Origin of the sequence: Exiguobacterium acetylicum (genome assembly GCF_022170825.1) — a bacterium.
Taxonomy (GTDB): Bacteria; Bacillota; Bacilli; order Exiguobacteriales; family Exiguobacteriaceae; genus Exiguobacterium_A; species Exiguobacterium_A acetylicum_B.
This window is the reverse complement of the sequence record NZ_CP081878.1, coordinates 1,923,949-2,039,291: the sequence shown is the minus strand read 5'-3', so window position 1 is coordinate 2,039,291 and position 115,343 is coordinate 1,923,949. Positions and strand designations below refer to the sequence as shown.

Sequence of the window (115,343 nt, the reverse complement as noted above, 5' to 3'; positions counted from 1 at the left end):
CGTTCGGTGCGAGAGCAAGTCGGTGGAATGTCTGGATTCGTCGGGATTGCGAGTGATCTCGTGACGACCGACGAGACGTTGACGAAGTTAAAGATGAACTTACTCGGGACGACACTGGTCGTCGAGTCGCTTGAACAGGCAAACCAAATTGCCCGTTCGACAGGCCATCGTTATCGTCTCGTCACGCTTGAAGGCGACGTCGTTAACGTCGGCGGAACGATGACCGGCGGAAGTCGTAAAAAAGGTACACCATTGTTCAGTCAAACGCGTGAGCTCGAAGAGTTAAAAGAGGGACTGACGCGTGGGCAAGCTGTCATTCGTGAGCAGATGCGCCGCTTAGAAGATCTTCGAGAGGCGATTCAGACGCTTGACGCTACCGCACGAACGCGCACGGAAACAATCCAAACATTACAAGGACAACTGGAACAGTCGCGCGATACGTTAGCTGATGCCAACCGTCATCTCGCCGTCATGACGTCTGAATTATCGGTTGAAGATCGGCAGATGGCACGCGTGCTTGAACAAGAACAAGAAGCACGTCGGATCATCGAGACGTCCGAAGTCGAGATTGCGACATGGACGGCGCGTCAAATAGAGCTCAGACAAGCTCTGGATCGTCTGAAGGATGCCCAAGCCCGTGGTGCCGTCACGATGGACGAACTGAAGAAGGAACAGGCTGAGGCGGTTCTCGAAGAGCGGACGATTCAAATGAAACAAGCGCAGCTTACTCAAGATATCGAACGTCTGACGGAACAGATGAGCCACGCAAAACTCGAACGCGGACATAAACGACGCGACTTGCGTCATGTTCTCGAAGGATTCGATGAGGCGAAAATCGATGCTCTGCACGCAGAACAGCGTGAACAGGAGCAAAAACAACAACAAGTCGAGGCGGATCTCGTCGCAATCGGACAACGGATTCAAGTGCAGGCGGAATCTCTGCGATTGATCCGGATTCGTGAAGCGAAGACAAAAGACGATCAACAAACGACGAAACAGACGCTTGAGCAACTGCGTCTTGCGCAAGGAAAAACGAGTACACGTCTTGAAACAAGACAAGAAATGCTCGACGAGATGGGATTACTGCTCGAGTTGATTGCACCGCTCGATTTACCGTATGAAGAGGCGAAAGAAGAAATTCACCTGCTTAAACGCCAACTTGAAGAGATTGGCATCGTCAACATCGGTGCGATTGAGGAATTCGCAGAAGTCGATGAACGGTTTACGTTCCTATCAGCGCAACGTGATGATCTTGTCGCTGCTAAAACGGATCTCTATGGCGTCATCGAAGAGATGGACCGAGAAGTCATTCGGTTGTTCCGTCAAACGTATGATGCTGTCCGTGAGCACTTCCGGGAAACATTCCGCGAGTTGTTCGGTGGCGGAGAAGCCGATCTAGTCCTCGTTGATCCAAGTGATTTGTTGACGAGTGGGATTGATATCGTTGCGAAACCACCAGGGAAGAAGTTGCAGAATCTGTCGCTCTTATCAGGCGGAGAACGTGCCTTGACGGCAATCGCCTTATTATTCGCGATTCTAAAGACTCGCCCCGTACCATTCTGTGTGCTCGATGAGGTCGAAGCAGCGCTTGACGAAGCAAACGTCGCTCGATTTGGAGAGTTCGTCCATCAGCTAGCACGCGATACACAGTTCGTCATCATCACCCATCGGAAAGGGACGATGGAGGCGGCAGACGTTCTATATGGCGTTACGATGCAGCAAAACGGGATATCTGAAGTGTTATCCGTTAAACTAGAAGAGGCACGACGTACATTAAGTGAAGAACCAAAGGAGATTAAACGATGAGTTTCTTTAAAAAACTGAAAGACCGCTTGACGACTTCGACTCAAGAAGTCACGACTAAATTCACAGAAGGCTTGACGAAGACACGTGACGGACTAGCTAGTGCCGTCAATGATCTCGTCTACCGCTTCCGCGAAGTCGATGAAGATTTCTTCGAAGAATTAGAAGAAGTCTTAATCCAAGCCGACGTCGGTGTAACGACGACGATGGATTTAGTCGAGGAGTTAAAAACAGAAGTCAAACGCCGTAACGTCAAAGATCCAAAACAAGTCCGAGACGTCCTCGTTGAAGTTGTCGCGAACATGTTAGTCGAAGAGGAAGAGACGGCACTTGATCTTGATCACGAATTGAACGTTATCCTTTTCGTAGGTGTCAACGGTGTCGGGAAGACGACGACGATTGGGAAACTTGCGAACCGATTGAAACAAGAAGGTAAGAGTGTCATGTTAGCAGCGGGGGATACATTCCGTGCAGGTGCGATCGATCAGTTGCAAGTCTGGGGCGAACGCTCTGGTGTACCGGTCATTCGCCAAGGGGAAGGATCGGACCCAGCTGCTGTCGTCTACGACGCCGTTCAAGCAGCAAAAGCGCGTAAAGTCGACGTCCTGATTTGTGATACGGCAGGACGCCTTCAAAATAAGGTCAATTTGATGAACGAGCTCGAGAAAGTCAAACGCGTCATCGAACGTGAAATTCCAGGAGCGCCACATGAAGTGTTACTGGCACTTGACGCAACAACAGGGCAAAATGCGATGGTGCAAGCAAAAGCCTTTAAACAAGCGACGAACGTCAGCGGAATCGTCTTGACGAAGCTTGACGGGACAGCGAAGGGCGGGATCGTTCTTGCGATCAAGAACGAGCTGAATCTACCAGTCAAGTTTGTTGGTCTCGGTGAAAAAATCGATGATTTGCAACCGTTTGATGCAGAACAATTCGTGTATGGACTGTTCGGCGATGTCTTTGAAGAAAAGGAAAACGTCGACACGGAAGAAAGCGCAGAATAAGCGACGTTTCATGTAAAGAAAAAAACTTGACAACACACTGTGAGGGCTGTACTATACTATCTGTAAAGGAATTTCACTTAACATTGCGGAGGTGCTCGGATGACACTTGATAAAACGAACCGGATGAACTATCTGATTGACTTTTATCAGGAGCTTTTGACACCAAAACAACGGAACTATATGTCACTCTATTACTTAGATGACTTTTCCTTAGGTGAGATCGCCGATGAGTTTGAAGTCAGCCGACAAGCAGTCTACGACAACATAAAACGCACGGAAGCCATGCTTGAGCAATATGAGGAACGATTATCTCTGTTTAAGAAACATGAACGGCGAAAACAGTTGCTCGACCAGCTAAAGCAATGTGACCTTCCGGGTGAAGCCCTAGTGATCATTGAGACATTGGAGCAATTAGAGTAGGAGGCATTCTTAATGGCATTCGAAGGATTATCGGAACGGCTTCAAGCCAGTCTCGCTAAAATGCGAGGTAAAGGTAAGATTTCTGAAGCAGACGTCAAAGAGATGATGCGCGAAGTTCGCTTAGCGTTACTCGAAGCTGACGTTAACTTCAAGGTCGTCAAACAATTCGTAAATGATGTAAAGGAACGTGCCGTCGGACAGGATGTCATGACGTCTTTGACGCCAGGACAACAAGTCGTCAAGATCGTCCATGATGAACTGACGAATCTGATGGGTGCGGAAGTGTCGCCATTGACGCTTGCGAACCGTCCACCGACCGTCATCATGATGACAGGTCTGCAAGGGGCAGGTAAAACAACGACAACTGGTAAACTTGCCAATCATTTACGTAAAAAACATAATCGTAGTCCTTTGCTTGTTGCAGCGGATATTTATCGTCCGGCAGCAATCAAACAATTAGAGACACTCGGAAAACAATTGGAGTTACCGGTCTTCTCAATGGGAGATCAGGTCAGTCCGCAAGAAATTGTTACCGGTGCACTCGATTATGCAAAAGAGCATCATCACGATATCGTGTTGATCGATACGGCAGGTCGCCTACATGTTGATGAGGAACTGATGCAGGAACTCGTTGATGTGAAGGAAATTGCCAAACCGCATGAAATCTTCCTTGTCGTCGATTCGATGACGGGTCAGGATGCCGTCAACGTCGCAGAGAGTTTCAACGAGAAACTTGGCGTGACGGGAGTCGTTCTGACGAAGCTCGACGGAGATACGCGAGGTGGTGCAGCACTCTCCATCAAGGCAGTCACCGGAGCACCGATTAAATTCGTCGGTCTTGGAGAGAAGCTCGATGCCATCGAACCATTCTATCCCGAGCGGATGGCGTCTCGGATTTTAGGCATGGGAGACATGCTGACGCTGATTGAAAAAGCAGAGTCACAAATGGACGCTACGCGTGCCAAAGAGTTAGAAAGCAAAATGCGCGATGCATCGTTTACATTCGATGATTTCATCGAGCAGTTGCAGCAAGTGAAACAGATGGGTCCACTCGACGAACTGTTGGGAATGATCCCTGGGGCAGGCAAAGGGAAGATGAAGGGGTTGAAAAACGCCCAAATCGATGAGAAGCAACTCGTGTATGTCGAAGCGATTATCCAATCGATGACGAAGCGAGAGCGGACTGAACCTGAAATCTTGAATGCGAGTCGCCGGAAGCGGATTGCCCGTGGTAGTGGACGTAGTATTCAAGAAGTCAACCGTCTCATTAAACAGTTTGAAGACATGCGGAAAATGATGAAACAATTTTCCGGACAGATGGGCAAAGGGAAAAAGAAAGGCTTTGGTCTTCCATTCTTTTAAAAGTCTTTTCTCTTTTGCTGTAACGTTGTATACTAATGAAGTTGTCAATTTGACTAAACGAAAAAATTATTTATTATTTGGAGGGACTTACGAATGGCAGTTAAAATTCGTCTTAAGCGCATGGGCGCAAAAAAATCACCTTTCTACCGTGTGGTAGTAGCAGACTCACGTGCACCACGTGATGGTCGTTTCATCGAGCAAATCGGATACTACAATCCAGTTGCTAAACCAGAAGCAGAAGTTAAAATCAACGAAGAGCTAGCTCTTAAATGGCTCTCTGAAGGTGCTAAACCTTCGGACACAGTTCGTAACCTCTTCTCACAAGCTGGTATCATGGAGAAATTCCACAACGCGAAACTCGCGAAGTAAGACGTTAGGAGGTGAGCGAAAGCTTACCTCCTTTTTTTAATTCAAGAAAGGAAGTGAAACGAATGGAATGGTTGGAAATTGCGAAAATCGCCAATACGCATGGTCTAAAAGGGGAACTGAAGTTACTCGCAAGCACGGATTTCCCGGAAGAACGCTTTAAGGTCGGGAAAGAAGTCTTTCTTGGTTCTGAAGGCACCTATACGCCGGTGACGATCAGTGGCTACCGAAAGCATAAACAATTCATCATGGTGACGTTCAAAGGAATGCATCATATCAATGACGTCGAGAAGTACAAAGGATTGAAACTCTATGTCCACGCAGAAGACTTGCAGGACTTAGACGAACATGAATTTTATTATCATGAAATCATCGGTTGTACGGTCTACGATGGTGAGACGAAAATCGGGGTCGTATCCGATATTCTCGAGACAGGCGCAAACGATGTCTGGACGATCAAACGGGACGGAAAGAAAGATGTCTTGATTCCTTATATCGAACAAGTCGTTGCTTCCGTCGATGTGGAGCAGAAACGCATCCAAATCACACCGCTTCCAGGACTGATTGAGGAATGAACATCCGTGTGTTGACGCTGTTTCCGGAGATGTTTTCAGCGCTCGATCATTCGATTGTCAAGCGAGCACAAGATGATGAGCGCGTCCGTCTCGAAACGATTAATTTTCGTGACTTCTCGACGAATCGTCATGGCAAGGTCGATGATTATCCGTACGGTGGGGGAGCGGGTATGCTGTTGACACCGCAACCCGTTTTTGATGCGATGGCGAGTTTACCGGAACGCAAAAGACGGATCATCGTCATGACACCGACCGGAAAACGATTTTCGCAACGGATGGCAGAAGAATGGGCAAAAGAAGAAGAACTGGTCTTTTTATGTGGTCACTATGAAGGATTTGATCAACGAATCCATGATCAGCTTGTAACGGATGAGGTTTCACTTGGAGATTTCGTCTTAACCGGAGGAGAACTTGCTGCGATGACGATGATCGATGCCGTCGTCCGTCTCTTACCGGACGTGCTCGGTGCGTCTGCGAGTCACGAAGATGATTCGTTCTCGACAGGTCTTCTCGAGTACCCACATTACACACGACCGGCTGAATATGCAGGACATCGTGTACCAGATGTCCTCTTGTCCGGTGATCATGCTCGAATTGCTCGCTGGCGGCGTGAACAGTCGCTGAAGCGGACATATGAGCGTCGACCTGATCTCCTCATGGATGCACCGTTAACGGAAGAAGATCGGCGTTATTTAGACTCGATTTCAGGATTGTCAAACGACTGAATCTATGATAAGTTAAAACATGTGGCAAAAGCCACCCATTAACGATGTTCCGCTGTCGGATGCTTGAAGCAAATGAAGATAAGAACATTGGTGAAAAAAGGAGAAATCATTCATGAACACACAACAATTGTTCCGTGAACTTACACAAGAACAAATCAAGTCAGACGTCCCTGCGTTCCGTCCTGGGGATACAGTCCGTGTACACGTTAAAGTCGTCGAGGGTACGCGTGAGCGGATCCAGCTTTTCGAAGGCGTAGTCATCAAACGTCACGGTGGCGGCATCAGTGAAACATTCACAGTCCGTAAAATTTCTTACGGAGTTGGCGTTGAGCGTGCTTTCCCGCTCCACTCACCACGTGTTGCACAAATCGAAGTCGTTCGCTACGGTAAAGTCCGTCGTGCGAAACTTTACTACCTCCGTAACCTTCGTGGTAAAGCGGCGCGTATTAAAGAAATCCGTCGTTAATCATGTGAAAAAGTGGCTTGTCTCCGGACAAGCTTCTTTTTTTTGTCGTTTATGCGTATACTAGTCCTTAGGAAGAAATTGCGTTAATCAAGGGAGTGGAATTCGTGAAGGAGTTATTCAGTTGGGTAAAGGCGCTCGTCGTAGCGCTCGTCATCGCGTTCATCATTCGAACATTCCTGTTCGTACCCGTCATCGTTGATGGGGAATCGATGATGCCAACCTTACACAATGCGGATCGAATGATCGTCAATAAGGTCCCATACTATTTTAATGAACCAGAAAGAGGCGATATCGTCGTCTTCCATGCAACAGAAACACGAGACTACATCAAACGTGTCATCGCTGTTCCGGGAGATACGATGTATTACAAAGACGATACGTTGTATGTCAACGATAAAAAAGTCGCCGAACCGTACTTGAAAGAATACAAAGCTCAGATGAGTGGTGTACCGTTGACGGAAGACTTCACGCTTGAAGAGCGAACGGGAGAAACGACCGTTCCAAAAGGAAAAGTCTTCGTCATGGGAGACAACCGTCAAAATTCAAAAGATAGTCGCGATATCGGTTTTGTGGATGAGGATCAAATCGTCGGAACGACGAACTTCGTTTTCTACCCATTCAACGACTTGCGCTCTGTCGATTAAAATGAAAGAAGATGAGACGCTTACCGTGAAAAGTAAGCACCTCATCTTCTTTTCTTGTCTGAAGTTGCGTATACTAGGGAGTGGATGTTTTTTCGGGTATCGTATGATCAGCAAGAAGTCCAGGAATATATGAACGAGGTGAAGGATATGACGATTCAATGGTTCCCCGGTCACATGGCCAAAGCACGTCGGGAAGTCACAGAAAAATTAAAGTTGATTGATGTGGTCATCGAACTTGTCGATGCACGTCTTCCGATGTCGAGCCGTAATCCGATGGTCGAACAGATCACAGCAGGTAAGCCACGACTGATCGTCCTCAATAAGGCCGACATGGCGGATAAACGATTGACGGAACAATGGATGAACGCATTACGAGCAGATGGTGTCGATGTCGTTGCGGTTGACGCAAAGCATAACAAAGGATTGAATCAAATCCATGAAGGTGCATTACGTTTAATGAAAGAAAAGCATGCACGGATGCGAGAAAAAGGTCGGAATCCGAGTGCGATCCGTGCCTTGATCATCGGCATTCCAAACGTCGGGAAATCGACGCTCATCAATCGACTCGCTGGTCGGAACATCGCGATTACCGGTGACCGTCCGGGTGTGACGAAACGCCAACAATGGATCAAGATGAAAACAGGTGAGATGGAATTACTTGATACACCAGGTATCCTCTGGCCGAAGTTCGACGATCAAGTCGTCGGCTACCGTCTAGCCGCTACCGGTGCGATCAAGGATGATATCTTAAACATCGACGACATCGCGCTATTTGCTCTTCGTGAGCTAAAGACGCGGTATCCGGAGCAGTTACGTGAGCGTTATCGACTCGATGAAGTATCAGGAGAAGCGGTCGACGTACTCGAAGCAATCGGTAAAAAACGTGGCTTCGTCTCAGGTGGGTATGTCGATTTCGAGCGGACGAGCGAAATGCTTCTGCATGAGCTACGGACGGAAAAGCTTGGTCGTGTGACACTTGAAACGGTCGAAGAGTGGGAAACGAATGAATAACGGACTTGGACATCTTTTGATGTCCAAGTTTTTTTCAAAGGAGCAGGATGTATGAACATAGCAGAATTGAAACAGCGATTGCACGAGGCAACACTAAAAGAATTTATTCAATTGAAGCAGGAACTTGCGACAGATGCGCGAAAAGGGGTGCATACACTGTTTCGTCAGACAGAAAGACGATTCGCGCTCGAGGAGCAACAACGAATGGATTTCAAAGAACGGCTCGCATTCGAGGAACAGTATCGTCAGCAAGGATACGTGCGAATTGCCGGGGTTGACGAAGTCGGACGAGGTCCACTAGCTGGTCCCGTCGTCGCGGCAGCGGTTATCTTACCAGAAGGTTTCTATCACCCGGGACTAACGGATTCGAAACAGATGAGTAAAATACAGCGACAAACGGCACTGAAACATCTACAAGAAGTGGCTGAGATTGCGATTGGAATCATCGAACCGGCTGAAATTGACGAAATCAACATCTATCAAGCGTCAAAACAGGCGATGCAAAACGCTGTCCGTCAATTGCAACCGGATGCCTTACTCGTTGATGCGATGACACTTGAAGGCGATACACCACAACAGTCTCTCATCAAAGGAGATGCCCGAAGTGTTTCCATCGCAGCAGCAAGTGTCGTTGCGAAAGAGACACGCGATGCAATGATGGAAGAATATGCGATTAACTATCCGGGATACGGATTTGAAACACACGCAGGCTACGGAACACCGACACATTTACAGGCACTCGATACATTGGGAGTGACACCGATCCATCGGAAAACATTCCGCCCTGTTAAAGAACGCCTCTAGGAGGAAACGATCATGCAAATCGAACATCGTGCCTTACTACCCTTTAAAATCATCGATCATGCGAACCTACCGTTACGTGAAGGTGCGAATATCGTCGGTAAAGTGTTAAAACTTCTACCAGACGGATTGATGGAACTACAAGTCGGTCAACGTGTTTTGACGGCAGGGACGACTGCTGAACTAAAAGAAGGCAATATGTATCGTTTTCAAGTCGTGTCAGCAGAAGGGCAACCGGTCCTAAAAATCATCTCGACCGAGACGGTTCCGCAAAAGTCGGCTTTACCGCAGCTACTTGATTCCTTTTTACAACGTCAGACTGTACCGACTGTAGAAACACGGGAACTACTCAGGCAAATCGGTCAACCCGTGACGGAAGGAGAAGCGAAGCAGTTGAAGCACGCTCTTACGGAACTCGTTCAATTGGCAAAGGGGGACGAGATAGGTCGAACGCTTGATCGAAAGACAAGCGATCAAATTTTAGCGCAACAACTCGTTCAAGCAACGAACGAAGCCGGTAAAGGAGTTTATTTATTTCAATTACCTCAGTTTGGACCGTTTGAAGATGTTGATCTCATAATGGAAGCGCCGTTCGAACGAACGTTTGATCCGAATCATGCCCGAGTCGTCTTGTATTTACAATTACCACGGCTTGGCGAGGTCGCTGTTGACGTCTTGATTGCAGATCGGAACGTCTCGATTTCTGTGTTTCATCCAAATGCGCATGTCGATACGTTCATGCAAGCTTATACACCTCAGATTCAAGCACGACTCGAGGAACAGGGCTATACGTTGACGCGATTCGATTGGGTCGAACAGAAGAAAGAGCGTGTCCCGCATGATATCTCGACGCGCAACGGAAGGGTGGATCTTCATATATGAAAAAAGCGATTGCCTTATCTTACGAAGAACAGATGCATGCCCCAAAAGTCGTCGCTAAAGGATCGGAACATATCGCTGAACGGATTTTAGAAGAAGCATTAAAACATGATATTCCGATTCGACAGGATGAAACGTTGATGACGTTACTCGATGCTGTCCAAGTATCAGAACAGATTCCGGAAGAATTATATGGTGTCATCGCCGAGTTATTTGCCTTTTTATATCGTCTCGATCAAGAGGAAATTCTGAAAAAATAAAGCTTTCGGTCGATAACGATAGACAGCGCTTCCAATTTTAACTACAATGAAAGAGCCGAAACTAAAGGGGTTAAGGGGGATTTTTTCATGAATGTACATGAGTATCAGGCAAAAGAATTACTTCGTTCGTACGGTGTACCCGTACCAAACGGAATCGCAGCCTTCACCGTCGAAGAGGCGGTCGATGCATCAGAACAATTGTCAGGCCCGATTAAAGTCGTCAAAGCTCAAATTCACGCGGGGGGACGCGGTAAAGCAGGTGGCGTCAAGCTTGCAAAATCGCAAGAAGAAGTGAAGGAATATGCGACGGAGTTACTCGGCAAAACGCTCGTCACGCACCAAACAGGTCCAGAAGGAAAAGTCGTTCAACGTCTTCTCGTCGAAGAAGGCTGTGCGATTGACAAAGAATACTATCTTGGAATCGTACTTGATCGTGTGACAGGTCGCGTCGTCATCATGGGTTCAAGTGAAGGTGGTATGGACATCGAAGAGGTGGCGGAAGCGACACCAGAAAAAATCATTAAAGAAGTCGTCGATCCTGCAGTCGGTCTTCAAGGGTTCCAAGCGCGTAAACTCGCGTTCGCAATGGGTGTTCCAGTGAAGCTTGTCAACAAGTTCGTCGGTATGGTCACGAAACTCTATAATTTCTTCGTCGACAAGGATTGTTCGATTGCAGAAATCAACCCACTCGTCACGACGAAGGATGGCGAAGTCATCGCGCTTGATGCGAAGTTGAACTTTGACTCGAACGCGTTGTATCGTCATGCGGATATCGTAGCGTTACGTGACGAAACAGAAGAAGATCCACGTGAAGTCGAAGCGTCGAAGAGTGATTTGAACTACATCGCGCTTGATGGAAACATCGGCTGCCTCGTCAATGGTGCAGGTCTTGCCATGGCAACGATGGATATCATCAAACACTTCAGTGGTGATCCTGCGAACTTCCTCGATGTCGGTGGTGGTGCGACAAAAGAGAAAGTTACAGAAGCATTCAAACTGATCTTATCAGATGAGAACGTTAAAGGGATTTTTGTCAACATCTTCGGTGGAATCATGAAATGTGACGTCATTGCAGAAGGTATCGTAGCGGCGACAAAAGAAGTCGGACTCGAACTTCCACTCGTCGTTCGTCTTGAAGGTACGAACGTTGATGCAGGGAAACAAATTCTCAAAGATTCAGGTCTAGCGATTACAGCAGCTACATCAATGGCAGACGGCGCAGAAAAAATCGCTGCGCTCGTGAAGTAAGGGGGAGCTAAAGATGAGTATTTGGGTGAACGAATCGACGAAAGTTATTATTCAGGGGATTACAGGTAACCAAGGAATGTTCCATGGTGAACAGATGATCGACTACGGAACAAACCTCGTAGGCGGTGTTACACCAGGAAAAGGCGGTACGGAAGTACTCGGCGGTGTACCTGTTTTTGACACGGTCGCACAAGCGGTCGAAAAAACGGGTGCGAACGCATCAATCATCTACGTACCACCAGCATTCGCAGCGGATGCAATCATGGAAGCAGCAGATGCGAACATCGCGCTGATCATCTGTATCACAGAAGGTATTCCAGTGCTTGATATGGTCAAAGTCAAACGTTACCTTGATGGCAAGCCAGTTCGTCTCATCGGACCAAACTGTCCAGGCGTCATCACTCCAGGTGTTGCGAAGCTTGGTATCATGCCAGGATATATCCATACACCAGGTCATGTCGGAATCGTCTCGCGTTCTGGGACATTGACATATGAAGCTGTCCATCAATTGACGACAGCAGGTATCGGTCAATCGACAGCTGTCGGTATTGGGGGAGACCCAGTCAACGGAACAGACTTCATCGATACGCTCAAAGCGTTCAACGAAGATCCAGAAACAAAAGCAGTCATCATGCTCGGTGAAATCGGTGGAACAGCGGAAGAAGAAGCTGCTGAATGGGTCAAAGCGAACATGACGAAACCAGTTATCGGCTTCATCGGCGGTCAAACGGCTCCAGCTGGTAAACGGATGGGTCACGCAGGTGCGATCATCTCTGGCGGTAAAGGTACAGCTGCTGAAAAAATCAAGACACTCCGTGCAAACGGAATCGAAGTAGCAGAAACACCAGCAATCATTGGTGAGACGTTAATCCGTGTCATTAAAGAAGCAGGTATCTATGACGAGTGCGTAACAAACAGCACAGTCAAATAATTCAAAAAAAGAAGCTGTCCTGATCAAATCAGGACGGCTTTCTTCTATATAATAAGGAGCGTTGGTCTAATGAAACGTGAACTGTATGTCCGCTTCGCGATGTGTCAGGTACCGTACACGATCGTCCAGTTGATTGAGCAATTCGGAATCGTTCCAAGTCATGAACTGCCTGTGTCTAAACGTCTTCGAAATCGTTATGAACAAGCACTACATCTAGAGCAGATCGAGGAGTCGATTTTAGTCAAAGGCGATCCGCTGTTTCCGGCGATGTTACTTACGATTCCTCAACCGGTCTATGCCCTCTTTTATCGCGGTGATCCCTCTTGCCTGACTCTTCCACGCGTCAGTATCATCGGTAGCCGAACCCCTTCACCGCAACATCTTTCCCGTATGCGTTTCCTGCAACCTTTCTTTCATCCAGATCTCGTCACCGTCTCCGGTGGAGCGTATGGTATTGATGCCCTCGTTCATCGCCTTTCCTTAAAACATCAACAGAAAACGATTGCTGTTCTCGCTGGAGGACTTGATCGCCTGTATCCTACTTCCCATTCTACTCTTTTTGAACGTATCCTCTCACACGGTCTCCTTCTCTCGGAATATCCACCCGGAACACCGATTCAAAAATTTCAATTTTTAGAACGAAACCGAATCATTGCCGGATTGTCTTCGTCGTTGATCATCGCTGAAGCAGCAAAACGAAGTGGTACGATGAACACAGCAGGTCACGCCCTCGATCAAGGAAAAGATGTCTATTGTTTACCTGGTTGCCCGACTGAATCGTTCTTTACAGGAACGAATCAATTGATCGCAGAAGGAGCGATTCCACTCCTTGATCCGGAAGAAGTTTCAAAAAGTATTCGGCTGAACGTTGACAAATGGGAATCGAGACTACTATGATAAGTGAGATTAAAATACGAGTACGCCTCTAATAGGGAGCGATTGCAATGGCAAAATATCTAGTAATCGTCGAGTCACCCGCTAAGGCAAAAACCATTAAACGTTATCTCGGATCCAACTATACCGTGAAAGCGTCGATGGGGCACGTCATTGACTTGCCGAAAAGCCAAATGGGAGTCGACGTCGAACATGACTATGAACCGAAATATATCACGATCCGTGGTAAAGGTCCGGTCTTAAAAGAACTAAAGACAGCTGCGAAAAAAGCACAAAAAATCTATCTCGCAGCCGACCCCGACCGTGAGGGGGAAGCGATCGCATGGCATTTAGCAAAAGCACTAGGTGTTGATGAGTCAACGGAATGCCGCGTCGTCTTCAATGAAATCACGAAGGATGCTATCAAGGATTCGTTCAAGCGACCACGCAAGCTCAACTATGATCTTGTCGATGCACAGCAAGCACGTCGTATCTTGGACCGCCTTGTCGGTTACAGCATGAGTCCGTTATTATGGAAAAAGATTAAAAAAGGATTGTCTGCAGGACGAGTTCAATCGGTTGCTGTTAAGATGATCATCGATCGGGAACAAGAAATCAATGCGTTCATGCCAGAAGAATACTGGACGATCAAACTAGAGCTTGATGCAAACGGTGAAAAGCTTGAAGCGAACTTCTATGGAGTCGATGGCAAGAAACGTGAACTTCATTCGCAAGAAGAAGTCGATCAAATCTTGAATCAACTCTCGGAAGACTTCACGGTCGATTCGGTCACGAAAAAAGAACGGAAGCGAAATCCAGCATTACCGTTTACGACAAGTTCTTTGCAACAAGAAGCAGCGCGTAAACTTAATTTCCGGGCGAAGAAGACGATGATGATCGCGCAACAGCTATACGAAGGAATCGAGATCGGAAAAGAAGGAACAGTCGGTTTGATTACGTACATGCGTACCGATTCGACCCGGACGTCTGAGACAGCGAATCTTGAAGCGCATGGTTTCATCGAACAAGCTTACGGAAAAGAATATATCGCAAGTGAGAAACGCAAAGAGAAGAAGTCAGCAAACTCACAGGATGCGCACGAAGCAGTCCGTCCGACTTCAACGATGCGCGAGCCGCAACTCGTCAAATCGTATCTCTCACGTGATCAGTTCCGCCTATACAAATTAATTTGGGAACGATTCGTTGCGAGTCAGATGGCACCGGCGATTCTCGATACCGTTAAAATTGATCTCGTATCGAACGACGTCACATTCCGTGCGAACGGATCGACGGTTAAATTCCCGGGCTTCATGAAAGTCTACATCGAAGATACGGATGATGAAGCAGTCACTGACGTTAAGGAAGGGTTACTTCCTCCACTCGATGAAGGGGAGGAATTGAAGCAGTCAGCGATCGAACCGAAACAACACTTCACACAACCGCCACCACGCTATACGGAAGCACGTCTCGTCCGAGCAATGGAAGAACTCGGGATCGGTCGTCCGTCGACGTATGCCCCAACGCTTGATACGATTCAAAAGCGTGGATATGTGACGCTCGAAGAGAAGAAATTCTTACCGACAGAACTTGGGGAACTCGTCATCGACATGATCAGTGACTATTTCCAAGAATTCATCACGGTCCAGTTCACAGCAGACATGGAAGCGTTACTCGATGCGATTGAAAAAGGTGATATGCAGTGGACGGAAGTCGTTGATCCGATCTACAAATCGTTTGCGAAGCGTCTGACACGAGCAGAAGCAGAGATCGAAAAGATTGAAATCAAAGATGAACCAGCTGGGGAAGATTGTGAAGTCTGTGGTCATCCTATGGTCATTAAAATGGGACGTTACGGCAAGTTCATGGCGTGCTCGAACTTCCCAGAATGTCGCAACACGAAACCGATCCAAGTTGAGATTGGTGTGAAGTGTCCGACATGTGGAACAGGTGACATCGTTGAACGACGGAGTAAAAAAGGTCGTTTGTTCTACGGTTGTTCGAACTATCCAGAGTGTGAGTTCGTCTCATGGGATAAACCGGTCGAAGAACCATGTCCGGTTTGTAGCAGTATGATGGTACAAAAGAAAATCAAGAACGGTGTGAAAGTAGAATGTACATCTTGTGGACATCATGAAACACGCATCGATCAGGAGCAAGAGGAGGAATGACCGTTGAAACGTGTAACGGTAATCGGCGCGGGACTTGCAGGTTCTGAAGCAGCATGGCAACTTGCAAAACGCGGCGTACAAGTAGATTTATATGAAATGCGGCCTGTCAAGCAGACACCCGCGCACCACACAGACCAATTCGCTGAACTCGTCTGTTCGAACTCACTTCGAGCAAACCAGTTAACGAATGCCGTTGGTGTTTTAAAGGAAGAGATGCGTCAGCTCGATTCCTTGATCATGAAAGCAGCAGACTTAGCGAGCGTCCCAGCAGGTGGCGCACTTGCCGTCGACCGGCATGACTTCGCAGGATACGTGACGGAAACGTTGAAAAACCATCCGAACGTCACGGTCCATCATGAAGAAATCGAAGCGATTCCAGACGGTCCAACAATCGTCGCAACTGGCCCGTTGACGAGTGCGGCATTATCGGAATCACTCAAACAATTCACGGGTGAAGATTATCTGTACTTCTTCGATGCAGCGGCACCGATTCTTGATGGAGATACAATCGATCGTGAGAAGGTGTACTTGAAATCACGTTACGATAAGGGTGAAGCAGCCTACTTGAATTGCCCAATGACGGAAGAAGAATTCCAAGTCTTCTACGATGAGTTAATCAATGCAGAAGTCGTTCCACTCAAGGAATTCGAAAAAGAGATCTACTTCGAAGGCTGTATGCCGTTTGAAGTTCTCGCTTCACGCGGACCGAAAACGCTCTTGTTCGGACCAATGAAGCCAGTCGGACTCGAAGATCCGAAGACAGGTAAACGACCTTATGCTGTCGTCCAGTTACGTCAGGACAATTCAGCTGGAACACTATTCAATCTCGTTGGTTTCCAGACGCATTTAAAATGGGGCGAACAAAAACGAATCATCCGACTGATTCCTGGTCTTGAGAATGCAGAAATCGTCCGTTATGGTGTCATGCATCGTAATACGTTCGTTAACTCACCAAACTTGTTAAAACCGACGTATCAGACACGTACACGTGACGACTTGTTCTTCGCTGGGCAAATGACAGGTGTTGAAGGGTATGTCGAGTCTGCAGCATCCGGTTTGACAGCAGGGATCAACGCGGCGCGTCTCATCAATGAGGCGGAACCGGTAACGTTCCCGCAAGAGACGATGATGGGTGCGATGTCGCACTATATCACGACGACGGAAGGGAAGAACTTCCAGCCAATGAATGCCAACTTCGGATTGGTGCCGGCACTCGTCGGTCACCCGGTTCGGATGAAAAAACCAGAGAAGTATGCGCTCTACGCAGAGCGAGCACTTGAAGCAATCAAAGATTTCACGGATATGTGATTTTTGATGGGGAGAAAGGCGTGATTCAGCGCTCTTTCTCCCCATTTCTTAATTTGTCACAAAAGCGCGATAATTTCGTTAATTTTTCGGTTTTTGGTCTATTGTCAGACTACTTGGTCTGTGCTATGCTAAGGGCGATTCGAGAATGAAATGGTCAGAAGGGGGCGCATTCATGGGGATAGACACTGCTTTTGAGCGACTGCTAGAAGATTTTATGCGGTATGTTCATATTGAACGTCAATTATCTCCGAATACAGGTCGCTCTTATGATCAAACACTTCGACAATACGCCGCTTTTTGCCGCGATCATCAATTACGATCGATTGAATTGGCAAGTGCACGGCGTTATTTGTATGCTCTTTACGATCAGGAGCTGGCGCGGGCGACGATTGCACAAAAAGTTTCCTGCCTCAAACAATTTGGTCGTTTTTTGACACGTGACACCGATGAACCGAATCCATTCGATGGATTAAAAGCACCAAAACGACAACAAGGACTTCCGACCTTCCTCGTGCCAACGGAATATGAACGTTTTCTCGATGCTTTTCGATCGAGCGATACGCTCGGTAACCGGAATGTGGCGCTAGTGGAACTGTTATATGCGACGGGGATGCGTGTCAGCGAGATCGTTCATCTTGATCTTCGTGACCTCGCTTCTGACAACTCCTACGTTCATGTGTATGGAAAAGGTGGGAAAGAGCGCATCGCGCCAATCGGAACCTTTGCAAAAGAAGCATTAGAACGATACTTACCATCACGAGATCCAATCGCAGGTCATGAACAAGCGTTGTTCTTGTCTCATTCAGGGCGTCGATTAACGACGGATGCGATTCGAAAGATCATGAAAAAAGGGGAACAGCTCGTTGGGAAACATGTGACACCACATGCACTTCGTCATAGTTTCGCTACGGATTTACTGGAGAGAGGCGCCGATTTGCGAGCCGTCCAAGAGTTACTAGGTCATGCATCGCTGTCGACGACCGGACAGTATACACACGTAACGACTGAACGATTGCGACATGTTTATCAACAAGCACATCCTCGTGCCTAAGGGAGGAAACATTCATGTTTCATGCAACGACGATTTTTGCGATTCAACATAACGGACAATCCGCGATGAGCGGGGACGGACAGGTGACTTTCGGAAACCAAGTCATCATGAAGAAAAGTGCGAAAAAAGTACGGCGCCTCTATGGTGGCAAAGTCATTGCCGGATTTGCAGGAAGTGTTGCAGATGCGTTTACACTCTTTGAGAAATTCGAAGCAAAACTTGAAATGTATAACGGGAACTTACAACGGGCAGCAGTTGAACTAGCAAAGGAATGGCGAGGAGATAAGATGTTGCGTCAATTAGAAGCACTCTTACTCGTCATGGATGGTACACATCTCTTACTCGTATCCGGAAACGGTGAAGTCATTGAACCGGACGATGGTATTCTCGCCATCGGTTCAGGTGGTAACTATGCGCTTGCTGCAGGTCGTGCGTTAGCTCGACATGCCAGTCATCTTACAGCAGAAGAAATTGCAAGAGCAGCTCTTGAAACAGCTGGGGAACTCTGTGTCTTTACGAACGATCAAATCATCCTAGAAACGATCGGAGGCAACGACCATGCATGAATTGACACCAAGACAAATCGTCGAAAAGTTAAATGAACATGTCATCGGGCAAGCAGACGCAAAACGAGCGGTGGCGATTGCTTTACGAAATCGATACCGTCGACAGTTGCTCGATGCATCGATGCGAGATGAAGTCACACCGAAGAACATTCTGATGATCGGACCGACTGGTGTCGGAAAGACAGAGATTGCACGACGACTTGCAAAACTTGTCCGGGCACCGTTTGTCAAGATTGAAGCGACGAAGTTCACTGAGGTAGGATATGTCGGTCGTGACGTGGAATCAATGGTGCGTGATCTGGTGGAAGCTTCTCTTCGACTTGTTAAAGATGAGAAAAAAGAAGCGCTCAAAGATCGAGCGGAAGCAGTAGCGAATGAGCGAATCGTTGATGCGTTGTCTGGGAAAAAAGCATCATCTGGTCTTGGTGGCGGAACGAATCCATTTGAAATGTTGTTCGGCGGGAATCAAAAACAGCAAGAGCCGGATACATCGGAAGCGACAGCCGACCGTTCGCTACTTCGCCAGCAATTGCTGACGGGTCAACTTGAAGATCGGATGATTGAGGTCGATGTCGAAGAACGTCAAGTTGACTTGTTCTCAGGGCAACAAGGGATGGAAGGGCTCGCGAATCTTCAGGACATGCTCGGACAAGTCATGCCGAAGAAAACGAAGAAGCGTCAACTCACAGTCAAGGAAGCACGTCCAATTTTGACAGCAGAAGAAGCGGAACGACTACTTGACTTGAACGAAGTCCATGACGAAGCAGTGCGTCGTGCGGAACAGATGGGAATCATCTTTGTCGATGAGATCGATAAGATCGCGACAAAAGGACATGACTCTGCTGGTGTTTCACGAGAAGGTGTTCAGCGTGACATCTTACCGATTGTTGAAGGATCAACGATCGTTACGAAATATGGACCAGTCAAGACGGATCATATCCTGTTCATCGCTGCAGGTGCGTTCCATATGGCAAAACCATCTGATTTGATTCCTGAACTTCAAGGGCGTTTCCCGATTCGTGTCGAACTCGACAGTTTGACAGAAGATGACTTTGTTAAAATTTTGACTGAACCGAATCAAGCATTACTCAAACAATATAAAGCATTACTAGGGGCAGAACACGTTCATGTCACCTTTACAGAAGAAGCCATTCGTGAAATCGCACGGATTGCTGCACAAGTGAACGATGAGACGGATAATATAGGAGCACGGCGCTTATATACGATCATGGAGCGCGTCCTCGAAGAATTATCCTTCGAAGCAGCAGACATGCCGGAAACGGATGTGACGATCACGCCACAATACGTGACGGATCGAGTTGGAAAAGTAGCAGATGATCGTGACTTAAGTCAGTTCATCTTATAAAGTGGAGGAAGAAAAAATGAATTTATTGGCGAAAACGCGGAAGCTGAATACGATGTTACAACAGGAAGCGAGCACACATGTTGATTTCAAGGTCATGGCTGACCGTCTCAGTGAAGTCATGGAATCAAACACGTTCATCGTAAGTCGGCGCGGTAAGTTACTGGGTATCGCAATCAAACAACAAATCGAAAATGACCGGGTCCGTGGTTTCTTAGAAGAACGTCAATTCCCGGAAGATTATACGAAAAAATTGTTTAACGTCACTGAAACGACAGCAAACATCGCTATCGATAGCGAACATACGGCATTCCCAGTCGACAACCGTGATACGTTCGAAACGTCGAAAACGACGATCGTACCCATCATCGGTGGTGGCGAACGCCTCGGTACGCTTGTCCTTGGTCGTATGGTGGAAGACTTCAACGAAGAAGATCTTGTGCTTGCTGAGTACGGTGCAACAGTCGTTGGGATGGAAATCCTGCGTGAGAAGGCACACGAGGCAGAAGATAAGGCACGTAAGAAAGCAGTCGTCCAGATGGCAATCAATTCATTGTCTTATTCTGAACTCGAAGCAATCGAACATATCTTCGAAGAACTCGAAGGAAATGAAGGGTTACTCGTCGCTTCAAAGATTGCGGATCGCGTCGGTATCACGCGTTCCGTTATCGTCAACGCGCTTCGTAAGCTCGAAAGTGCTGGTGTCATCGAGTCACGTTCACTCGGAATGAAGGGGACGTACATTAAAATCTTAAACGACAACTTCCTATATGAATTAGAACGAATTAAATCGAACTAAAAAAAGGAAGTTGCTGCTAATAGAGAGAAGACCTAGTTAAGCACTAGGTCTTTTTTGTTTGACTAGGTATTATTTATCATTTTTATAAGAAAAGGGAATAAAAAACAGAATATTAACATCTCATTACCCTTTTTTTCAAAAAACTTCTTTTCAAACATTGACCTATTTGTTTCAATTATTTCAGATATGTTACTAACGACTTACTTTTTTCGTGAATTTGAATATAGTTTCCGTGAGTGGAGGAAAGAAGATGAATTGGTTAGGGTCTGACTATAACGTAATGACACAAGCCGTCAATCGAACGGTCATGGCACAAGAAGTCATTGCGAAAAATATCTCAAATGTCGATACACCTGGGTATAAAGCAAAGCGTGTCACTTTTGGAGATGTTCTAGATTCAGAAATGAAAATGAGTTTAAAACGACATGCAACGATCGGAACTTCTGGTAGCATCGTCGATCGACCGAATACGATGCGTAACGATGGAAACGGTGTCGATATCGATCTCGAGATGTCTGAATTATCACGCAATCAAATTGAGTACGAGGCGTTGGTAGAACAGTTGAATCGTAAGTTCTCTGGCATTCAGTCTGTCATCCGAGGAGGAAAATAATCCATGAGTATGTTTAGCGGATTCCATACGTCTGCATCTGGTTTAACTGCCCAGCGACTACGGCTTGATACGGTCTCGGCAAACATCGCTAATGCGCAAACGACACGAGGCGAGCTCGTCAATGGTCAGTGGCAACCGTATGCTCGAAAACTTGCTGTTTTGAAAGAGACTGCTAATGGTGTCACGGTCAGTGAATTGAAGAAAGATCCCGAACCATTCAAATTAGAATATAACCCAACGCATCCTGATGCGGATGAACTTGGATACGTCAAGATGCCGAATGTCGATATCTTAAAAGAAATGGTCGACATGATGGGCGCAACACGTTCTTATGAAGCAAACGTAACAGCCTTGAACGCAACAAAAGCGATGCTCGTAAAAGCGATGGAGATTGGTAAATAAGCAGAGGAGATGACACGATGGCAATTCAACCTATTCAAAACATGCAGATGGTATTACCCACACAGACCATTGCAAAGACGACACCAAGTGATTTTAGTGAAGTACTTAGCGAGGCGATGAACGGTTTGAATACAGCACAGAAAGCCTCCTCTCAAGCGCGTGTGGACCTGGCGACAGGGAAGACGACAGATCTACATAACATCATGATTAAAACAGAAGAGGCATCGCTTTCTATGCAACTCGCCCTTGAAGTCCGTAACAAAGGCATCGAAGCATATCAAGAAATGATGCGTATGCAACTGTGACTGTTAAGGAAAGCGTGGGAGATGTTGAATGAACGAACGAATAAAAGCTCGATTCGGAGCAATGAATACGACGTGGAAAGAATGGTCCCTTGCGAAAAAAGCGATGATTCTAGGGATTATCGTCGTAGTTTTAGCAGCGTTGATCGTCACCATCATCTGGTTATCTAAACCGACGATGACACCTCTTTATTCGAAGTTGTCCCCTCAAGAAGCAGGGCAAGTGACAGAAAAGCTCAATGAAGATGGGATTGCGTCGGAAGTCGTCAGTGAAGCAAATGGTGTGACGATTCTCGTTCCAGAAGCAAATGTCGAGAACCTGAAAGTCGAACTGGCGACAGCTGGTATTCCGAAATCCGGTCAAATCGATTATTCCTTCTTTAGTGAAAATGCTGGATTCGGAACGACTGATAAAGAAATGAATATTCTCGAGCGCGATACGATGCAGACAGAACTTGAAAACTTGATTACACAAGTAAACGGTATCGAGTCTGCGAAAGTCATGATTACTCTTCCGGAAAAGAGTGTTTTTCTTTCCGACGAAAAAGAAACATCAACGGTCTCTGTTGTCTTAACTTCTAGCACAGGAAGTAATCTTAACAATCAAACAGTTCAAGGTCTTTATCATTTGATTGCAAAAAGTATTCCGAATCTAAAAGAAGAAAACATCACGATCATGGATCAGTACTTTACGTATTATGAACCTGGTAATGCTACACAAACAGCGGGTGGAACGGATCCGATGGCGTTGAAAAAAACGACAGAGAACGATTTACGTAAGCAAATTCAGCAGATGCTGTCTGTTGTTCTCGGTCCACAAAAAGCGCTCGTTTCCGTTACAGCGGATGTCGATGTCACGAAACGACAGGAAGAACAAAAACTCGTTGAACCAGTAGATCCCGATAAAATCGAAGGAATCGTAACGTCTGCTGAGAAAGTAGCAGAAGCCTACACAGGGTCTGCGAACGCCGGAACGGCTGGTACAGGTGAAAATGAGACGACGAACTTCCCAGCAGGTACAGAAGCGACTGGTGATACGAGTGAGAAGACGCACGACATCATCAACTATGAAGTCAATCGAATCACGAAACAAATTACAGGAGCTCCGTATGAGATTCGTGATTTAGGGATTCAAATTATCGTCGAGCCACCAAAAGGTCAAAATCAGATTGATCCACAGTTACAAACCGACCTACAAACGATGATGTATTCGATCATCCGGACATCGATAACGAAGACGGATGCAAAAACGACACTGACGGATGCAGAACTTGCTAACAAGGTCGTAGTCATGTCTCGACCATTCGCGGAGACGACGACAGCGACGAAAACGACGACGGCAACGCCGGTGTGGGTTTGGTTCGCACTTGGTGGAGCAGCAATTCTTGTCATTGGCGCAGTCATTCTCCTTATGCGTCGACGTCGAGCAAATGAAATTGAAGAACTTGAGGAATGGACACCGATTGAGACAGAAATTCCAGAGCTCTCAACAGAAGACACAAGCGATGGTGCCGTCAAACGCAAACAGCTTGAAAAACTCGCTGAATCCAACCCGGATGAGTTTGCGAAATTATTACGTACTTGGTTAGCGGAGGATTGATGAGATGAAGAAGCTGGAAATGAACAGTCGTGAAAAGGCTGCGGTTCTCATGATTTCGTTAGGTCCTGAAGTCGCTGCCAGTGTATATAAACATTTATCGGAAGAAGAGATGGAATGGTTGACCCTTCAAATCTCAAGTATGAAACGAGTCGATCCAGAAGATAAGTTAATCGTCCTCGATGAGTTCCATGAATTAGCAACAGCGCAAAATTATATTACGCAGGGTGGAATCGGATTTGCTAAATCCGTTCTTGAAAAAGCGCTCGGTGAAGAGAAGGCGATGGAGCTCATCTATCGCCTGACGTCGACGTTACAAGTCCGACCGTTTGAGTTTGCTCGGAAGGCAGATCCAAAACAACTTTTGAACTTCATTCAAAATGAACATCCACAAACAATTGCACTCGTTCTTGCTCACCTCGATCCTGCTAAATCAGGACAAATTCTCTCGGAGCTCCCGGCAGAAGCACAATCCGATGTAGCACGGCGGATTGCGACGATGGACCGAATGAATCCGGAGATCATTAGCGAAGTAGAGCAAATTCTCGAACGGAATCTGTCGCAAGCAGGCATGCAAGATTTTGCGCAATCTGGCGGTATCGAAGCTGTCGTTCAAGTGTTGAATGGAGTCGACCGGACGACGGAACGAACGATTCTCGATACGCTCGAGATTCAGGATCCGGAACTCGCAGAAGAAATCAAAAAACGGATGTTCGTTTTCGAAGATATCGTTACGCTCGATGCACGGGCGATTCAGCGTATCATTCGCGAAGTATCGAACGAAGATCTACTCCTGGCACTCAAAGTATCGTCAGACGACGTCAAGGATATGGTCTATCGCAACATGTCACAGCGGATGGTCGAATCGTTCAAAGAGGATATGGAATTCATGGGTCCTGTTCGTCTCCGAGACGTCGAAGAAGCACAAAGTCGAATCGTCGGAATCATCCGCCGCTTAGAAGACATGGGTGAAATCGTCGTTGCTCGTGGTGGAGGAGATGATATTGTTGTCTAACGTCATCAAAAGACAATCTGTCATTGAACGACAGGAGCGAACGCTCGTACAGATTCGAAGTGCTCAGGAAGAACCAGCTATCGTTCCAGATACGTTCTACGAAGAACGGATGGCGGAAGGTCACGCTGAACTGGAACGTCTTCACCAGTCGATGCTCGATGAGTTCCAACAACGTCAGCAGCAGTTCGAACAAGAACGTCTACAAGCGCTAGAGGACGCACGTCAACGAGGATATGAAGAAGGATATCAGACGGGATTTGAAGCGGGTCGTGCGGAAGGACAAGCCATCTTCGAAGAGCAGATTGCAACGACGAATACTTTTGCTGCTCGATTAGAAGGGCAGAATCAAGAGCGGTTGATGCGATTGGAACATGAATTATGTGTTCTTGGACTACAAGTGACACATCAATTTTTAGAAAAGTTACATGATGAAGAAGAAGAGGCGTTATACCAATTGTTACATCAATTGATCATTCAGTTCCGAGATCGTGAAAAAATCATCATCTACGCTTCACCAGCAGATTTCGAACGAGTCGTTTTGCTTGAAGAACGACTTCAAGGTGTTCTCGGTGCGAATGCGACGATTCAATTACGATTCGACCCGGCGTTAAAAGTACGTGATTATCGGGTTGACTCGGAGAACGGAGCCATCACAGGTGGTTTAACAAGTGGCTTTGAAGCACTACAAACTAAAATTAAAGAGGTTTTACATCATGTTTAACCTCAATGCGATGCAAGCTGCAGTTCGAGAAATTCGTCCGGAAGAATTGGTTCAACATTCAGGAAAGGTCGTTCAAGTGATTGGACTGATGATTGAATCACGTGGACCGACGGCTGTAGCAATCGGAGAACGTTGTTTGATCCACATCCAACAACGTCAGACGATCGAAGCAGAAGTCGTCGGGTTCAGAGAAGGACACGTCCTTCTCATGCCGTACGGGGAAACGACATCGATTGCTCCAGGATCAATCGTTCTTGCGACAGGAAAACCACTCCACGTACCTGTAGGAGATGAACTGATCGGGAAGGTGCTCGATGGGCTTGGAAGACCACTGGACGGTGAGTCATTAACGGATTTACGAACGACATCAATTGTTCGTAAACCACCGAGTCCGCTCGAACGTCCTCGTATCAGTGATGTCCTCTCGACCGGTATTCGTGCCATCGATGGACTACTCACTGTTGGTCAAGGACAACGTGTGGGTCTGTTTGCAGGATCGGGTGTTGGGAAATCGACATTACTCGGAATGATTGCGAAACGATCGACAGCAGACATTAATGTCATTGCCTTGATTGGTGAACGAGGACGAGAAGTAAAAGAGTTCGTAGAGGCAGAGCTTGGTGAAGAAGGGATGAAGCGATCCATTTTGGTCGTAGCGACAAGTGATCAACCACCACTCGTTCGTCTAAAGGGTGCCTATACGGCAACGGCAATCGCTGAATATTTTCGAGATCAAGGGAAAAACGTTGTCTTGATGATGGATTCGGTCACTCGCTTTGCGATGGCGCAGCGAGAAATCGGTCTTGCGACAGGGGAACCACCCGCTTCAAAAGGATATACACCAAGCGTATTCGCATTACTTCCTCAACTACTCGAACGTAGCGGGAAGACACAAGATGGCTCCATTACTGCATTTTATACTGTACTCGTTGATGGAGATGACATGAATGAACCGATTGCTGACGCCGTACGAGGGATTTTAGACGGTCACTTCGTTCTTGATCGTAATCTTGCGAACAAAGGTCAGTTTCCGGCCATTCATGTCTTACGGTCGATCAGTCGTGTCATGAACCAAATTACGACGTCTGAACAAAAAGCAGCTGCCGTCGCTTTTCGTCAGCTGTTATCTACGTATCTTGATTCAGAGGATTTAATCAACATCGGCGCGTACAAAAAAGGAACGAACCCGGAGATTGATCGTGCTGTCGATAAATATCCGGAATTGATTCGTTTCTTGAAACAACAGATTCACGAAGACAGTGATTTCGAAGCGGCATGTCATCAACTCATGGCAACGATTCAGTAAGGAGGACGGAAGATGAAGACGATTTATGAACGAATCATTCCTTTAGCAGAAGCGGAGAAAGATCGCGTTGCAAAAGAACTGAGCTTTCATAAAAAGCAATATGAGCTCGAAGTCGAAAAGTTATATCATCTGCTTGTCCGTTATGAGTCCTTTCTGAAGGCACAAGATGAGATTGGTACCGTCGAATTAATGTCTTCGCAATATCGAGAGCGAGCGCGAGATGTCGTAAAGCAGGAAATCGAACGACAACAACTGTACGTGACGCAATCGAAAAATCGCTATGAACGAACCCAAGAATCACTGGAACGAGCATTAATCGAAGAGAAGAAATTCAGTCGTCTCCAAGAGAATCATACAGTTGAAACGAAACGGATTGAGGCATTGACGGAACAAAATCAATTAGACGAACTGGCATTGTTACAGTTCGGAAGAGGACGGATGATATGAGTGAAAACAAAACGTCAAAAGGATGGGTTTTGCCTTTATTAATCATCCCTTTGATTTTAATCTTACTGACGGCTTATTTCGTATTAAATTATGCGAATGGACGTCCTCTATTATCCTTACCGTTCGCAACCGACAAAACGACTACGAGTCTGACGAATCCGTCAGCAGAACTCGAACGTCGTCTGAAAGTCGCGAATCAAGAAATTAAGAAATTACGCAATCAAAGTAAGGAACAATCGGACACCTTAAAAGCCAAAGAACAGGAAGTCGAACGTTTGATTGCTGAGCGGGATCGTTTAAAGCAAACTCCAACTCCGGCAACAACGGATCAAACGAAGACGACGAAGAAAAAAGCGGCGTCCGTTACTGATGTCTATGCTGAAATGGCACCAAAGGATGCGGCACTCATTTTAAACGAACTTAGTCCGACAGAAGTCGTACCGATCATCGAGGACATCGATGCGGAACAACAGGCAGCGATCATCGCTAAGATGGATGCTAAAAAAGCGGCAGCCTTAACGCAATTACTCGCAACGAAGTAAGGAGGGAAGCCTGATGAATATGACGGAAGTAACGCAACCATCCTCCCCAAACTTAAACACCGGAACAGGGAAAAAGGGAGAGATGACGACGGTCGGTGGTCAATTCGCCTCGCTACTAGATTATCTGACCAAGTTACCGGCGACGTTACCGTCACCAGTCTCTGCTGCGACATCAAACACAACAGAACTCGAATTGAAAACAGAGACACCACCATTGCCAGATTTTATTCAACAACTCGTAGATCAACCAGACGAGCTTCTCTCTTTACTGAAACAACCGGAAGTAGAGACGCTAAAACATGAACCCAAAAAAATGGAACAACTACTAGCGTTCGTTAAACAATTGCTTGACGGAAATGTCGAGCAGGCGAAAAGTCAATTCGACCAATTGCCACCATCGTTGCAGCAATTCGTTTTACAGACAGTGACGAACGATACGATCAAAATAAAAGAGCACAACCTAAATAACTTAAAGCAACCGCCACTCCCGACGATTGAAAGTGTCGTCTCCGCATTACCTATAAAGCAAACGTTACCGCAAACAACTCGTACGGTTGAGACAGTCAAGCCGGACATTGTAGCTGTAGCAGAGCAAGTGAAAGGGAAGACGCCGCTCCCGTTAGCGATTGCTTCACTCGTTCGGAAAACGACCATGCCAGTTGATCCAGAAGGAAAAGTTGTATCGCTTCCGATGAGCATGCCAATTTATAAAGGGGCTACCGTTCAACAGATTCGTCCAGTGCCTTTACCAGTACCGGAACAGATTCAACAACGGATTGAAGCTGCACTTCAGCAAGCGCCATTTCTAAAAGGAGCTGATGGATCAACGCGATTATCGATTCGTCTATATCCTGAACAGCTTGGAGAGGTCGTCGTTCAACTCGATCGTAAGGAGGGAGCATTGACCGTCAAACTGTTTGCGAGTACCGAGCAAGCGAAGCAATCGATTGAGCAACAACTCGGGAAATTACAGACAGCGTTGCACCAACAGACTCCTGTCGTGAAGATTGAGACAGGGATGATTGCTTCTAGTACGCGAGATTTTCAACAGTCCTTCACACGTGATCAGCAGGAACACGAGTCTCCTCAACAAGAGACCCCTGTTCCGATAGAGGAAGAAGAGGAGGAAGACGATGACTGATGCGATAAAAACAGACGGTAGTTCATACCAACTTCCTGAAAAGTCACAAGTACCAACGAATAAAGCGATGGATAAGGACATGTTCATGAAGATTCTGATTGCACAACTGTCGAATCAAGATCCGACGGCTCCCATGGAAGACAAGGATTTCATTGCTCAGATGGCGCAGTTTTCTTCACTTGAACAGATGCAAACAATCGGTAAGACGATGGACACGATGGTGTTGAATCAACATGCGACAGCGTTACTCTCTTACAGTAATCTGATTGGCAAAAAAGTTACTTATGAAGCGGAGTCGAAGACAACTGATGCTTCAGGAGCCGAGCAGACGACGACCGTCGAAGAGACAGCCAGTGTCGTTAGCGTAAAAAGGGATGGGCTAGATATCATGGCCGAATTATCGAACGGAAAACAGATTAGTGTTTATGAACTGACTCAGATTCAATCAAAGGAGGAAAAATAATGTTACGTTCAATGTACTCGGGAATTAGTGGGCTTAAGAACTTCCAAACGAAGCTTGATGTCGTCGGTAACAACATTGCGAACGTCAACACGTTCGGTTACAAAAAGGGTCGAGTCACGTTTAAGGATCTTGTCAGTCAATCGGTTGGTTCATCATCCGGTGCTGGTGGTAATGTCGGTGGGACGAACCCGAAACAGGTCGGTCTCGGAGCATCGATGTCAACAGTCGATAATGTCTATAACCAAGGAGCACTCCAAAACACAGGTCGTGTGCTTGACGTCGGGATCTCGGGTGAAGGATTCTTCCAAGTCGTTACGGCAGAAGGGATCCGCTATACGCGTTCTGGTAACTTCTATACCGATCTTGATGGAAACTTGGTTACAGGTGATGGAAACTACTTGGTTGGTACTGGAACACAAGGAGCTGCAAACGGTACGCCACCAGTACCACTTCCAGAAGCAGGTGGCGCAGGGTTCCAAAAACTAAAAGTACCGACTGATGCACGTAACCTATCAATCGGGAAAGATGGCCTCGTTACTTATGTGGATACGACAGGTGCACTACAAAATGTTGGATATATTACTATCGCTAACTTTGCTAACCCAGGTGGTTTAGAAAAATCAGGTGTCAACGTCTTCGCAGCGTCACAAAACTCAGGTGAGCCAGTACTTGGAACACCGAGCTTAAACGGAATGGGGCAATTGACATCTGGAACACTTGAGATGTCAAACGTTGACTTATCAGAAGAGTTCACGGAGATGATCATTGCCCAACGTGGTTTCCAAGCGAATACGCGAATCATCACGACTTCTGACCAAGTTCTTGAGGAATTGGTCAACCTGAAACGATGATTACGCTAACGACATTACGTAATGCACCACTCGTACTAAACGCCATATTGATCGAATCTGTCCGTTCTACTCCGGATACGACGATTCAACTCGTTGGCGGACAGATTTATGTCGTGAAGGAATCAATAGAAGAGGTCAAGGCAATCGCAATCGCTTTTTATAAACAAATCGGATTAGCGGGCTTGAACAGTGTAAGGAGGCTCGAAGATGGCCGAGGAAAAGAAGAAGAGTAAATTAAAAATCCCTTTAATCATGATCATTGTCGCAGCACTGATGGTTGGGGCAGGTTACATGATCATGAATTACTTTTTAGCTAATGATACGACAGAAGCCAAAGTCGAACAGCCGACTGGTGAAGAACTTGATGCACGAAGTCTTCAGACAGACGACTTGACGACGAACATCGCAGACGAACGGTTCTTGAATGTCCAATTTACGATCGTTACGGACGATCAAGCTACGCGTGATGATTTAGAATTACGAAAGTTTCAAATCAATAACATCATCTTAGGTGATTTATCTGCGATGAAAAAGTCGGACTTAGACTCAAAAGCGGATATGGAGAAACTCGAAGAACGGTTGCGGATGCAGTTCAAGAAGCTCATCCAAGAAGGTGATGTCCAGCGTGTCTATACGACGAAAAAAATCATCCAGTGAGGTGGCAGCATGAGCGAAGTATTATCCCAACATGAAATCGATGCCTTGCTATCAGCCATTTCAAGCGGAGATATGGAAGTCGAGGAAATCCGAAGCCAAGAGGAGCAGCGTCGTGTCAAAGTCTATGACTTCAAACGAGCACTCCGCTTTTCAAAAGACCAATTACGGAATTTGACGCGTATCCATGAACAGTTCGCCCGAGTGTTGACGACACATTTTTCTGCACAACTTCGGACGTACGTCCAGTTCACGGTCAATACAGTCGAGCAACTGCCTTATGATGAATTCATTCATTCCATTCCGAACATGACGTTGATCAATTTAGTGAACCTGCATCCACTTGACGGTAAAGTCTTGTTTGAAGTCAACCCGAACATTGCCTATGCGATGCTTGACCGTTTACTCGGAGGACCGGGTGAAGGAATGAACAAGATCGAGAACTTAACTGAAATCGAGACGCGGATACTGACGCAACTCTTTAAGCGCGCTTTTGTCCAATACGGAGCTGCTTGGGAGTCGGTGACGGAAGTCGAGGCGGAGTACGACGATTTAGAAATCAATCCGCAGTTTTTACAACTCGTTTCTCCGAATGAGACGGTCATCCTCGTATCGATTTACGTAACGGTTGGAGAAGTGAGCGGTACATTGAATGTCTGTTTGCCGTTCGTGACCCTTGAATCCGTTCTTCCGAAATTATCAAGTCATTATTGGATGCAACAAGAAAAACGAACGACAGCAGATAATCAAGAGTCTGAACACATGCAAACGCAGTTGATGAGTTCCGTCGTCGATTTAAAAGCAGTGCTCGGCCAAACAGAGCTTTCGTTTGGTGAATTGTTACACCTCGAAGTAGGCGATTGTTTATCCCTGAAGACACGAGCCTCGGATGCCGTCGATGTATTCGTCGATGACCGGAAGATGTTCAAAGCCCGACCGGGACTAAACGGGAAACACCTCGCTTTGCAAGTCTTACAACGAATTGAGGAGGAATAACATGAGCGATATGCTTTCGCAAGATGAAATCGATGCGTTGTTACGCGGAACACCATCAAACGATGAACCGCAAGATTCGGACGCAGAGGAAATATTAGATGATATGGAAATCGATGCGCTAGGGGAAGTCGGAAACATCTCACTTGGTAATTCAGCAACTGCTTTATCGGCATTGTTGAATCAAAAAGTAGAGATTACGACTCCACACGTCCGAATGATTTCGATGGAAGAATTACGAAGTCGTTATCCGATTCCGCACGTCGCGTTGCGTGTCGGCTATACGGAAGGATTTAAAGGAGAAAATGTCCTGATCCTGACACAGCGAGATGCTTCTGTCATTGCGAACCTGATGATGGGAGGCGATGGTGTCATTGATGAATCGCTTGAGATGGACCCGATTGCTCTATCTGCTGTACAGGAAGCAATGAATCAGATGATGGGAGCTGCTGCGACATCGATGTCGACTGTGTTCTCCATGCGAATCGATATCTCGCCACCTGCAGTGGAAATCTTTGATTTTTCACAAGATAAGAGCATCGTCGATAGCTTTTCTCTTTGGGAAAACATGGTCATCATCGAGTTTGATCTGAAGATTGGCACGATGATTGACTCAAAAATCGTTCAATTAGCACCGTTAGACTTTTCGAAGCAATTGATTCAAAAGCTCTTTAGTGCGAGTACGACCCAACAAGCAGAACCAGCACCACAAGCTACGACACAAGCGCAACCACAAGCGCAACCAACACCAACTCCAGTGATGGAACAACGAACGGTTGCCCCACCACCTGAACCGAAAGCAACGCCAGTCGGTGTCAGTCCGGTTCAATTTAGTCAGTTAGGTGAGATGGAAGTAGAGGGCACGCCAGGAAATATCGGAATGTTATATGATGTTCCGTTGAACGTCACGGTTGAGTTAGGAAGGACACGCCGCTCCGTTCGTGACATATTGGAATTAACACAAGGTTCTGTCATCGAGCTGGATAAGCTTGCCGGGGAACCAGTTGATGTTCTTGTCAACAATACATTGATCGCAACGGGTGAAGTGGTCGTCATCGAAGAGAACTTCGGTGTACGCATTACGGAAATCGTAAATACAAAAGAACGTCTTCGGATGTTCTAAGGAGGAACTAATATGAGTGCAAAAGTATTAATCGTAGACGACGCCGCTTTCATGCGGATGATGATCAAGGAAATCCTATCGAAGAATGGCTATGATGTCGTCGGTGAAGCAGAAAACGGACGCGAAGCCGTCTCGAAATATAAGGAATTGACACCGGATCTCGTCACGCTAGACATTACGATGCCTGAAATGGACGGAATCTCTGCACTTAAAGAAATCAAAGCATTCAATCCGGCTGCTAAAGTCATCATGTGTTCGGCAATGGGGCAACAGTCGATGGTCATCGACGCGATTCAAGCAGGTGCGAAAGATTTCATCGTCAAACCGTTCCAAGCGGATCGTGTGCTTGAAGCGGTCTCGAAAACTGTCTCGTCATGAAAAAAGTGACTTTGCTGATTTGTCTCCTGTTTCTGCTCGCGCTACCTGTCCAGGCTGAAACGGTCGAAGAAAAATTGAATCCAACTCAGAGTGATGCACCGACGACTCAGCAAGTCGATGAGAGTCCTTCCATGGCGTTGACCATCTTTAAAGGAGTCGTCGTTCTGATCGTTTTGATCGGCGGATTCATCCTCGTGACACGATTCATCCATGAACGGACACGAGGTGTCAGACATTCTGGTCGATTGACTCATCTAGGTGGTGTGCCACTTGGTAAAGATCGATCGGTTCAATTAGTTAAGGTGCAGGACAAGATTTATGTCGTAGGCGTTGGTGAGAACGTACAACTATTGGATACACTCGATGATCTAGAAGGATACGAACCGATGGATATGGAAGAGTCTTCCTCTAAATCATCGCCTTCACCGTTTCTTGAGACGTTTAAACAACAACTCGAACAACTGCAAAAGAATCGAGGGCGCTCATGAATACGATTGAAAATCTGATTTCACTTGATACTCCGTCAGGAACAGCGACATCGATTAAACTACTCGTTTTGTTGACGTTGTTGTCACTGGCTCCTTCATTACTTATTCTGATGACCTGTTTTACGCGTGTCGTCGTCGTGTTATCGTTCGTCCGTTCAGCTCTTGGCACACAACAGACCCCACCGAACCAGCTACTCGTCGGTCTTGCTTTGTTCATCACGCTGTTCGTCATGTCGCCCGTTTTATCTGAATTAAACACAACGGCTCTTAAACCGTATATGGCAGATAAAATCAGTCAAGATGAAGCATTTGATAAAGCGGGAGATACGATGAAACGATTCATGTCGAAGCACACGCGAACGAACGATTTAGAGTTGTTCTTAAAATACGGTAATTATGAAAAACCGGAAAAGATTGAAGACATCCCACTTGTCGCACTTGTTCCAGCATATGCGATCAGTGAATTAAAAACGGCGTTTCAAATTGGATTTATGATCTTCATTCCTTTCCTTGTCATAGACATGGTCGTCTCAAGTGTCCTGATGTCGATGGGGATGATGATGTTGCCGCCGGTCATGATTGCGTTACCGTTTAAGTTATTGTTATTTATTTTAGTTGACGGCTGGCACCTGATCGTTGAATCGTTGCTTGTCAGTATGCGTTAGGGGGAGAGAAGATGACTCAAGAAATGATTATTCAGCTAGCAAGTTCTGCTGTCTGGACATTATTAAAAGTATCGGCCCCCTTGTTACTCGTCTCGCTCGTTGTCGGTCTGCTCGTAAGTATCTTACAGGCGACGACTCAGATTCAGGAACAGACGTTATCGTTCGTTCCAAAGATCGTTGCCGTCTTTTTAGCACTCGTTTTTTTCGGTCCTTGGATCATGCAGGAGTTACAGACCTTTACGATTGATTTATTTAAGCAAATCGCTGAGGTTTCCCGAAAATGACGTTACTTTCTTTCCTGAGTGTCTTTCTGCTCGTTTTTGGACGAATCGTCGGTTTTCTCGTTGCGGCTCCGTTGTTTTCGTCAAAGCAACTACCGGCGCAACATAAATTAGCGCTGGCGGCAGGTCTATCTTACTTTGCTAGTTACGCTGTGAAAACAGATGTCCGCGTAGAAGACTTCGATTTTTTCTTTCGAATGGGAACGGAAGTCCTGATTGGTCTAGCTCTAGGGTTACTTGCCAGTTTTTTATTGTATGCCCCACAAATTGCTGGTTCGATCATCGATTTGCAGATGGGACTTGCGATGGCTTCGGCTTATGATCCGATGTTTGGTGGACAGTCCCCCATCGTTGGACGATTTTATTACATGCTGACATTACTTGTCCTGCTCGCTTCTGATATGCACCTGATTTTACTTGACGGTATCTACACGAGTTTTCAAATTTTTCCGCCAGGTAGCCTGATTGCGGTATCGGGCGACGCAGGAATGAGTCTTGTCATCCGTGTCGTCGGTCTTGCGATGTTGACTGCCTTACAAATGGCAATGCCACTGGTCGTTTCACTATTTTTAGTCGATCTCGCACTCGGTTTCCTAGCGAAAACAGCACCCCAGTTCAATATTTTTGCCATTGGTTTTTCCGTCAAACTGTTGATGGGATACGCGATTCTGTTTTTATTAGCAGGTGCAACGATCACAGGAATCGGTCGATTCGTCCCATTACTACAAGATGTACTTGCAGATGCCATTCGATTACTAGGAGGTTAAGGAGATGTATACATATCGATTACGCCTTGACCTTCAGTACTTCGCTGGTGAGAAGACGGAAAAGGCGACACCTCGAAAGCGGGATGACTCTCGCAAAAAAGGACAGGTCGCAAAATCAGCGGATTTGACGAGTAGTATCATGTTATTCGCGATGTTTCTCGTCCTCTATTTTTTCGGTCCGTTTCTAGGGCGACGATTCGTACTCGTGTTGCAAGACGGTCTCAGTGCCAGCCAAGTCTTGCAGGCTGTCGAGGCGGGACGAATTGAACAGATTTTAGTTGAGATGCTGATTCAGATGGGTATTCTCGTCGCACCGTTCTTCTTAACAGCGGTCGTCATTGGTATTCTCGGGAACTTCGTCCAAATTGGTGCGCTCTTAAGTGGTGAAGCGATTCAACCTAAACTAGATCGTATTAATCCACTGCAAGGTGTCAAACGCATCGTCAGCGTCAAAGCACTTGTCGAATTTTTAAAATCGGTGTTTAAACTGCTTGTCATCGGTGTGACGAGTGGAACGGTCTTATGGAACAACAAGGTCGAGATTTCACGGTTAACCTCGGAACCAATCGGCGATGCTTTAGCTATCATTGGTCATTTAACATTCTTACTTGGTTTGTCGGTCAGTATTGCCTTGATCGCGTTAGCTATTCTTGACTTTGCTTATCAAAAATTTGATTTCGAGAAGTCGATCCGAATGAGTAAACAGGATTTAAAGGATGAGCATAAGAATACGGAGGGTGATCCTCAAATCAAAGGAAAAATCAAACAACAACAACGGGAGATGGCGATGCGGCGGATGATGCAAGAAATACCAAATGCCGATGTCGTCATCACGAACCCGACGCATTATGCGGTAGCGATCCAGTACGACGATGGAAAACATATGGCACCGATCGTCGTTGCAAAAGGCGTAGATGCTGTCGCGTTCCGGATTCGGGAGAAGGCGACAGCAGCTGATGTCCCGATTGTTGAAAACCGTCCGCTTGCGCGGGCGTTGTTCGCACAATCAGAAATTGGTATGGCAGTGGATGAAACGTTCTATCAGGCGCTCGCTGAAACACTCGCCTTTGTCTATCAACTGAAACAAGCAAAATGAAAGGATGAAGCATCATGAGTATATCAACACGAGATTTAACCGTTCTGCTAGGCGTCATCATGATCGTCTTCATGCTCGTCATTCCACTGCCTGCTATCATGCTCGATTTTTTAATCATCATCAATATCTTAATTGCTTTGATGGTATTACTCGTTGCGATGAACGCTAAAGAGGCACTAGAGTTTTCTGTCTTTCCGACACTATTACTGATCGTTACACTGTTTCGTCTGGCACTTAACGTCTCGACAACACGGGCGATTCTGTCAAACGGAAACGGTGGCGAAGTCATTGAAGCATTCGGTGACTTCGTCGTCGGCGGTAATGCTCTCGTCGGCTTCGTTGTCTTCTTGATTCTCGTTTTGATTCAGTTTCTCGTCATCACAAAGGGATCGGAACGAGTCTCAGAAGTGTCGGCACGTTTTACGCTTGATGCGATGCCCGGTAAACAGATGGCAATCGATGCCGATTTAAATTCCGGTATGATCGACGAACTCCAAGCACGGACTCGTCGTCAAAAGATTCAGTCTGAAGCAGACTTTTATGGTGCGATGGACGGGGCATCGAAGTTCGTTAAAGGAGATGCGATTGCCGGAATCATCATCGTCATCATCAACTTGATTTTCGGAATGATCATCGGTGTCGTCCAGCAAGGATTACCGCTGACGGATTCAGTCGAACTGTATACATTGCTAACAGTTGGTGATGGTCTCGTCAGTCAGATTCCTGCGCTATTGATTTCAGTTGCGACCGGTATCATCGTCACCCGTTCGACATCTGACGGAAATCTCGGTGAAGATGTCATCGGTCAATTGACACGGACACCACTCCTCGTTGGAATTGCAGCAGGAGCGATTTTCTTACTCGGATTGTTCACGGCGATTCCAGATTACGTCACGATGCCGATTGCAGCGTTGTTCGGATTCTTTGCTTGGCGGATGAAGCAGACGACGAAGACGATGCAAGAAGAAGTAGCTGTCGAAGAAGCACCAAGCGAAAACTTACGTTCAAGCGAATCAGTCATTTCCTTACTGAATGTCGATACGATTGAATTCGAATTCGGTTACGGTTTGATTCCACTCGCTGATGAAGCACAAGGGGGAGACTTACTTGATCGTGTCGTCATGATTCGAAGACAACTGGCACTTGAACTTGGATTCGTTCTACCGACCGTTCGGATTCGCGATCATCTTCAGTTATCCCCGAACCAGTATCGAATCAAGATTCGTGGAAGTGAGATGGCGAGTGGAGAGCTATTACTGGATCATTACTTGGCGATGAGCCCAGGTGTCGATGATCCAGAAATCCGCGGCATCGATACGGTCGAACCGGCATTCGGTATGCCGGCGCTCTGGATTGATGAACAGACACGGAGCCGAGCAGAAATGTCAGGCTATACGGTTGTTGATCCACCATCTGTCGTTGCGACACATTTAACGGAGCTCTTGAAGAAACATGCAGCTGAGTTACTCGGTCGAGAAGAGACGAAACAGTTGGTTGATCATTTGAAGGAATCACATCCGATTCTAGTCGAGGAAGTCACACCACAACTGTTATCCATCGGGGAACTTCAAAAAGTATTCGTGCAATTATTAAAAGAGAAAGTCTCGATTCGAAATCTACCGTTGATTTTCGAAACACTCGCGGACTATGCAACGGTGACAAAAGATAGTGAACTGCTTGCTGAGTATGTCCGTCAGTCCTTGTCGCGTCAAATTACAGAACAGGTCATGCAAGGAGAGGTATTACATGTTGTGACGGTCTCAAGTGAGATGGAACTCGACATTCAATCGGCTATTCAAAAGACGGAATTCGGTAATTATTTAGCGCTTGATCCCGAAAAAGCGACACGATTCATTGAGACGTTGCAAGAGCGAGCAATCGAATTCGAACGTTACGGGGCACATCCAATCATCCTGGCTTCTCCAAGTATCCGGATGTTCGTTCGCCAATTGACAGAGCGCTATTTCCCGGATGTTCCAATTTTGTCATATAACGAGTTGATGCCGACAATTGAAGTCAAGAGTATTGGGGTGATTTAAGCGATGATAGTCAAAAAAGTCACGGCGAATTCCGTTAGCGAAGCCATGGAACGCATCAAACGCGAACTCGGTAACGATGCCATCATATTAAATACGCGCCACATTAAAGTGGGTGGGATTTTTGGTTTATTTGCGAAGAAAAAAGTAGAGCTTGTCGCGTCAGTTGATGAACACGTCTCGAACGAACCGATTGTCTCGAAGCAAACAACGAGTCGAAAGGACATTGTGGAAACAATCCAACCGATCCCAATGCGTCCGACAATCGTTACGGTCGGTGAACGACCGTTACCGAAAGAATTACGACATTATGCACCTTTATTGGCAGAACCAGCATTACAGCAGGTGTCGGAACAACTACATGAGCGATTACTGACTTCGTATTATCAGACGCAACAAACAGAATTAACGGATCTTTTGACGGAGGAAGTTAAGTCGGCACTACGTATAACAACGTCTACTGCACGATACATCATGCTGACAGGACCGACTGGTGTCGGAAAGACGACAACTATCGCTAAACTCGCTGCCCATCATACGCTCATTAAAAATCAACGAGTCGGTCTCATCACGACAGATACGTACCGGATCTCAGCAATCGAACAATTGAAGACATACGCAGATATATTGGGCATTCCGATTCATGTTGCGTACGACTTGGAAGATTTCGAACGAGCGAAGCAGGCGCTCGCGACCTGCGATATCGTACTTGTTGATACAGCGGGACGGAATTTTCTTGATGAAGCGTACGTAGAGCAATTACGAAGTCGTCATGACTTTGAGGATACGGACGTCTTCTTAGTCCTTAGTTTGACAGCTAAATATCGAGATTTATTACAGATCCACGATCGTTTCAGTAATATTCCCTTATCAGGGATCGTATTTTCGAAAGCGGACGAAACGAGTGAACTCTGGTCGATGTTCGGACTCATGACAGAGACGGAGTTACCCATCTATTGTGTGACGACGGGGCAAGAAGTGCCAGAAGACATCACGTTCGCTACTGCGGATGAGTTATCCCGAATGATCGTCGAGAGAGGGATGAGATGATGCGAGAAGATCAAGCACGTGTCCTACGCTCAAAAGTGACGGTCAAGGAAACAAAGACGATTGCGATTGTGAGTGGAAAAGGTGGCGTCGGAAAAACGAATGTGGCGGTAAATCTTGGCGTGGCATTATCGTTACAAGAAAAACGAGTACTCTTGATTGATCTTGATATCGGGATGGCGAACATTGGTATTCTATTCGGTAAATCATCGAAGTCATCCTTGATGGAATGCGTCAAACGACGAGAATCACTCCAGCACGCAATCGTTGAACAGTCGCCATCCCTTCATTTCATTCATGGCGGGAGTGGATTTGCGGAACTGACGAATCTGACGAAGGAGGATGTCGTGTTCCTACTGCGGGAATTCCAATTTTTCTATGAGTATGATTTTGTGTTGCTCGATTTAGGAGCCGGCGCCAATCATCAGACGTTCGATTTTATCAGTAGTGCAGACGAAGCCTGGTTGATCGTCACGCCAGAGCCGACTTCAATCATGGACGGTTATGCGTTCGTCAAACTGGCACACCATCATGCGACGGATCTTCCGATTTCCGTAGTCGTCAATCGGGCGACGAATGGTGGAGAAGCACTTGAAACGTTTGATCGACTAGCGCTCGTCAGCCAACAATTTTTACAAAAGCCACTGCGCTTTACCGGTTTTTTGCCGGAAGATCCGACAGTCGTCAAAGCAGTCAAGGCACAGATGCCATTTTACTTGATGGATCGAACGAGTGACGTCAGTTGGCGACTCGATCATATCACGACGTCTCTAACAGGTGTACAAGTCAAAGAACGGAAGTTTTTAGATCGATTGTTACATCGTCTGAAAAAACGAAAAGATCATGTCCGTTAAGATTAAAGGAGGGTATCAGTCATGGACTTAAATGAATATGTGGGGTTGTTCCTCGATGAGTCGATGGAGCATTTACAAGCTATTAACACAAGCTTATTGGTTTTTGAAGAACGATTAGACGATGAAGCGGTCATCGATCAAATTTTCCGTTCTGCCCATACGCTAAAAGGGATGGCAGGAACGATGGGATATGATGCGATCGCTGATTTGACGCATGAGATGGAGAGCGCCCTTGATTTAGTCAGATCGAAGAAACAACCTGCTACAGCTGAGTTGATTGATGTTTTATTCGTAGCTGCTGAGCAACTTGAGACGATGGTAGAAGACATCAGCCGCGGTGGAAAAGGAAAACTCGATGTTACGGAAACCGTAAAACGGTTACAACAGTTCATTCGTCCCAATCAAGAAGAAGTCATTCCGGTTACGCAATCGACAGCATCGCAAACGTTCGAATGCGATGTCTATTCGGAAGCAGTCGTCAAACAATCGATTGCGTCAGGTTATCAAGCCTATATCGTCCAAGTCGAACTTTCAGCAGACGTCATCTTAAAAGCGGCACGTGTCTACATGGTCTTTGATCGTTTACAACAGCTAGGAGATGTCATTTTGTCGAATCCGACATCTGATGAACTGGAGCAAGAACATTTTGAGACGTCATTCTCTGTTTTATTCGTGACGCAACAAGAACAAGCAGTCATTCAAGAAGCTGTCGCTTCTGTATCGGAAGTTGCTTTGGTGACGATTGAGACGTTTGAAGCAGCACCGGAGGCGGAAGTCGCAACGTCAACGCTTCCACAGGAAGTTCCTGTAGCGACACCGATTGCTGCAACGACACCTAAATCAGAGTCATCAGAACAAACAGACTTATCTGCACCGGTTGCTTCGAAAACGATTCGTGTCAATCTGGAGCGAATCGATCGTTTGATGAATCTGTTCGAAGAGTTCATCATCGACCGCGGACGTTTGGAACGCATTGCAGCAGAAGTCAGTTCTCCTGAATTAACAGATACGGTCGAACGCATCAAACGTGGCACGAACGAATTACAATCACTCGTTTTAACGTTACGGATGATGCCGATCGAACAAGTATTCAATCGTTTCCCACGAATGGTGCGATCCGTATCGAAGGATGTTGGAAAACATATTAAATTACACATTACAGGTGCAGAGACGGAACTTGATCGTACGGTCATCGATGAGATTGGTGATCCACTCGTTCATTTAATTCGTAACGCGATTGACCATGGAATCGAAAACAAAGCAGAACGAATTTTAGCGAATAAACCGGTCGAAGGAAATCTGTCGTTGCGTGCTTATCATTCCGGAAACCGAGTCTTCATCGAGATTGAAGATGACGGAGCAGGTATCAATCATGAGCGCGTTACACGAATTGCCATTGAAAAAGGATTGATCACGGAAGAAGAAGCAATGCAATTAACGATTGAAGAAGCTTCGATGCTCTTGTTCGCCCCTGGTTTCTCAACGGCAGAAGAAGTCACTGACCTGTCTGGTCGTGGTGTTGGTCTAGACGTCGTCAAATCGAAGATTGAATCACTTGGCGGAGAAGTATTCGTTGAGACGCGGCGCGGAGAAGGAACGATTTTCCGCATCAGTTTACCGTTAACACTATCCATTATCTCAGCCATGCTCGTTGAGCTCGGACAAGAAACGTATGCGATTCCACTGACTGCTATCATCGAGACGACATCTTTAAAGAAATCAGCTATTTTACAAGCGCACCGGGAAAAAGTGTTCGATTTCCGCGGACAATTAGTTCCACTCATTTCGTTAAACGAAGTTTACGGATTGCCGCAACATGAAGCAGAAGCCTATTCGGTCGTCGTCGTCCGAAGTGGTGAAAAATTAGCAGGATTGATCGTATCCGAATTGATTGGTCAACAGGAAATCGTCATGAAACCACTCGGCAGTTATCTAGAAGGTATTCGTGCTATTTCTGGTGCGACGATTCTTGGAGATGGACAAGTCGCGTTGATCATTGACAGCAATGCACTATTACGGAAGTGAGGGGAACGAAGATGGAACAAAAATGGGTTGTTTTTCAATTAGAAGATAATGCATATGGTATCGATGTACAGTCTGTTCGTTCAATCGAACGACTCATCCCGATCACACGGATTCCGAACGCTGCCTCTTATGTCAAAGGGGTCATTAATTTGCGTGGTGTCGTCACTCCCGTAATTGATCTACGTGCTCGTCTTGGATTCGAGACGATGGAGGAGACGGAAGAGACACGCATCATCATTGCCACTTTGGAGCACGGAGATGCGGGGTTCATCGTCGACCGTGCAAATGAAGTCGTCGAATCAACTGATGTTCGCATCGAGCCGCTCAGTGAGCAAAAGCAGGAGGATGCCTCATATTTGACTGCGGTCGCAAAAGGCGATCAGCAATTGTTTTCGCTGATTGAACCGAATCGTCTATTTGAGGACATCGTACATGCTTAATCCAAATGAACGGGATATTTTACGGGAAGTCGGAAACATTGGAGCCGGTCACGCTGCGACAGCACTCTCCACCTTACTCGGACAACCGATCGAGATCGAAGTACCTTCCGCTGAGCTTGAGGATTTTTCTACGATCATCGAGCGAAGTGGAGGAGCGGAGACGTATACAGCAGGTGCGCTATTGCGTTTTTCTGGAGATATTCAAGCGACGTTACTTTTTTTAATGCCACTTCGTGATGCAGAGAAGCTGGTTAGCCAGTTGATGCAGACGGAATTCCACTTTTTTTCCGATTCCCACGAAATGGGGGTTTCCGCTTGGGAAGAAATTGGGAATATTTTGATAGGGGCGTACGCGCGCTCCATATCGGATTGGCTCGATTTATCCCTTCACGTCAGTGTACCTGCTTCGGCATTTGACATGGTCGGTGCATTACTTGAAGTAGCCTTGCTAGAATCGACGACACCAGGAAATATGGCTGTCTATATCGATACGCATCTGTCTAGTGCGGGAAACGATTTGACCGGATACTTACTCCTGTTGCCTGAAGCTAATGCTTTTCAGACCGTCTTCGAACGATTGGGTGTGGACATGAATGGATGAAATCGTACGGATTGGCATTGCGGAATATGCCATCAGTAAACACCCCGTCATTTTACGGACAGCAGGACTCGGATCGTGTGTAGGCGTCGTCATTTACGATCAAGAACGAGGGTTATCGAGCATGGCGCACGTCATGTTGCCCGATTCAGCGATTAGTCGAAATCAGGCGCTTGAAGTCGGGAAGTTTGCCGATACAGCAATTTTAGAAGTAGCCCGTCAACTACGAGCAAGCGGAGCAATTCGCTTACGTGCGAAGATTGCTGGCGGTGCTCAAATGTTTCAATTTAAGTATGAGCATGAATCGATGCGGATTGGCGAACGTAACATCGCTGCCGTCAAAACCATGCTACAACAAGTCAAAATTCCACTCGTTGCTGAAGATGTTGGCGGCACGAATGGACGAACGATCGAGTTCCACTCACAATCAGGGCGTCTCGTCATCCGGACGGTGAATGTCGGGACGCTGGAAATCTAGAGGAGGAATGGTCATGCGTGAGGAATTACAACAACTTTGGGATCGATGGCTGACCACTCGCGATATTGCGGTGGCTGACCTGTTACTTCACAATTATGAACCACTTGTTCAATACCATGTTCAGCGCTTAAGTGCGACATTACCTAAAAGTGTCGACCGAGACGAGTTAAAAAGTTTAGGGATGATGGGATTGTACGATGCGCTTCAAAAATTCGATCAAAATCATAATAATAAATTCGACACGTATGCCGCCTTTCGGATTCGAGGAGCCATTTTGGATGGACTTCGTAAAATCGATTGGTTACCACGTTCGTTACGGGAAAAAGCAAAACGGGTCGAGGCAGCAGTCGAGATCCTAGAACAATCCTTGCAACGGACACCGACGTTAGACGAAGTTTCTTCCATCGTCGATATGACGCCAGACGAGGTCAAGGGTGCACTAGCAGAAAGTTATTTTGCGAATGTATTATCGATTGATGAAGCAGTCACGTTACAGGATGAGGGGAAAGCGATGACCGTCTCCTATCTTGATCCAGATACTGCTACTCCGGAAGATATGTTGTTGATGCGTGAATTAATTGCTAAACTGGCGGAGGAAGTAGAAGGACTGTCGGAAAAGGAACAACTCGTCGTTTCGTTATTTTATTATGAGGAATTGACATTGACTGAAATTGGTGAAGTCCTTGGACTATCCACGTCTCGTATTTCACAAATCCATTCAAAAGCACTTCGTAAGTTGAAAAACGCGCTCGGAAGTGCCTACTTAGCAGATCGTGTCGCCATGTGAAAGGAAGAATTATGACTGTCGTTTATATCTTATTAGCTGCTCTTGTCTGTTATGCGCTGCTGGTGTTGTTTCGCCAGCAGGCAGCGCTCAAAGACCGGATCACGCGCTTAGAACGTGAAAAAAATGAGACGGAGCAAATCCTGTTGCATTTCATGGAACATGTCAACGCCATGACGGAGACATCGATGAAGGAATCGAATGAACAAAGCGATCAAGTGACTGATGTATCTCCACAAATGGTGCAGGCGGCTACGTATGAAAAGACGGAAATCCGTGAAATGGAGCAGTCGATTTCAAAGGAACCTCCATTGACAGATGTCAAACAGGCTTTACGAGATGGAGCGGATCTTGAGACACTTGCGCGGTCGTTGAATCGAGGGACGGGTGAGGTCGCTTTGATTGCCAAACTTTCTCATCAAACGAAGGTTGCTCCTCGTTAATCTTTATGCTATATTAGTCTACGGTGTTAATTACGCACGCATGTATCGCCAGCTGCGGTGCCTTTAATAGGTTAGCTGGACAGACGATCATCGCGGAGGACATCCAAAACCCAAAAGGAGGAATTCATCATGGCAGTAATCTCGATGAAACAATTGTTAGAAGCTGGTGTACACTTCGGTCACCAAACACGCCGTTGGAACCCAAAAATGGCAAAATACATCTTCACAGAACGGAACGGAATCTACATCATCGACCTTCAAAAAACGGTCAAAAAAGTAGACGAAGCATATAACTTCATCCGTGAAGTAGCGTCTGAAGGCGGAAACGTTCTTTTCGTTGGTACGAAAAAACAAGCTCAAGACACTGTGAAAGAAGAAGCGATCCGTGCAGGTCAATACTTCATCAACGAACGTTGGTTGGGTGGAACTCTCACGAACTTCTCTACAATCAAAAAACGTATCAACCGTTTGAAACAACTCGAAAAAATGGAAGAGAACGGTACATTCGAAGTTCTTCCTAAAAAAGAAGTCATCATTCTTAAAAAAGAAATGACTCGTCTTGAGAAATTCCTCGGCGGTATCAAAGATATGCCAGGCGTTCCGGATGCACTCTTCATCGTTGACCCACGCAAAGAGCGTATCGCGATTGCAGAAGCACATAAACTCAACATCCCAATCGTTGCGATTGTTGATACTAACTGTGATCCAGACGAAATCGACTACGTCATCCCAGCGAACGACGATGCGATCCGTGCAGTCAAATTGCTCACTGGTAAAATGGCTGACGCAATCCTCGAAGTTAAACAAGGCGAAGATAACGTAGCACCTGAAACTACTGAAGAAGTAGTAGCAGACGCTGAGTAATTCGTGATGCCAGGTGATAAAGGGAATCGACCTTTTATCACCTTTTTTTTGAAACTAAGGACGTTATAAGGAGGAATATCGAATGGCTATTACAGCAGCAATGGTTAAAGAACTTCGTGAAAAAACAGGTGCAGGAATGCTCGACTGCAAAAAAGCACTCGTTGAAACTGACGGTGACATGAACGCAGCAGTAGATTTCTTGCGTGAAAAAGGGATCGCTAAAGCAGCGGCAAAAGGCGATCGTATCGCAGCTGAAGGATTGACTGCAGTTGCAGTTGACGGAAACAAAGCAGCACTCGTCGAAATCAACTCAGAAACAGACTTCGTCGCGAAAAACGAACGTTTCCAAACACTCGTTCAAAACATCGCGGATGCGGTTCTTCGTAACGGTTCTGAGACTGCTGAAGCAGCTCTCGCTTCTGAATACGAAGCAGGTAAAACAATCGATACGTACATTTCAGAAGAAGCTTCTACAATCGGAGAGAAAATCTCACTCCGTCGCGTAGCGCTCTTCACAAAAGCAGATGACGCAGCATTCGGTTCTTACCTCCACATGGGTGGACGCATCGGTTCAGTCGTCGTTATCGAAGGTACGACAGACGAAACAGTTGCAAAAGACGTTGCAATGCACATCGCAGCAGCTCGTCCACTTTACGTTGACCGCACTTCTGTCACAGAAGAAGAAAAAGCACGTGAAGAAAAAGTCCTTACTGAGCAAGCATTGAACGAAGGAAAACCAGCTAACATCGTTGAAAAAATGATCGTTGGTCGTATGAACAAGTTCTTCGAGGAAATCTGCCTCGTCGATCAAACGTTCGTTAAGGATCCAGACTTCAAAGTTGGTAAATACGTAGAATCTAAAGGCGGTAAAGTCGTGTCATTCGTACGCTTCGAAGTTGGAGAAGGTATGGAAAAACGCGAAGAGAACTTCGCTGAAGAAGTTATGAACCAACTTAAAAAATAAGAATCGGGATCATCCTGATGACAAGAGAAGGAACACGTATGCTTCAATCCACTTTCGTGTGGAAGTGGTTCGTGTTCCTTTTTTACGGAATTTAGCAAGGGGGACATAGTCATGCAACCGAAATATAACCGGATTGTGTTAAAATTGAGCGGAGAAGCGCTCGCAGGAGATCAAGGGTTTGGGATCAATCCTGTCATCGTCAAATCTATCTCGGAACAGATTCGCGAATTAGTTGAACTGAACGTTGAAGTAGCGGTCGTCGTCGGAGCTGGAAACATTTGGCGTGGCAAAACAGGTGCAGAACTTGGGATGGACCGGGCCAACGCCGATTATATGGGGATGCTAGCGACAGTCATGAACTCGCTTGCGCTTCAAGACAGTTTAGAAGACGTAGGTGTCGAGACACGCGTTCAAACATCGATCGAAATGCGCCAAGTAGCAGAACCTTATATCCGCCGCCGTGCGATGCGTCATCTTGAAAAGGGACGCGTTGTCATCTTTGCAGCAGGAACAGGGAACCCATACTTCTCGACTGATACGACGGCTGCCCTTCGTGCAGCAGAAATCGAAGCAGAGGTCATCTTGATGGCGAAGAACAACGTCGATGGTGTGTACTCAGCTGACCCGAACGTTGATCCAGAAGCGAAGAAATTCGAAACGCTCTCTTACTTGGATGTCTTAAAAGATGGACTTCAAGTCATGGATTCTACAGCAACATCACTTTGTATGGACAATGACATCCCGCTCATCGTCTTCTCGTTGATGGAAGAAGGCAACATCAAACGCGTCGTCATCGGTGACGAAATCGGGACAATCGTAAGGGGGAAATAATATGTCAAAAGAAATCTTAAAACAAGCCGAAGAACGGATGGAAAAAGCACATCTTTCACTTAAGAAGGAACTTGCGACACTTCGTGCAGGGCGTGCAAACGTTGCGATTTTAGATCCTGTTCAAGTCGAATACTACGGTTCGCCAACACCACTCAATCAAGTGGCGAACGTCAACACACCAGAAGCACGTTTGATTTTGATCACTCCTTGGGATAAATCGATGGTCAGCGAGATTGAAAAAGCAATTCAACGTGCTGATCTTGGTCTTGCACCGTCATCTGATGGTACGGTCATCCGTCTGGCGATTCCGCCACTAACGGAAGAGCGCCGGAAGGAACTCGTCAAACTCGTCAAGAAGTATACGGAAGAAGGTAAAGTTGCCCTCCGTAACATTCGTCGTGATACGAACGAGCAGTTAAAGAAACAAGAAAAAGATGGTGCATTGACAGAAGATGATCTGCGTGGATACACAGAAGATGTTCAGACGTTGACAGACAAGTTCGTCAAACAACTTGATCAGACGGCAACGGAAAAAGAACAAGAAATCATGGAAGTATGACGCAACGGATCGTCATGGGGGGGACTCTTTGTCACACGAAGAGTCCCTTTCTTCATAATTGAGAGAGGAGGAAGTGCGGATGTTTCAATGGTTGAATCAGACGAAAGAAACCGAAACCTATGAACGGGTGCCTGAACACGTTGCTATCATCATGGACGGAAACGGTAGATGGGCACAAAAACGCGGACTTCCGCGTATCATGGGACATCGCGAAGGTATGAAATCAATTCGTGAAGTCGTTCGGGTTGCAAATGAACTCGGCATTAAGAGTTTGACGTTATATGCCTTCTCGACGGAAAATTGGACGCGCCCAGAAGAAGAAGTGAGTTTTCTAATGAAGCTACCGGCACAATTTTTAGAGTCGGATTTAAAAGAGCTCGATGCGCAAAATGTCAAGGTCGAGGTAGCAGGAGAAGTATCACGCCTCCCTCATTTCACGCGCGAGGCAGTTGAACAAGCGAAACTGGATACGCAACACAATACAGGACTTCGTCTGATTTTCGCTCTGAATTATGGAGGACGCGATGAGCTCGTTCAAGTCATGCAAAAACTGGGCGCCCAAGTCCAGGCAGGATCATTGTCACCGGATGCGATTACACCGGAGACGATCGAGCGCGAGTTAATGACAGGATCCGTAACCGATGTCGATTTCGTCATTCGGACGAGTGGAGAACAGCGGTTATCGAACTTCTTACTCTGGCAAGCAGCGTATGCAGAGTTTTATTTTACAGATGTCTTGTGGCCAGAGTTTCGTCGAGATGCTTTCTTGGCAGCAATCGAAGACTATAATCAACGGACACGCCGGTTCGGCGGCGTCTGATTAAATGAGGAACTAGCTTATGAAAACTCGAATTATCACAGGGATATGGGCAGGCGCCATCTTTTTGGCGCTTCTGTACATCGGTGGACTTCCCTTTTTAGCGTTTATGGCAATACTGACGATTCTCGGTTACACCGAGCTCGTTCGGATGCGGCAATGGAGCGGCTCACGGATTCCACGGATTTTATTCGGGATCGGTACGTTATTACCATTCGTCGGTATCTACGAAGAGGCAGTTGATCGGACACTCCCAATCGGACTTTCACCAATCGCTTGGGCAATGATCATCTTATTGATCGGTCTCTTTTGGAATGTGTTCTCGAAAAATGTCTTTACGTTCGATGATGTTGCCTTTTTATTGCTGACTGCCGTTTATGTCGGTGTCGGCTTTGCATCATTCGCGTATATTCGTTTACTTGAACATGGATTAACGTGGTCACTGTTGATCATTCTCTTAATCTGGTTTACGGATTCGGGAGCATACTTCGTCGGGAAACGATTCGGTAAGAGCAAATTATGGCCATCGATCAGCCCGAACAAAACGATCGAAGGCGCCGTCGGTGGCGTATTGCTTGCCATCTTACTCGGTGTCGTGTTCGAGAGTATCGAACCGACAGTTGGTTTTGGAAAAGTCATACTACTTGCTATCATCGTTGCCGTTGTTGGTCAACTTGGTGATTTGGTCCAGTCAGCCTATAAACGCCATTATGGTGTAAAGGATTCTGGAACGTTGCTACCAGGTCATGGCGGTATTTTAGATCGGTTCGACAGCATGATGATCGTCTTTACGGTTCTCGTCGTACTCGATATCTTTGCTTGAGGAGGCGCTTCATATGAAGAAAATCAGTATCATCGGCGGGACAGGATCGATTGGTACGCAAACGCTTGACGTCATTGCGGCTAATCCTGATCTTTTTGAATTGACGAGTTTCGCATTTGGACGTAATACGACGGTTGCTGTACCATGGTTGAACCGTTTGCAACCGATGCTTGTTGGCGTTCAAGATGAAACGACCCGGCAAGAACTTGAACGTCATTTAACATACAAGCCAACGATCGTTATTGGCGCAGAAGGGCTGCTTGAGATCGTGACGCATCCAGAAGTCGATACGGTCATTACGGCGGTCGTCGGAGCCGTTGGACTACGTCCGACGCTTGCAGCGATTGAGGCAGGTAAAACGATTGGTCTAGCAAATAAAGAAACACTCGTCACGGCAGGGCACCTTGTCATGAAGCTCGCGCGCGAAAAAAACGTAACGATTTTACCAGTCGATAGTGAGCATGCTGCGATTTTCCAATGCTTGAACGGGGAACGACGTGAGGATGTCCGTCAAATCATCTTGACGGCGTCAGGCGGGAGCTTCCGCGATCAATCACGTGAAGAACTGGCAGACGTGACGGTCGAACAAGCACTAGCGCATCCGAACTGGTCGATGGGTGCAAAAATCACGATTGATTCCGCGACGATGATGAACAAAGGGTTCGAAGTCATTGAAGCGCATTGGTTATTTGATGTCGACTATACGGATATTGATGTCGTCATCCACCGGGAATCCATCATTCACTCGATGGTTGAGTTCAACGATGGGGCAGTCATGGCTCAGCTTGGCATGCCAGACATGCGGGAGCCGATTCAGTACGCTCTTACATATCCGTCTCGCCTTGAAATCCAAGGGGGAGAACGGTTAAACTTAAAGGAAATCGGACGCTTACACTTTGCTGATGCTTCATTCGAGCGCTATCCGTTGTTACGACTTGCTTTTGAAGCGGGTCAAGCCGGTGGTTCGATGCCATCAGTACTCAATGCTGCGAACGAACAAGCAGTGGACCGTTTTTTAAAAGGGGACATTCGCTTTTTAGAAATCGAAGCGAGCGTTGAGGCGGCGCTTCAAGCTCACGACCTTATCGAGGAGCCATCCTTGGATCAAATCCTTGCGGCCGATCGATGGGCGCGTGAGTTCGTATCGTCTCTTACATTCGCTAACTAAGGATGGGATAAGTAATGACGACCTTTATTTCAATCGTACTGATGTTCGGTGTACTCGTCGCCGTCCATGAATGGGGTCATCTCGTAATGGCGAAGCGGGCAGGTATTCTCTGTCGGGAATTCGCGATTGGATTTGGACCGAAGATTTTTTCAGTGTTTAAGAATGAGACGTTGTATACCGTACGTCTATTGCCAATTGGTGGTTACGTCAAAATGGCGGGGGAAGAACCTGAACTCGTTGAAATCAAGTCAGGTCAAACTGTCGGATTACAGTTAAAAGATGGTGTCATCGAGACGATTTATTTCGATGCGGATCAGCCACAAGTCGACCAAGTCGTCACTGTCGAACGAATTGACCTACTGCGTCAGCTCGAACTCGTTGGGTTACAGGACGAGACATCGGTTCGCTATCCTGTCTCACCAACAGCATTTCTCGTTGAAGGTCAGACGCGGACACAAATCGCACCGTACGATCGTACATTTGGATCGAAATCCGTATGGAAACGCGTCCTTGCTATCGCTGCAGGACCATTCATGAACTTCGTTCTCGCGTTCGTCATTCTATTCGGTCTGGCACTATATAACGGTTCTCCGACAGGGGAAAGCGTGATTGGAACAGTACAAAAAGGTTCACCTGCTGATCAAGCAGGACTTGTTGAAGGTGACCGGATTGTCTCGGTCAACGGACAGGATACAGCAAAATGGACGGATTTACGTGCTGGATTCCAAGACCGTGCTGGGAAAGCGACAGAAGTAAAATATGAGCGTGATGGGAAAGAAACGACAACTGAAATCACGCCTAAAGTGCAACAACAAGGAGAACAAAAAGTCGGCATCATCGGTGTCACGAATGAGACAGAAAAATCATTCGGAACGGCGCTCCAAACCGGTGTCTCTGAAACATGGCGGATGTCGACACTTATCGTTGGTGCCGTCGGAGATCTCGTGACTGGTGTCGTTGGTGTCGATCAGTTATCAGGGCCAGTCGGAATCGTCAAAATGACTGATCAGGTCGCAGATAGTGGGTTCTCGATGCTATTGACATGGACGGCACTGTTGTCCGTCAACTTAGCGGTCTTTAACTTGTTACCACTCCCAGCTCTTGACGGAGGACGATTGCTGTTCCTCTTCCTTGAAGCTTTACGCGGAAAACCGGTCGATCCTCAAAAAGAAGGATTGGTTCACTTCGTCGGTTTTGCGCTCTTAATGTTACTCATGCTCGTCGTCACTTGGAACGACATTCAAAAGTTCTTTTAATTAATCACTCAGTCAAAGGAGTTCGTGACTCATTATGAAACAATCGAAACTATTCATGCCAACGTTGCGTGAAGTACCATCTGATGCAGAAGCCATCAGTCACCAACTCTTGCTTCGTGCAGGATTCATGCGTCAAAATGCCGCTGGGATCTATTCGTATTTACCACTCGCGAAACGAGTTCTCGCAAACATCGAGACGATCATCCGCGAAGAATTAGAAGCAGCGGGTGCACAAGAACTACTCATGCCAGCGATTCAGCCAGCTGAACTTTGGGAAGAGACAGGGCGCTGGGATATCTATGGACCTGAATTAATGCGTCTAACGGATCGTCACGATCGTCGTTTTGCACTCGGTGCGACACACGAGGAACTGATCACATCAATCGTCCGTGATGAGTTGAACTCGTATAAGAAGTTGCCGGTCAACCTTTTCCAGATTCAAATGAAGTACCGTGACGAGCGTCGCCCACGTTTTGGTTTATTACGTGGTCGTGAGTTCATCATGAAGGATGCCTATTCCTTCCACTCGTCACAGGAAAGCTTAGACGAAGAATATCAAAATATGTTTGATACGTATTCGCGAATCTTCACACGTGTCGGTCTTGAATTCCGTCCGGTCGTCGCTGACTCCGGTGCAATCGGTGGTAGCGGAACGCATGAGTTCCACGCTTTAGCGGCAATCGGCGAAGATACGATCGTCTATTCGGATCAGTCGGATTACGCAGCAAACCTAGAAATGGCAGAATCAGTCGATGCCTATACGAAGCAAGACAAAGCACCAGAAGCGCTGGAAGAAGTGCATACGGCAGATGCGAAGACGATTGAAGCAGTCAGTGCACACTTGAACTTACCAGCAAACGAATCGATCAAGACCGTCATCTTTAAAACGGAACAAGGACTTGTCATGGCGCTTGTTCGTGGCGATCATGAAGTCAATGACATCAAGTTGAAGAACTACCTCGGTGCACTTGATATCACGATGGCGAGTGATGAAGAGATTGAAGCAGCGCTTCACTCGACGCCTGGAACACTCGGACCAATCGGGGCAGACATGAAAATCGTCGCTGATTACGCAATCCGTGCCTTGACGAATGCGGTCTGTGGTGCGAACAAAGCGGAAACACATTATATCCATGTCGATCCAAGCCGTGATTTCGAAGCAGACTATACAGACTTGCGCTTCGTCGAAGAAGGTGACGTCTCGCCAGACGGTAACGGGAATGTCAAATTCGCACGTGGCATCGAAGTCGGTCAAGTCTTCAAACTCGGAACACGTTACTCAGAAGGAATGGGAGCAACGTTCCTCGATGAGGGCGGTAAAGCGCAACCCCTCATCATGGGTTGTTACGGCATTGGTGTCTCGCGGACATTGTCGGCAGTCGTCGAACAACATTATGATGAGCGTGGAATCATTTGGCCAAAAGCGATCGCGCCATACGATGTTCATTTAATCGTCGTCAACGGTAAAAATGCAGAACAACTCGAGCTCGGAGAAACATTGTACCGTGAGTTGACAGCTGCAGGATTCAGCGTCCTCCTTGACGATCGGAAAGAACGGGCAGGCGTCAAGTTCGCCGATGCGGATTTGATTGGTCTACCGGTCCGTTTGAACGTCGGGAAAAAAGCGGCAGAAGGAATCGTTGAATTAAAAGCACGTCGTGGTGGCGATGCAGAAGAAATTGGACAAGAACAAGTCGTTGAGGCTGTTCGTTCACTCTATGAAGGTTTAGAATAAAGAATGGAGACGGTCACTTTTCATAAAGTGACTGTTTTCTTGTCTCACACCCATTCGCCCCTTGGGCAATCCGCAAGAGGAGGAGGAGTTGCTGTCACGGTGTGAAGCGATCAGACAGCACAATTGCGAGTGGATACACAACAACGCATGTCACTGTTACTCAGTGACTTGGAATTACCAAACGGTATCATCGAAGAATACTTTCACGAAGCAGTTCTCGAGAAGCTTCGCGTCAATAAAGCAAAGGCAACCTGGACATTTGAAATCCGCTTGCCACACGTTTTGCCGCAAAACGTCTATCAACTCTTCACGAGTCGTTTAGTCAGTCGGTATCAACAATTTGCCGAAGTCAAAATTATCCTATACGCAGACAGTCGTCCAGATGAGCGGATGTATCATGATTACTGGCCATATGTCGTACAAGATCTCGCAGATGTCTCATCAGCGATGCGCACACAACTGGGACGTGTCTTACCAGAGTTCAAAGAACAGAAATTATTCATTCCAGTCCGGAGCGAACCGGAAGCAGGTTTCTTGAAAAGTAGCCTATGTGGTGAATTACAGTTACTTTACAGTGCTTACGGATTCCCGAAATTCAACTGTGAACCGATTGTTCAGATTAACGAATCAAAACAAGAAGCGTTGCGCAATCAGGTGAAGCAGGAAGACATGGAAGAAGCAAAACGGATGCTCGAGTTGCAATTCAAACGGGAACAGACGCGGGATGATGATGAAGGTCCTGTCGACATTCGGATCGGGAAACCGATTCAAGATGAGATTGTTCCAATCAAGACGATTCAGGACGAAGAGCGTCGGATTGCGATCCGTGGTCTCGTTTTCTCTGCGGAAAGTCGTGAACTACGAAGCGGGAAGACGATCTTTACGTTTAAGATGACGGACTATACGGACTCACTCGTCGTCAAGATGTTTGCGCGTGACGAAACAGACGTCAAAATCCTCTCGGCCATCAAAAAAGGCATGTGGATTCAAGCGGCAGGTCGCGTTGAGTTCGATACGTTCCTGCGCGATCTTTGTATGATGATTTCCCAACTATCAGAAGTGAAAATGGAAGCACCTGCTGATCCTTGGGCAGGTGAGAAGCGTGTCGAATTGCATGCGCACTCACAAATGAGCCAGATGGACGCCGTCATGAATGTGACGAAATACGTCGAACGCGCAGCAAAGTGGGGACACCCTGCTGTTGCGATCACCGATCATGCTGGTGCCCAAAGTTTTCCGGATGCTTACTATGCCGGAAAGAAAAACGATATCAAGGTACTATACGGCATCGAAGCAAACGTCGTCGATGATGGGGTACAAGTCGCCTATCATCCGGTGGAACGAAATTTAGACGACGCAACATTTGTCGTCTTTGACGTTGAGACGACTGGTTTATCGGCGATGTACAACAAGATCATCGAACTCGCAGCCGTCAAGATCCACGATGGCGATATCATCGATAAATTCGAAGCATTTGCAGATCCGAAGCATCTCCTGTCGGCGACGACGATTGATTTGACAGGGATCACTGATGATATGGTTCGAGGAAAACCAGACCCCGAACAAGTCGTCAAGGAATTCATGGACTGGGCAGGCGACTCGATTCTTGTTGCCCACAATGCCTCATTTGATATCGGATTCTTGAATGCGACGCTACGGTCCGGTGGTCACGAGGAGTCACTTTTACCTGTTATCGATACATTAGAACTAGCACGTGTGTTGATGCCGACATTAAAAAATCACCGCTTGAATACGCTCGCGAAACGATTTGACATTGAATTGACGCAGCATCACCGCGCCATCTATGACGCGGAGGCGACAGGATATTTAATGGTCAAGTTGCTTCAAATGGCGGATGAGATGTTCGACATGAAGACACATGCCTCACTCAACCGGGAGATGGGAAAAGACATCTCGCGGGCACGACCATATCACGCGACGGTTTATGCGAAAAACCGGACCGGCTTGAAGAATTTATACCAATTGATTTCGCTTGCTCATACGAAACACGTCCATCGTGTCGTGCGAACACCACGTTCGCAGCTCGTCGCACATCGCGATGGCTTGATCATCGGATCAGCTTGCGATAATGGCGAAGTGTTTGATGCCGCCTTGAACAAGTCGGACGAAGATCTTGCAAAAGTGATGCAGTTCTATGATTTCATCGAGATTCAGCCACCGGCGATGTACGGTCATTTGATCGAACGGGAAATCGTTCAGAATGAACTCGAACTGCGCGAACTGATCAAAAAAATCATTCGTGTCGCGGAAGAACATGACATCTTACCAGTCGCGACAGGTAATGTGCATTATCTCGATCAACATGACGCGACGTACCGGGAGATTTTGATTCGGACGCAAGGTGGAGCGAACATGTTGAACATGCGGAAACAATTGCCGCCGGCACATTTCCGGACAACGAAGGAAATGATGGATGACTTCAAGTTCCTCGGACCAGATGTCTCAGAACGTCTCGTCATCACGAATAGTCAAGCCGTTGCGGAACAGTTCGAGAACATCGATATCATTCCAAAAGATCTCTATACACCGAAGATTGAAGGGGCAGATGAAGAAGTCCGGAACTTGTCGTACGATATGGCACACCGGATTTACGGTGACACGTTACCCGAGATCGTCGAAGCTCGACTCGAAAAAGAGTTGAAGTCGATCATCGGTCACGGATTCGCCGTCATCTATCTGATTTCACACAAGCTCGTTAAAAAGTCACTCGACGATGGTTATTTGGTTGGTTCACGGGGATCTGTCGGATCAAGTCTTGTTGCGACGATGACGGAGATCACGGAAGTCAATCCATTACCTCCGCATTACGTTTGTCCGAATTGTAAGGAATCAGAATTCTTCGATGACGGTTCTGTCGGTTCGGGATTCGATTTACCGGATAAATCCTGTTCAAAATGTGATATCCCGTTGTTTAAAGACGGTCATGATATTCCGTTTGAGACGTTCCTTGGCTTTAAAGGAGATAAAGTACCGGATATCGACTTAAACTTTAGTGGAGAATACCAGCCACAAGCGCACGCTTATACGAAAGTCCTGTTCGGTGACGATTACGTCTATCGTGCAGGAACGATCGGAACGATTGCCGAGAAAACAGCATATGGCTATGTCAAAGGGTATCAGTCAGAGAATGAGTTGACGTACCGGAATGCTGAAGTCGATCGTCTCGTTAGCGGTGTCACCGGTGTCAAACGGACAACCGGACAACACCCAGGCGGAATCATCGTCGTACCGGACTACATGGATATCTATGATATCAGTCCGATTCAGTATCCGGCGGATGATATGGGTTCTGAGTGGAAGACGACACACTTTGATTTCCACTCGATTCACGATAACTTACTCAAACTTGATATCCTCGGTCACGATGACCCGACGATGATTCGAATGCTACAGGATTTATCAGGACGTGACCCAAAGACGATTCCCGTTGATGACCCAGAAGTCATGAAAATCTTCAGTTCGACGGAATCGATCGGTGTGACACCAGAGCAGATCGATTCAAAAACAGGAACGCTCGGCATTCCGGAGTTTGGAACAAAGTTCGTTCGCCAAATGTTAGAGGAGACGAAACCGACGACGTTCTCGGAGCTCGTTCAGATTTCTGGACTCTCACACGGAACGGATGTCTGGCTCGGAAATGCCAGTGAACTGATCTACAACGGAACATGTGAGCTAAAAGACGTCATCGGTTGTCGAGATGACATCATGGTCTACTTGATTTATGCCGGTCTTGAACCATCACTCGCCTTTAAGATCATGGAGTCGGTCCGTAAAGGAAAAGGACTCTCGATTGATATGGAAGAGGCGATGATCGAGAACGACGTACCTCTCTGGTATATCGATTCTTGTAAGAAAATCAAGTACATGTTCCCAAAAGCCCATGCTGCGGCTTACGTCTTGATGGCGGTTCGGATTGCTTACTATAAAGTTCATCATCCGATGTATTACTATGCTTCGTACTTTACGGTTCGTGCGGGTGACTTTGATATCGGAGCGATGAATAAAGGCTCTGCTGCCGTTCGCAAAGTCTTACAAGATATCAAAGATAAAGGATTTGAAGCGACGGCGAAGGATAAAGGATTGTATACAGTCCTTGAAATCGCTCTCGAGATGATTGAACGTGGCTTTACGTTCCAAAAAGTCGATCTCTATCGCTCGAGCGCATCAGAATTCTTGATTGATGGAGATACGTTGTTACCGCCGTTTGATGCCGTGACAGGTCTCGGGACAAACGCTGCGAAGCAAATCGTCGAAGCACGTAAAGGTGGCGAATTCCTCTCGAAGGAAGACCTTCAAAAACGAGCGAAGTTGTCGAAAACCATCATCGAGACACTCGACAACCTAGGTTGTCTCGAAGGGTTACCAGACGAGAATCAGCTATCGTTGTTCGACTTGTAAGCCCTTAGGAACACTTGCTTTGAGCGCTTTCCTATGCTATATTGAGTGAGGAAATGTTTTTTATACTACGACTTGGAAGGAGTAGGGGGACCTGCTCCTTTCTTGTTTGTTTTTTGAAGGAGGATGAAGATGACGAACGTAACGGAAAAGGTCGAAGCGCTCGCAAAACCAATCGTCGAACGAGAGGGGATGGAGCTAGTCGACGTTGAATTCGTCAAAGAAGGGGCGGATTGGTTCCTACGTGTCTCCATCGACAAAGAGGGTGGCGTAGATCTTGAAGACTGCGTCAAAATCAATGAACAGTTATCGGAAGCATTGAATGACAATGATCCGATCGACGAGCCGTATTACCTCGACGTCGCTAGTCCAGGAGCGGAACGTCCACTGAAGAAAGACGAGGACTTTGAAAAGGCGATTGGGAAACATGTGTATATTAAGACGCACGATCCGGTAAAGAATGCAGTTGAATTCGAAGGAACGTTGCTCGCGTATACACCTGAGATGCTTGAAATCGAAGTGCGTGTCAAAACAAGAAAATTGAAAATTGAGATACCGGTCGACAAGATTGCACTTGCGCGACTTGCGGTAATGTTCTGACGGAAAGGAAGAGAACGATGGGACCACAGTTACTCGAGGCGATCAATCAAATCGCGAAAGAGAAAGAAATTGACAAGAACATCATCATCGATGCGCTCGAACAGGCATTGATTTCAGCGTACCGACGTAACTTCGGAAAAGAGTCGGAGGCTGTAAAAGTCGAATTCGACCAACAAACGGGAGATATTCGTGTCTTCGCGCTCAAGGAAGTCGTCGAACGATTGACGCAACCAGAAGAGCAACTCTCGCTCGAAGAAGCACATGAAATCGATCCGACGTATGAACTCGGCGATTTCCATAAAGTCGAAGTGACGCCTGGTGACTTCGGTCGTGTTGCAGCACAAACGGCAAAACAGATCGTCACACAAAAAATGCGTGAAGCAGAACGCGAACGCATCTACAATCACTTCGCGGATCGTGAAGATGAGATCATGACGGGTATCGTCGAACGTCAAGATGCACGGAACTTGTACGTGAACTTAGAAGGTATCGAAGCCGTCTTGACGACACACGAGCAAATGCCGAACGAACGTTTCGGGATTCGTGATCGCATTAAAGTGTACGTCACGAAAGTTGATCCAATGGTCAAAGGATCTGGTGCCTCGATTCTCGTATCACGGACACACCCAGGTCTCTTAAAACGTCTCTTTGAAATCGAAGTACCGGAAATTTCAAGTGGCGAAGTCGAAGTCAAATCTGTTGCACGTGAGGCGGGCGACCGCTCGAAAATCGCAGTCGCAGCGGATGACATCGATCCAGTTGGTGCATGTGTCGGACAAAAAGGGGCACGTGTTCAGCGTATCGTCAATGATCTGAACGGAGAAAAAATCGATATCGTTCGTTACTCGGATGATCCAAAAGAATATGTCGCGAATGCACTCAGCCCTGCTCAAGTCGTTGCTGTTTATGTCAACGAACCAGCGAAGGCAACAATTGTCGTCGTTCCAGATTTCCAACTGTCACTTGCGATCGGGAAACGTGGTCAAAACGCGCGTCTTGCAGCAAAATTGACTGGATGGAAGATCGACATCAAGAGTGAGTCTGAAGCAGAATCGATGGATCTCGAAGATGTCTTCGCAACGGAAGAGCCGACAGTAGAAGCGGTCCAAGTCGAAGGCGAGGAATAATTCGTGCAAAAAAAGGTACCATTACGAAAGTGTGTCATCACACAAGAAATGAAACCGAAAAAAGAATTAATTCGTGTCGTCCGGACACCTGAACAAGAGGTCGTCATCGATTTAAATGGTAAGATGAATGGGCGGGGTGCCTATTTATCAAAAGATGCGGCAGTCATTGCGACGGCGAAGAAAAAACGGACGCTCGACCATCATTTGAAGGTCAAGACGACAGATGCCTTATACGATGAATTGCTAGAACTCGCGGGAGGTACGCATGAGTAAATGGGAATCCCTTCTCGGTCTCGCGAATCGAGCTAGGAAAGTGACGACTGGAGAAGAACTCGTACTGAAAGAAGTACGAGGAGGGCAAGCGAAGCTTGTTCTCTTAGCAGCAGATGCGGGGGCTGCCACGCGTAAGAAAGTCACAGATAAATGTACGAGTTATCAAGTTCCTTACCTAGAAGTCGCCGACCGGACGATTCTCGGTCAAGCATTAGGAAAGGATGCGCGTGTTGTCGTGTCAGTCAATGAAGCCGGATTTGCGAAAAAGCTAACTGAACTCCTCTCGAACGACTAATTGGAGGTGGATCCTTTGGGTAAACGTGTATACGAATTCGCCAAGGAACAAAACGTAACAAGTAAGCAGGTCATCACCCAGCTTGAAAAGCTGGAGAAACCAGTCAAGAATCATATGGCAGTATTAGATGAACAGACAGTACAGCAACTCGATCAAGTATTTAATCCCGAGAAATATCGGGCTCAAAAGACGGAGGCTCCAAAACAAGTGAAATCAGATAATAAACCGAACCGACCAGGAAGTACAAACAAACCAGCAGGTAACCAATCACGTAACAGCAAAGGCGGACGCCCAGAATTCGGCAACCGTAACAACCGTGGCGGCAAACGTCGTCCGAACCAAAAGAAAGCAGAACCACGTAAACTCGAAGTAGCAGATCCGAACTCGAAGTCGAGTCAACGGAAAGCAGCTCGCCGGGCGCAAGAAGAGGCGATGGCAAACGTTGTTCAATACTCTGACAACTTGACAGTCGGTGAACTCGCTGAAAAAATGGCGAAAAAACCGAATGAACTGATCATGAAATTGATGGGACTCGGTGTCATGGCGACGATTAACCAAGATCTTGATGACGAGACAGTCGAACTGCTCGCAACAGAGTTTGGTTTTGAAGTTGAAAAGACAGTCCAAGTCGATGAGACGGACTTTGATCAATACGAATTAAACCTTGATCAGTACGAATTGTCTGAGCGTCCACCGGTCGTTACGATCATGGGACACGTCGACCACGGTAAAACGACATTGCTCGACTCGATCCGTAACACGAAGGTCACTGCAGGCGAAGCCGGCGGGATCACACAGCACATCGGTGCGTACCAAGTTGAGATCGACGGTAAGAAAATCACGTTCCTTGATACACCAGGTCACGCGGCGTTCACAACGATGCGTGCACGTGGAGCAGATGTCACGGATATCGCGATTATCGTCGTTGCAGCGGATGACGGTGTCATGCCACAAACGGAAGAAGCAATCAGCCACGCGAAAGCAGCTGGTGTTCCAATCATCGTTGCTGTCAACAAGATGGACAAAGAGGGTGCTAACCCAGACCGTGTCAAACAAGAATTGACAGAGTTCGAACTCGTTGCAGAAGACTGGGGTGGCGATACGATCTTCGTACCGGTTTCAGCACTTAAAGGTGACGGAATCGATGAATTGCTCGAAATGATTCTTCTCGTTTCAGAAGTTCAAGAATATAAATCAACACCAGACATGCATGGTCGCGGAACAGTCATCGAGGCGAAACTCGATAAAGGACGTGGACCAGTTGCAACACTTCTCGTTCAACACGGTACACTCCGTGTCGGTGATCCAATCGTCGTCGGTCATACATTCGGTCGTATCCGGGCAATGGTCAATGATATCGGTCGTCGTGTCAAAGAAGTTGGACCATCGACGCCAATCGAAATCACAGGTTTGAACGACGTACCGAAAGCGGGCGATCAATTCTTCGCATTCGAAGATGAGAAAAAAGCCCGTCAAATCGGTGAAGCGCGTTACCAACGCGAAATCGAAGCACAACGTCGTGATTCGGCGAAAGTCAGCTTAGAAGATCTCTTCGACCGCATCAAAGAAGGCGAAGTCAAAGACCTCAACATCATCATCAAAGGTGACGTACAAGGTTCAGTTGAAGCTTTAGCCGGTTCATTGAAGAAAATTGATGTCGAAGGTGTTAAAATTAACATCGTACACTCAGGTGTCGGTGCCATCACGGAAGGTGACGTCATCCTTGCTTCGGCAGCGAATGCGATCATCATCGGATTCAACGTCCGTCCAGATGGTAACGCGAAATCGATGGCAGATCAGGAGAAAGTCGAAATTCGTCTTCACCGGATCATCTATAATGCGATCGAAGAAATCGAGCAAGCGATGAAAGGTCTTCTTGATCCTGAATTCGTTGAGAAAATCATCGGTCAAGCTGAAGTCCGCGATGTCATCAAAGTATCGAAAGTCGGTACGATCGCAGGTGGATATGTCACAGAAGGTAAGTTAACACGTGATGCAGGCGTCCGTGTCGTACGTGACAGTATCGTCATCTACGAAGGAAAACTCGATACGCTTCGCCGTTTCAAAGATGATGTCAAAGAAGTCGCTACTGGCTATGAGTGTGGAATTAAGATTGAAAAATATGATGATATCAAAGTCGATGATGTCATCGAAGCGTTCATCATGGAAGAAGTTAAACGGAAGTAACAGAACGGAATCCATTCTTCCGAACTGGAGGGAATAACTATGAGTTTACGCTCGAATCGTGTCGCCGAACAGATGCGTAAGGAAATTACGCAACTGCTCATCAAAGATGTCAAGGATCCTCGCGTCAAGACGATTACCGTCACAGGTGTCGAAGTGACAGGAGACTTACAACAAGCGACGATCTTCTACTCGGTCCTCGGTGACGATAAAGCACGTGAGGATGCGCGCATCGGTCTCGAAAGATCAAAAGGCTTCATGCGCAAGGAAATCGGATCGCGGATTCGTCTACGGAAAACACCTGAACTATTGTTCGAGGTCGATTCTTCTGTCGAATACGGATCACGCATTGATGAGTTGCTTCGGAATTTGAACAAAGATTAACACCTAAGGCAGCCACGTGTGTGGTTGCCTTTTTTCAAGGAGGAAATAACGTGGAACCTATCGGAGTATTACCGTTAGATAAACCAGCGGGTATGACGAGTCACGATTGTGTCTTTCGTCTACGTCGCTTGTTTCAGACGAAAAAAGTTGGACATACAGGGACACTCGACCCGGAAGTAACGGGAGTCTTACCGATTTGTCTTGGTCGAGCGACGAAGCTTGCCCGCTTCATCACGGATGAAGGAAAGCGCTACGCAGCAGAAGTGACGATCGGCTTTGCGACGACAACGGAAGATGCGCACGGAGAAACAGTTCGCGAAACAGCGGTTGAACCGGGAAGTATTACCGAGGAAGCAATTGCGGACATCTTGACTCAATTGACAGGAGAGATCGAGCAGACACCACCATATTATTCAGCTGTTAAAGTGAATGGGAAAAAATTATATGAATATGCCCGAAAAGGAATTGAAGTTGAGCGTCCGACGCGCATCGTCCGCATCGATCGACTAGAACGAACATCAGATATTGTATTTGAAGACGGTCTCTGTCGCTTCCGTCTTGATATCGCTTGTGGAAAAGGGACGTATATTCGGACATTAGCGGTCGAGATCGGAGAACGACTTGGTTACGCGGCACACATGAGTGAACTACGCCGGACAGGCTCTGGCGCCATCGCTGAGACGGATACCGTGACACTTGAGACGCTTGAATCGTATGAGACGGTTGAAGAACGGATGCAACACGTTCTACCGATTGAACACGTCATTCAAAAATGGCCACGCTTGACAGTCGATGCGTCGACAGCACAGCGTGTCTTAAATGGAGCGAAGCTGACGAGCATTCCAGTCGAATTCGAGCTGTTTACTGTCTATAATGAAGAAGACGTACCTTTAGCGCTATATCGACGTCTTCCAGAAGAACAGGTAGCACGCGTCGAGGTCATGCTACAAATCGATTAAGATCGGAGAGAGCATCATGGACATCATACATTTGACATATCCGGAACAGCCTCAAAAAGCCCCTGCTGTCATCGCACTCGGCTTTTTCGACGGCGTACATCTCGGGCATCAGCAAGTCATCGCAGCAGCTCGGAAAGAGGCGGAGGCTCGTCGCCTTCCTTTAGCTGTCATGACGTTTGATCCGCATCCGAAACAAGTACTTGGTAAAGGCGACGAACCGGTCCGTTACATCACGCCGCTTGAACGTAAATTAGAGAAAATCGAACAGCTCGGTGCCGATCGAGTTTACGTGATCGAGTTTACGATTCCCTTCTCGGAATTGTCACCGCAAGCTTTCGTTGACGAATATCTGATTGCGTCCGGTGCAGAACACGTTGTCGCTGGATTTGATTATTCCTATGGTCGTTTCGGAGCAGGCAAAATGACGACACTTGATTTCCACAGTCGGGGTACGTTTACACACACCGTCGTAGCAGAATTTCAAGAAGAAGCGGAAAAAATCAGTTCGACCCGGATTCGTCGTTTACTTGCTGCGGGTGAAGTCGAACAGGCTGCGCATTTACTCGGTGAACCCTATCAAATCAAAGGAACAATCATTCACGGTGACGCACGTGGGCGGCAAATCGGCTTTCCGACAGCCAACATGCGCCCTGAATTTTCTTACGTCATTCCGAAACTCGGTGTGTATGCGACATTCGTTCGCTTAGCAGACGGTCGTCGGTTCAAGGCGATGACGAATGTCGGGAGACGGCCGACATTCTATGAGACGGGAGACGTCAGTATCGAGACACATCTCCTTGATTTTGACGAAGACCTCTATGGTCAAGAGCTGACACTTGAATGGATTGCTTATCTACGTGATGAAAAAGCATTTAACGGTATCGATCAATTGAAAGAACAATTAGCGCGTGATCGCGAAGAGGCAAATGCACGATTAAGCGTTTGACAGTACGGACAGGGTTCGTTATGATAGGTCAGTACGATCACGTACAGCCGATTCACTTGGCATCTGGTCTCACCATCCGATGCTCGGGAATACGGTCATTCATAAGATGGAGGTGGAGTGACAATGGCACTCACAAAAGAACGTAAAAACGAAATTATCGAAGCATATGCTACGAAACAAGGCGATACTGGTTCGCCGGAAGTACAAGTTGCTGTTTTGACTGAACAAATCACAACTTTGAACGATCACTTACGTACACACAAAAAGGATCACCACTCACGTCGTGGTCTCTTGAAAATGGTCGGTCGTCGCCGTAACTTGCTCACATACCTTCGTAACAAGGATGTTGCACGTTACCGTTCGTTGATCGAGCGTCTTGGTCTCCGTCGCTAATCCCGACGAGAACGAGGTAGGGAAGCAGGAGCATCGTCTCCTGTTTCTTTTTTTTGCCGATTCATGGACTTTTTGCGCAAGAACCTACATAATTAGATTTGAATGAAAAAACGGATAGCAGTGAGAGGAGATTTGTGCATGTCACAAACAAAACAGACGTTTTCGACCGAACTCGGTGGACGTCCATTAACGATTGAAATCGGTCAATTAGCAAAACAGGCGAACGGAGCAGCATTGATTCGTTACGGCGATACAGCCGTTCTTGCTACGGTCGTTGCATCAAAACAACCGAAGGACTTAGATTTCTTCCCATTAACAGTGAACTATGAAGAAAAACTATATGCGGCAGGGAAAATCCCAGGTGGATTCCTTAAACGTGAAGGACGTCCAGGAGAGAGTGCAATTCTGACTTCGCGTCTGATTGACCGTCCGATCCGTCCATTATTCCCAGACGGTTTCCGTCACGATGTACAAGTGGCGACAACGGTTCTTTCGTCAGATGCTGACAATTCACCAGAAGTTGCAGCGATGATCGGTGCTTCGATTGCGCTTTCGATTTCAGATATTCCATTCGACGGTCCAATCGCAGGTGTTACGATCGGTCGCGTCGACGGAGAATTCGTCGTGAACCCGACTTCAGCACAAATGGAAGTTAGCGACATCGATCTCCAAGTTGCCGGAACAAAACATGCCGTCAACATGGTTGAAGCAGGTGCGAAGGAAGTATCGGAACAAGCGATGCTTGAAGCGATCTTACTTGGACACGATGTCATCAAGGAAATGATTGCTTTCCAAGAAGAAATCGTTGCCCAAGTCGGTAAAGAGAAATTTGAATATACGGTATCAAGCTTCGATGAGACAATCGTCAATCGCCTGAAAGCAGAAGCATTGGCAGAAGTCACACAAGCGGTTCAAGTCGAAGAAAAACAAGCGCGTGACATCGCCATCAATGAAGTCATCGCAAAATACATCGAGTTGTATGCAGCTGACGAGTCAGTCACGGCAGAACAACTGGCAGAAGTATCAGGCGTTCTCAACAAGTTCGTCAAAGATGAAGTCCGTCGTCTCATCACAGAAGACAAAGTGCGTCCAGATGGACGTGGTCTTGCTGAGATTCGTCCACTCGATTCAGAAGTCGGTCTCTTACCACGTGCACATGGTTCAGGTTTGTTCACACGCGGTCAGACACAGGTCTTGTCTGTTGCGACACTTGGTGTTGCAGGTGATGCTCAAATCATCGATGGACTTGGTCTCAAAGAAGAGAAACGCTTCATGCACCACTATAACTTCCCGCCATTCTCAGTCGGGGAAGCACGTCCGATGCGTGCACCAGGTCGTCGTGAAATCGGTCACGGTGCACTCGGAGAACGCGCACTCTTACCAGTTCTTCCGAATGAAGTCGATTTCCCGTATACGATTCGTCTTGTATCAGAAGTTCTTGAGTCGAACGGTTCTTCATCACAGGCTTCAATCTGTGGTTCGATTCTTGCCATGATGGATGCGGGTGTTCCACTCAAAGCACCTGTTGCTGGTATTGCGATGGGCTTGATCATGGAAGGCGACAATTATTCGATCTTGACAGATATCCAAGGGATGGAAGATCATCTCGGCGATATGGACTTTAAAGTCGCTGGAACACACGAAGGTGTCACAGCTTTACAAATGGATATGAAAATTGGCGGAATCACGCGTCAAATTCTTGAAGAAGCACTCGAACAAGCACGTCTTGGTCGCCTGCACATTCTTGAGCATATGCAAACTGTCATCGCTGAACCACGTGTCGAATTGTCGCAATACGCGCCGAAAATCGTCACACTCAAAATCAATCCAGATAAAATCCGTGATGTCATCGGACCTGGTGGTAAAGTCATCAACGGTATCATCGATGAAACTGGCGTTAAGATTGACATCGATCAAGACGGAACAGTCTTCATCGCTTCGACGGATCAAGCTGGCATTGATCGTGCCCGTCAATTGGTCGAAGATATCGTCCGTGAAGTCGTCATCGGAGAAGAGTTCGATGGAACGGTTCGTCGCGTTGAGAAATTCGGTGCATTCGTCGAATTGTTCAAAGGAAAAGACGCCCTCGTCCACATTTCGGAACTTGCACTTAACCGTGTTGGTCAAACGGAAGATGTCGTCAAACTTGGTGATAAGCTAAAAGTCCGTGTTACGGAAATCGATGACAAAGGTCGCGTTAACGCTTCGCACAAAGTCTTGCTCGTTGAAGGCTTAAGCGAAGAAGATCGTGCCGCATACGAAGAAAAGAAAAAGACAGAGCGTGAGAACCGCCCGCCACGCCGGGACCAGGGTTCACGCCCACCACGTGACGGACAACGTCCACCACGTCGTAACTAATGAATCCAAGGTGGCTCGACGGTGCAGAGAATGCAACGAGAGCCACCTTGTTTCCTATATTTGGAGGAATTACTATGATCGAACGGATACAACTAGAAAACGGGGTTCGACTGATCGTCGAACGAATGCCAGAAGCACGCAGCGTTGCGACGGGCATCTTCATTCAAGCAGGAAGTCGAACAGAACACATCGAGGAGCATGGCATCAGTCATCTGATCGAACACATGATGTTCAAGGGAACGAAACGCCATACGGCAAAAGAGATTGCGGTTTACTTTGACCGACTTGGTGGAAATATTAATGCGTTCACGAGTAAGGATCAAACGTGTTATTACGTCAAGACATTGGATGAGCATGCGGGAGAAGCCTTCCAGGTGTTATCGGACATGTTCCTCGAATCGACGTTTGACGCAGATGAACTAGAAAAAGAGAAAAAGGTCGTCATCGAAGAGATTAAAATGTACGATGACACACCGGATGATCTCGTCCACGAACTGCTAGCGATCGCAGCATACGGTGAGGATGTCATGGCACGCCCGATTCTTGGAACGGAGGAGAGTGTGCTTCGGATTGATCGGAAGATGATTGGACAGTACCTTGAAGAAGCGTATGCACCGGATCAAATCGTCATTTCCGTTGCCGGAAACGTAACAGATGAGTTGATTGCGCAGATTACGGAGCGAATGTCGATTCTTGTATCACGCGAGAAAACACGTCAAACGACGTCACCAAGGTTACAAAATGGTGTGATTCGTAAGGAAAAGGATACGGAACAGGCACATATTTGTTATAATTTCCGTGCGATTCCTTCTGCTGATCCACGTTTGCCTGCCCTCGCCTTACTCAATAATGCATTCGGTGCAACGATGTCGAGTCGTTTGTTCCAATCGATTCGAGAGGAACGTGGTCTTGCCTACTCAGTCTTTTCTTATTACACGACGTTTGACGATCACGGAACGTTTACGATCTATGTCGGTACGTCACCGGAATCGGTTGAAGAAGTCGAACAGGTACTAGCAGCTGAAATTAATCGATTGAAGCAGGATGGATTATCAGCTAAGGAACTTGAAGATGGAATTGAGCAGCTGAAAGGCTCTCTCATCTTAGGAAACGAAGGTACTTCGAGCCATATGAACCGAAATGCACGGAATGAGTTGCACTTGCACCGTCATCCGTCACTTGAAGAAGTGTTAGCGGATGTCGAACGAATTCGTCCGTCGGATATCGAAGGATTAATTCAGTACATTTTTTCGGAGGAACCGGCAAAGGCCTATATTCTTCCGGCAGACGATGATGAAGAGGAAGCATGACAGTAGAACGGAATAGATGTAACACATGAAATGACGATGTCGAGAAAGAAGGAATACCGTTGAATTTAGCTGAACTGATTCAAGTCATACAGACGCAAAAAATCGAACGAATGGTAGAGGTGGATGTTACGTCCATCACGACCGATTCACGGGATGTTAAACCGGGAACATTGTTCGTTGCCATCAAAGGGTACACTGTTGATGGGCACGACTATGCCAAACAGGCGGAAGCACAAGGAGCGGTCGCAATTGTTGCAGAACAACCGGTCGACGTGTCGATTCCTGTCATTCTTGTTCGCAGTACATCACGTGCCATTGCCGAGTTGGCTGGCAAATTCTATGATTATCCTTCTGAAAAGATGCGGATGATCGGTATTACAGGAACGAATGGGAAAACGACGACGACGACGATCGTCCGTGATATATTAGCGCACCTTGGTCGGAAGACGGGCATCATCGGGACGGTTGAAGTCAAGATTGGTGACCGCGTCGTACCAAGCCGTAATACGACACCTCAAAGTTCTGAACTGCAAGCCTTTCTCCACCAGATGCACGAAGAAGATGTCCAAGATGTCATCATGGAAGTATCTTCGCATGGATTAGAGCTTGGCCGGGTGACGGGTGTGGATTACGACGTCGCTGGATTTACGAATTTAACGCATGACCACCTCGATTTTCATAAAACGTTTGAAAATTACGCGCGCGCAAAAGGGTTGTTATTCGCACAACTTGGACAACGGCTGACGACAGAAAAAGTCGCAGTTTTGAACGCCGATGATAAAACGAGTGAACTGTATGAGATGATGACAGGCGCTCGTGTCATGACGTACGGTATTGACAATATGGCGGATCTTCGAGCGACGAACATTAATCAGTCGCTTCAACAAACGACATTCACGATGCTGTACAAGGAAGAACAAGTCGATGTCACGGCGAACTTCATCGGTCGTTTTAATGTCTACAATCTGTTGTTAGCAACTGGTATTCTTTTGTCTTGCGGATATGATTTAGCGACGATTGCAGGAGCCATCTCAGCGATCCGTCCGGCAAAAGGGCGGATGCAACGTTTGCCGATCGACGGGTATAACGTCTATGTCGATTATGCACATACGCCAGACGGTATTGAACAATGTCTGAAAGCACTTGTCGACGTACCGAAAGAGAATATCGTGTTCCTGATCGGAACAGGTGGAAACCGTGACGTGACGAAACGACCGAAGATGGGTGAACTTGCTTCGACCTATGCAGGAACAGTTGTCATCACGACGGATGATCCACGGTATGAAGCATATGAGTCGATTACGTCCGGCATTGCAAAAGGGATGACACACGATCAATTCGTCGAAATCGGCGATCGAGAAGAGGCAGTCCGTTACGCAGCCCGTCTTGCGCGACCAGACAATATCGTCATCTTAGCCGGTAAGGGCCATGAAAAATATCAAATCATTGGGGATGAGAAAATCCCTCTCGATGAGGAAGTCATCGTCAAAGAGATGATACGGCAAATGGAGGAACAGAAGTGACTTATCAACCAATCGTTGTAACCATAGATCAATTTGAAACATTCGTAAAAACACATCCAAAAGGCGATTTACTTCAGCTTCCAGCGTGGGGCGAAGTCAAGAGCGCAACTGGATGGACACATGAACGCATTGCGGTCGGAACGACTTCCGGTGAGATTGCCGGAGTCGGGCTGCTCTTATTCAAGAAAGTACCGAAGTTACCGTTTACGCTTTGTTATGCGCCACGTGGTTTCGTCGTCGATTATACGGATACGGACGCACTCCGTGCCCTTCGTGACGAAGCGATTCGTGTCGCAAAACAACATAAGGCGATTGCGATTAAATTTGATCCAAACGTCGAGCGAGAAGAATATCCTGGACTGTTACAGGAGATGCAAGAACTCGGGTTCAAACATAATGGCTTCGGTGGTGGCTTTGACTATGCGCAACCACGCTTTACGATGGAGACGAGTCTTGAAGGGACAGAAAAAGAAATCTTCGACGGTTTCCATTCGAAGTTTCGTTATAATGTCCGCCTTGCTGAACGCAAAGGTATCGTTTGCGAACAAGTCGATCGCGAAGGACTCAAAACATTTGCGAAACTGATGGTCGAGACGGGCGAGCGGGATGGTTTCTCGATCCGTGGTCTGGATTACTTCGAAAATCTTTACGATCATCTGCATCCACAAGGGGACGCTGTTTTGTTCTTAACGAAACTCGACGTCGTTCGGGCGCTTGAAAACACGGAAGCGTTATTGCTTCAAGCGGATAAGGAACTCTCGAAGATTCATCGTCAGCTCGAGAAAGAAACAGCTGAGAAGAAGTTGAAGAGCTTAAACAATCGCTTGGAACAGACGACGGCACAAATCGAAAAAGCAGAGAAGTCGAAGACGGAATTGATGACGATTGCTGCGAAACATCCAAACGGTGTCATCTTATCTGGTGGTTTATTGACGCTTGCCGGTCGCCGGTCGTATTACTTATACGGCGCATCGTCAAACGAGTACCGGGAGTTCATGCCGAACCACTTGATGCAATGGACGATGATGCAATATGCAAAAGAACATGGTGCGCTCTCATATGACTTCGGTGGAGTCAGTGGTTCGACAGACCCGGATGATCATTACGCGGGACTCTATGCTTTTAAATCAGGTTGGGGTAGTCGGATGATCGAAAAGATTGGTGAGTTCGATTACGTGCTCAATCGTCCCTTGTATCTATTACTTGAAACAGGATTACCGATTCTACAAAAACTTCGGAAGAAACTTCGCCGCTAATGAAACGGGGGACAATCTTCGGTTGGATCGTGTTTTTATTGACGATGTTTGCGGTTGGATTGTTTCTTGCGGCATCCATGAATCGGATGCCGACGATTTTAATGGATCAGCCGGAGCTCGGAATCGAGAGTTGTCCACGAGACGAAGCGGGTGAAAATCGGTTGATTAACGCAAGCGAAGCGAACCTGAAACGTCTCCACCCAGCTGTCGAAGCAGGAGCAAAAGATCTGATCCGTGTTGCCCACTCTTGCTACAATATCGACATCAAGATTACGCAAGGGTACCGCTCGATTCAGCAACAGAACGCGCTTTATGAACAGGGACGTTCTAAAGCGGGCGAAGTCGTCACGAATGCACGCGGTGGCGAATCAATGCATAATTATGGACTCGCCATCGATTTCGTACAGCTTGTGAATGGACAAATTTCGTACGATCTTGAGTACGATGGGAATCGGTCAGGGAAAAGTGACTGGCGTGAAGTCGCTGATATTGGTAAAGCACTTGGTTTCGAATGGGGAGGCGATTGGAAACGATTCGTCGACTATCCTCACTTCGAGATGACGTTCGGATATTCGCTTGACGAACTGAAGGATGGGGAACGTCCAAGTCGTTCGGAAAAAGCAAAACGAACGGAAGAAGTCGAAGACCTGTTGAATACATGATCAACGTCATTCCTGGAGTAATGTGGCAGGAATGACGTTTTTTTTAGATTTCCTAGTCGTTTTGTTGGCAGATTGTGAAAATTCGGCTAGAATAGTGATAGTGATAAGTGGACGGCTCACAAAAAGTGAATATGAATTATAGGAGGTCATGTTGTGTCAAAGAAGAAGACGGAAAAAGTAAGCGTCTTTGCTCTTGGTGGCGCCGGTGAGATCGGGAAGAACATGTACGTCGTCGAACTCGACGAGGACATCTTCGTCATCGATGCCGGATTAATGTTCCCAGGAGACGAGATGCTTGGAATCGATAAAGTCATTCCAGACATCAGTTATTTAAAAGAAAACAAAGAGCGGATTCAGGGGATTTTCATTACCCATGGTCACGAAGATCATATCGGGGCACTCAGTTACGTCTTACGTGACTTGAAGGTACCGGTTTACGGAACACGTTTAACGCTCGGTTTGATTGAACACAAATTAAAAGAAGCCGGTTTATTGAAAAAGGCAGATCTTCGTCCAATTGATGCCAAGACGAAATTAACCGTTGCAGGTCATTTTATTACGTTCTTCCGGGTCAACCATTCGATTCCGGATGCAGTCGGGGTTTGTATTCAAACGTCTCAAGGTGCTATCGTCCATACGGGGGATTTCAAGTTCGATTACACACCGGTCGATGGAAAACAGGCAGACTTCGGGAAAATTGCAGCGATTGGTCAACGGGGAGTACTTTGCTTACTGTCTGACTCGACGAATGCAGAGCGACCAGGGATGTCTGGATCAGAATCGATCGTCGGTTCTGAACTGAACGATGTCATCTATGAGGCACCAGGTCGTGTCATCGTCGCGTCATTCGCTTCAAATATCCATCGGTTGCAACAAGTGTTTGCAGCAGCAGAAGCGAACAATCGAAAAGTAGCAGTCGTCGGTCGGAGTATGGTCAACAACGTCGAAGTGGCACAGCGTTTGAATTACTTACGCTTCAAACAAAAAACATTGATTGATCTGTCTGACATCAATCGCCTCGACGATAACCAAGTTGTCATCTTGACGACAGGGTCGCAAGGTGAGCCGATGGCAGCTTTGACACGAATGGCACGTAACGCGCATAAGCAAGTCAATATTCGCTTGAACGATACGGTCGTTGTTGCAGCTTCGCCGATTCCAGGGAATGAAAAGTCGGTTTCGAAAACAATCGATCTATTATTCCGTGCAGGTGCGAACGTCATCTACAACCAACGAAAAGTACACGTGTCCGGTCACGGTCATGCAGAAGACTTAAAATTGATGCTTAACTTGATCAAACCGAAATTCTTCTTACCGATCCACGGGGAATTCCGGATGCAAAAGGCGCATAGTCGTCTGGCGCAAACAGTGGGTGTCAATGCGAACAACATCTTCATCATTGAAAATGGTGATGTCGTTGAGTTTGAGAAACGTAAAGCGCGGATGTCACGCAAGGTCAACGCTGGAAACGTCTTGATTGATGGAATTGGTGTCGGTGACGTCGGAAACATCGTTCTTCGCGATCGTCGCTTGTTGTCGCAAGATGGTGTCGTCCTCTGTGTTATTACGATTAGTCGGAAAAACAAGACGATCGTCTCGGGACCAGAAATCATCTCTCGCGGATTCGTGTACATGCGCGAATCAGAGGATATGATCAACGAAGCGAACCGAATCGTTGCGAAACAACTACAAGGTAAATTAAACGGAGAATTGGATTGGACGGAAATGAAATCGTTAATTCGAGATAAACTGAGTGCTTATCTTTACGAACAGACGAAACGCCGCCCAATGATTCTTCCGATCATCATGGAGATTTAACAAACAAGCGGCTCAGATTGACCAATACCTGGTCCACTGAGTCGTTTTTTCATCAGGAGGGATTGACGTATGGCGACGACGAAACGAAAACCTGTACGAAAAAAAACGCCGCCACGGAAACGACCGGCAGCGAAGAAACAACGTCAGCCGATTGCTTATCGTACATATGCGACCATTATCGCAATCATCTCACTGCTTGCCTTCGTCCTCGCATTTGGGGAGTTTGGAAAAGTCGGACTGACACTAGCAGACGGAGGAGAACGATTGATCGGTCAGTTTGGCTCCTTATTATATGGAGGAATTGGTGCCGTCTTACTCTTACTACTATCGGCTGCTTCACGCGCGCAGAAATGGGCATGGTCCATGCTACTGATCGGTTCAGTCGTCTGGATCGATTTGCTACTTGGTGCACCCCGCGGTATCTTAAACGGATGGCTTTACCAAAATGCGGCCTATTACATCTCAAGCAGTGGTGCCTTTTTGATTGGACTGTTCTTCATCGGTACAGCCGTTCATTTACTGCGACCAACGTTCTATGGAGAACTCTGGCTCGGACTTCGGGAACGCATAGAAGAGTTTCGTCATCGTGAACGGACACCTCGTCCTCGTATCGAAAAAGAGCTGACACCGAAACCTGTTCGTGAGAAAAAACCGAAGACGCTGCGACCGGCAACTGTTGAAGAACCAACCGAAACGGAACAAGAAGCAGAAGATCCTTCGGTCAACATTCAAGACGTACCAATCATTGGTTTTGCTGATCACGTTGAACCGCAAGCAGCGGAGACACAAGGACCATTGACGATGACGGAGACACCGGATGGATATCAACTCCCATCGCTTGATTTATTAGCCGAGCCGACGTCAAAAGACTTATCGGGTGAGAATAAACGACTAAAGGATAACGCGACGAAATTGATTGCGACCTTAAAATCATTCGGAATCGGAGCAAAGGTCTTAAAAATTCACTTAGGACCGAGTGTCACGAAATATGAAATTGAACCAAAGCAGGGCATCAAGCTTAGCCGAATCACCGGACTCGCCGATGATTTAGCGCTTGCGTTAGCGGCGAAGGATATCCGGATCGAAGCACCGATTCCGGGAAAAGCGGCCGTTGGGATTGAAGTTCCGAACCGTGAAGTCGCGATGGTTTCCCTTCGAGAAGTATTAGGCGCAGAAAGTGTACAGTCGGACAGTGATCGATTACTTGTAGCGCTTGGACGAAGTATTTCTGGTGAAACGGTAACGGCAAAGTTGAATAAGATGCCGCACGTCTTAGTTGCCGGATCGACCGGTTCTGGTAAATCGGTCTGTATCAACGGGATGATTGTCTCGATATTAATGCGCGCACGACCGGATGAAGTCCGTCTGATGATGATTGATCCGAAAATGGTCGAGTTAAATGTCTATAATGGAATTCCGCATCTCTTAGCACCAGTCGTCACGGATCCGAAAAAAGCGGCACAGGCGTTAAAACAAGTCGTCTCGGAAATGGAACGCCGTTATGAGATCTTCAGCCAAAACGGCGCACGAAACATTGAGGGCTACAATGCATTGATTGATAAGATGAACGCAGAGGAAAAAGTTCATCAACGATTACCGTATATCGTCGTCATTGTCGATGAGTTAGCTGACTTAATGATGGTTGCGTCAAACGAAGTCGAAGATGCAATCATGCGCCTTGCACAAATGGCGCGGGCGGCAGGAATTCATATGGTCATCGCGACGCAACGACCGAGCGTCGATATCATCACGGGTGTCATCAAAGCGAACATTCCATCACGTATTGCCTTTAGTGTCTCGAGTGCGACCGATTCGCGGACGATCCTCGATACGGGAGGTGCCGATAAGTTGCTTGGACGTGGTGATATGTTGTTACTTGGAAATGGTATGAACAAGCCGGTCCGAGTCCAAGGAGCCTTCCTATCAGACGAAGAAGTCGAGAAGGTCGTCAATCATGTCATCAGTCAACAAAAGGCACAATATGTTGAAGCGATGATTCCAAAAGATGTACCGGAAGGGGAAACAGAAGTAGACGATCCACTCTATGATGAAGTCGTCCAGTTCATTCTGACCCAAGAGACGGCATCGACATCGATGATTCAACGAAAGTATCGGATTGGATATAACCGAGCAGCCCGTCTGATTGATGCGTTAGAAGAAAACGGTCTGATTGGTCCGTCTGAAGGATCGAAACCACGTCGGGTCATGGGACGTTAATCGAGTGAAAAGGAAGTCGCGGATTATTCCGGGGCTTCTTTTCTTTTTTAGAATAATGGCTTGATAGAAGGAGGAACCTCTTTCATATAAAAATATAAAGGATCAAAACAGAGTATGATTTTGTATAAATAGAAATGACTGGGAAAAATCTTGAATCAATCAAAAATAAAATCGCTTTCATGAAAATAGTTGTCAGACGTCTGTTGATTTTCGAAAGACTTTTTGGCATACTCAGTCATATGAGAGACCGACCTTCGACTAAGGTCTGGGAGCGACTTTTTCACAAATAGATAATGAAAGCGCTCTCATAAATGCAGAGGAGATGGATAAGATGAAGAAGAAACACGTAATCGTATCGATGATGTCAGTAGCAACGGTCGGCCTTGCTGCTTGTGGTGGTTCAGGCGAGAAAGCCGATCAAAAAGATCAGTTCTCTGTTGCAATGGTAGCAGACAAGGGCGGAATCGATGACAAATCGTTCAACCAGTCCGCTTGGGAAGGACTTCAAGCATACGGAAAAGACAACAAACTTCAAAAAAACGAAGGATTCTCTTATCTACAATCTAAATCGCAACAAGATTATCAGCCGAATTTATCGCGTCTCGCTCGTGGTGGAGAAGATTTAGTCTTCGGAATCGGAAACACGTTCAATGAGGATATCAAAACAGTTGCTGATCAATTTAAAGACACACAATTTGCGATCGTTGATAACGTTGTTGAAGGGAAAAACGTCACTTCGATCACATTCAAGGAAAATGAAGGAGCGTACCTCGCGGGGATCGTTGCTGCAATGGAAACAAAAAAGGATCACATCGGTTTCGTTGGTGGGATGAAGATGGACGTCATTGAGCGGTTCCGTGCTGGTTTCGAAGCAGGTGCTAAATCCGTCAATCCGAAGATCAAAATTGATGTTCAGTATGCTGAAGATTTCGCAGCGCCAGAAAAAGGTCAAGCAATCGCAGCTGGTATGTACGGTAAAGGAGCAGATATCATCTTCCCAGCAGCAGGTGGGACAGGGAATGGTGTCTTCACGGAAGCGAAGAACCGTAAGAAAAATGGTGAAGATGTTTCGGTTATCGGTGTTGACCGTGACCAAAAAGAAGAAGGTATGCCTGAAGACGTAACATTGACATCTGTCATCAAGCGTGTTGATCGCGCAGTCGAAGATACAGCAAACGCAGCGAAAGACGGTAAACTCGAGGGTGGAAAAACAATTCGATATGGTCTGAAAGAAGATGGCGTTGATGTCGTACCATCAGAAAAAATTGCGAAGAAGACGATGACGGCGCTTGAAAAAGCAAAAGCGGACGTCGTTTCTGGAAAAATCGAAGTACCTGAGCAATAAGCGTTGAAAAAAGAGAGGGCATTCTTAGGTAGAATGCCCTATTTTCTTCCATTATTGATTGCGTTATGAAAAGGGTTACAAAAGCGCCAGAAGTCAGACTTCTAACCTGTTACAAAATGATTGCAGGATTGTGTTGGGCGTCATATACTTATCTTGGCTGGAGTTCTCATACGTCAGAAGTCTGAGCACTGGTTACAACTAGATAGAGGATGGAGATGCGTCATGTCGATTAAATTAGATCATCGTTTGCTTTATTTACGTGTGATTGAAAAAATCAAGTCTGACATCGATGACGGCGTTTACAAGGAAGGCGAGAAGCTCCCTTCAGAGTTTGAACTTTCAAAGCAACTTGGCGTCAGTCGAGCTACTCTTCGAGAGGCATTACGAATTCTTGAAGATGAGAACATCGTCATCCGTAAACACGGTGTCGGTACGTTTATCAATGCAAGACCACCGTTTACTTCTGGTATTGAGGAGTTGTACAGCGTAACAGAAATGATTGCGCGCGCAGGTATGGTTCCGACATCAGAAGTGTTATCATCCGAGATGGTCCAACCGACTGAGCGCGACCGAGAACGCTTTCAACTTGGTCCGGATGAATTGGTTTATCGAATCGAACGAATCCGACTCGCAGGAGATGTTCCTGTTGTCTATTGTATCGATAAGATTCCAAGCCATTATATTAAAAATGAAGAGCAGTTCACCTCTTCGACATCATTATTCGATGCTTTAGAAAAAGAACTTGGACGACGTGTCACACATGCTGTGACGCATATCGAGCCACGTATTGATCCGAAAATCGCTGAACAATTACATACGGACCAACCTTTGCTCGCATTGCGTCAAACGCATTATGATGAGCTCGATCGTTCCGTTCTTTTTTCAGCGAACTATTTCCGAGCAGATAAGTTTGATTTCCACGTCATCCGTAAACGTGTGTGAGCCATTGTTTTAGGATGAATACTGAAAGCGCTTTCCGTCATAACCTACGTAACGCTCCTCATCGCCAGCCTCAGGTGCTAGACGTAGTCTTGAACTTTGTATGACCATATTCGAAAGGGGATTTTCCAGATGAAAAAGAAGTCACTTCTCGCATTAGCAGCAACAGGTTTAGCAATGAGTTCGGTCCTTGCAGCATGTGGTGGCAACGACGATTCGAAAGATTCAGGAAGCGGCAGTGAGTCAGAAGGCTTTAAAGTTGCAATGGTTACAGATACAGGCGGCGTGGATGATAAGTCATTCAACCAATCTGCTTGGGAAGGTATCCAGAAGTTCGGAAAAGATAATGACTTAAAAGAAGGCACTGGCTACAAATATCTTCAGTCTGCAAAACAATCGGATTACCAACCAAACCTTCAGCAATTAGCGCGTGCGAAATATGACTTGATCCTCGGTATTGGTTTCTTGATGGCTGAAGATATCGGTAAAGTAGCGGATCAGTTCAAAAAGAGCAACTTCGCTCTCGTCGATATGGTCGTTGACAAACCAAACGTTGCGTCAATCGTCTTCAAAGAAAACGAAGGTTCGTTCCTCGTTGGTGTCGTTGCTGGTTTAACGACGAAATCAGATAAAGTCGGATTCGTCGGCGGTGTTAACTCTGACTTGATCAAGAAGTTCGAAAGTGGATTCAAAGCAGGCGTTAAAGCTGTCAACCCAGAAGCAGACATCGAAGTACAGTATGCAGAAGACTTCAACGCTGCTGAAAAAGGACAAGCAATCGCTTCAGGTATGTACGGTAAAAAAGTCGATGTCATCTATCACGCAGCTGGTGGTACAGGACAAGGGGTATTTACAGAAGCGAAAAACCGTAAGAAAAACGGCGAAGACGTTTGGGTTATCGGTGTAGACCGTGACCAAGTTGAAGAAGGCATGCCTGAGAACGTCACATTGACGTCAATGGTTAAACGTGTGGATACAGCTGTTGAGCAAGTTGCAAAAGACACGAAAGACGGTAACTTCCCTGCAGGTAAAGTCGTTGAGTTCGGTCTGAAAGACGGTGGTGTTGATATCGCACCTTCGAAAGACAACGTTGCGAAAGATGCACTCGACAAAGTCGAAGAGTACAAAAAACAAATCATCGATGGCGACATCAAAGTCCCAGCGACAGACGACGAGTACAAAGAATACGAAGCGTCACTGAAATAATAATGAAAGCGGGGGTCGCTAGCATTGCGACTCCCCCTTTTAAACTAAACATGGGAGTGGATTTTCTTGGAATACGTCATTGAGATGCTAAACATCAGAAAAGAGTTTGGCAGTTTCGTCGCAAATGATAACATCACGCTCCAGCTTCGGAAAGGTGAGATTCACGCTTTACTTGGTGAAAACGGTGCCGGAAAATCGACGCTGATGAACGTCTTATTTGGTTTGTATCAGCCTGAGGCTGGAGAAATTCGTGTACGTGGTGAAAAAGTCAATATTACGAGTCCAAACGTCGCGAACGATCTTGGAATCGGCATGGTGCACCAACACTTCATGCTCGTTCAAAATTTCACTGTTACTGAAAACATCATTTTAGGTGCAGAACCACGCGCAGGAATTAAGATTGACCGTGCATCTGCACGTGAGAAGGTACGCCAGATTTCTGAACAGTATGGTCTTGCTGTTGATCCTGATGCAAAAATCGAGGATATTTCAGTTGGAATGCAGCAACGTGTTGAAATTTTGAAGACGTTGTACCGTGGTGCAGACATCTTGATCTTCGATGAACCATCTGCTGTCTTGACACCGCAAGAGATCAAAGAATTGATTCAAATCATGAATCGTTTGATTGCAGAAGGAAAGTCAATCATTCTCATCACGCATAAACTGAAAGAAATCATGGAAGTAGCTGATCGCTGTACGACGATTCGCCGTGGTAAATATATTGGCACGGTCGATATCGATGAGACGATGACACAGTCGCGTCTTGCTGAAATGATGGTAGGTCGTGAAGTAAACTTTAATGCGGAGTATTCCAAGGCAACTCCACAAGAACTTGTTCTCGACATCAAGGACTTGGTCGTTAAGGACAGTCGCGGCATCAAAGCCGTCGATGGATTAAATCTCGACATTCGTGCCGGAGAGATCGTCGGAATTGCCGGAATCGATGGAAACGGGCAAACAGAATTGATTGAGGCGATCACAGGTCTTCGTAAAGCAGACAGCGGTGAGATTTTCCTCAACAATAAATCAATCAAAAACTTAAAACCACGTAAAGTGACAGAGTCTGGTGTCGGTCATATCCCACAAGACCGTCATAAACACGGACTTGTCCTCGATTATTCAATCGGACATAACATGGTCTTGCAAACGTATTACAAACAACCATATTCAAAAGCAGGCATCATGAACTATAAACAAGTCATGGAAAAAGCCAAAACGCTCATCGAGAAGTTCGACGTCCGAACTCCAAGTCCGGAGACGTTTGCTCGTGCATTGTCAGGCGGTAACCAACAGAAAGCGATCATTGCGCGTGAAGTCGATCGTTCACCGGATCTATTGATTGCTGCACAGCCGACACGTGGTCTTGATGTCGGAGCAATCGAGTTCATTCATGAACAGTTAGTTCTCGAACGTGAAAAAGGTCGCGCTGTCTTGTTGATTTCATTCGAACTCGAAGAAATTCTTCAAGTGTCGGACCGAATTGCTGTTCTTTACGAAGGAAAAACAGTTGCCTTCTTGGATCCAAAAGAAACGAATGAGATCGAGCTTGGCTTCCTGATGGCCGGCGGTAAGAAAGAGGAGGTAGGTCATTCATGAAGTTAGAGCGTTTTTACGGCATCCTCATTCCGATTCTTTCCATCATCCTTGGAATGGTCGTCGGGGCGATCGTCATGCTCATCGGCGGATACGATCCAATCGCCGGTTTTGATCAGTTATTCTACGGTATTTTTGGTGAACCGTATAGCATCGGTGAAACATTACGAGCAGCAGCTCCGTTGATCTTTGCCGGTCTTGCAGTCGCGTTTGCCTTCCGGACTGGACTCTTTAACATCGGGGTTGAAGGTCAAGTACTCGTCGGCTGGATGGTTGCAGTCTGGATCGGGATCGAGTTTGATTTACCGACCGCGATTCATTTACCACTTGCGTTAATCGGTGCAGGATTAGCTGGTGCACTTTGGGCATCGATTCCTGGTATCTTAAAAGCGAAGTTCCACGTGCACGAAGTTATCACGTCGATCATGATGAACTATATCGCGTTGTACGTCACAAATGACATTTTACGTCACGTCATCGGAATTACGAACGAACGGACGGAATCCGTTAAGGAATCTGCATCTCTTGCTTCACCGTTCTTACAAGAACTCACGGATTTCTCACGGTTGCATAACGGGATTTTCATTGCTGTCATCGCAGCGCTTGTATTCTGGTTCATTCTTTGGAAGACAACGCTTGGGTATGAACTCCGGGCAGTTGGATTCAATAAAAATGCAGCTGAATATGCAGGGATGGGCGTTAACCGTAACATCATCTTATCGTTCGTCATTTCAGGTGTATTTGCTGGTCTTGCTGGAGCGATGGAAGGTCTTGGAACGTTCCAAAACATGACATTGAATGCTTCCTTCACTGGAGTAGGATTTGATGGGATCGCGGTTGCCTTATTAGGTGCGAACAACCCGATCGGTGTCGTCCTCGCAGCACTATTGTTTGCTGGACTCAATATCGGTGGTCTGTCGATGCAACAGATTGGTATTCCACCTGAATTAATCAAGATCATCATTGCGTTCATCATCATCTTCGTTGCTTCCGGTTATGCGATTCGTCTCGTCATCGAGAAGTTCACGGTTAAGAAAGAATCTAAAAAAGCGAAAGGAGCCGGTCAATAATGGGCTTTCTTGAAGTACTTTATATCATCGTGCCAATCGCACTTGCCTATTCGGCTCCGTTAATCATTGCAGCACTTGGTGGCATCTTCAGTGAGCGTTCTGGCGTCGTTAACATCGCGTTAGAAGGATTAATGGTCATGGGTGCTTTCACAGGTATCGTAACGGCATTAACACTTTCAAAAATGGGTTTAGGTGCTGCAAGTCCATGGCTTGCAATGCTGGTCGCAATCATCGTCGGAGCGGTCTTCTCGCTCTTCCTCGCGATTCCAGCAATCCTTTTCCGTGCAGACCAAACGGTTCTTGGAGTGGCAATCAATTTGCTTTCAGTCGGTCTTGCGATCTTCCTTGTCCGTGCGTTTTATGGAAAAGGGCAGACAGACTCGATTCCGAACCGCATCTCGAAAGAAAACGTACCGTTCTTGTCTGATATTCCGGTGTTGAAAATGTTCTTTGCGAACGTTTATTACACATCGTATATCGCAATCGTTCTTGCCTTCGTTGCGTGGTATGTCATCTTTAAGACGCCATTCGGTCTTCGTCTTCGTTCTGTTGGGGAACACCCGATGGCAGCGGACACGATGGGAATTAACGTTACGAAGATGCGTTTCATCGGTGTCATGATCTCTGGTGGTTTTGGTGGTCTTGCTGGTGCTGTCTACGCGACGTCCATTTCATTGAACTTCAGTGTCACGACGATTCTTGGTCAAGGATTCCTCGCAATCGCTGCGATGATTTTTGGAAAATGGAATCCGCTTGGTGCGATGGGAGCTGCGCTCTTCTTCGGATTCGCTCAAGCGATTTCGATCATTGGTCAGCAATTGCCGGTACTTGATCAAATTCCACAAGTTTATCTATTGATTGCGCCGTATTTATTGACGATTTTGGCACTCGCTGGTGTCGTCGGTCGTGCGGATGCACCAAAAGCAGTTGGTGTACCGTATATCAAAGGAAAACGCTAAATTTTTACCAATCAAAAACCGGATGTTGCCAATCGGCAACGTCCGGTTTTTTAGAACTTGTCCATTCATCGTGTTAGAAAAAGAGTGAATAAAAAAAGATGTTTCGCGAGGAAACATCTTTTTTTATTCACTTATTCGAATTTTAACGCATCGCCATCAAACGATTCATCTGCTACTTTGATTGAATCCGTTGGGCATCCTTCGAATGCATCAATCATATCGTCGAATAATGCTTCTGGAATTTCGGCAGTACCATTGTTATCATCAAGAATGACATACGCCAAACCCTCATCATCATAATCATAGATATCTGGTGCCGCTGCTCCACAAGCACCACATGCGATGCACGTATCTTTGTCGACAATCGTAAATTTAGCCATTGAACGGTCTCCTCTCTATACGAAAACATTATTGAAACACGCTGTTCTCATCTATATGTCATTGTATCGGACTCATCGTTGCATTTCAATGACGAAGCGTAAGTGACAACAGAAAATGTATATATCATCACATGCCCGCAAATGGTATGTCTAAAACGTAGCGAACGAAAATGTCCAAGGATCATATCTAAATAGATGAACAATAGGAATCAGGAGGGAGCGTGACATATGGAAGTTTCTTTACTGGAGCGTATTTTTCTGGAATCGATTCAGCGTCTCCGAAATGAACGTTCGGACCGGAGTCTTTATCATGTTTTTCAAGGGAAGAAGTCAGCCACTTCCCTGCAAGATGCTCATTTTTATGATTTGGAGTCGACGTTTGGTACCGTTACAGTCAGTAAACAACGATTTGAATCGATCTTAACTGAACTTGCCGAGAAACAGTGGATCGAACGGCAAGAGACATTACGATTGACAAACGAAGGGGCGCAACTTGTAAATCAAACGAATAGCGCAGTCATTGATCAACTCGGTGGTGAACTACGTGGATATGCCGAGATGATGTGGAAACGACTCAGTCTGCTCATTCAAACGCTGATTTGTCTAGAAGCGAAACAACCGTTCATTCCCGTGCAACAGGAGACGATTGTCCGCGAATGGGTAAAAAGCGTTCTTCCGACCATTTCGAATCGTGCGCATTGGTTACATCATATGCATCAAGAGTTAATACGGCTCTTTGAGCGTTTACCAGAGCGAGAGGCGACATTGATCAGTTATCGATTGTCTGGTGTGCAAGCAGGATGGTCCTATCCGCAATTGGCACGCATGATGAAGGTGGATGTTGAGACTGTTCAGTTCGAATTTATAATCGCTTGGCGAAAATGCATCGCTGACTTAGAAAAAGCACCACTCCTAAAACAGATCGGTGCTGATTTACACACATCGAAAATGACGCAGTCTGCTCAAACGACGTGGGAGTTATTGCAACAGGGATTAACGGTTGAAGATGTTGCGATTCGGAGACGACTAAAAAATAGTACGATGGAAGATCATCTCGTCGAAATCGCCATGTATGCTCCTTCTTTTCCGTTGGATCATTTTGTCATACCATCGCAGCAAGAAGAAATTCGTCGTATTTCGCAACAACTCAGTACTTACGCACTCAAGCGAATCAAAAGTGAGATGCAGACAGACGCATCCTATTTTCAGATTCGACTTGTTCTAGCACGTAGCAAATGGGAGGGGATTTAATGGAAGCGTTATTGCATCGTCATTTCGGCTATGAAGTGTTTCGACCCGGACAACGCCCAATCATCGAATCCATCCTGAACGGACACGACACGCTTGCCATCTTGCCGACAGGTGGAGGCAAATCTGTCTGTTATCAGTTTCCTTCTTACGTTCAAGGTGAAGGACTGACATTGATTCTGTCACCGTTACTGTCGTTGATTGAAGATCAAGTCATGCAAATCAAACGCCGGGGAGAGCGGTCTGTCGCTAAGTTAACTTCTGTCGAGACGCGAGATGAGAAAGAACAGATTTTATCTGTCCTCGAACATCTACGGTATCTGTACTTATCACCGGAACAACTCGCATTACCGCAGATCCGAGCTCGCTTAAAGCAGGTCAACATCGCATTATTCGTCGTGGATGAAGCACATTGTATCTCGCAGTGGGGACACGAGTTTCGACCGGAGTATACAAGACTCGGTCAAATCCGACAAGAGCTTGGATTTCCACCATGCCTCGCTTTAACAGCAACCGCGACGCATGCTGTGGAGGAGGATATTCGAACACAATTACGTATGCGTGATCCAAAAGTTATTCGTCGTTCTATTAATCGACCAGAACTCCAGTATGTCGTCGATCGCGTCGATCGAGATGAAAAAGACGCCGTACTACAACGATGGATGGCGCGCATCGTTCGTCCGTGCGTCATCTATACGACAACCCGTAAAGAAGCGGAACGGGTTGCGGGAATCATCGAAGGAGCGACCTATTATCACGCTGGATTAACGATTGAAGACCGCCAGCTTGTTCAACAACAGTTTCTTCATGATGAAATTGATTGTCTCGTTTGCACGAGCGCCTTTGGGATGGGCGTTGATAAGGGGAATGTCCGAACGGTCATTCACCATACGATGCCTGCGACGCTTGAAGCCTATATGCAGGAAGTCGGACGCGCTGGTCGAGACGGAAAAGAGGCGACGGCCATTTTGCTGTATGCCCCTCAAGACGAACAATTACAAACGTACTTGATCGATACACAATATGCACCTGCTCTTTGGATTGATCAGTTGCAAGAAGGCATGCATCGCGGTGAATCGTACGCCAAAATAGAAAGTCGTCTGCGTCTTAACCCGGAAGATCCGGCTTATCGATTACTAAAATCACAACTCGAGAACGGTTGGTCGAAGGAACTAATCATCCAGTGGCAAACGGAACGTAAACAACTGAAACGGCAAGAGGTCAAGCACATGATGGACTATATTCACCGGAATGAATGTCGCCGTACGATGTTATTACATCATTTTGATGAACCGGCTATCGTTCAACCACGTTGTTGTGATATCTGCGGAACGATTGAGTGGGAAAAACCAGTGAAAAGAAAGGTACCTCAACCGGTAGATTGGAAAATGCGTTTAGAACAAGTCTTTTTTTCATCACCAGATTCAGTGTAAACTAGAAAATATCCTTATATTTTTCAAGAAAAGGTGATGAACATTGAGTAAACAGGATCAACGACGGTTGCATCAGAGCGAAGAGGATCAATTATTGCCACCGCGTTCTTCGCGTATTGAACACGTTCGAAATGAACGATTAAAACAGCCATTTCGAAAAAATCCGCTAGCGATCACGCTGACGGTACTCATGATCACGATCATCATCGCCTTCGTCTCCATCGGTTTCATGATGTAAAGGCACATTGTGAACGGAGATTTTTTTCCTTTCAGCGTATACTAGAAAGGAAGGGGAAGGAGGCACGATGCATGGATCGTGGGAAATATAATATCAAAGCAGTCGCTGCGTTAGTGGGGCTCAACCCGACGACCATTCGTGCTTGGGAGCGGAGATATCAGGTGCTCGATCCGGATCGAAGTGAATCCGGACATCGAATTTATAGTGATAACGACGTCGCGAAATTACGCTGGATCGTCGATAAACAAAAAGAGGGATTGTCTGTCTCTAAAGCAATCCAATTGTATGAAATGCCCGTTAATCGGGCTGAAGTACCGCACGATTATGGAGTCGAACTGCGAGATCAGTTATTCCAGGCATTGACGAACTTTGAAGAACGACATGCGCATGACATCATGAACAAGGCATTCTCGATGTTTAGCTTCGATAAAGTCATTCAGGACATCGTCGGTCCGCTCTTACATGAGATTGGCGTGAAGTGGGAGTCGGGAGAGATTACGATTGCGCATGAGCATTTTGCTACGGCATTTTTAAGAGCCCGTCTCTCGACACTGTCGTTACAAATGCCGATCAATCCATTTTTACCGCGAATCGTCTGTGTCTGCGCGCCCGAAGAAGAACACGAACTCGGGCTACTTTTCTTCACGCTTTACTTACGTCAATCTGGATTTGATGTCATTTTCCTCGGTTCCGGTATACCGGTTCAGGATTTAGTGACGGTCACGCATCAGTTGCAACCGAAAGCGGTCATTCTCTCTTGCACGTTATCGGATCACTTACCGTTACTTGATGAAGCGTTAGCACGTTTGATGTCTGATTTTCCGGATCTTGAGATTGGTCTTGGTGGTTATGCGGTCGATCAGCTCCCGGAACGATATGGTCCACATTTACTTGGTGCAGACGATCAATCTTGGAAAAGTTGGTTAAGTCGACTCACTCCGACAACTGGTGTATAGTATGGTTCATAACGAACGGAGACATCTGTGTTTCCGGTTTTGACTGGAGGAGTCTATATGAGGTTTGAACAAATGAAACAAGGACACCTTCGTGTCTTCATCACAAAGCAAGAGTTATCGCTTCACGACGTCCGACCAGAAACGTTGGCTGTCGGGAAGGGACAAGCTTTATTGCGCAACTTATTAGAAGAAGCCGAATCGAATTATGGTTTTCAGGCAGCAGGAACACTCGAATTTTTCGTTACGTTCTTCCCGAATGACGGCATGCTCGTCGATGTACGCCGTGAAGGTGATTTACCAGAAGAGATGAATGAAGAGTTCGATCAAGTCGAAATCCGGATGACGGTCGATATCGTCCATCATGTCTTATATGCATTACACTCGCTAGAAGATGTCATCCAAGCGAGTCATGGATTGTTGCGACATATGTCCCATACGGAGACTGGCGGTAGCCTCTACTTCTTCGAAGGGAGCTACTACCTCTACTTCCAAGAACGGATGAATGAGACGCTCGAGCGCACGGTGACGACGATTCTATCGGAATACGGTGAGCCGAGTCCGAAAAGTCCACTCGTCATGGCGGAGTATGGAAAAACGATTCAGTCGGAACATGCCGTTGCAACGATTGCTGAACAGTTCAATATTTAGAACATCCGGTGTGGTGTTGCCTCTGAAGGCAATATCACACCTTTTTATCTTCTGTCCGAAGTGGCACCATTTTGTATTTTTTCATGGTCAGAAGGATGGTATGATAATCATTGAACGTAAGAAGAAGGAGTGAAGTAGGATGAAAGTGGCAGTGTTATATGGTGGGACTTCGGGAGAACGAGAGGTTTCACTAAACAGTGGAAAATCGATCATGGAAGCATTAAACAGTAAAGGACATCAGGTCACAGCTGTTGATTTCCATCCTGATCGGGCACATGAACTCTTCCAACTCGATGTAGATGTGGCTGTCATTGCTCTTCACGGAAAGATTGGTGAAGATGGGCGCGTGCAAGCGTTACTTGAACTTGCAGATATTCCATACACAGGTTCAGGTGTTTTAGCGTCAGCACTTGCGATGGATAAGGCACGATCAAAAGTTCATTTTGATAAAGCAGGGATCACGATCGCGCGTGACGTATTGTTAGAGCGGCAAGATGATATCGAAGCAAAAATCGCGGAATGGAATGGACAATTCCCTTGTGTCGTTAAACCAGCGCAGGAAGGATCATCGAATGGACTGACGATTGCCCAAGATGAGACGATGTTACGCGAAGGAATCGCTAAGGCATTTGAAGCAGATGATGCAGTGCTTGTTGAGCAATTCATTAAAGGACGCGAAGTGACTGTTCCAGTTGTTGGTCATAAAGGGGCAGAAAAAGCATTACCAGTCATCGAGATCATTCCGAAGAACGCTTTTTATGACTACGAGTCAAAATACGCCATCGGAGGTTCAGAACATATTTGTCCGGCTGAACTGAACGAAGAAACGACAGCGAAACTCCAGGAATGGGCTGTTAAAGCACATCAAGTGCTCGGTTGTGCAGGATATTCACGATCTGATTTCCTCGTTCCGAAATCCGGAAATCCCGTCATCTTGGAGACGAATACACTACCTGGTATGACTTCGACAAGTTTATTCCCGGACGGTGCACGAGCAGTAGGGATCGAATATCCGGAATTGGTCGAATATTTCATGGAACTTGCGATTGAACGCCATCGTCAAACAAAACAGCCGAATCAATAATATCCTAATAAAAGAAGTGAGAAAGCGCTTACAAATATAGGCGTAACCCCTTTCATTACGTTCGAGAAAAGAGTATACTTTATCCGAACAAGGAAACGGCATAGGGGATGCCACTTATGGGGAGGAACGTTGGAATGATCACTGACCAACAACATGCGAATCACCGCAAGAACGTACTGGAAGCGACACAAGAAATCGTCAAGGAAGCACTAGGAAAACTAGGTTATCCGGACGAGATGTATGAATTACTTAAAGAACCACTCCGGATGTTGACAGTCCGGATTCCGGTGCGGATGGATGACGGTTCGACAAAAATCTTCACAGGATATCGTGCGCAACATAACGATGCCGTTGGACCAACGAAAGGTGGGATCCGTTTCCACCCGAACGTGACGGAAGTCGAAGTCAAGGCGTTATCCGTCTGGATGAGTTTAAAGGCGGGTATCGTTGACTTACCATATGGCGGCGGGAAAGGCGGAATCATTTGTGATCCGCGTGAGATGAGTTTCCGTGAAATTGAACGTCTCAGCCGTGGGTATGTTCGTGCCATCAGTCAGATCGTGGGACCGACCAAGGATATTCCAGCTCCTGATGTCTTCACGAACTCACAAATCATGGCATGGATGATGGACGAATACAGTCGAATCGATGAATTTAACTCGCCAGGATTCATTACAGGTAAACCACTCGTTCTAGGTGGTTCACATGGTCGTGAGACAGCAACAGCGAAAGGTGTCGCAATCATGATCCGTGAAGCAGCTGCTAAAAAGGGCATTTCGCTTGAAGGCGCACGTGTCGTCGTTCAAGGATTCGGAAATGCAGGAAGTTTCTTATCGAAGTTCATGTATGACCTAGGTGCAAAGGTCATCGCGATCAGTGACGCTTATGGAGCACTTCATGATCCGAACGGACTTGACATTCCATATCTTCTCGACCGTCGCGATTCGTTTGGAACAGTGACGACACTGTTCAAAAATACGATCTCGAACAAAGAATTGCTTGAGCTCGAATGTGATATTCTTGTCCCAGCTGCAATCGAGAATCAAATCACAGAAGACAACGCGCATGATATCAAAGCGGCGATTGTCGTCGAAGCGGCTAACGGTCCGACGACGAACGAAGCGACGAAGATTCTCGCTGAACGTGACATTCTGATCGTTCCAGATGTTCTAGCTTCGAGTGGTGGCGTAACGGTTTCTTACTTCGAATGGGTACAGAACAATCAAGGATACTATTGGACAGAAGAGGAAGTTCACGAGAAACTCGAAAAAGTTCTCGTCAACTCATTCAACCAAGTCTATCAGACAGCACAGACGCGAAATGTTGATATGCGTCTTGCAGCCTACATGGTCGGTGTCCGGAAGATGGCGGAAGCATCTCGTTTCCGTGGTTGGGTCTAACGTAATATGTGCTACACCCGTTCCTGATGATGAGGAACGGGTGTTTTCCTGTTGCAATTTCTTTCGTCTCTGGGTGAGATTTGCTAAGATATAAAAAAAGCAACCGGAAGAGGAGATATTCGAATGTTAGATTGTATCGTAATCGGTGCTGGACCGTGTGGGTTATCTGCAGCGATCGAAATGCAAGATCGAGGACTAGACGTCGAAGTGCTCGAAAAGGGAAATATTGTCGAAGCGATCTATCGTTATCCGACACATCAAACGTTCTTTTCAAGTAGTGAAAAATTAGAAATCGGTGGTGTACCGTTCATCAATAAGGAATTAAAACCGCGACGTCTCGATGCTCTTGTCTACTACCGAGAAGTCGTCAAACGAAAACAGTTGACGATTCGTCCATTTGAGACAGTCGAGAAAATTGACCGTCAAGCCGATCATTTCATCATCCATTCAGAACGTTCCGGGGAAAAGAGGTGCCGGGAAGCGCGCTCCGTCGTGCTTGCGACAGGCTATTACGGTTTACCGAACCGAATGGACGTCCCTGGAGAGGAATTACCTCATGTATCGCACTACTTCACGGAAGGGCATCCATATTTTGATCAGGATGTCGTCGTCATCGGTGGGAAGAATTCAAGTGTTGATGCAGCAATCGAACTTGAAAAAGCGGGGGCGCGTGTGACCGTTCTTTACCGCGGACCGGAGTATAGTCCGTCCATCAAACCATGGGTGTTACCGAACTTCGAATCACTCGTTCGTTCAGAAAAGGTCAAGATGATTTTTGATGCAACGATCGAAGAAATTACGGAGCAAGAGGTCGTTTATCAAATAGATGGCGATAACCGGACCGTCCGTGCCGACTTTGTATTTGCGATGACTGGATATACACCAGACGTCGGTTTGTTCGCTGACACAGGCATCACGATCGACCGCGAGACCGGAATTCCGAGTCATGATGAAGAGACGATGGAGTCGAACGTACCTGGTATCTATATTGCAGGTGTCGTGGCAGCAGGATATGACGCCAATAAAATATTCATTGAAAATGGGCGTTTTCACGGTGCAAACATTGCAAATCATCTTGTCGAACGATTACGTGGTGCATCAATCCAAGCCTAAACAAAACCTCTCGATCCGGACATCTACTTTCCGGATCGAGAGGTTTTTTCATTTATTCAACGCGGAATGATTCTTCAAGTTCTGGTTGTGACGCATCGATTTCGAGTTCGACCATCAGTTTAAGCCGCGCTTTTTGTGAATTCAGACCATTCGAGAAAATGACGCCGAGTTCTTTTAATTGTTGTCCTCCACCCGTATAACCATAAACGTCTTGAACGATTCCGTTAAAACAGCGACTGACGATGACGATCGGCATGACGGTAATTAATTCAGCAATCGCATCAACGATACTTGGAGGAACATTCCCTTGACCGAGAACTTCTAGGACGAGTCCGTCATAACCGAGTTGTTTGACAGCAAGCAATAGATCCGGTTCCATGCCGGCATAGACTTTTAAAACCGCAACCCGTTTTGAGAGCGACGTCACCATATGTGTTTGCTTCAGAAGCGGTGTATTGAATAAGTAGACATGGTCCTTCGTCACCATCCCGAGATTTCCGAAATGAACGGATTTAAACGTATCAACGGATGACGTATGCGTTTTCGTGACATTGAATGCCGAATGAATTTCCCCGTTGAAGACGACAAGGACACCTTTTTCACGAGCAGCTTGACTGACAGCAACACGAAGGGCTGTGATCAAATTAAACTCGCCATCGGAGCCGACTTCATTAGAAGAACGCATCGCTCCCGTCAAGACGATCGGAACAGGTGCCCCGAGTGTCAAATGTAAGAAGTAAGCCGTCTCTTCAAGCGTATCCGTACCGTGGGTGATGACGACGCCGTCATAGTGTTCTTTCGCGAGCTCTCCCTCGATGAAATGCGCTAGACGGAGCATGATGTCAGGTGTCATATGCGGAGAAGGTAAATTTGCGAAGTGACGCGTCGTGATGTTGGCGATATCGGTTGCTCGTGGGAGTGAAGCATCGAGTGGATTGATATCATTTGGTAAGACGTGACCAGAATGATCTTGTGCCATGGCAATCGTTCCACCCGTATGAATGAGTAATAATGATTTCATGCTAAAGGGTCTGTGTCAAAAGACAGAAGACCTTCACCTACTTTCTATAACGGATTCGATTTGTTCTTCCATATTGTAACCTTTTTCCCTTTTGAAACAACGAGGACGTTTTCTTTTTTTCAAGAAACCTTTATTCTTATTAAGAGGAAGAAAGGGGGAGAGGAAGCGTGGTTCAAATCGTTTTCTCCGGAGTTGCCCCAGGTATCGCACTCCTAACTTATTTTTACCTACGTCACGAACATGAATCGGAGCCAGTCGGATATATCCTTCGTAGCTTCATCTTTGGCATTTTACTCGTCTTTCCTTTGATGTTCATCGATTACATTGTCCAGACAGAGTTTGGTGGACGTGAAGAGGTGCAATTGATCCGAACAGCAGTCACGGAGGAGTTCGCTAAATGGTTCGTCGTCTTTTATACGGTTTATATTCATCAACGTTTTAATGATTATTATGACGGCATCATCTATGCAGTCGCCTGTTCTCTTGGATTTGCAACGCTTGAGAATATTTTATATCTAATGGTGAACGGAACGGTTGAACATATGCTCTTCCGAGCCTTGTTGCCCGTATCCGGTCACGCCTTGTTTGCGGTCATCATGGGATTCTTCATGGGGATGGCAAAATTTTCGCCTCATCCTTATCGATGGTTGTCGCTCTCAATTGCGCTTCCGGTATTTGCGCATATCTTATTTAATTTGTTAATATTGGAAAATGGTGGTATATCCTTTTTGCCAATCGTCTTCATGGTCATCTTATGGACGATTGGATTATTTCAAGTACGAGGTGCCAATCGTTTGAATCGACGATTTAAACGAAACAAGCAACATTCAGATGGCATCAAATAGAGAGTAGGAGCGAAGTAGTATGATGGAAATCGGGGATTTGGTAATGCTTTCGAATAGTGAGGATCGGCAGGGGCGCTCAAAGGTGACGGCCGTGACAAACCGGTTGATTTGGATTGAAGCGCCGAGTGAGGTCGCGACGCTCAAAACATTCATCTTGTCAGAGCAGGAGGAAGTATCTTTTTATTTCTTCAAGGAGAAAGGTAAATTATTTGGGTTTGATACAGTAGTCGTCGAACGACAAAATGATCCACTTCGTGGTCAACGATATGCTTTAAGACGACCGAAGGACGATCAAATCGAGCGGATCCAACGGCGTCAGTTCGTCCGAGTGCCTCAAATTTTGGACGTCGCCGTACATCCGCATAAAACGCAATTCAAACCGTTCACGACGGTGACGCTTGACCTATCAGCAGGTGGAATGATGATATTGTCGGATCAACTACCGATTCAAAAAGACGAAGAGGTAGAGATGACATTCATCCTACCTACCGGTGAAGGGGTATCAAGTACTCTAGACGTCGTTGCTGAGCTCGTTCGAATCGATCGTCGCGAAGAAAGGTATGAATTAGCGTTCCAATTTACGATGATTCCTGATCGAAGTCGTGAACTTGTATTGCGTCATTGTTATCAAATGCAAATGAAAAGTTCAAGAAGGGGCATGAATCCATTCACCTGACCGTATTTTTTTGCTATGATAACGTTCGGAAGAATGAATCCCTATCAATCATGGGGAAGATGGAAGGACAGGATGGATGATGAAAAAGATTCAAATTGCTTTAGATGGACCAGCGGGTGCTGGAAAAAGTACGATCGCAAAACAATTGGCAGCGCGCCTTGACTATGTATATATCGATACAGGAGCCATGTACCGGGCCGTGACGCTGGCAGCACTTGAACAATCGCTTGATCTCAACAATGGTGAAGTGCTCGGCGAATTGATGAAATCGCTTGATATTCGTTTAACACCAGGCGAAAACGGGCAACGTGTCTTTATTGGTGATCGCGAAGTGACGGATGCGATTCGTTCGATCGAGATCACGAATAATGTCTCGTTCGTCGCTCGACAAAAAGAAGTCCGGGCTGCGCTTGTTACAGCACAACGGAAATTAGCTGAACACGGTGGCATCGTCATGGATGGACGTGATATCGGTACAGTCGTGTTACCGGAGGCGGAATTAAAAGTCTTCTTAACAGCGACCGTGGAAGAGCGTGCAGCTCGTAGACATCGCGAAAACATCGCGCGTGGGATGGATAGTGACCTCACGATTCTTCAAGACGAGATCGCGTTACGTGATAAACGAGACAGTGAGCGTGAAGTCTCGCCATTACGCCAAGCTGACGATGCGCTTTATCTGGATACGACAGAGATGACGATTGATGATGTCGTCGTGCGTTTGATGGAACTAACAGAAGGTGTTTTAAAATGAAACGTCAAGATACCGTTTATCGAATTGCGCGGTTCGTTGTCTGGGTCATTGCCAAAACAGTCTTCCGAGTGAAGGTGACGGGGCAAGAGAACATCCCAAAGGACGGTTCTTTACTCGTCTGTGCCAATCACAGTTCAAACTGGGATCCGGTCTTCCTCGTCAGTGCGATTCCACCGAAACGTGCGGTTCGTTACATGGCAAAAGAAGAATTGTTTAAAGTTCCTGCCTTAAAACAGTTGATGATTGCGGCAGGAACATATCCCGTCGGTCGCGGTCAAGGAGATCGTCAAGCCTTGAAACGAACGATTGAGCTGTTGAATTCGGATGAGACGGTCGGTATTTTCCCGGAAGGAACACGTTCTGCACCAGGTGAATTCACATCAGCTCAACCGGGTGTCGGGTTCTTTGCGTTACGATCGACTGCTCAGATTTTACCGATTGCCATCATCGGATCATATCGTCCATTTAAACGGATGCACGTCGCGATCGGAAAACCGGTTGATATTTCGGATTTACGCGATCAACGCGGCGCAGCGAAATCGATTTCTGACCGAATCATGGACGAAATCAAATCCGTCTACTTCAATCACGCTTAATACCTTGACAAATAGTCAGAATTGTAAGAAGTTAGAAGCAGGATAAACGCATTGACATATGTCAGGCGTTTCTTGTACTCATCGTGAGGAGGTTGTTTTGGAATGGTCGAAGAAATGAAAGATATGCCTGATTTTGAAATTCATCGGGACCAGGTAGTTACCGGAATGGTCGTGAAAATTGAAGACAAGCAAGCACTCATTGATATCGGATATAAAACAGAAGCCATCTTACCGATTAGCGAAGTATCGAGTCTCCATCTCGATGACATTCGCGGCGTGTTGAACGTCGGAGATGAACTACAAGTGAAGGTCAAGAAAATCACGGATGAAGAGGTCGTCGTCTCAAAACGAGAAATCGACGCGCTCAAAGCGTGGGAGCAAGTAGAAGAAAAGTATAAATCAGGCGAAATCTTTGAAGTTGTCGTCAAAGACATCGTCAAAGGTGGTCTCGTTGTTGATATCGGTGTTCGAGGGTTCATTCCAGCGTCACTTGTTGAGCGGCATTACGTCGAGGATTTCTCGGACTATATCGGTCGTTCGATTGAAGTCAAGGTCGTTGAACTCGATCAAGAGAAGAACCGTGTCATTCTCTCGCACAAAGCCGTCGTTGAAGGCGAATTGAACGCGAAGAAAAAAGAGACACTCGAAAATTTAGAAGTAGGTCAAATCCTCGAAGGTACAGTCCAACGTTTAACGGACTTTGGTGCTTTCGTTGATATCGGTGGCGTCGACGGTCTCGTTCATATCTCGGAGATGGCACACCACCGTGTCGAACGTCCTTCAGATATCGTCACGGAAGGTCAAAAAGTCGAAGTCAAAGTACTTGGTGTCGACCGTGATACGGAAAAGGTCAAGTTATCGATCAAGGAAACACAACCTGGTCCATGGCAACAGATGGAAGGGAAGATCGAAGCTGGCGATATCGTCAAAGGACGTGTGCGTCGTCTCGTCCAGTTCGGTGCCTTCATCGAACTTGCGCCGCAAGTAGAAGGACTTTTGCATATTTCACAAATCGCAAACCGTCATATCGGGTCGCCTTCGGAAGTACTCGAAGAAGGGCAAGAAATTGAAGCGAAAGTACTGGAAGTGCGTCTCGATGAGCATAAGATTTCGCTGTCAACACGTGTCCTTGAAGAGGAAGAATCATCCGCTGACGACTACTCGGATTATACGAATCAATCAGAAGGTTTCTCGGTCGCTGACTTGACTGAGGACGATTCTGACAAGAAAGAATAAGCAATGACACAAAGCGGACACAAGCGTGTCCGCTTTTTATATGCGGTTTGTTATGGTATATGAGAGTTTGATTTGATACAATAGAACGGCTATGAAGCGAGAGAAGAGAAAGAAGGTGTTGGGATGGCAATTCCAGTCGTGGCGATCGTAGGTCGCCCAAATATCGGAAAGTCGACGATTTTTAACCGGGTGATTGGAGATCGGGTTTCAATCGTAGAAGACAAGCCAGGCGTTACCCGCGACCGTATTTACGGAACTGGAGAATGGCTGAATCGTCATTTTCATTTGATTGATACAGGTGGAATCGAAGTTGGGGATGAGCCCCTACTTCAAATGATGCGTCATCAGGCGGAGCTCGCCATTGATGAAGCGGACGTCATCATTTTCATGGTGAACGGACGCGAAGGAATCACAGCAGCAGATGAGGAAGTCGCGAACATGTTATTCCGTTCGAACAAACCAGTCGTCATAGCTGTCAACAAAGTGGATAATTTTGAAATGCGTGATTTAATGTATGAATTCTACTCTCTTGGATTCGGAGACTTGTTCCCGATTTCTGGTACGCATGGTCTTGGTCTCGGTGATTTACTGGACCGTGTCCTTGAACTAGCACCAGATAAAGAAGAGTTGGAATACGATGAAGGCACGATTAAGTTTGCCTTGATTGGTCGCCCGAATGTCGGGAAATCAAGTATGACGAACTCGATTCTTGGTGAAGAACGTGTCATCGTCTCGAGCATCGCAGGTACGACACGTGATGCCATTGATACACCGTTTTCGCGAGATGAACAAGAATACGTCATCATTGATACGGCAGGGATGCGAAAACGAGGAAAAGTCTATGAATCGACGGAACGTTTTAGTGTCATGCGTGCACAAAAAGCAATCGAGCGGGCAGACGTCGTCTGTGTCGTGCTTGACGGTGAAGAAGGTATCATTGAACAAGATAAAAAAGTTGCCGGCTATGCTCATGAAGCAGGACGTGCGATCGTCATCGTCGTCAACAAATGGGATGCTGTCGAAAAAGATGATAAGACGATGAAGAAAATGGAAGAGGAGATTCGGGAAGAATTCCGATTCCTTGACTATGCACCAATCGTCTTCGTCTCAGCGAAAACAAAACGTCGCTTGCAGACGTTGTTACCGGTCATTCAACAAGCAGCGCACAGTCATGCCCAACGGATTCAGACAAGCGTCTTGAACGATGTCATCGTTGATGCTGTCGCGATGAACCCTGCGCCGACAGATAAAGGAGTTCGTCTTCGGATTAACTATGCGACTCAAGTCGCGTCACGTCCGCCAACGTTCGTCTTGTTCGTCAATGATCCAGAATTGCTGCACTTCTCTTATAAACGATATCTCGAGAACCGGATTCGGGAAGCATTTGATTTTACAGGTACACCAATTCGGATTTTAGCTCGTCAAAAACAATAATGAGGTGAGTCAGTATGACCAAAATCGCTGTCATCGGAGCGGGAAGTTGGGGAACAGCCCTCTCGCTCGTCTTAGCCGATAATGATCAGGAAGTCATGCTTTACGGTCGTGAACAAACAAACGTCGACCGCATCAATGAACATCATGAAAACGCGCAGTTTTTGCCGGGTGTCGTGTTACCGCAATCACTGAAGGCGACGACGGATCTCAAAGTGGCGGTTGATGGAGCAACGCATATCTTGATTGTGACACCGTCATCCGCCATTCGAGCGGTTTCTCGTCAACTCAATGAGTTGCTGACGGAACCAGTTGTTTTGATCCATGCATCGAAAGGGATCGAGCCAAAGACACATCTTCGATTGTCAGAATTAATCGAAGCAGAGGTCGATCCTGCGAAACGTAAAGCCGTTTGTGTATTGACAGGTCCTTCGCATGCCGAAGAGGTCGCATTACGTAAACCAACGACAGTGACGATCGCATCAGATGATTTAGAAGAGGCCGGTCGTGTACAGGAATTGTTCACGAACGAAAACTTCCGTGTCTATCTGAATGCGGACATCATCGGAGCAGAACTGGGTGGTGCCCTGAAGAACATCATTGCTCTTGCCGCAGGTATGACGGATGGTCTCGGTTATGGAGACAATGCGAAAGCAGCTTTGATTACGCGTGGAATGGTCGAAATTGCTCGTCTCGGTACGTTACTTGGAGCTAATCCGATGACGTTCACTGGTTTGACGGGAATGGGTGACTTGATCGTTACGTGTACATCGGTTCATAGTCGAAATTGGCGTGCGGGGAATGCAATCGGTCGAGGGGAAAAATTAGAGACTGTGCTTGAAAACATGGGAATGGTCGTTGAAGGCGTTCGTGCGACTCAAGCAGCGTATGATTTGGCGGAGACGAAACAGTGTGAATTGCCGATCACTTCTGCCCTCTATCATGTTCTCTTTGACGGTCATACACCGGAAGAAGAAGTCAAAAAGTTGATGCAACGACCACAGAAAAATGAAATCGAGCATCTCTTCACGACGAAAGATTAACGGAGTGGGGTGGAAACCTTGAGTCCAGGATTAATAAAAATGTGGATTTCGTTCGCTGGCATCGGACTCTTTGCGATCAGTGTCTTGCTGGTTACGGTCAGTCGGACGAAGTTGAAAGGGATATGGCAGGTTCTCGTATCGACCTTGGCATTCGTCTGTTTCATCGTCGCGTCGATCATCATGGTATTCATCGTCATGGCGGGGCCAAGCGCATGAAGAAGTGGTTTGTCATCCTCATGCTCATACCGGTGACGTTGTTGTCCGGTTGTCTATTTCCAGACAGTCAGAAGCCGTCGAACCGTGTGCCGTATCCGCAACAATTACGTACCGTTCAGGAGGCCGTTGAGGCTTACCAAAAAGACACAGGTGTTTTACCAATCAAAACGATGGAGGCAGATACACCGCTCATGGAGCGGTACCAAATTGAACTCGGGCGGTTAATACCGCGTTATATGAGCGATCCACCATCGAATAGTTTTGAAGGTGGGGGAACGTTCATCTACTTGTTAGTCGATGTCGAGACGAAACCGACTGTTAAGTTGATGGATTTACTTGTTGCGGAAGAGCTACAAAAGCTCCAAGTCCGAATCGATGCTTATCGGAAAAAGAATGATAAGTATCCCTTCAAAGGATCGTTTGGTAAGAACCAGTTTACGCTTGACTACAAAAAATTATTCATCAAAAAGGAACCGACTGTCCCAAGTCCGTACTCGGATGAAAAATTATCGATCTATGTCGATGGTCAAGGACGACTCTTCATCAACTATTTACCAGAGTTGAAGAAAGCTGTCCAAACTGCGAAGAAAAAGCCGAAAGTTGGTCAAGATATTCGGTATTTGCTCTATGAAGATCAACCTTTTGTTCCTGCCTATTCCCAAAGCTACACGATAAACGAAAAAGGCGAACCTGTGTTTTCAGAGGAATCGATCGAAGAATCTGAAAATTGAACGTTATTTACACGAAAATGTTGTAATAGCAACGTTTATGGGGTATGATTACCCTCGAAGAAGTGATTGGGAGGGGGTGAAAGTAATGAACAAAACTGAACTCATTCAAGCAGTCGTCGAAAAATCAGGTCTTACGAAAAAAGACGTGACGAAAGTTGTCGAATCAACATTCGAATCGATCACTGAGACACTTCAGTCTGGAGAAAAAGTCCAATTGATTGGATTTGGTAACTTTGAAGTCCGTGAGCGTGCAGCCCGTAAAGGTCGCAACCCACGTACGAAAGAAGATATCGAGATTCCAGCAAGCAAAGTACCTGCCTTCAAACCAGGTAAAGCATTGAAAGATGCTGTGAAGTAATCCGGCTACATAGTCGCCCGAGATTTTCTCGGGCGGCTTTTTTGTGGACATTCAGAAGCGTGAAAACCCGCCGATTATGGTATATTAAAAAAGAAGAACGTCCATCAACGAGATGGCACTGGAGATCGGGGGGTAAAAGCATGGAACAACATGAGCTGCGCGTGGATGAAATCATCACTGCACTCACCACTAAACAAACGACACGATTGGCTCGACATGTGGATTTCCCTTCCATCGATCGTGAACAGATCAGTTGGTTGATTGATGTCGCTCAGCATGACACGCTGGATGTTGAAGCACTCGTCAAAGCGATTCACTTCGCACAAGTCGCGCTACGTCTACATGAACGTGTCAATGAGACGCTACGTGGTTCGAAGGAGCGACAGCTTCTTGTATTAGCAGGAGATCTATTTTCGAGCTACTTCTTCGAACAGTTAGCCGGGTTGCCAAAAGAGATTCTCGTCTCATTCGGACGGACCATTCAACGTGTCAATGAAGCGAAGTGTGCCTTACACGAAATGAATTATGCATCGACGGAAGAACGGGTTCTCTTATGGTTAACGGCAGAGTTCGGATTAATGCAAGGACTCGCAACAATCACCAAACGAGAATGGCTGACACGACAAGGGCGACAGATCATTCAGCAACAGGCAGAACAATTAGATCTAGTCGCACAGAAATTACTGTTATCGCATCTCGAACAGATGGCGGTTGCATAAGATCTTGGAAAGGGTGAGCGGTGTGCAGACAAAAGATAAAGAAAAAAAAGTATATGAAGTGTTCCAATCGATATCAACGAACTACGACCAAATGAATTCAGTCATCAGTTTCCGATTGCATAAATTATGGAGACGCGAGACGATGCGCCGAATGCAAGTCTTCCCTGGCGCCAAATGTCTCGATCTTTGTTGTGGAACGGCAGACTGGACGATTCAACTAGCGAAAGCAGCCGGTCCGACGGGTGTCATCAAAGGACTCGATTTTTCAGAGAACATGTTAAAAGTCGGTGTGGAGAAGGTAGAAGCGCTCGATATGAAAAACATCGAGTTGATCCACGGGAACGCGATGGATCTACCATTTGGTGACAACTCGTTTGATTACGTCACGATTGGCTTTGGCTTACGGAACGTACCAGATTATCTTCAAGTCATCAAAGAGATGCATCGTGTCTTAAAACCAGGTGGAACGGTCGTTTGTCTTGAGACGAGTCAACCGACTGCTCCGATTTTCCGCGAAGCGTACTCGTTATACTTCGGAAAAATCATGCCACAAGTCGGTCGCCTGCTTGCAAAATCATATGACCAATACAACTGGCTACAAGAATCGACGGAAGTATTCCTCGACCGCGTCGAACTGAAACAACTCTTCGAACAGGCAGGCTTCATGCAAGTGGAAGTCAAAGCATTCGCGGGTGGGGCTGCTGCGATGCACCTTGGGAAGAAGTGGTGAGATGTCACTGCATTCCATCTACCGTGATGTCACGAAGGAAGTTAATTTAGTCGATCGCTTTCTGATCAGTCATATCGCTTCTGAAGAACCAACAATCGATGCGGCAGGAAAACAACTGCTGAAAGCTGGTGGGAAACGGATTCGACCAGCGTTCGTATTGCTCGCATCCAAGTTCGGTGAGGCAGATCGAGATGAACTGATTCGTGTAGCGGCAAGCCTTGAACTTGTCCATATGGCATCACTCGTCCACGACGATGTCATTGATGACGCGGAACTACGTCGAGGAAAACCGACCGTCATGCAATATTTTGATGAGGAAGTGGCGCTATATTCGGGTAATTATTTGTTCGGAGAAGCCGTCCGATTGATTGGTGAGGTCGGCAAGCCGGAACTTGTCCAAGTCATGGTTCATACGATGCGTGAAATTTGTGAGGGTGAGATTGAGCAAATCTATGACCAATACGATTGGGAACAGTCGATTAAACGATATATCAAACGAATTGAACGAAAGACAGCTATTCTCATTGAGGCGAGTTGTCATCTTGGTGCGATTGTTGCGAATTGTTCTGCAGCCGATACGAAAGCGTTACGGTTGTTTGGGCGAGATATCGGACTCGCTTTTCAAATTGCTGACGACTTGCTTGATTTCACAGCGAACCGTACAGAACTCGGTAAGCCGGTAGCAGAGGACCTGCGTCATGGACATAAAACATTACCCGTCTTTTATGGTGCAGAGAACGCTGCCTTTTATGAACGTCTTTCGCAAATCGAGAGCATGCCAACACATGAAGAAGTAGCACCCTTACTATCGTTTCTTCAAACTTCAGGTGCCCTCGAACGGACGCAACAGACGGTCGATCATTATATCCATCGTGCCATCAAACGTCTTGAACCATTACCTAAATCCTCAGCTAAGCGTTCGCTTGAAGAAGTAGCGCGCTACGTTGGAAAACGAAAAGGTTGAAGATTGTAAAAAATTTCTTGCTGTTCTTTTCAAAAGCCATTAAACTTACTATGTAAGCGCTTTTCTAAAAGCATTTCATAGGGGGAACTAGAGATGGAACAGACATTTTTAATGGTTAAACCGGATGGCGTAGAACGTGGATTGATTGGGGAAATCATCGGACGGATCGAACGCAAAGGGTTTATCATTCGGGAAATGAAAATGATGAATGTTACCGAAGAGCTTGCAAAAGCACATTACGAAGAGCATGCTGAGAAACCATTCTTTGGAGAGTTGGTCACTTTCCTCACATCGGGTCCTGTCGTCGCACTTCGCGTCGAAGGCGCAGACGTCGTTGCCGTTTCTCGTTTGATGATCGGGAAGACAAAACCACTTGAAGCAGCACCTGGAACGATTCGTGGTGATTTTGCGAACACGATGAGTGAGAACGTCATTCATGGTTCGGACAGTATCGAAAGTGCGGAGCGTGAGCTTGCGCTTTGGTTTCAAGGACAGCCAGTCAACGCGTAATACATGAAAAAAAAGACAACGGGGAAGGGATTCGATCTGATCGAATCCCTTTTGTCGTATTCTTATAAAACGGAATGACCAGATTACTTAATTGCTTTTTGGAATGCCTATAGCTTTATGCTACTATAGAAAATAAGTTGAAGCGGTCATGGAGATGACCATTCGATATCGAGAGTGAGCGAGGTGTGCCAATTGGAAGATTATGAACTTTTCATTCAACGGTTCAAGACCAAATCAGGGATTGATCTCGGTCAGTATAAAGAAGCACAGATGAAACGACGATTGACAGCGTTACGTGATAAAAAAGGCTACAGTACATTTGCGTCTTATATGCAGGCAATGGATAAGAGCACATCGTTATACGAAGAGTTTTTAGATCGAATGACGATCAATGTCAGTGAATTTTTCCGCAATCCGATACGTTGGCAACAATTAGAGCAAGACATCTTACCGCTCCTAGAGTCACGAGCACATGGACGCATCCGGACGTGGAGTGCAGCTTGTTCGACCGGAGAAGAACCGTACTCCTTAGCGATGATCTTAAGTGAACGACTCGACCCGTCCGCTTTTACGATTCAAGCAACGGATTTGGATGATCTTGTCCTTGAAAAGGCAAAGCTTGGTCGATACGGCGCCTCCGCTTTGAATGAAGTCGTAGAGGTGCGAAAAAAGAAATATTTCATCGAGCAGGAGCAGACGTTTGAAGTCGTGCCGGAAATTAAACGACTCGTTCGTTTTAGTAAACATAATCTATTAGGAGACCGGTACGATACGGGGTTTGATTTAATCATCTGCCGCAACGTACTGATTTATTTTACGGAAGAAGCGAAAGCACATGTCTATCGTTCGTTCGTCGAGGCCTTAAAGCCGGGCGGTATCCTATTCGTTGGCGGAACGGAGCAAATTTTCCAACCGGAACGATTTGGATTAAAGATGAAGCAAAGCTTCTTTTACGAAAAAATCGGTTGAACAGAAAGGGATGAAGCGAATGCGTTACATGACAGCAGGAGAATCACACGGAAAAGGGTTGACCGTCATCATCGATGGGATGCCGGCAGGACTCACGATTGATTTCGAAGCCATTCAGCGCGAGATGACACGTCGCCAAGGTGGATATGGACGCGGACGACGGATGCAAATCGAACAAGATCAAATTGATGCACGTGGCGGGATTCGTCATGGATACACGACGGGATCACCGATCAGTTTGTTCATCGAAAACAAGGATCATACGCACTGGACTCAAGTCATGCAGGCAGAACCGCTAGAAGAAAAACTAGAGCGTCCTCGGACGCTGACACGTCCACGTCCCGGACATGCTGATCTCGTCGGTGGATTGAAGTACGGTCATCGTGACCTACGCGACGTACTTGAACGTTCCTCAGCTCGTGAGACGGCAGCACGTGTAGCCGTCGGCGCCTTCGCTAAACAATTACTTCATGAACTCGGGATCGAAGTGTTCTCGCACGTACGGTCGATTGGCGGCATCGACGCACCTTGGAAGGATCCAGTTGAACATCAGGAAACAATCGATGCTTCACCTGTTCGTTGTGCAGATGAGGCGGCAGGACAAAGGATGATGGAAGAAATTGATACAGCTAAAAAAGAAGGAGATACACTCGGGGGGGAGATTGAAATCGTCGTGACGGGCATGATGCCAGGCGTCGGTTCCTTCACGCAAAACGATCTCAAACTCGACAGTCGAATCGCACAAGCCGTCATCAGTGTCAATGCGATGAAATCAGTCGGCTTTGGGGATGGATATGAACTTGGTCGTCGTAAGGGTAGTACTGTCCAAGATGAAATCATTCATGATGCATCAGGGTATCAGCGACGAACCAACCATTTAGGTGGAATCGAAGGTGGTATGTCGACAGGGATGCCGATTCGGGTCCAAGTAGCGATGAAGCCGATTCCGACGCTCTATCGTCCACTTCAATCAGTGGATATCGAGACGAAGGAAGCATTCACGGCACAAATCGAGCGAAGTGATGCCTGTGCGGTCCCTGCTGCATCCGTCGTCCTAGAAGCCGTCGTTGCGTTTGAGATTGCGGTCGCGATCCTTGAAATGTTCGGGACATCTACACTTGATCGTCTTCAAGCTGCTGTCGCTGCCTACAAAGAGGAGGTTCGGACGTTTTGATCGAGCTCGATATTCGGTTGAAGGCGTCATACCCCGTACTTATCGGAACCGGTACGTTATCGCGCTTGGCGCATCTCCCGGCGCTTCAAGCTGCGGATCGGATCTGGATCATCACGGATGAAACGGTGCATCAGTTGCACTTGAACACATTACAACAGGCGTTAGCAGCTACATCTGTTTCGACAGCTGTTCATATTAGCACGGTTGCGGCTGGGGAACAGAGTAAGTCGTTAGCGGTCTATGGTTCGTTATTAGAAGAAGGAATCCGATTCGAAATGACGCGACACAGCATCATCCTTGCATTTGGTGGGGGCATGATTGGCGATTTAGCAGGATTCGTCGCCGCCACTTTCTTGCGTGGTATCCCGTTCATTCAAATTCCGACGACACTATTAGCGCATGATTCAAGTGTTGGTGGAAAAGTTGGTCTGAACCTAGCCCTTGGGAAAAACTTGGTCGGTGCATTTTATCAACCGAGTGGTGTCGTGTATGATTTGACGCTTCTTCAGACATTACCGGACCGGGAATGGCGAAGTGGCTTCTTTGAGTTAGTCAAGCATGGCTTCCTCGCACGTCCATCGTTTGCAGACACGTTATTTGATGTCTCGCTGGAAGATATTAAAGGGCTCGATTTAGAAAACTGGCTTGCTCGCGGCATCAGTGTCAAGCGCGACATCGTCGAGCAAGATGAGACCGAACAAGGGATGCGGGCGTTTTTGAATTATGGGCATACGTTCGGTCATGCTGTTGAATATGCGAGTCCTGGTCTTGCGCATGGAGAGGCAGTAGGAATTGGACTCGTCTTCGTCAAATTCCTTGAAGGAAACGAAAAGCAGGCGGAACAACTCGGACGATTGCTCCACCGTCTCGGTACGGTATTACCGAAGCGGAAATCATTTGCAACGTATCTTGAACTGATGCGTCGCGACAAAAAGAACCAACACGCAACGATTCGATTCGTTCTTGAGAAAGAAGGACGATTCGTTCTAGAGGCGATGAGCGAAGAACGATTGCGCCAAGCATTTAATCAAACTGTGAGGTGTTTAGAATGGGCTTAAGAGGAACAGTACAAGTACCAGGCGATAAATCAATGACACATCGCGCCTTCTTGTTCGGAGGAATTGCTGAAGGAACGACACGTGTTAGAAATGCACTCGAAGGAGCCGATTGTCTCGCTTCACTAGAAGCGATGCAGTCACTTGGTGCACAAATCGAGCGAACACCAGAGGAAATTCGGATCACCGGAACGGATACATTTCAAGAAGCGACGATCGACTGCGGAAATTCAGGGACGACGATTCGTCTCTTGAGTGGTATATTAGCGGGCGGTCAAGCGACGTATGCGCTCGATGGAGATGCTTCCTTACGCAGACGTCCGATGAAACGGATCACGGAACCACTTGCCTTATTCGGGGCGAACGTAACTGGTGAAACCGCACCACTCCGTATCATAGGCACTCCACTAGTCGGAACGACGTATACGTTACCGGTTGCGAGTGCTCAAGTGAAAAGTGCTGTTTTGCTCGCGGGTCTACATGCGACAGGAGAAACGACAGTCATCGAGCCGATTTTATCTCGCGATCATACGGAGCGGATGTTGCCACAATTTGGTGTCGACGTATCGATTGACGACTTCGAAGATGGTCGTCATATTCGCCTCCAAGGTCCTGTTCGTCTGCAAGCGACGTCACTCGACATTCCAGGTGATCCGTCGTCAGCTGCATTCTGGTGGACTGCTGCCGCCATCGGTCAAGATAGTCGCATCACGACGACACACGTTTTGATGAATCCGACGCGTGTCGGTTTTTTACAGACGTTACGACAAATGGGTGCAAGTGTCGAAATCGATCATCGCTCGGAAGCGGGCGGCGAAGAGACGGCAGACGTGACGGTTGAGACGACATCGCTGCAAGCGATCACGGTCGAAGGGGACCAGATCCCTTCCTTGATCGATGAAATCCCGCTACTTGCTCTGCTTGCGACACAAGCGGAAGGACGAACGGTCATTCGCGATGCGGAAGAACTCCGCGTTAAGGAAACGGACCGGATCGAGACGGTCGTGACGGCATTACAACGTCTCGGGGCAAACATCGAAGCGACGGATGACGGCATGATCATCGAAGGTCCAACACCTTTGCAAGCAGCTGAAGTGGATAGTGCAGGCGATCACCGGCTCGCGATGATGTTGACGATTGCGGCGACGATCAACCCGGAAATTACGGTTCATGGACGCGAAGTAGTTGAAGTCAGCTACCCAACGTTCTATGATGATTTAAAGAAACTTCAATCCGACCGTTCTGAATAAGATACAGGTGGATAACAGAAAGTGGGGCGCTTGCCTTGAATGAACAATTATTGAATGGCATCATCGAAGAATTGGAACATGGTCATACTTCGGAAGCTTTAGCAGCATTAGAACAACTTGAAAAGACAGGTACGGATGAGGACCGCCTCGCCGTTGCCGATCTCTATATCGAACTCGGATTATCTGACCGGGCGGTTGATCTCTTAGCTCCGCTTTATGTCGAATACGCGGGTAACGCAGGAGTTGCCTTGTTACTGGCAGAGTGTTATATCGATTTGGATCGCGAAGAGGAAGCGATTTCCGTGCTCGAGCAGGTTGATACGTCGGACATGGAATACGGTCCCCGTTCGCTCGTGTTACTTGCGGATCTCTATCAGTCACAAGGACTCGACGAAGTGGCATTAGCGAAATTGAAAGAAGCGCGCAATCTGGCACCGGAAGAGCCGTTGCTCGCGTACGGACTCGCTGAGCTCTATATGACGCTTGGAGCCTTCGATCAAGCGGTACCATTATTCGCTGAAATCGCAGAACGCCCGGAGTTACGTGCTGAATTGCCGCTCGATGCGCTTTATGCGGAGTCACTCGCGATGACAGGGCAGTTTGAAGATGCGATTCCACTGTATGAACGTGCGGTGGCGGAACGATCTGACTTGCATACGCTGTTTGGTCTTGCGATGACGGCTCACCGAGTCGGGCAACATCAAAAAGCGGTTGAGACATTCCAACAATTGATTGCACAGGATCCGGATTATACGTCTGCGTACGTTCCATATGCGGAAAGCCAAGCCGAACTTGGTCTGACAAAAGAAGCACTAAACGTGATCAAGCAAGGGATGGAACGCGACGATTACAATGACGAGCTGCGGACGATGGAAGCCTTGTTCCTTCTGAAACTCGGTGATCGCGCAGGAAGTGTCCAAGCTCTGCGTGAGGCGCTTGCCTTGAATCCGGAATCGATCGTTGCTGCGGAACGTTTGCTGTCGTTACTCGCTGAAGATGAGGACCATGAAGCGATGATTGAGACGATCTCAGCCATCGAAGAACACGTGACGGCTCCGATTCTAACATGGTACCGGGCGCGTGCATTATATGCCTTAGAGGAATATACACAAGCGATGGAGAATTATGCGATAGTCGAGGGCGCATTTACAGAAGACGCACTCTTCTTGAAAGAGTATGGTTTTGCACTCGTCGAGGAAGGTCGGCGTGAAGAAGGACAACGTCTTCTCCGTCGTGCTGCCCAGTTGACACCAGAAGATAACGAACTCGTCGACTATGTTGAACGAATGGATGGATGACTTCACGGGAGAAGGGAGTAGGATTGAGATGATAGAGAGAAAGCAGCGATTCTTACGCCGCATCTTGACCTATTACACATTAAAGCGACGGGAAGCGAAATGGATCATCGATTACTGGTTGCGCAATGAAGCAAAACTCGAGCAGGTTCACTTCGTTCAAAATGCGACGTTCGCTCCGAAAGCGATCATCATGACGACATATGGATTCGATGCAGAACCGTTTCTCTTCAAAAAAGGAGATGTCACGACGCTCGATCCAGAAAAAGCCTATCATGACATTCGCCTGACGTCGGAAGACATTTATATCGAGTTAAATTTCCAAGGTATGATGATGGATGATGAATATCTGTCTCTTCTCGAAGAGAATCCATTTCGCCCAGAGGTTGCTGTTGAACCGCGCTTAGCAGATGAGGCAACGCATTTCATTGCGGTCACAGTTAATCGGCAGGAAGAAGAACGATTGGTCCGCTTGATTGATGAAGCACTCGATGCACGCGATCAACACCGTTTCCACTCCCTTTCCGAACAGTTACGGCTCGTTCGAAGTCAACTTCCTTAATCGAAGGATCTTATCGCCTCATGAAGGTGATGAGGTCCTTTTCGTATGTGAAGATTTGTGCAAAATATGAAGAAAAATAGAGTGGAATTTCATAAAACGTTCACATTAAGAGGGCGGGAGGAAATGCGGATATGATACATTAAATGTGACGAATTGTAAGTACGTAAGAAAGGGGGAAATGACTTGCGTTTCAAACCATCCGACGTACAGCGGACACGAAGCGAGCAAGCGTACATCGATACGCTGATCGTGCCTTTGCTTCCGGTCGGTTTCGATGAGGCGATGCATGCTTATGCGGAATGCGCAGACATGACATTGACGGTGGCGTCCGAAGTCGAACGCCAGCTATCTGGGCGGGCTTTGCTCGTTCCTGCCATGACTTACATCGATGCACCGTCGATCGGACAGTTGGAAGGATGGCGTCAAGCGGCTGCTTCCGGGCAATTCCGTTTCATCACCTTCATCACCGCTGATTTAAGGTGGAAGGAGACTGCCGCCGAAGAGATTATCTACGTGCCACGTCTAGCTCTTGAGACGATGAGTCGTGACCAACAAGGTCAGATGGTCGGGAATTTTGTTGGACAAGTTCTAGAACAGTTAGGAAACCGTTGGACCGCGCTATGAAGCGGTTGACGCAATGATTTTATTAAGATACTATTACCATGTGAGAAATTTGTGTGAAGTACTGTCGTCTTGGGGCACAGCGTACATCACAAGGGGGGATCGAGATGGCTCAAAACGGGTCTAACGTAACACGTCGTCAGTTCTTGACGTATACATTGACAGGCGTCGGTGGTTTCATGGCGGCGACGATGGTCATGCCGATGGTCAACTTCGCAGTTGATCCAGTCCTGAAGAAATCAGGAGCAGGCGATAAAGTAAAAGTAATGAAGTTGTCGGATATCACGACAGAACCAAAACGGGTCGACTTCAAGAAACAAACGCAAGATGCATGGTATGAGTTCGAAGAAACATTGTCTGCTTGGGTGTTCAAAGATGAAAAGGGAGAAATTCTAGCCCTCTCACCAATTTGTAAACACTTAGGTTGCCAAGTCAGCTTCGGTTCAGATCCGACGCACCCGGAGCAATTCTATTGCCCATGTCACTTCGGTCGGTATACGAAGGATGGCGTCAACGTTCCAGGAACGCCTCCGACGAAACCACTCGATGGTTATGAAATGCAGCAGAAAGATGGTTTCCTCTACCTTGGTAAACCAGTCGAAAGAGGTGCGTAAGCGATGATGCAAAAAATCTATGATTGGATCGATGAGCGCGTTGATATTACGCCGCTCTGGCGAGATATCGCCGACCATGAAGTACCGGAGCACGTCAACCCGGCACATAACTTTTCAGCTTTCGTTTATTGTTTTGGCGGATTGACGTTCTTTACGATCGTCATCCAGATTCTTTCGGGGATGTTCTTGACGATGTACTATGTACCGGACATCATCAACGCACACGCGTCCGTCTACTATCTTCAAAACGAAGTCGCACACGGACAAATCGTTCGTGGTATGCACCACTGGGGTGCATCCGTCGTTATCGTAATGTTGTTCCTACATACATTACGTGTCTTCTTCACTGGTTCATACAAAAAGCCACGTGAATTGAACTGGGTCGTTGGAGTTCTCTTGTTCTTCGTCGTCTTAGCTCTCGGTCTGACAGGATACCTATTGCCTTGGGACATGAAAGCGTTGTTCGCGACAAAAGTTACGATTCAGATTGCTGAAAGTATTCCGGTCATCGGTGGTATCGCGAAGACCCTCCTTGCGGGTGGAGAAATCGTCGGCGCAAGTACAATCGCTCGATTCTTTGCGATTCACGTCTTCTTCCTTCCTGCAGCATTGTTCGTCTTGCTCGGGGCCCACTTCATGATGATCCGTAAACAAGGGATCTCTGGACCACTTTAAACCGACTATCATCTAGACAACAAAAAAGGGGGAGAACACGATGCATCGTGGTAAAGGAATGAAATTCGTCACCGATTCACGGGTGTCGATCAACAACCGGATGCCGAACAAGTCGAAAGACTACTCGGAATATCCAGGTCGAACGGAAGCGTTCTGGCCAAACTTCTTACTTCGCGAATGGATGGTTGGAGCGGTCTTCTTGATCGGCTTCATGACACTGACAATCGTAGAAGCAGCACCACTTCAAAACATTGCCGATCCGACGAATACGTCGTACATTCCACTTCCGGACTGGTACTTCCTATTCCTCTATCAGCTCTTGAAATACCAATTCGCTGCAGGTCCATACATTTTGATGGGTACGGTCATCCTCCCAGGTCTTGCGTTCACAGCACTTCTCGTCGCGCCATGGCTCGACCAAGGTCTTGAACGTCGTCCTGCGAAACGTCCGATCGCAGTCAGCATGATGCTCCTCGCAGTCGTCTCGATCGTCTTCTTGACGTGGGAATCTGTTCAAACGACTCACTGGGATACCATCCATAAACAAGGTGAATTGACGATGAACGAAGGACCAAAAATTGATACATCGGCAAAAGGATACGAAATTTATTCGAACCAGTCGTGTGTCAACTGTCATGGTAAGAACCTCGAGGGTGGAGCAGCAGCTCCGGCACTCGTCGGTACGAAGAAGACAGAAGAAGAGATTTATGATATCGCAGACAAAGGGATCGGTTCGATGCCTGCTGGTCAGTACAAAGGATCAGATGCGGATCGTAAAGAACTCGCGAAATTCATCGCTTCATACGGTGAAGGCGGCGAAAATAATAAATAAGCCAAAAGCCGGGGGAGCAATCCTCCGGCTTTTGTCGATGATGAGGTGAAACGATTGCAAGGTATTTTGACATTACTCCGCCATAAAGCAGTACTCTGGATCATTGGATTAATCAACTTAGCAGGCACATTATACGGTTACTACTGGTATGAACCACAACTTGCGACATCGAAGTGGTATTACTATCCGTTCATTCCGGATAGCCCGACAGCATCCCTCTTCTTTACGATTATCGTCTTTCTCTGGATTTTCGGACGACGTTCGCGCCTGTTTGAAGCGTTAGCATTCGTAACATTGATCAAATACGGGGTCTGGGCAGTCGTCATGAACGCCTTGATGTTGAATCAACTCGGAACGGAGGATTCGTTCTTAACAGCAATGGCGCTGATGTTGATGGTATCGCATGGTGCGATGGCGTTCCAAGCATTATTATACAGTCCACTGATGACGTTTCGCGTCAAGGAACTTGTCCTCGTCGCGATCTGGGTCATTCATAACGATGTCGTCGATTATGTTCTTGGTCAATGGCCGCGCTACCCGGCACTTGCGGAGCATATCCAGTGGATCGGGTATGGTTCCTTCTGGTTGACCGGATTATGTCTTTTAATGGGATATCTCCTTGTCGCACGCGATTCAATTGACAATAAGATCACTTGAACATAAAATAGACCTATAATCAAAAAAAGAAAGGAACGATGTCTCGTGGCAAACTATTTGATCTATCTCGCGATCATCATCATCGTCCCGATCTGGGCTCAGATGCGGGTGCGGAGCACCTATAAAAAATATCAAGATGTTCCGATTCAGAGTGGGGTGACGGGAGCGCAGGTCGCAGACTTCATCATGAAGCAAAACGGCATCACAAACGTCCGACTCGAGCCGATTGGTGGAACGATGTCCGATCATTATGACCCAACCAATAAAGTCGTTCGTTTGTCGGAAGACGTCTACTACGGTTCGACGGTCTCTGCTGTTTCGATCGCAGCGCACGAAATCGGTCACGTCATTCAAGATGCGACGGATTACAATATGATGCGTGTCCGTCACCGGATTGCGCCAGTCGCGTCGATCACGTCAAACTTATCGTTTCCACTGTTGTTGATTGGTCTATTTGCTGGCTTCAGTGGTCTTGCGATGCTTGGTGTCGTCTTGATGCTCGGTGCCGTCATCTTCCAACTCGTCACGTTACCGGTCGAGTTCGATGCCTCAAACCGGGCAATGGCACAGTTGACGGAGCACGGAATCATTGATGCCGAAGAAGAGCGTGGTTCACGCCGCGTCTTAAACGCAGCGGCTTGGACGTATGTCGCAGCAACTCTCGTTGCAGTTGCCGAGTTTCTTCGTCTTGCATTGCTCGTTTTTAACCCTTCAAGTGATGATTAACCAAAAAACACGAATCGCTCAAACGAGCGATCCGTGTTTTTTTACGTTTCTTTGATCGGGACCCGATTTTCATCAAACGTAAATCCTTCTCCCGTCACTTCATAGACGTCATGTAAGGTGATGAAGGCATGCTGATCAACACTTTTGACGAGTGTCTTCAAGCGGTTGATTTCATTGCGAGCGACGACGACGTACAACACTTCGAGGTCGCGTCCCGAATAACCGCCTTTCGCGATCAAACGTGTCGTTCCCCGATTCATCGTCGCATGAATCCCATCCGCGATTTCCGTCCGGTGATCACTGATGATCATTGCTGCTTTCCCGGCGTATGTGCCTTCTTGCATCCAATCGATGACACGAGCACCGACGTAGACGGCGAGTAACGTATACATCGCCTGCTTATAGTCGAGATACGTCAAGGAAGCGATGATGACGAAGAAGTCGAAAATCAGGAACGTGCGACCGATTGACCATCCGAAGTAACGCTTCGTCAAACGGGCGATGATATCGACACCACCTGTCGTACCACCATTGTTGAAGATGATGCCAAGACCGACGCCGAT

The 115,343-nt window shown here is 46.8% G+C and carries 122 protein-coding genes (2 of these 122 only partly in view); 119 read left to right on the top strand and 3 right to left on the bottom strand.

Features of this window, described 5'->3' with window-relative positions:
- The 85 genes from smc to K6T22_RS10420 form a co-directional block, all read left to right on the top strand.
- On the top strand, window positions 1–1,806 hold the 3' portion of the coding sequence (smc, locus tag K6T22_RS10840) for a chromosome segregation protein SMC (RefSeq protein WP_238237100.1). The gene continues 1,758 nt to the left of window position 1, outside the view; only the last 1,806 of its 3,564 coding nucleotides appear in the window; its start codon lies beyond the left edge, outside the window; the stop codon is at window positions 1,804–1,806.
- A complete protein-coding gene (ftsY, locus tag K6T22_RS10835; RefSeq protein ID WP_023468744.1) occupies window positions 1,803–2,807 on the top strand; it encodes a signal recognition particle-docking protein FtsY in 1,005 nt (334 codons plus the stop codon). The genes smc and ftsY overlap by 4 nt, the downstream gene beginning before the upstream one ends.
- A gap of 99 nt (window positions 2,808–2,906) precedes the next feature.
- Complete coding sequence (locus K6T22_RS10830) at window positions 2,907–3,227, top strand: putative DNA-binding protein (protein WP_023468743.1); 321 nt, start codon at window positions 2,907–2,909, stop codon at window positions 3,225–3,227.
- A 12-nt stretch (window positions 3,228–3,239) separates the two neighbouring features.
- On the top strand, window positions 3,240–4,589 hold the full coding sequence (gene ffh, locus K6T22_RS10825) for a signal recognition particle protein (RefSeq protein WP_023468742.1): 1,350 nt from the start codon (window positions 3,240–3,242) through the stop codon (window positions 4,587–4,589).
- A gap of 93 nt (window positions 4,590–4,682) precedes the next feature.
- Window positions 4,683–4,958, top strand: a complete 276-nt coding sequence (gene rpsP / locus K6T22_RS10820) for a 30S ribosomal protein S16 (protein ID WP_023468741.1) — start codon at window positions 4,683–4,685, stop codon at window positions 4,956–4,958.
- A gap of 62 nt (window positions 4,959–5,020) precedes the next feature.
- Complete coding sequence (rimM, locus tag K6T22_RS10815; RefSeq protein ID WP_023468740.1) at window positions 5,021–5,530, top strand: ribosome maturation factor RimM; 510 nt, start codon at window positions 5,021–5,023, stop codon at window positions 5,528–5,530.
- Window positions 5,527–6,255 (top strand): tRNA (guanosine(37)-N1)-methyltransferase TrmD, encoded by a 729-nt coding sequence (gene trmD / locus K6T22_RS10810; RefSeq protein ID WP_238237096.1) that lies wholly within the window; start codon window positions 5,527–5,529, stop codon window positions 6,253–6,255. The genes rimM and trmD overlap by 4 nt, the downstream gene beginning before the upstream one ends.
- Window positions 6,256–6,367: 112 nt before the next feature.
- Window positions 6,368–6,721: a 50S ribosomal protein L19 gene (rplS, locus tag K6T22_RS10805; RefSeq protein ID WP_023468738.1), complete on the top strand. Its 354-nt coding sequence runs from the start codon at window positions 6,368–6,370 to the stop codon at window positions 6,719–6,721.
- Window positions 6,722–6,825: 104 nt separating this feature from the next.
- Window positions 6,826–7,365 (top strand): signal peptidase I, encoded by a 540-nt coding sequence (lepB, locus tag K6T22_RS10800; RefSeq protein ID WP_050677487.1) that lies wholly within the window; start codon window positions 6,826–6,828, stop codon window positions 7,363–7,365.
- 147 nt (window positions 7,366–7,512) lie between these two features.
- Complete coding sequence (ylqF, locus tag K6T22_RS10795) at window positions 7,513–8,376, top strand: ribosome biogenesis GTPase YlqF (protein WP_050677486.1); 864 nt, start codon at window positions 7,513–7,515, stop codon at window positions 8,374–8,376.
- A 51-nt stretch (window positions 8,377–8,427) separates the two neighbouring features.
- Window positions 8,428–9,180 carry a ribonuclease HII gene (locus tag K6T22_RS10790; RefSeq protein ID WP_238237095.1) on the top strand — a complete coding sequence of 251 codons (753 nt, stop codon included), beginning with the start codon at window positions 8,428–8,430 and terminating at the stop codon, window positions 9,178–9,180.
- 12 nt (window positions 9,181–9,192) lie between these two features.
- Window positions 9,193–10,059 carry a flagellar hook-length control protein FliK gene (locus K6T22_RS10785; RefSeq protein WP_238237094.1) on the top strand — a complete coding sequence of 289 codons (867 nt, stop codon included), beginning with the start codon at window positions 9,193–9,195 and terminating at the stop codon, window positions 10,057–10,059.
- Complete coding sequence (locus tag K6T22_RS10780; RefSeq protein WP_238237092.1) at window positions 10,056–10,316, top strand: EscU/YscU/HrcU family type III secretion system export apparatus switch protein; 261 nt, start codon at window positions 10,056–10,058, stop codon at window positions 10,314–10,316. Before K6T22_RS10785 ends, K6T22_RS10780 begins: the two co-directional genes overlap by 4 nt.
- A gap of 87 nt (window positions 10,317–10,403) precedes the next feature.
- Entirely contained in the window at window positions 10,404–11,564 is a 1,161-nt protein-coding gene (sucC, locus tag K6T22_RS10775) for an ADP-forming succinate--CoA ligase subunit beta (RefSeq protein WP_050677483.1), read from the top strand.
- A 13-nt stretch (window positions 11,565–11,577) separates the two neighbouring features.
- Window positions 11,578–12,495: a succinate--CoA ligase subunit alpha gene (sucD, locus tag K6T22_RS10770; protein ID WP_053453797.1), complete on the top strand. Its 918-nt coding sequence runs from the start codon at window positions 11,578–11,580 to the stop codon at window positions 12,493–12,495.
- A gap of 69 nt (window positions 12,496–12,564) precedes the next feature.
- Entirely contained in the window at window positions 12,565–13,392 is an 828-nt protein-coding gene (dprA, locus tag K6T22_RS10765) for a DNA-processing protein DprA (protein WP_238237090.1), read from the top strand.
- 47 nt (window positions 13,393–13,439) lie between these two features.
- Complete coding sequence (gene topA / locus K6T22_RS10760; protein ID WP_238237083.1) at window positions 13,440–15,536, top strand: type I DNA topoisomerase; 2,097 nt, start codon at window positions 13,440–13,442, stop codon at window positions 15,534–15,536.
- A 3-nt stretch (window positions 15,537–15,539) separates the two neighbouring features.
- Entirely contained in the window at window positions 15,540–16,844 is a 1,305-nt protein-coding gene (trmFO, locus tag K6T22_RS10755; RefSeq protein ID WP_238237080.1) for an FADH(2)-oxidizing methylenetetrahydrofolate--tRNA-(uracil(54)-C(5))-methyltransferase TrmFO, read from the top strand.
- Between the two features lie 145 nt (window positions 16,845–16,989).
- Complete coding sequence (locus K6T22_RS10750; protein WP_238237078.1) at window positions 16,990–17,895, top strand: tyrosine recombinase XerC; 906 nt, start codon at window positions 16,990–16,992, stop codon at window positions 17,893–17,895.
- A gap of 14 nt (window positions 17,896–17,909) precedes the next feature.
- The gene (hslV, locus tag K6T22_RS10745; protein WP_023468727.1) at window positions 17,910–18,461 is read left to right on the top strand and encodes an ATP-dependent protease subunit HslV; all 552 of its coding nucleotides are present in this window, start codon (window positions 17,910–17,912) and stop codon (window positions 18,459–18,461) included.
- Window positions 18,454–19,827 carry an ATP-dependent protease ATPase subunit HslU gene (gene hslU, locus K6T22_RS10740; RefSeq protein ID WP_035406964.1) on the top strand — a complete coding sequence of 458 codons (1,374 nt, stop codon included), beginning with the start codon at window positions 18,454–18,456 and terminating at the stop codon, window positions 19,825–19,827. The genes hslV and hslU overlap by 8 nt, the downstream gene beginning before the upstream one ends.
- Window positions 19,828–19,843: 16 nt before the next feature.
- Window positions 19,844–20,623, top strand: a complete 780-nt coding sequence (gene codY, locus K6T22_RS10735) for a GTP-sensing pleiotropic transcriptional regulator CodY (protein ID WP_023468725.1) — start codon at window positions 19,844–19,846, stop codon at window positions 20,621–20,623.
- Window positions 20,624–20,873: 250 nt separating this feature from the next.
- Window positions 20,874–21,236 carry a flagellar basal body rod protein FlgB gene (flgB, locus tag K6T22_RS10730; protein ID WP_029342079.1) on the top strand — a complete coding sequence of 121 codons (363 nt, stop codon included), beginning with the start codon at window positions 20,874–20,876 and terminating at the stop codon, window positions 21,234–21,236.
- Window positions 21,237–21,239: 3 nt separating this feature from the next.
- On the top strand, window positions 21,240–21,638 hold the full coding sequence (gene flgC, locus K6T22_RS10725; protein WP_238237076.1) for a flagellar basal body rod protein FlgC: 399 nt from the start codon (window positions 21,240–21,242) through the stop codon (window positions 21,636–21,638).
- 17 nt (window positions 21,639–21,655) lie between these two features.
- Window positions 21,656–21,943 carry a flagellar hook-basal body complex protein FliE gene (fliE, locus tag K6T22_RS10720; RefSeq protein WP_238237075.1) on the top strand — a complete coding sequence of 96 codons (288 nt, stop codon included), beginning with the start codon at window positions 21,656–21,658 and terminating at the stop codon, window positions 21,941–21,943.
- Window positions 21,944–21,971: 28 nt separating this feature from the next.
- On the top strand, window positions 21,972–23,540 hold the full coding sequence (fliF, locus tag K6T22_RS10715) for a flagellar basal-body MS-ring/collar protein FliF (protein WP_238237073.1): 1,569 nt from the start codon (window positions 21,972–21,974) through the stop codon (window positions 23,538–23,540).
- Between the two features lie 4 nt (window positions 23,541–23,544).
- The gene (fliG, locus tag K6T22_RS10710) at window positions 23,545–24,552 is read left to right on the top strand and encodes a flagellar motor switch protein FliG (RefSeq protein ID WP_238237071.1); all 1,008 of its coding nucleotides are present in this window, start codon (window positions 23,545–23,547) and stop codon (window positions 24,550–24,552) included.
- Complete coding sequence (locus K6T22_RS10705; RefSeq protein WP_238237069.1) at window positions 24,536–25,273, top strand: FliH/SctL family protein; 738 nt, start codon at window positions 24,536–24,538, stop codon at window positions 25,271–25,273. The genes fliG and K6T22_RS10705 overlap by 17 nt, the downstream gene beginning before the upstream one ends.
- 10 nt (window positions 25,274–25,283) lie before the next feature.
- On the top strand, window positions 25,284–26,579 hold the full coding sequence (fliI, locus tag K6T22_RS10700; RefSeq protein WP_238240102.1) for a flagellar protein export ATPase FliI: 1,296 nt from the start codon (window positions 25,284–25,286) through the stop codon (window positions 26,577–26,579).
- 12 nt (window positions 26,580–26,591) lie between these two features.
- Window positions 26,592–27,026, top strand: coding sequence for a flagellar export protein FliJ (locus K6T22_RS10695; RefSeq protein ID WP_238237067.1), 435 nt, complete (start codon window positions 26,592–26,594; stop codon window positions 27,024–27,026).
- Window positions 27,023–27,568, top strand: coding sequence for a MotE family protein (locus K6T22_RS10690; protein WP_238237065.1), 546 nt, complete (start codon window positions 27,023–27,025; stop codon window positions 27,566–27,568). Before K6T22_RS10695 ends, K6T22_RS10690 begins: the two co-directional genes overlap by 4 nt.
- A gap of 13 nt (window positions 27,569–27,581) precedes the next feature.
- A complete protein-coding gene (locus K6T22_RS10685) occupies window positions 27,582–28,709 on the top strand; it encodes a flagellar hook-length control protein FliK (RefSeq protein WP_238237063.1) in 1,128 nt (375 codons plus the stop codon).
- Window positions 28,702–29,172, top strand: coding sequence for a flagellar hook capping FlgD N-terminal domain-containing protein (locus K6T22_RS10680; protein WP_238237061.1), 471 nt, complete (start codon window positions 28,702–28,704; stop codon window positions 29,170–29,172). The genes K6T22_RS10685 and K6T22_RS10680 overlap by 8 nt, the downstream gene beginning before the upstream one ends.
- Window positions 29,172–30,023, top strand: coding sequence for a flagellar basal body rod protein FlgG (gene flgG / locus K6T22_RS10675; RefSeq protein ID WP_238237059.1), 852 nt, complete (start codon window positions 29,172–29,174; stop codon window positions 30,021–30,023). Before K6T22_RS10680 ends, flgG begins: the two co-directional genes overlap by 1 nt.
- Window positions 30,020–30,256, top strand: a complete 237-nt coding sequence (locus K6T22_RS10670; protein WP_238237057.1) for a flagellar FlbD family protein — start codon at window positions 30,020–30,022, stop codon at window positions 30,254–30,256. The genes flgG and K6T22_RS10670 overlap by 4 nt, the downstream gene beginning before the upstream one ends.
- Window positions 30,231–30,680, top strand: a complete 450-nt coding sequence (locus tag K6T22_RS10665) for a flagellar basal body-associated FliL family protein (protein WP_029342066.1) — start codon at window positions 30,231–30,233, stop codon at window positions 30,678–30,680. Before K6T22_RS10670 ends, K6T22_RS10665 begins: the two co-directional genes overlap by 26 nt.
- Before the next feature lie 9 nt (window positions 30,681–30,689).
- A complete protein-coding gene (gene fliM / locus K6T22_RS10660; RefSeq protein WP_029342065.1) occupies window positions 30,690–31,673 on the top strand; it encodes a flagellar motor switch protein FliM in 984 nt (327 codons plus the stop codon).
- Window position 31,674: 1 nt separating this feature from the next.
- Window positions 31,675–32,793 carry a flagellar motor switch phosphatase FliY gene (gene fliY / locus K6T22_RS10655; RefSeq protein ID WP_238237052.1) on the top strand — a complete coding sequence of 373 codons (1,119 nt, stop codon included), beginning with the start codon at window positions 31,675–31,677 and terminating at the stop codon, window positions 32,791–32,793.
- 12 nt (window positions 32,794–32,805) lie between these two features.
- The gene (locus K6T22_RS10650; protein WP_035407009.1) at window positions 32,806–33,171 is read left to right on the top strand and encodes a response regulator; all 366 of its coding nucleotides are present in this window, start codon (window positions 32,806–32,808) and stop codon (window positions 33,169–33,171) included.
- Window positions 33,168–33,659, top strand: a complete 492-nt coding sequence (locus K6T22_RS10645) for a flagellar biosynthetic protein FliO (RefSeq protein ID WP_238237051.1) — start codon at window positions 33,168–33,170, stop codon at window positions 33,657–33,659. The genes K6T22_RS10650 and K6T22_RS10645 overlap by 4 nt, the downstream gene beginning before the upstream one ends.
- The gene (gene fliP, locus K6T22_RS10640; protein ID WP_023468706.1) at window positions 33,656–34,324 is read left to right on the top strand and encodes a flagellar type III secretion system pore protein FliP; all 669 of its coding nucleotides are present in this window, start codon (window positions 33,656–33,658) and stop codon (window positions 34,322–34,324) included. Before K6T22_RS10645 ends, fliP begins: the two co-directional genes overlap by 4 nt.
- Before the next feature lie 11 nt (window positions 34,325–34,335).
- The gene (gene fliQ / locus K6T22_RS10635) at window positions 34,336–34,608 is read left to right on the top strand and encodes a flagellar biosynthesis protein FliQ (protein WP_023468705.1); all 273 of its coding nucleotides are present in this window, start codon (window positions 34,336–34,338) and stop codon (window positions 34,606–34,608) included.
- Window positions 34,605–35,372 carry a flagellar biosynthetic protein FliR gene (gene fliR, locus K6T22_RS10630; protein ID WP_238237039.1) on the top strand — a complete coding sequence of 256 codons (768 nt, stop codon included), beginning with the start codon at window positions 34,605–34,607 and terminating at the stop codon, window positions 35,370–35,372. The genes fliQ and fliR overlap by 4 nt, the downstream gene beginning before the upstream one ends.
- A 4-nt stretch (window positions 35,373–35,376) precedes the next feature.
- Window positions 35,377–36,468 (top strand): flagellar biosynthesis protein FlhB, encoded by a 1,092-nt coding sequence (gene flhB / locus K6T22_RS10625; RefSeq protein ID WP_238237038.1) that lies wholly within the window; start codon window positions 35,377–35,379, stop codon window positions 36,466–36,468.
- 14 nt (window positions 36,469–36,482) lie between these two features.
- A complete protein-coding gene (flhA, locus tag K6T22_RS10620; protein ID WP_238237037.1) occupies window positions 36,483–38,507 on the top strand; it encodes a flagellar biosynthesis protein FlhA in 2,025 nt (674 codons plus the stop codon).
- Window positions 38,508–38,510: 3 nt separating this feature from the next.
- Window positions 38,511–39,554 carry a flagellar biosynthesis protein FlhF gene (locus K6T22_RS10615; protein ID WP_238237035.1) on the top strand — a complete coding sequence of 348 codons (1,044 nt, stop codon included), beginning with the start codon at window positions 38,511–38,513 and terminating at the stop codon, window positions 39,552–39,554.
- Window positions 39,551–40,405: a MinD/ParA family protein gene (locus K6T22_RS10610; RefSeq protein ID WP_050677468.1), complete on the top strand. Its 855-nt coding sequence runs from the start codon at window positions 39,551–39,553 to the stop codon at window positions 40,403–40,405. Before K6T22_RS10615 ends, K6T22_RS10610 begins: the two co-directional genes overlap by 4 nt.
- A 21-nt stretch (window positions 40,406–40,426) precedes the next feature.
- Window positions 40,427–42,430, top strand: coding sequence for a chemotaxis protein CheA (locus tag K6T22_RS10605; RefSeq protein WP_238237034.1), 2,004 nt, complete (start codon window positions 40,427–40,429; stop codon window positions 42,428–42,430).
- 11 nt (window positions 42,431–42,441) lie between these two features.
- Window positions 42,442–42,870 carry a chemotaxis protein CheW gene (locus tag K6T22_RS10600; RefSeq protein WP_238237032.1) on the top strand — a complete coding sequence of 143 codons (429 nt, stop codon included), beginning with the start codon at window positions 42,442–42,444 and terminating at the stop codon, window positions 42,868–42,870.
- Entirely contained in the window at window positions 42,863–43,471 is a 609-nt protein-coding gene (locus K6T22_RS10595; protein ID WP_238237030.1) for a chemotaxis protein CheC, read from the top strand. Before K6T22_RS10600 ends, K6T22_RS10595 begins: the two co-directional genes overlap by 8 nt.
- Window positions 43,464–43,946: a chemotaxis protein CheD gene (locus tag K6T22_RS10590; RefSeq protein WP_238237028.1), complete on the top strand. Its 483-nt coding sequence runs from the start codon at window positions 43,464–43,466 to the stop codon at window positions 43,944–43,946. The genes K6T22_RS10595 and K6T22_RS10590 overlap by 8 nt, the downstream gene beginning before the upstream one ends.
- 13 nt (window positions 43,947–43,959) lie before the next feature.
- Window positions 43,960–44,733 (top strand): FliA/WhiG family RNA polymerase sigma factor, encoded by a 774-nt coding sequence (locus K6T22_RS10585; protein WP_047393832.1) that lies wholly within the window; start codon window positions 43,960–43,962, stop codon window positions 44,731–44,733.
- Window positions 44,734–44,744: 11 nt separating this feature from the next.
- Window positions 44,745–45,173 (top strand): hypothetical protein, encoded by a 429-nt coding sequence (locus tag K6T22_RS10580; protein ID WP_238237027.1) that lies wholly within the window; start codon window positions 44,745–44,747, stop codon window positions 45,171–45,173.
- A gap of 129 nt (window positions 45,174–45,302) precedes the next feature.
- Window positions 45,303–46,037: a 30S ribosomal protein S2 gene (gene rpsB, locus K6T22_RS10575; protein ID WP_012370721.1), complete on the top strand. Its 735-nt coding sequence runs from the start codon at window positions 45,303–45,305 to the stop codon at window positions 46,035–46,037.
- An 82-nt stretch (window positions 46,038–46,119) separates the two neighbouring features.
- Window positions 46,120–47,001 (top strand): translation elongation factor Ts, encoded by an 882-nt coding sequence (gene tsf, locus K6T22_RS10570; RefSeq protein WP_029342048.1) that lies wholly within the window; start codon window positions 46,120–46,122, stop codon window positions 46,999–47,001.
- Between the two features lie 111 nt (window positions 47,002–47,112).
- Entirely contained in the window at window positions 47,113–47,832 is a 720-nt protein-coding gene (gene pyrH / locus K6T22_RS10565) for a UMP kinase (protein WP_029342047.1), read from the top strand.
- A 1-nt stretch (window position 47,833) separates the two neighbouring features.
- Window positions 47,834–48,391 carry a ribosome recycling factor gene (gene frr / locus K6T22_RS10560; RefSeq protein ID WP_023468691.1) on the top strand — a complete coding sequence of 186 codons (558 nt, stop codon included), beginning with the start codon at window positions 47,834–47,836 and terminating at the stop codon, window positions 48,389–48,391.
- 79 nt (window positions 48,392–48,470) lie between these two features.
- Window positions 48,471–49,211 carry an undecaprenyl pyrophosphate synthase gene (locus K6T22_RS10555; RefSeq protein WP_238237025.1) on the top strand — a complete coding sequence of 247 codons (741 nt, stop codon included), beginning with the start codon at window positions 48,471–48,473 and terminating at the stop codon, window positions 49,209–49,211.
- 19 nt (window positions 49,212–49,230) lie between these two features.
- Complete coding sequence (locus K6T22_RS10550; protein ID WP_238237024.1) at window positions 49,231–50,031, top strand: phosphatidate cytidylyltransferase; 801 nt, start codon at window positions 49,231–49,233, stop codon at window positions 50,029–50,031.
- 13 nt (window positions 50,032–50,044) lie between these two features.
- On the top strand, window positions 50,045–51,199 hold the full coding sequence (locus K6T22_RS10545) for a 1-deoxy-D-xylulose-5-phosphate reductoisomerase (protein WP_238237023.1): 1,155 nt from the start codon (window positions 50,045–50,047) through the stop codon (window positions 51,197–51,199).
- A gap of 14 nt (window positions 51,200–51,213) precedes the next feature.
- On the top strand, window positions 51,214–52,455 hold the full coding sequence (gene rseP / locus K6T22_RS10540; protein WP_214727217.1) for an RIP metalloprotease RseP: 1,242 nt from the start codon (window positions 51,214–51,216) through the stop codon (window positions 52,453–52,455).
- Between the two features lie 34 nt (window positions 52,456–52,489).
- Window positions 52,490–54,190: a proline--tRNA ligase gene (locus K6T22_RS10535; protein WP_238237022.1), complete on the top strand. Its 1,701-nt coding sequence runs from the start codon at window positions 52,490–52,492 to the stop codon at window positions 54,188–54,190.
- Window positions 54,191–54,337: 147 nt separating this feature from the next.
- On the top strand, window positions 54,338–58,609 hold the full coding sequence (locus K6T22_RS10530) for a PolC-type DNA polymerase III (RefSeq protein WP_238240101.1): 4,272 nt from the start codon (window positions 54,338–54,340) through the stop codon (window positions 58,607–58,609).
- 129 nt (window positions 58,610–58,738) lie between these two features.
- Window positions 58,739–59,206, top strand: coding sequence for a ribosome maturation factor RimP (gene rimP / locus K6T22_RS10525; RefSeq protein WP_238237021.1), 468 nt, complete (start codon window positions 58,739–58,741; stop codon window positions 59,204–59,206).
- A gap of 17 nt (window positions 59,207–59,223) precedes the next feature.
- Window positions 59,224–60,333 carry a transcription termination factor NusA gene (gene nusA / locus K6T22_RS10520; RefSeq protein ID WP_053453765.1) on the top strand — a complete coding sequence of 370 codons (1,110 nt, stop codon included), beginning with the start codon at window positions 59,224–59,226 and terminating at the stop codon, window positions 60,331–60,333.
- Between the two features lie 3 nt (window positions 60,334–60,336).
- Window positions 60,337–60,606: an RNase P modulator RnpM gene (gene rnpM, locus K6T22_RS10515; protein ID WP_082318558.1), complete on the top strand. Its 270-nt coding sequence runs from the start codon at window positions 60,337–60,339 to the stop codon at window positions 60,604–60,606.
- Complete coding sequence (locus K6T22_RS10510) at window positions 60,599–60,901, top strand: YlxQ family RNA-binding protein (RefSeq protein WP_023468681.1); 303 nt, start codon at window positions 60,599–60,601, stop codon at window positions 60,899–60,901. Before rnpM ends, K6T22_RS10510 begins: the two co-directional genes overlap by 8 nt.
- Before the next feature lie 15 nt (window positions 60,902–60,916).
- Window positions 60,917–63,088: a translation initiation factor IF-2 gene (gene infB, locus K6T22_RS10505; protein WP_238237020.1), complete on the top strand. Its 2,172-nt coding sequence runs from the start codon at window positions 60,917–60,919 to the stop codon at window positions 63,086–63,088.
- Between the two features lie 39 nt (window positions 63,089–63,127).
- Complete coding sequence (gene rbfA, locus K6T22_RS10500) at window positions 63,128–63,469, top strand: 30S ribosome-binding factor RbfA (protein WP_053453763.1); 342 nt, start codon at window positions 63,128–63,130, stop codon at window positions 63,467–63,469.
- A gap of 50 nt (window positions 63,470–63,519) precedes the next feature.
- Window positions 63,520–64,428, top strand: coding sequence for a tRNA pseudouridine(55) synthase TruB (gene truB / locus K6T22_RS10495; RefSeq protein WP_283205681.1), 909 nt, complete (start codon window positions 63,520–63,522; stop codon window positions 64,426–64,428).
- Window positions 64,429–64,444: 16 nt separating this feature from the next.
- Entirely contained in the window at window positions 64,445–65,374 is a 930-nt protein-coding gene (locus K6T22_RS10490) for a bifunctional riboflavin kinase/FAD synthetase (RefSeq protein WP_238237018.1), read from the top strand.
- A gap of 123 nt (window positions 65,375–65,497) precedes the next feature.
- Window positions 65,498–65,767, top strand: a complete 270-nt coding sequence (gene rpsO / locus K6T22_RS10485; RefSeq protein ID WP_023468676.1) for a 30S ribosomal protein S15 — start codon at window positions 65,498–65,500, stop codon at window positions 65,765–65,767.
- 138 nt (window positions 65,768–65,905) lie between these two features.
- The gene (gene pnp, locus K6T22_RS10480) at window positions 65,906–68,125 is read left to right on the top strand and encodes a polyribonucleotide nucleotidyltransferase (RefSeq protein ID WP_238237016.1); all 2,220 of its coding nucleotides are present in this window, start codon (window positions 65,906–65,908) and stop codon (window positions 68,123–68,125) included.
- A 74-nt stretch (window positions 68,126–68,199) separates the two neighbouring features.
- A complete protein-coding gene (locus K6T22_RS10475) occupies window positions 68,200–69,435 on the top strand; it encodes a M16 family metallopeptidase (RefSeq protein WP_238237015.1) in 1,236 nt (411 codons plus the stop codon).
- Window positions 69,436–69,494: 59 nt separating this feature from the next.
- The gene (locus K6T22_RS10470) at window positions 69,495–70,958 is read left to right on the top strand and encodes a UDP-N-acetylmuramoyl-L-alanyl-D-glutamate--2,6-diaminopimelate ligase (RefSeq protein WP_238237013.1); all 1,464 of its coding nucleotides are present in this window, start codon (window positions 69,495–69,497) and stop codon (window positions 70,956–70,958) included.
- Window positions 70,955–72,214, top strand: a complete 1,260-nt coding sequence (locus K6T22_RS10465; RefSeq protein ID WP_238237011.1) for a lipid II:glycine glycyltransferase FemX — start codon at window positions 70,955–70,957, stop codon at window positions 72,212–72,214. Before K6T22_RS10470 ends, K6T22_RS10465 begins: the two co-directional genes overlap by 4 nt.
- Complete coding sequence (locus K6T22_RS10460) at window positions 72,214–72,876, top strand: M15 family metallopeptidase (protein WP_238237009.1); 663 nt, start codon at window positions 72,214–72,216, stop codon at window positions 72,874–72,876. Before K6T22_RS10465 ends, K6T22_RS10460 begins: the two co-directional genes overlap by 1 nt.
- Before the next feature lie 153 nt (window positions 72,877–73,029).
- Window positions 73,030–74,694: a ribonuclease J gene (locus K6T22_RS10455; protein ID WP_023468670.1), complete on the top strand. Its 1,665-nt coding sequence runs from the start codon at window positions 73,030–73,032 to the stop codon at window positions 74,692–74,694.
- 69 nt (window positions 74,695–74,763) lie between these two features.
- Window positions 74,764–76,911, top strand: coding sequence for a DNA translocase FtsK (locus K6T22_RS10450; RefSeq protein ID WP_238237007.1), 2,148 nt, complete (start codon window positions 74,764–74,766; stop codon window positions 76,909–76,911).
- A 331-nt stretch (window positions 76,912–77,242) separates the two neighbouring features.
- The gene (locus tag K6T22_RS10445; RefSeq protein ID WP_238237005.1) at window positions 77,243–78,256 is read left to right on the top strand and encodes a BMP family lipoprotein; all 1,014 of its coding nucleotides are present in this window, start codon (window positions 77,243–77,245) and stop codon (window positions 78,254–78,256) included.
- Between the two features lie 222 nt (window positions 78,257–78,478).
- Window positions 78,479–79,198: a GntR family transcriptional regulator gene (locus tag K6T22_RS10440; protein WP_023468666.1), complete on the top strand. Its 720-nt coding sequence runs from the start codon at window positions 78,479–78,481 to the stop codon at window positions 79,196–79,198.
- A 129-nt stretch (window positions 79,199–79,327) separates the two neighbouring features.
- The gene (locus K6T22_RS10435; RefSeq protein ID WP_238237003.1) at window positions 79,328–80,401 is read left to right on the top strand and encodes a BMP family lipoprotein; all 1,074 of its coding nucleotides are present in this window, start codon (window positions 79,328–79,330) and stop codon (window positions 80,399–80,401) included.
- Between the two features lie 66 nt (window positions 80,402–80,467).
- Window positions 80,468–81,997: an ABC transporter ATP-binding protein gene (locus K6T22_RS10430; RefSeq protein WP_238237001.1), complete on the top strand. Its 1,530-nt coding sequence runs from the start codon at window positions 80,468–80,470 to the stop codon at window positions 81,995–81,997.
- Complete coding sequence (locus K6T22_RS10425; RefSeq protein ID WP_238237000.1) at window positions 81,994–83,064, top strand: ABC transporter permease; 1,071 nt, start codon at window positions 81,994–81,996, stop codon at window positions 83,062–83,064. Before K6T22_RS10430 ends, K6T22_RS10425 begins: the two co-directional genes overlap by 4 nt.
- Window positions 83,064–84,023 carry an ABC transporter permease gene (locus K6T22_RS10420; RefSeq protein WP_238236998.1) on the top strand — a complete coding sequence of 320 codons (960 nt, stop codon included), beginning with the start codon at window positions 83,064–83,066 and terminating at the stop codon, window positions 84,021–84,023. Before K6T22_RS10425 ends, K6T22_RS10420 begins: the two co-directional genes overlap by 1 nt.
- A gap of 131 nt (window positions 84,024–84,154) precedes the next feature.
- Here the strand turns inward: K6T22_RS10420 and K6T22_RS10415 are convergent, their stop codons facing one another.
- The gene (locus K6T22_RS10415) at window positions 84,155–84,403 is read right to left on the bottom strand and encodes a ferredoxin (protein ID WP_023468661.1); all 249 of its coding nucleotides are present in this window, start codon (window positions 84,401–84,403) and stop codon (window positions 84,155–84,157) included.
- Between the two features lie 228 nt (window positions 84,404–84,631).
- Here K6T22_RS10415 and K6T22_RS10410 point away from each other — a divergent pair, with 228 nt between their 5' ends.
- The 8 genes from K6T22_RS10410 to K6T22_RS10375 all read left to right on the top strand — a co-directional run bounded on the left by K6T22_RS10410 (window position 84,632) and on the right by K6T22_RS10375 (window position 92,523).
- Window positions 84,632–85,654: a YpbB family protein gene (locus K6T22_RS10410; protein WP_238236996.1), complete on the top strand. Its 1,023-nt coding sequence runs from the start codon at window positions 84,632–84,634 to the stop codon at window positions 85,652–85,654.
- On the top strand, window positions 85,654–87,084 hold the full coding sequence (locus K6T22_RS10405) for a RecQ family ATP-dependent DNA helicase (RefSeq protein ID WP_238236994.1): 1,431 nt from the start codon (window positions 85,654–85,656) through the stop codon (window positions 87,082–87,084). The genes K6T22_RS10410 and K6T22_RS10405 overlap by 1 nt, the downstream gene beginning before the upstream one ends.
- Window positions 87,085–87,127: 43 nt before the next feature.
- Window positions 87,128–87,322 carry a hypothetical protein gene (locus K6T22_RS10400; protein ID WP_053453747.1) on the top strand — a complete coding sequence of 65 codons (195 nt, stop codon included), beginning with the start codon at window positions 87,128–87,130 and terminating at the stop codon, window positions 87,320–87,322.
- A gap of 71 nt (window positions 87,323–87,393) precedes the next feature.
- Window positions 87,394–88,278 (top strand): MerR family transcriptional regulator, encoded by an 885-nt coding sequence (locus K6T22_RS10395; RefSeq protein WP_023468657.1) that lies wholly within the window; start codon window positions 87,394–87,396, stop codon window positions 88,276–88,278.
- Window positions 88,279–88,335: 57 nt separating this feature from the next.
- Entirely contained in the window at window positions 88,336–88,926 is a 591-nt protein-coding gene (locus tag K6T22_RS10390) for an adaptor protein MecA (protein ID WP_238236993.1), read from the top strand.
- 139 nt (window positions 88,927–89,065) lie between these two features.
- Window positions 89,066–90,010, top strand: a complete 945-nt coding sequence (locus tag K6T22_RS10385; protein ID WP_238236989.1) for a D-alanine--D-alanine ligase — start codon at window positions 89,066–89,068, stop codon at window positions 90,008–90,010.
- Between the two features lie 134 nt (window positions 90,011–90,144).
- Window positions 90,145–91,410 (top strand): Glu/Leu/Phe/Val family dehydrogenase, encoded by a 1,266-nt coding sequence (locus K6T22_RS10380; RefSeq protein ID WP_023468654.1) that lies wholly within the window; start codon window positions 90,145–90,147, stop codon window positions 91,408–91,410.
- Window positions 91,411–91,533: 123 nt separating this feature from the next.
- Complete coding sequence (locus K6T22_RS10375; RefSeq protein WP_238236988.1) at window positions 91,534–92,523, top strand: YpdA family putative bacillithiol disulfide reductase; 990 nt, start codon at window positions 91,534–91,536, stop codon at window positions 92,521–92,523.
- A gap of 52 nt (window positions 92,524–92,575) precedes the next feature.
- On the opposite strand, the gene K6T22_RS10370 is transcribed toward K6T22_RS10375, so the two are convergent.
- Window positions 92,576–93,544 carry an asparaginase gene (locus K6T22_RS10370; protein ID WP_238236980.1) on the bottom strand — a complete coding sequence of 323 codons (969 nt, stop codon included), beginning with the start codon at window positions 93,542–93,544 and terminating at the stop codon, window positions 92,576–92,578.
- A 167-nt stretch (window positions 93,545–93,711) separates the two neighbouring features.
- Here K6T22_RS10370 and prsW point away from each other — a divergent pair, with 167 nt between their 5' ends.
- The 26 genes from prsW (at window position 93,712) to K6T22_RS10240 (ending at window position 114,780) form a co-directional block, all read left to right on the top strand.
- Complete coding sequence (gene prsW, locus K6T22_RS10365) at window positions 93,712–94,389, top strand: glutamic-type intramembrane protease PrsW (RefSeq protein ID WP_238236978.1); 678 nt, start codon at window positions 93,712–93,714, stop codon at window positions 94,387–94,389.
- Between the two features lie 19 nt (window positions 94,390–94,408).
- Window positions 94,409–95,065 (top strand): flagellar brake protein, encoded by a 657-nt coding sequence (locus tag K6T22_RS10360; protein WP_283205680.1) that lies wholly within the window; start codon window positions 94,409–94,411, stop codon window positions 95,063–95,065.
- 76 nt (window positions 95,066–95,141) lie between these two features.
- Window positions 95,142–95,816 (top strand): (d)CMP kinase, encoded by a 675-nt coding sequence (gene cmk / locus K6T22_RS10355; protein WP_238236971.1) that lies wholly within the window; start codon window positions 95,142–95,144, stop codon window positions 95,814–95,816.
- A complete protein-coding gene (locus K6T22_RS10350) occupies window positions 95,813–96,412 on the top strand; it encodes a lysophospholipid acyltransferase family protein (RefSeq protein ID WP_238236966.1) in 600 nt (199 codons plus the stop codon). Before cmk ends, K6T22_RS10350 begins: the two co-directional genes overlap by 4 nt.
- 102 nt (window positions 96,413–96,514) lie before the next feature.
- Window positions 96,515–97,648 carry a 30S ribosomal protein S1 gene (gene rpsA / locus K6T22_RS10345; RefSeq protein ID WP_050677442.1) on the top strand — a complete coding sequence of 378 codons (1,134 nt, stop codon included), beginning with the start codon at window positions 96,515–96,517 and terminating at the stop codon, window positions 97,646–97,648.
- A gap of 123 nt (window positions 97,649–97,771) precedes the next feature.
- A complete protein-coding gene (gene der / locus K6T22_RS10340) occupies window positions 97,772–99,082 on the top strand; it encodes a ribosome biogenesis GTPase Der (RefSeq protein ID WP_238236965.1) in 1,311 nt (436 codons plus the stop codon).
- A 14-nt stretch (window positions 99,083–99,096) separates the two neighbouring features.
- Window positions 99,097–100,122: an NAD(P)H-dependent glycerol-3-phosphate dehydrogenase gene (locus tag K6T22_RS10335; RefSeq protein ID WP_238236963.1), complete on the top strand. Its 1,026-nt coding sequence runs from the start codon at window positions 99,097–99,099 to the stop codon at window positions 100,120–100,122.
- Window positions 100,123–100,161: 39 nt separating this feature from the next.
- The gene (locus K6T22_RS10330) at window positions 100,162–100,338 is read left to right on the top strand and encodes a DUF2768 domain-containing protein (protein ID WP_034786022.1); all 177 of its coding nucleotides are present in this window, start codon (window positions 100,162–100,164) and stop codon (window positions 100,336–100,338) included.
- On the top strand, window positions 100,335–101,069 hold the full coding sequence (locus K6T22_RS10325; RefSeq protein ID WP_238236962.1) for a hypothetical protein: 735 nt from the start codon (window positions 100,335–100,337) through the stop codon (window positions 101,067–101,069). Before K6T22_RS10330 ends, K6T22_RS10325 begins: the two co-directional genes overlap by 4 nt.
- Before the next feature lie 85 nt (window positions 101,070–101,154).
- Entirely contained in the window at window positions 101,155–101,427 is a 273-nt protein-coding gene (locus K6T22_RS10320; protein ID WP_012370671.1) for an HU family DNA-binding protein, read from the top strand.
- Between the two features lie 140 nt (window positions 101,428–101,567).
- Window positions 101,568–102,146, top strand: a complete 579-nt coding sequence (locus tag K6T22_RS10315; protein WP_238236961.1) for a heptaprenyl diphosphate synthase component 1 — start codon at window positions 101,568–101,570, stop codon at window positions 102,144–102,146.
- Between the two features lie 22 nt (window positions 102,147–102,168).
- On the top strand, window positions 102,169–102,876 hold the full coding sequence (locus K6T22_RS10310) for a demethylmenaquinone methyltransferase (RefSeq protein WP_238236960.1): 708 nt from the start codon (window positions 102,169–102,171) through the stop codon (window positions 102,874–102,876).
- 1 nt (window position 102,877) lies between these two features.
- Complete coding sequence (locus K6T22_RS10305; RefSeq protein WP_238236959.1) at window positions 102,878–103,840, top strand: polyprenyl synthetase family protein; 963 nt, start codon at window positions 102,878–102,880, stop codon at window positions 103,838–103,840.
- 93 nt (window positions 103,841–103,933) lie between these two features.
- Window positions 103,934–104,350, top strand: coding sequence for a nucleoside-diphosphate kinase (gene ndk / locus K6T22_RS10300; protein ID WP_238236958.1), 417 nt, complete (start codon window positions 103,934–103,936; stop codon window positions 104,348–104,350).
- A gap of 192 nt (window positions 104,351–104,542) precedes the next feature.
- A complete protein-coding gene (locus tag K6T22_RS10295; RefSeq protein WP_238240099.1) occupies window positions 104,543–105,319 on the top strand; it encodes a CheR family methyltransferase in 777 nt (258 codons plus the stop codon).
- Window positions 105,320–105,338: 19 nt separating this feature from the next.
- Window positions 105,339–106,493, top strand: a complete 1,155-nt coding sequence (gene aroC / locus K6T22_RS10290) for a chorismate synthase (protein WP_238236956.1) — start codon at window positions 105,339–105,341, stop codon at window positions 106,491–106,493.
- Window positions 106,490–107,551: a 3-dehydroquinate synthase gene (aroB, locus tag K6T22_RS10285; protein ID WP_238236951.1), complete on the top strand. Its 1,062-nt coding sequence runs from the start codon at window positions 106,490–106,492 to the stop codon at window positions 107,549–107,551. Before aroC ends, aroB begins: the two co-directional genes overlap by 4 nt.
- Window positions 107,542–108,798 carry a 3-phosphoshikimate 1-carboxyvinyltransferase gene (gene aroA / locus K6T22_RS10280; RefSeq protein WP_238236950.1) on the top strand — a complete coding sequence of 419 codons (1,257 nt, stop codon included), beginning with the start codon at window positions 107,542–107,544 and terminating at the stop codon, window positions 108,796–108,798. Before aroB ends, aroA begins: the two co-directional genes overlap by 10 nt.
- Window positions 108,799–108,833: 35 nt before the next feature.
- Window positions 108,834–110,096 carry a tetratricopeptide repeat protein gene (locus K6T22_RS10275; protein WP_238236948.1) on the top strand — a complete coding sequence of 421 codons (1,263 nt, stop codon included), beginning with the start codon at window positions 108,834–108,836 and terminating at the stop codon, window positions 110,094–110,096.
- Between the two features lie 28 nt (window positions 110,097–110,124).
- Window positions 110,125–110,655: a ReoY family proteolytic degradation factor gene (locus tag K6T22_RS10270; RefSeq protein ID WP_029342003.1), complete on the top strand. Its 531-nt coding sequence runs from the start codon at window positions 110,125–110,127 to the stop codon at window positions 110,653–110,655.
- A 183-nt stretch (window positions 110,656–110,838) separates the two neighbouring features.
- Window positions 110,839–111,279 carry a DUF2487 family protein gene (locus K6T22_RS10265; RefSeq protein WP_238236947.1) on the top strand — a complete coding sequence of 147 codons (441 nt, stop codon included), beginning with the start codon at window positions 110,839–110,841 and terminating at the stop codon, window positions 111,277–111,279.
- A 104-nt stretch (window positions 111,280–111,383) separates the two neighbouring features.
- Complete coding sequence (locus K6T22_RS10260; RefSeq protein ID WP_238236946.1) at window positions 111,384–111,890, top strand: ubiquinol-cytochrome c reductase iron-sulfur subunit; 507 nt, start codon at window positions 111,384–111,386, stop codon at window positions 111,888–111,890.
- A 3-nt stretch (window positions 111,891–111,893) separates the two neighbouring features.
- Complete coding sequence (qcrB, locus tag K6T22_RS10255) at window positions 111,894–112,565, top strand: menaquinol-cytochrome c reductase cytochrome b subunit (protein ID WP_012370658.1); 672 nt, start codon at window positions 111,894–111,896, stop codon at window positions 112,563–112,565.
- A 40-nt stretch (window positions 112,566–112,605) separates the two neighbouring features.
- Entirely contained in the window at window positions 112,606–113,397 is a 792-nt protein-coding gene (locus K6T22_RS10250) for a menaquinol-cytochrome c reductase cytochrome b/c subunit (protein WP_238236945.1), read from the top strand.
- 54 nt (window positions 113,398–113,451) lie between these two features.
- Window positions 113,452–114,054 (top strand): DUF1405 domain-containing protein, encoded by a 603-nt coding sequence (locus tag K6T22_RS10245; RefSeq protein WP_238236944.1) that lies wholly within the window; start codon window positions 113,452–113,454, stop codon window positions 114,052–114,054.
- Window positions 114,055–114,099: 45 nt separating this feature from the next.
- The gene (locus K6T22_RS10240) at window positions 114,100–114,780 is read left to right on the top strand and encodes a zinc metallopeptidase (protein ID WP_023468628.1); all 681 of its coding nucleotides are present in this window, start codon (window positions 114,100–114,102) and stop codon (window positions 114,778–114,780) included.
- 41 nt (window positions 114,781–114,821) lie between these two features.
- Here K6T22_RS10240 and K6T22_RS10235 read toward each other — a convergent pair whose 3' ends face one another.
- A protein-coding gene (locus K6T22_RS10235; protein WP_238236943.1) for a YitT family protein crosses the window boundary here: on the bottom strand, window positions 114,822–115,343 show its 3' portion. The gene runs 366 nt beyond the window's last position; 522 of the gene's 888 nt are visible here — the last part of the coding sequence; the start codon falls outside the window, past its right edge; it ends in the stop codon at window positions 114,822–114,824.

Coding starts and splice junctions, on each gene's coding strand:
- K6T22_RS10390 (WP_238236993.1), top strand. CDS start 88,336: ATGAGGTTTGAACAAATGAAACAAGGACACCTTCGTGTCTTCATCACA.
- K6T22_RS10395 (WP_023468657.1), top strand. CDS start 87,394: ATGGATCGTGGGAAATATAATATCAAAGCAGTCGCTGCGTTAGTGGGG.
- K6T22_RS10670 (WP_238237057.1), top strand. CDS start 30,020: ATGATTACGCTAACGACATTACGTAATGCACCACTCGTACTAAACGCC.
- K6T22_RS10650 (WP_035407009.1), top strand. CDS start 32,806: ATGAGTGCAAAAGTATTAATCGTAGACGACGCCGCTTTCATGCGGATG.
- K6T22_RS10780 (WP_238237092.1), top strand. CDS start 10,056: ATGAAAAAAGCGATTGCCTTATCTTACGAAGAACAGATGCATGCCCCA.
- K6T22_RS10790 (WP_238237095.1), top strand. CDS start 8,428: ATGAACATAGCAGAATTGAAACAGCGATTGCACGAGGCAACACTAAAA.
- fliR (WP_238237039.1), top strand. CDS start 34,605: ATGACGTTACTTTCTTTCCTGAGTGTCTTTCTGCTCGTTTTTGGACGA.
- dprA (WP_238237090.1), top strand. CDS start 12,565: ATGAAACGTGAACTGTATGTCCGCTTCGCGATGTGTCAGGTACCGTAC.
- ffh (WP_023468742.1), top strand. CDS start 3,240: ATGGCATTCGAAGGATTATCGGAACGGCTTCAAGCCAGTCTCGCTAAA.
- K6T22_RS10410 (WP_238236996.1), top strand. CDS start 84,632: ATGGAAGTTTCTTTACTGGAGCGTATTTTTCTGGAATCGATTCAGCGT.
- frr (WP_023468691.1), top strand. CDS start 47,834: ATGTCAAAAGAAATCTTAAAACAAGCCGAAGAACGGATGGAAAAAGCA.
- flgG (WP_238237059.1), top strand. CDS start 29,172: ATGTTACGTTCAATGTACTCGGGAATTAGTGGGCTTAAGAACTTCCAA.
- qcrB (WP_012370658.1), top strand. CDS start 111,894: ATGATGCAAAAAATCTATGATTGGATCGATGAGCGCGTTGATATTACG.
- K6T22_RS10785 (WP_238237094.1), top strand. CDS start 9,193: ATGCAAATCGAACATCGTGCCTTACTACCCTTTAAAATCATCGATCAT.
- K6T22_RS10605 (WP_238237034.1), top strand. CDS start 40,427: ATGGACTTAAATGAATATGTGGGGTTGTTCCTCGATGAGTCGATGGAG.
- fliP (WP_023468706.1), top strand. CDS start 33,656: ATGAATACGATTGAAAATCTGATTTCACTTGATACTCCGTCAGGAACA.
- topA (WP_238237083.1), top strand. CDS start 13,440: ATGGCAAAATATCTAGTAATCGTCGAGTCACCCGCTAAGGCAAAAACC.
- K6T22_RS10320 (WP_012370671.1), top strand. CDS start 101,155: ATGAACAAAACTGAACTCATTCAAGCAGTCGTCGAAAAATCAGGTCTT.
- flgC (WP_238237076.1), top strand. CDS start 21,240: ATGAGTATGTTTAGCGGATTCCATACGTCTGCATCTGGTTTAACTGCC.
- trmD (WP_238237096.1), top strand. CDS start 5,527: ATGAACATCCGTGTGTTGACGCTGTTTCCGGAGATGTTTTCAGCGCTC.
- rimM (WP_023468740.1), top strand. CDS start 5,021: ATGGAATGGTTGGAAATTGCGAAAATCGCCAATACGCATGGTCTAAAA.
- K6T22_RS10330 (WP_034786022.1), top strand. CDS start 100,162: ATGTGGATTTCGTTCGCTGGCATCGGACTCTTTGCGATCAGTGTCTTG.
- K6T22_RS10450 (WP_238237007.1), top strand. CDS start 74,764: ATGGCGACGACGAAACGAAAACCTGTACGAAAAAAAACGCCGCCACGG.
- K6T22_RS10610 (WP_050677468.1), top strand. CDS start 39,551: ATGATGCGAGAAGATCAAGCACGTGTCCTACGCTCAAAAGTGACGGTC.
- sucD (WP_053453797.1), top strand. CDS start 11,578: ATGAGTATTTGGGTGAACGAATCGACGAAAGTTATTATTCAGGGGATT.
- cmk (WP_238236971.1), top strand. CDS start 95,142: ATGATGAAAAAGATTCAAATTGCTTTAGATGGACCAGCGGGTGCTGGA.
- K6T22_RS10440 (WP_023468666.1), top strand. CDS start 78,479: ATGTCGATTAAATTAGATCATCGTTTGCTTTATTTACGTGTGATTGAA.
- K6T22_RS10305 (WP_238236959.1), top strand. CDS start 102,878: ATGTCACTGCATTCCATCTACCGTGATGTCACGAAGGAAGTTAATTTA.
- K6T22_RS10380 (WP_023468654.1), top strand. CDS start 90,145: ATGATCACTGACCAACAACATGCGAATCACCGCAAGAACGTACTGGAA.
- K6T22_RS10590 (WP_238237028.1), top strand. CDS start 43,464: ATGGATGAAATCGTACGGATTGGCATTGCGGAATATGCCATCAGTAAA.
- tsf (WP_029342048.1), top strand. CDS start 46,120: ATGGCTATTACAGCAGCAATGGTTAAAGAACTTCGTGAAAAAACAGGT.
- K6T22_RS10705 (WP_238237069.1), top strand. CDS start 24,536: ATGATATTGTTGTCTAACGTCATCAAAAGACAATCTGTCATTGAACGA.
- K6T22_RS10405 (WP_238236994.1), top strand. CDS start 85,654: ATGGAAGCGTTATTGCATCGTCATTTCGGCTATGAAGTGTTTCGACCC.
- rbfA (WP_053453763.1), top strand. CDS start 63,128: ATGAGTTTACGCTCGAATCGTGTCGCCGAACAGATGCGTAAGGAAATT.
- K6T22_RS10530 (WP_238240101.1), top strand. CDS start 54,338: ATGTCACTGTTACTCAGTGACTTGGAATTACCAAACGGTATCATCGAA.
- rpsP (WP_023468741.1), top strand. CDS start 4,683: ATGGCAGTTAAAATTCGTCTTAAGCGCATGGGCGCAAAAAAATCACCT.
- K6T22_RS10535 (WP_238237022.1), top strand. CDS start 52,490: ATGAAACAATCGAAACTATTCATGCCAACGTTGCGTGAAGTACCATCT.
- rplS (WP_023468738.1), top strand. CDS start 6,368: ATGAACACACAACAATTGTTCCGTGAACTTACACAAGAACAAATCAAG.
- K6T22_RS10615 (WP_238237035.1), top strand. CDS start 38,511: ATGATAGTCAAAAAAGTCACGGCGAATTCCGTTAGCGAAGCCATGGAA.
- rpsA (WP_050677442.1), top strand. CDS start 96,515: ATGGTCGAAGAAATGAAAGATATGCCTGATTTTGAAATTCATCGGGAC.
- K6T22_RS10425 (WP_238237000.1), top strand. CDS start 81,994: ATGAAGTTAGAGCGTTTTTACGGCATCCTCATTCCGATTCTTTCCATC.
- flhA (WP_238237037.1), top strand. CDS start 36,483: ATGAGTATATCAACACGAGATTTAACCGTTCTGCTAGGCGTCATCATG.
- aroC (WP_238236956.1), top strand. CDS start 105,339: ATGCGTTACATGACAGCAGGAGAATCACACGGAAAAGGGTTGACCGTC.
- fliG (WP_238237071.1), top strand. CDS start 23,545: ATGAAGAAGCTGGAAATGAACAGTCGTGAAAAGGCTGCGGTTCTCATG.
- K6T22_RS10360 (WP_283205680.1), top strand. CDS start 94,409: ATGATGGAAATCGGGGATTTGGTAATGCTTTCGAATAGTGAGGATCGG.
- rpsB (WP_012370721.1), top strand. CDS start 45,303: ATGGCAGTAATCTCGATGAAACAATTGTTAGAAGCTGGTGTACACTTC.
- rpsO (WP_023468676.1), top strand. CDS start 65,498: ATGGCACTCACAAAAGAACGTAAAAACGAAATTATCGAAGCATATGCT.
- K6T22_RS10685 (WP_238237063.1), top strand. CDS start 27,582: ATGAATATGACGGAAGTAACGCAACCATCCTCCCCAAACTTAAACACC.
- K6T22_RS10680 (WP_238237061.1), top strand. CDS start 28,702: ATGACTGATGCGATAAAAACAGACGGTAGTTCATACCAACTTCCTGAA.
- codY (WP_023468725.1), top strand. CDS start 19,844: ATGAATTTATTGGCGAAAACGCGGAAGCTGAATACGATGTTACAACAG.
- K6T22_RS10550 (WP_238237024.1), top strand. CDS start 49,231: ATGAAAACTCGAATTATCACAGGGATATGGGCAGGCGCCATCTTTTTG.
- fliM (WP_029342065.1), top strand. CDS start 30,690: ATGAGCGAAGTATTATCCCAACATGAAATCGATGCCTTGCTATCAGCC.
- hslU (WP_035406964.1), top strand. CDS start 18,454: ATGCATGAATTGACACCAAGACAAATCGTCGAAAAGTTAAATGAACAT.
- K6T22_RS10325 (WP_238236962.1), top strand. CDS start 100,335: ATGAAGAAGTGGTTTGTCATCCTCATGCTCATACCGGTGACGTTGTTG.
- K6T22_RS10475 (WP_238237015.1), top strand. CDS start 68,200: ATGATCGAACGGATACAACTAGAAAACGGGGTTCGACTGATCGTCGAA.
- der (WP_238236965.1), top strand. CDS start 97,772: ATGGCAATTCCAGTCGTGGCGATCGTAGGTCGCCCAAATATCGGAAAG.
- pnp (WP_238237016.1), top strand. CDS start 65,906: ATGTCACAAACAAAACAGACGTTTTCGACCGAACTCGGTGGACGTCCA.
- pyrH (WP_029342047.1), top strand. CDS start 47,113: ATGCAACCGAAATATAACCGGATTGTGTTAAAATTGAGCGGAGAAGCG.
- K6T22_RS10490 (WP_238237018.1), top strand. CDS start 64,445: ATGGACATCATACATTTGACATATCCGGAACAGCCTCAAAAAGCCCCT.
- sucC (WP_050677483.1), top strand. CDS start 10,404: ATGAATGTACATGAGTATCAGGCAAAAGAATTACTTCGTTCGTACGGT.
- K6T22_RS10555 (WP_238237025.1), top strand. CDS start 48,471: ATGTTTCAATGGTTGAATCAGACGAAAGAAACCGAAACCTATGAACGG.
- K6T22_RS10830 (WP_023468743.1), top strand. CDS start 2,907: ATGACACTTGATAAAACGAACCGGATGAACTATCTGATTGACTTTTAT.
- K6T22_RS10695 (WP_238237067.1), top strand. CDS start 26,592: ATGAAGACGATTTATGAACGAATCATTCCTTTAGCAGAAGCGGAGAAA.
- ylqF (WP_050677486.1), top strand. CDS start 7,513: ATGACGATTCAATGGTTCCCCGGTCACATGGCCAAAGCACGTCGGGAA.
- K6T22_RS10690 (WP_238237065.1), top strand. CDS start 27,023: ATGAGTGAAAACAAAACGTCAAAAGGATGGGTTTTGCCTTTATTAATC.
- aroA (WP_238236950.1), top strand. CDS start 107,542: ATGGGCTTAAGAGGAACAGTACAAGTACCAGGCGATAAATCAATGACA.
- K6T22_RS10335 (WP_238236963.1), top strand. CDS start 99,097: ATGACCAAAATCGCTGTCATCGGAGCGGGAAGTTGGGGAACAGCCCTC.
- K6T22_RS10415 (WP_023468661.1), bottom strand. CDS start 84,403: ATGGCTAAATTTACGATTGTCGACAAAGATACGTGCATCGCATGTGGT.
- ftsY (WP_023468744.1), top strand. CDS start 1,803: ATGAGTTTCTTTAAAAAACTGAAAGACCGCTTGACGACTTCGACTCAA.
- rimP (WP_238237021.1), top strand. CDS start 58,739: ATGACGAACGTAACGGAAAAGGTCGAAGCGCTCGCAAAACCAATCGTC.
- K6T22_RS10510 (WP_023468681.1), top strand. CDS start 60,599: ATGAGTAAATGGGAATCCCTTCTCGGTCTCGCGAATCGAGCTAGGAAA.
- K6T22_RS10250 (WP_238236945.1), top strand. CDS start 112,606: ATGCATCGTGGTAAAGGAATGAAATTCGTCACCGATTCACGGGTGTCG.
- fliF (WP_238237073.1), top strand. CDS start 21,972: ATGAACGAACGAATAAAAGCTCGATTCGGAGCAATGAATACGACGTGG.
- K6T22_RS10315 (WP_238236961.1), top strand. CDS start 101,568: ATGGAACAACATGAGCTGCGCGTGGATGAAATCATCACTGCACTCACC.
- K6T22_RS10600 (WP_238237032.1), top strand. CDS start 42,442: ATGGAACAAAAATGGGTTGTTTTTCAATTAGAAGATAATGCATATGGT.
- ndk (WP_238236958.1), top strand. CDS start 103,934: ATGGAACAGACATTTTTAATGGTTAAACCGGATGGCGTAGAACGTGGA.
- K6T22_RS10585 (WP_047393832.1), top strand. CDS start 43,960: ATGCGTGAGGAATTACAACAACTTTGGGATCGATGGCTGACCACTCGC.
- K6T22_RS10750 (WP_238237078.1), top strand. CDS start 16,990: ATGAAATGGTCAGAAGGGGGCGCATTCATGGGGATAGACACTGCTTTT.
- K6T22_RS10370 (WP_238236980.1), bottom strand. CDS start 93,544: ATGAAATCATTATTACTCATTCATACGGGTGGAACGATTGCCATGGCA.
- K6T22_RS10375 (WP_238236988.1), top strand. CDS start 91,534: ATGTTAGATTGTATCGTAATCGGTGCTGGACCGTGTGGGTTATCTGCA.
- fliI (WP_238240102.1), top strand. CDS start 25,284: ATGCAAGCTGCAGTTCGAGAAATTCGTCCGGAAGAATTGGTTCAACAT.
- K6T22_RS10445 (WP_238237005.1), top strand. CDS start 77,243: ATGAAGAAGAAACACGTAATCGTATCGATGATGTCAGTAGCAACGGTC.
- K6T22_RS10420 (WP_238236998.1), top strand. CDS start 83,064: ATGGGCTTTCTTGAAGTACTTTATATCATCGTGCCAATCGCACTTGCC.
- fliE (WP_238237075.1), top strand. CDS start 21,656: ATGGCAATTCAACCTATTCAAAACATGCAGATGGTATTACCCACACAG.
- K6T22_RS10595 (WP_238237030.1), top strand. CDS start 42,863: ATGCTTAATCCAAATGAACGGGATATTTTACGGGAAGTCGGAAACATT.
- fliY (WP_238237052.1), top strand. CDS start 31,675: ATGAGCGATATGCTTTCGCAAGATGAAATCGATGCGTTGTTACGCGGA.
- K6T22_RS10435 (WP_238237003.1), top strand. CDS start 79,328: ATGAAAAAGAAGTCACTTCTCGCATTAGCAGCAACAGGTTTAGCAATG.
- K6T22_RS10260 (WP_238236946.1), top strand. CDS start 111,384: ATGGCTCAAAACGGGTCTAACGTAACACGTCGTCAGTTCTTGACGTAT.
- K6T22_RS10350 (WP_238236966.1), top strand. CDS start 95,813: ATGAAACGTCAAGATACCGTTTATCGAATTGCGCGGTTCGTTGTCTGG.
- fliQ (WP_023468705.1), top strand. CDS start 34,336: ATGACTCAAGAAATGATTATTCAGCTAGCAAGTTCTGCTGTCTGGACA.
- K6T22_RS10580 (WP_238237027.1), top strand. CDS start 44,745: ATGACTGTCGTTTATATCTTATTAGCTGCTCTTGTCTGTTATGCGCTG.
- K6T22_RS10270 (WP_029342003.1), top strand. CDS start 110,125: ATGATAGAGAGAAAGCAGCGATTCTTACGCCGCATCTTGACCTATTAC.
- K6T22_RS10545 (WP_238237023.1), top strand. CDS start 50,045: ATGAAGAAAATCAGTATCATCGGCGGGACAGGATCGATTGGTACGCAA.
- hslV (WP_023468727.1), top strand. CDS start 17,910: ATGTTTCATGCAACGACGATTTTTGCGATTCAACATAACGGACAATCC.
- nusA (WP_053453765.1), top strand. CDS start 59,224: ATGGGACCACAGTTACTCGAGGCGATCAATCAAATCGCGAAAGAGAAA.
- K6T22_RS10665 (WP_029342066.1), top strand. CDS start 30,231: ATGGCCGAGGAAAAGAAGAAGAGTAAATTAAAAATCCCTTTAATCATG.
- K6T22_RS10385 (WP_238236989.1), top strand. CDS start 89,066: ATGAAAGTGGCAGTGTTATATGGTGGGACTTCGGGAGAACGAGAGGTT.
- flhB (WP_238237038.1), top strand. CDS start 35,377: ATGTATACATATCGATTACGCCTTGACCTTCAGTACTTCGCTGGTGAG.
- K6T22_RS10460 (WP_238237009.1), top strand. CDS start 72,214: ATGAAACGGGGGACAATCTTCGGTTGGATCGTGTTTTTATTGACGATG.
- flgB (WP_029342079.1), top strand. CDS start 20,874: ATGAATTGGTTAGGGTCTGACTATAACGTAATGACACAAGCCGTCAAT.
- rseP (WP_214727217.1), top strand. CDS start 51,214: ATGACGACCTTTATTTCAATCGTACTGATGTTCGGTGTACTCGTCGCC.
- K6T22_RS10645 (WP_238237051.1), top strand. CDS start 33,168: ATGAAAAAAGTGACTTTGCTGATTTGTCTCCTGTTTCTGCTCGCGCTA.